Genomic DNA, 115,343 nt, shown 5'->3' on the forward strand with positions numbered 1-115,343 from the left:
TGGACGACGACGTGCCGCTGGTCGTCCCCGAGATCAACCCGCACGCCGTACGGCTCCGCTCGCGCGGCATCGTCGCCTCCCCGAACTGCACCACGCTGTCGCTGATCGTCGCGGTCGGCGCGCTGCACGCCGAGTTCGGGCTGCGGGAGCTGATCGTCTCCTCGTACCAGGCGGTGAGCGGCGCGGGCCGTGACGGTGTCGCCGCCCTGCGCGAACAGCTGTCGCTGGTGGCCGGTACGGAGCTGGGTACGCACCCCGGCGACGTACGGCGGGCACTCGGCGACGACGGCGGGAGCCCCTTCGCCGCACCCGTGGCCCTGAACGTCGTGCCATGGGCCGGGACCGATGCCGGGGACGGCTGGTCGTCCGAGGAGCTGGCGATCCGCGAGGAGTGCCGCAAGATCCTGGACCTGCCGGATCTGAAGGTCGCGGCGACCTGTGTGTACGTCCCCGTCGTCGCGACGCACTCGATGTCCGTCCATGCGCGCTTCGAGAGCGAGGTCGCCGTCGACCGGGCGCACGAGATCCTGGCGACCGCCCCCGGCGTGGTGCTGTTCGACAGCCCGGCCTCCGGCGATTTCCCCACGCCTTCCGACGTGGTGGGAACCGATCCGACCTGGGTCGGGCGGGTGCGGCGCTCAATGGACGATTCGCGCGCACTCGAAATGTTCATTTGTGGCGACAATCGGCGCAAAGGGGCCGCTTTGAACGTCGCTCAGATCGCAGAATCCGTGGCCGCCGAATTCCCCCGGGGCTGATCGAACCTGTTTTGTAGGATCTGTGAACACCCGTTGCAGAATTCGCTGGTCTGAACCCCTTGAGCTGGGGCGTTGTCATATCCGACGATGATCTCCCGGCCACCTGCAACCGCATGTCGGTCGGGCAGCGTCTATGCCGTCACTTCTTGCGCGGCGGGGCGCAATTTTGGGGCATTTGGGGAAGAGCAGGTACGCATGAGGGCATATCGCACAGCGCTGAACGCGGTGCCGTACGCGTACAACCCTGATGGGGGGCAGCGTGTCCAACTGGCGTGGCAGAGGTTCTCGATATCACAGTGGTGGGCCCGTTGCGGGGTGCTTCGGTACGTCCGTTCCGGCGGCCCCGCGCGCCCGGCGGCATGCCGGTGATCGCGCCCATGCCCGCTGCGCGCCCGGCGCGGCTGCCGTCGCAGCGCGAGGGCGCTGAGGAGACGGTGGCAGCGGGAACCACGGTCGACCATCTGACCGAGACCTATCGCGCCCACTACCGTTCGCTGCTCGGCCTCGCCGCCCTGCTGCTGGACGACACCGCGTCCTGTGAGGACGTGGTGCAGGAGGCGTTCATCCGCGTGCACTCCGCGCGCAACCGGGTACGGGAACCGGAGAAGACGCTCGCGTACCTCCGGCAGACCGTCGTCAACCTCTCCCGCTCCGCGCTGCGCCGCCGCATCCTCGGGCTGAAGCTGCTCTCCAAGCCCATGCCGGACATGGCGAGCGCCGAGGAGGGCGCGTACGACCAGCTGGAGCGGGACGCGCTGATCAAGGCCATGAAGGGGCTGCAACGGCGCCAGCGTGAGGTGCTGGTGCTGCGCTACTTCGCGGACATGACGGAGGCGCAGGTCGCGGAGACGCTGGGGGTTTCGCTGGGCTCGGTCAAGGCGTACGGCTCGCGCGGTATCGCGGCCCTGCGCGTCGTGATGGAGGCGCAGGCATGAGCGGGCCCGAGGGCAGGCAAGAGAATGACCGGACTGGAAACGGAATTGTGAACCACGGGCCGGAGAACACCCCGGGCAGCGCGCAGGACGACAGCCGGGGCGGTGCCCGGGACAACACGCCGGAGACCGCCCGGGACGACGCTCCGGGGAGCGCCCAGGCGGACACACCGGGGAGCAGTGCCTCGCCGGACGCGGACGGTGAGTCCGCGGACGCCGGCCTCCCGGGCACGCTGACCGACCTCTTCGCGGGCCGGGCGCCCGGCGGCGGTGGCGGTCACGGTGGCGCGGGCGGCGGCGAACTGGACGAGGTGGCGCTGCGCCGCATGCTGCGCGGAGCGGTGCACGACCTCGAACCCGCCGAGGGCACCCTGGACCATCTGCGCCGCGCGGTTCCCGCCCGGCGCACCAAGCGGCGGCAGGCCGTCGTCGGGGCGGCCGCGGCGGCCCTGCTCATCGGCACCGCCATCCCCGCCTTCGTCCACGTCGCGAATTCGGACGGCTCCTCCGCCGCCCGGCCCGCCATCGCCGGACACGGCGAGCAGGCCCATGGCGGCAACGGCACCGAGACCGGTGCCGAGGCGGGCAACGACCTGCCCTCCGGGTCCTCCGAGCGGGAGAACGAGGGCGGCAAGGGCCTGCCCGACGCCTCCGGTTCGCCCTCGGCGAGCGGTGGCGAGGACGCCGAGGGTTCCGAGACCGGCGGCACCGCCGACGCACCCCGCTCCGAGGTCGCGGCCATGCCGGCCTGCGACCCCGGCCAGCTCGGCGTCGCCTCGGCCGGAACGGGCGCGGCGGGTGCCGACGGCACGGTGTACGGCAGCTTCAAGATCGCCAACGTGTCCGGCAAGGACTGCTCGGTGAGCAGCGACGGCACGGTGGGGTTCACCGCCATGGGCGCGGCCGACGAGCACAAGATCGATGTCGTCCAGCACACGGCGGGGGACGCGGCGAGCGCTCTCCCCGACCCCTCGCAGGAGCCGGGAACGGTGCTGCTGAAGCCGTCCATGGCGTACGAGGTGCAGTTCGCCTGGGTGCCGACGGACACCTGTCCGACCACCGGTGCCAGCCCCAGCCCGACCCCGCCGGACGGCGCCGGGGGCTCGACCGGCGAGGTCCCCTCGGCCGAGGGGCCGGAGGCGCAGTTCGCGAGCGGCGAAGGGGGCAGCACGGCGGACGGCAGCGTGGCCGTGACGCACACCCCGGAATCGGGCGCACCGACCGCCGAGACGAAGATCCAGAACGCCTGCGCGGGCACCATCTACCGGACGGGCGTGCTCACCGCGTCGTAGGTGCGGGCCTGCCGGAGGTGCGGGGGCTCAGGGCGGTGGTGTTGGGGCGAGCCCCGCGCGGCAGGCCAGCTGAAGGGCGATGCGCTGTTCCGGGTCGGTGAGATCGGCGCCGGTCAGCTCGGTGAACCTGCGGATCCGGGCGCCCACCGCGTTGCGGTGCAGATGGAGGACCTCGGCGGCGCGGGCCGGTGAGTTGTTGTGGTCCAGGTAGGCCTGGAGGGTGCGCAGGAGGGGTTCGGCGCGCTCGGGGCCCAGGGCCATGACGGGGGCCAGCAGCTCACCGACCGCCTCGCGTGCGGCCTCGGAGGCGTACCACTCCAGCAGCATCCGGTCCACGCCCGCGGCGTCGTGCGCGGCCACCGGTTCGCCCCCGGCCCGCGGCAGCGCGGCGCGCGCCTCACGGGCGGACGACCTGATCCCCAGGGGGCCGCGGTGCGGGACGCCCACGCCGCAGCGCAGGTCGGCGTCGGGGTGCAGACGGCGCAGACGCTCCACGGCCCGCCGGGTCGCGCCGAGCACCTGGCGGTGACCGTCCGGGCCGGGATCGGCGGGCAGGGTGCAGAGCAGGGTGAGGGCGTCGTCGACGACCGTGGCGTTCCACTGGACGCCGGGCGCGGGCGCGGATCCGGGCGGGGCGGCGGATACCGGCGGGGGCGGGGAGGCGTGCGCGGGCAGGGGCGCGGGCGCGGGCAGGGGCGCGGGCGCGGCCGGGGGCGCGGCGTACGGGAGGACGGTGCGCAGCAGGTTCAGAGCTTCCGGTGCGACGTTCTCCAGGACCCGGTAGCGCTCCGTGCCGTCGAGCGCCACGGGCACCAGGCGCAGCGCGATGTGCCAGGAATCCACCGGGAGGCCGAGCGCCCGCCCTCGGGCCGCCAGCGGTACCGCCCGGTCGCGGGGCGCGGTCAGCAGCTCGGCGAGGAGCTGCCCGCGCGAGCGTACGGGTACGTCGCCCGTGGCCCCGCCGGTGGCGGCGAGCGCCGCCAGCGCCAGCACGGCGCGGACGGCCGTACCCGCGTGACCCGGCCGGGCGGCCGAGGCGAGCCGCACCTCGCCGTCCGCTCCCGCCGCTGCCGCGCCCTCCTCGTCCGGCCCCGGAGCCCGGCGCTCCACCGGTCGGCCCAGCACCTGTCCGGCCGTCGCGGCCACCCGGTCCGGATCGCCCGCCATCGGGGGGAGCCGGCGCGCGGCGGCCTCGATCCGGGCCAGCGCGTCGGACGGGTCGCCCGCGGCGGCACGGTGCACCGCGATGACGAGGGCGGCGAGATCGCCCTCGGCGTGCAGCACGGCCACCCCGCCCCGCTCGGCGAGGACCCGCACGGTGGTGGAGAGCGGGGCGTCGTCCGGCCCGGTCAGGACGAGCGCCGCCGCTCCGGCCGCCGCCGCGTCCCGTACCGCCACGTCCAGGAGCAGGCCCGGCACGGGGGCGAGGAGGACGGCGACCGTACCCGGCGGGACCTCCACGATCCGGTCCCGGGCCGGTACGAGGCGGACCCCGGCCACCGCGACGGCGTCCAGCGGCCCGGCCAGGGGGCGGACCGATTCGAGGCCGGGCGCGGTGAGCAGGTCGGCGAGGTTCGGCACTCCTGAAGTGTGCTGGAGGCACAGCGGGCACGGCAACCGTGGGCGCGTGGCCCATGGGATGCGCCCGGAGCCTTCGTACGCTGAGAGGTATGCACATCGACGCCGGAGCGCTCGCCGACTTCGCGCGGGGCTGTGCCGTCCTCGGCTCGGGAGGCGGCGGCCCCGTCGCCCCCGCCCGTGCTGTCGCCGCGCAGGCGATCGAGGAGTGCGGGCCCGTGCCGGTGATCGCCCCGGACCGGCTCCCCGGGGACGCCCTGATCATGCCGGTCAGCGAGATCGGCTCACCCGTCGTCGCCGGCGAACGGATCGGCAGCCGCGCCGAACCCGCGCGGCTGCGCGCCAGGGTCGAGGAGCAGCACGGACGGCCCGTCGAGGCCGTCATGAGCGGGGAGATCGGCGGCCTGAACGGCTGCCTCGCGCTGGCCTGGGCGGCCCGGCTGGGCCTTCCGCTGCTGGACGCCGACTCCATGGGCCGGGCGTTCCCCCGGATGGACCAGAACGTCCTCGAACTCGCCGGGATGAGCCCCGGCCCCGCCGTGCTCGCGGACGAATGGGGCCGCACGGTGATCCTCGACCACATCGACGGTGCCCATCTCGAACTCCTGGGCCGCGCCACGGTGGACGCCTTCGGAGGCCGGGTGGTCTCCAGCGACTACCCGCTCACGGCGGCACAGGCCGCGGCACACGCGGTCGCCGGCTCGGTCACCCGGGCCCTGCGCCTCGGACGCCGGACCGCGCGGACGCGGGGCCACGGCGACTCCGGCACCGGTATTGGTATCGGTATCGGTATCGGTATCAGTACCGGCACCAGTATCAGTACCGGCACCGGCGTCGGCGGCACCGGCCGTGAGTCAGGCCTGAGCGGCGACCTCGGCCCTGCCCACGACCTCGGCCCTGCCTACGACTCCGGCTCTGCCTACGACCTCGGCCCCGGGTTCACCGGCAAGGTGTCCTCCGTCCGGCGTTCCCCACAGGGCGACGGCGGCGAGGCGACGGGCGTGCTGCTCGAAGGCATGGGGCCCGACGCGGGTCGGCTCGTCCTGGTCGAGGGACGCAGCGAGTTCGTCGCGGCGGTGGAGGACGGCAGGCCGCTCGCGCTGGTGCCCGATGTGATCTGCCTGCTCGATCTGCGGACCGGTGAGACGGTCCAGGTCGAGTCGGTACGCTACGGGCTCCGCGTCCAACTCCTCACCCTGCGCTCCGATCCCGCCTGGTACACCCCACAGGGCCTCACCCTGGCCGGTCCCGCCGTCTTCGGCCTGGCGGGCCTGGACCGTGACGGGGACCGGACCGGCACCGCCTCCGGGGGCTCACGTGATCGTCGGCGTGGATGTCGGCCCCACCAGCACCGATGCCGTCCTGCTCGACGAACGCGCGAGGACGGGGGGTGTCGGCACGGGGGGTGTCGGCTCGGGCGGTGTCGGAGCGGGGAGTGTCGGCTCGGGCAATGTCGGCTCGGGTACGCGCAACGGCAGCGCAGGCAACCACAGCACGGGCGACGACAGCACGGGCGCCGGCCGTGACCTCGTCGCCGTGGGCGTGGCCAAGGTGCCGTCCGTGCCCGACGACGCCGTGGCCTCGATCATCGCCGCGGTGTCCGCGCTGCCCGCCGGGCCGCGCGGGCGGGCGGTTCAGCTCGCCGTCGGGCTCAGGGCGGCCGCGCGTGCCGTGAACGAGCGGCGAGGGCTGGCCAAGGTGGGCGTGCTGCGCATCGGGGGAGCCGCGGCGGACTCGGTGCGTCCGCTCTTCGGCTGGCCGTCGGACCTGCGGGACGCCGTCTGCGCCGGGTACGCCAACGTGGACGGCGGCAGCGTCCTCGGCCCGCACGGTGGCATGCCCCTCGACCGGGAGGCGGTGGCCCGGTTCGGTGCCCGGCTCGCCGGTCGTGCCGAGGCGTTCGCGGTGTGCGGGATCTTCTCACCGGCCGACGCCGGCCAGGAGCGGGAGGCCGCCGAGATCCTCCAGGCCGAGGCGGGCCCCTCCGTACCGGTCCTGCTCTCCGGCGAGGTCGGCACCCTCGGCCTCCTCGAAAGGGAGAACGCCACCGTCCTGTACGCCGCGCTGCGCGACCTCGTGGTCCGTATCGCCGACGAACTGACCGCCGCGCTGCCCCTGCTGGGACTGGCCCCCGGCGCCTCGGTCCTGGTCACCCGGCACGACGGCACGCTGATGAGCCTGGACTATCTGCGCCGCTATCCGGGGCTGAGCCTGGGCAGCGGTCCTGCCTGCACCCTTCGCGGCGCCGGACTGCTGGCGGGGGTGAGCGAGGCGGTGGTCGCCGACATCGGCGGCAGGCGGGCGCGCGTCGGTGTGCTGACCGGCGGCTATCCGCGCGAGGCGGGCGCCGGGGAGCGCATCGGAGGGGTGCCGGTCAGCATCCGGATTCCCGATCTGCTGACCGTCGGCCTGCCACCGGCGGGCGCGCCGCGACAGGGCCTGCCCCCGGAGCCGGGGGCGGGGCCGGACCCCGGACCGCTTTCGCCGGCCCGTATCGCCGCACACCGTGAACTCGCCGAGGCGGTGGACCGGATGCAGCCCGCGGCGGGGCGCCTCCCCGTACTTCTGGTGGGCGGCGGCGCGAGTACGGTACCGGCCACCGCGCTGGCCGGGTTCGACGTCGTACGCCCCGAACACGGTGGTGTGGCAGGCGCGTTCGGGGCAGCCGCCAGCCCGGTCGGCGGACACCACGAACGCGTCGTGCCACCCGGCCCCGGCTTCCCCGCCCGCCTCGCGGCGGCCCGCGACGAGGTACGGGAACTGGCGCGCGCCTCCGCCGTTCGGGCCGGGGCAGATCCCCGCCGGGTCCGTACCGCGCTGGAACCGGACATCTCGGTCCCGTACCTCCCGGGTGCCACCCTGCTCCGGGCGAGGGCGGCGGGACCACCGCTACCGCTGTAACCGGGACCCGGACCACACAGCCCCCTTCGCTCACCGCCCCTCACCGCGCCTCGCCCCCACCTCCGCCCTCCCGTTCGGGCAGCCCGCCGCCGCGCTGCCTCTCCCCGCCGTGCCCGCTCACTCCTCAAGGACGTCCCCATGACCCACTCGCAAGCCGCCACCCCGCCCGGCACACCAGGAGCGTCCGGCACACCAGCAGCGCCCGGCACACCGGGCGCTCCAGGCCTCCGTGAAGCAGCCGACGTTCCCGGCGGGACCGACGAGGACTACCCACTGGAGCGGGTCCCCAAGGCGGCCCGCTACTCGTGGTTCAACGTGGCTGTGCAGCGGTTCGGCCAGCTCTCCGACCTCACCCAGTTCCTGCTCGGCGCCACGCTCGGCGCCGGCCTCTCGTTCTGGGGTGCCTTCTGGGCGTTCACCCTGGGCTCGGTGATCCTGGAGATCGTCTGCATCTTCGTGGGCATCGCCGGAATGCGGGAGGGACTGTCGACGTCGATGCTGGTCCGCTGGACCGGATTCGGCCGTTACGGTTCCACGCTCATCGGTCTGGTCATCGCGGTCAGCCTGTTCGGCTGGTTCGGCGTGCAGACCGCTGTCTTCGCCGCCGGGCTGCACTCCCTGGTGCCCTCGGTCGCCCTCTGGGCCTGGTGCCTGATCTGCGGCCTGGCCGTCACCGCCCTCGTCCTGCGCGGATTCCGGGCCATGGGCTGGACGGCCTTCGTGACCGTTCCGGCCTTCCTCGGCCTGGCCGGCTGGGCGATGAGCGTCGAGATATCCCGGCATTCCTTCGGGGACCTGATCTCCGCACAGCCGTTCGGCGCGGGTATCTCCATCGCCACAGGCGCCACGATCGTGGCGGGTTCGTACATCGTCGGCGCCGTCACCACCCCCGACATGACCCGCTTCAACCGCAACACCGGCGACGTCGTCAAGCAGACCGTCATCGGCATCTCGCTCGGTGAATACGTCCTCGGTCTCGCGGGTGTGCTGCTCGCCTACGCGGTCAAGTCCTCCGACCTGATCGCGATCATCACCGCGTCCTCCGGAGTGGTGGGCGTGATCGTCCTGGTCTCCGCCACCGTGAAGATCAACAACTGGAACCTGTACTCGTCCACGTTGGGCCTGGTCAGCGCGGTGGAGTCGCTCTTCAAGATCCGCCTCGGCCGGGTGGGCACGACGGTCGTCATCGGGGTGCTCGGCTCGCTCGCCGCCGCCGCCGGAATCCTGGAGAGGTTCACGGACTTCCTCACGATCCTCGGTGTCCTCACCCCGCCCGTCGCCGGGATCATGGTCGCCGAGTACTTCATCGTGAAGCGCTGGCGCCCGCAGCTCGATGCCTCGCGGGCCCTCGGCCGGCTCCCGGAGACCGAGCCGAGCTGGGTGCCGGCCACCATGGCCCTGTGGGCGGTCGCCTCCCTCGTCGGCTGGCTCGGCGACCACTACCAGGTCGGCGGCATCCCGGCCCTGAACTCCCTGTTGCTGGCGGGAGTCGGCTACGTCGTTCTCGGCAGGCTCGGGCTGGTGCGCGCCGCCCGCGAACTGCCCTTCACCCAGCCCGACCGGCCCGCCGCCGCAGTGGAGATCGAGGCCGAGGCGAGGGCAGAGGCCGAGGCGAAGGCGAAGGCGAGGGCAAGGGCGGCGACGGGCGCGGCGGCGCAGCCGACCCCCTGAGCCGCGTACGGCGCCTGAGCCCCGTACATCCCCTGAGCCCCGTACGAGCGGGCGGGGCTGTGCGACCGGAAACCACCCACACAGCCCCGGGACCCCCGGACAACCGGGAACCACCCACACAGACCTGAACCTCACCCCACCCCTCCCGTACGAGCCAACCCCCGTACGAGGCACCCCCGTACGAGCCAACTCCCTTACGAGCCACCCGCGTACGAACTCGAGAGACGGACACTCCCCATGCGTATCGGTATCGACGTCGGAGGTACCAACACCGACGCCGCCCTCCTCAGGGACGACGGCCGGGTCATCGCCGCCGCCAAGTCCCCCACGACGTCCGACATCACCTCCGGTGTGACCGCGGCGATCCGTGCCCTGAATCCGCCCATCGAGGCCATCACCGCGGTGATGATCGGCACGACGCACTTCCTGAACGCGCTCATCGAGGGCGCCCGGCTGGCACCCGTCGCCGCGGTACGGCTCGGACTGCCCGCGACCGCCGCGCTGCCGCCGATGGTCGACTGGCCCGAGCGGCAGCGGCAGGCCGTGGGCGGTCACGGCTATCTGTGCCACGGCGGGCGCGAGTTCGACGGCCGGCCGCTCTCTCCCCTCGATCCCGAGGAACTGCGGCGGACCGCCGCCGACATCGCCGCGCGCGGCATCACCTCCGTGGCGATCTCGTCCGTCTTCTCGCCCGTCGCCGAGGAGGACGAGCGGCGGGCCGCACAGATACTCGCCGGCGAACTCGGCGACGGCGTGCACTTCTCGCTCAGCCACGAACTGGGCCGCATCGGGCTGCTGGCCCGCGAGAACGCGACGATCATCAACGCCGGGCTGCGCGACCTGGCCACCGTCATCGTGGAGTCGTTCGGCAAGGCGCTCGCCGAGGTGTCCATCACCGCGCCGTTCTTCCTCTCGCAGAACGACGGCACCCTGATGGACGTCGACTTCGCCCGTACGTACCCGGTGGCCACCTTCGCCTCGGGGCCCACCAACTCGATGCGAGGCGCCGCCCATCTCTCCGGGCTCGGGGACTGCGCGGTCGTCGATGTCGGCGGCACGACGTCCGACGTCGGCATCCTCGTCGGCGGCTTTCCCCGGGAGGCGGCGGGTGAGAGCGAGGCAGCCGGAATCCGCACCAACTTCCGTATCCCCGACGTGCTCTCCCTCGGCATCGGCGGCGGGTCCCACGTATCGGAGGACGGCGAGACCGGGCCCCGATCGGTCGGCTACCGGCTCACCGAGGAGGCCCTGGTCTTCGGCGGTACGAGACTGACGGCCACGGACCTCGCGGTGGCCGCGGGCCGCGCCGAGGTGGGCGACGCCGCCCTGGTCGCGCACCTGGACCGGGACTTCGCCGAACGCGCCCTGGACCGGATCGCCCAGCGCCTCGCGGAGACCGTCGACCGGATGCGCACCTCCGCCGCCCCGCTGCCCGTGGTCGCGGTCGGCGGTGGCTCGATCCTGGTGCCCGGGGCCCTGCCCGGCTTCGACGATGTGCGCAGGCCCGGTCACTTCGACGTGGCCAACGCGGTCGGCGCCGCCATCGCCCAGGTGGGCGGCGAGGTCGACCGGGTCTTCCAGGTCCCCGAGGGCCGCCGGGACCAGGTACTCGCCCAGGCCCGCGAGGAGGCCGAGGGCCGGGCCCTGGACGCCGGGGCCCGGCAGGGCACCGTGCGCATCGTCGACCTGGAGGAGGTGCCGCTCGCCTATCTGCCCGGCGGCGCCACCCGGATCAGGGTCAAGGCGGTCGGCGATCTGGACCTGACCCGTATCACCGAGGCAGCACACACCGCCGTGAACGGCACGGCCCGCACCACCGGAGCAGCGGCACATGCGTGAGATCACCCTGGACAACCTGGAAGACATCGCCCGGGGCGCCGGGATCCTCGGTACGGGCGGGGGCGGCGACCCCTACATCGGCATGCTGCTCGCCCGCGAGGCCATCCGCAGGCACGGACCCGTCCGCGTCGTCGACTTCGACGAGGTGGCACCCGACGCCACGGTCGTACCGATCTCGGGCATGGGGGCGCCGACCGTCCTTCTGGAGCGGGTGCCCAACGGCGGCGAGGAGCTGGCCGCCCTGCGCGCCCTGGAGAAGTACATCGGGCGCCCCGCCACGCACATCGCCCCGATCGAGATCGGCGGGGTCAACTCCATGCTGCCGATCGCCTGCGCCGCCGAGGCGGGGCTGCCGATCGTGGACGGGGACGCGATGGGACGGGCGTTCCCGGAGGCCCAGATGGTGCTGCCCGGACTGATCGGGGTCCGCAACACCCCGATGGCGATCTCCGACGACAAGGGCAACAGCATCATCGTCGAAGCCGTCGACAACCACGCGGCCGAACGCATCGCCCGCGCGGTCTGCGTCGAGCTCGGCTGTCAGATCTCCAGCGCGGACACGGTCCTGCGGGGCGACCAGCTGGCGGCGGGCCTGGTCCCGGCGACCCTGACACTGGCCGAGGACCTGGGCGCCGCCGTACGGGAGGCCCGCGCTGCACACACCGACCCGGTGGCCGCGGCCCGGAACCTGCTGTCCGGCACCCACCTGCTGACCGGCAAGGTGATCGACGTCAGCCGGCGCACCGAGGGCGGCTTCGCCCGCGGCCGGGCCCGCGTCGAGGGCGTCGGCACGGACGCGGGCCGGACGCTGGAGCTGGACTTCCAGAACGAGCACCTGCTCGCCACCAGGGACGGCGAGACGGTGGCCACGACCCCGGACCTGATCTGCGTGCTGGACACCGATTCCGGTGATCCGGTCACCACGGAGGGCCTGCGTTACGGGCTGCGCATCAGCGTGCTGGCCGCACCGTGCGACCCGCGCTGGACCAGCCCCGGGGGCCTGGAACTCGCGGGGCCGCGCTACTTCGGGTACGAGACCGACTACGTGCCCTTCCGCACGGCCTGAGCACCACGGTCCGGAACGCTGTGACCGTGAACTTCCGGGAGTTCCCCCGATCCAGCCCGGGGCCCGGGGCCACGGTCACAGCGTCCCGGTCACAGCAGCACCGGCGGTGGTCCGGGCCCCGGGCCCGGGGCTGGGACTCTGGGGCCGGGGCCCGGGGTCACGGCCGCAGCGCTCCCGGGCGCAGGGCTTCCGGCCGCAGCGGCACGGGCAGTGGTCCGGGCAGTGGTCCGGGCCCCCCGGGCCCGGGTTCAGGCGGAGGCCTTGTCCTCGTCGCGTGAGAGCGCGGGGGTCTCGGTCGCCGGGCTCCCGTGGGCCACGGTCTCGTCGGCCGGGTTCCCGTCGGCCGGGCTTTCGTTCGCCGGGGCTTCGGGGACGAGGCCGAGCTCCAGGTCGCGGGCGGCCTCGGCCTCACGCCGGAGGAGCCGGAACCACATGAAGAGCACGAAGCCCGCGAAGACGAACCACTCACCTGTGTAACCGAGGTTCTGGAAGGCCTTCAGGTCGAGCCCGCTGCCCTGCGGCGCGGCGGCGGGGACCGGCTTCATCGCGCCGCCCGTACCGCCGGCCTCCGCCTCGGGGAGCGTCACCCAGGCGTCGTACACGTCGTACGGGACGAGGTTCACCAGCGACGCGGCGCTGATGATGCCCAGCTGACCGTCGGGGAGCCCGCCCTCGGAGTTGACGCCGTCGCTGTTCATGTTCTCGGAGGCCTGGAGGTCACCGGTCACGGTGACCTCGCCCTTGGGCGCGGCCGGAACGGCGGTGCGTCCCGCGGTGCCGGGCAGCCAGCCGCGTACGACGGGCAGGGCCTTGCCGCTGTCGGTCCGCAGCATGTTCAGGACGTAGAAGCCGTTACGGTCGTCCAACTCGCGGCCGGGGACCAGGAACTGGTCGGCGTACGTACCGGATGCGACAGCTGGACGGCCGGACGTCACCTTGTCGACGGGCAGCAGCGAGTCGAGCGGCTTGGCGGTCCGTGTGCTGGGGTCGGGCTGCTTCTCGGCCTGCTCGTGCGTCTGCACGCGGTCCTCGAAACGGCCGAGCTGCCAGGTGCCCATGAACACACAGAACGGGATGGCCAGCACGACGAACAGGTTGATCCCCCACCATCGCGGGGTCAGCAGGAACCGGTACACCCCTCCACGGTACGGTCCCCGCCCCGGCCGCCCGGAGCGGGGTACACCATTTATCCGTCCCTTACGCGTCCCCGGGGGCGGCGACGGGCGGCCGCGACGTTGACGTCACACGCCGACCGGACCGCCCGGAGCCCGCCGCGGGCCTCGGCCCCGGACCACCGCGAGTCCCGCCCCGGCCCCCGCTGTCCGCTTTGGCCCGGGTCGCCCCCGGCCCGCCGCGGGCCTCGGCCCCCAGGCCTCAGGCCGTTGCCGCCGGGGGATCCGCCAGGTGTTTCAGCGCGAAGTCGAGCTCCAGCCGGACCTGCTTGATCCGCTCCTCCACGACGAGCGAGCCGTGCCCGGCGTCGTACCGGTACACCTCGTGCACCGCGCCACGCGCCTTGAGGCGGTCCACATAGTTCTCCACCTGACGGATGGGGCAGCGCGGATCGTTGACGCCCGCCGAGATGTAGACGGGGGCGCGTACCGAGTCGACGTACGTCAGGGGGGACGAGGCCTCGAAGCGCTCCGGGACCTCCTCGGGCGTGCCGCCCAGCAGCGTGCGGTCCATCGCCTTCAGGGCCTCCATCTCGTCGTGGTAGGCCGTGACGTAGTCGGCGACGGGCACGGCGGCCAGTCCGAGGGCCCATGACTCGGGCTGTGTGCCGAGGCCGAGCAGCGTCAGATAGCCGCCCCACGAGCCACCGGCCAGGATCAGCCGCTGCGGGTCCGCGAGCCCGGACTTCACCGACCAGTCCCGTACGGCCGCGATGTCCTCCAGCTCGATCAGACCGACCCGGTGCTTGAGCGCGTCCGTCCAGGCGCGGCCGTAGCCGGTCGAACCGCGGTAGTTGACCCGTACGACCGCGAAGCCGTGGTCCACCCAGGCGGCCGGGCCGGAGGCGAAGGCATCGCTGTCGTGCCAGGTCGGGCCGCCGTGGATCTCGAAGACGGTGGGGAACGGGCCGTCACCGGTCGCGGGCCGCTGCACGAGGGCGTGGATACGGCCGCCGGGGCCGTCCACCCACGCGTCCTCGACCGGCACCGAGGCGGGGGCCTTGGCACCGGGCGGATCGAGGACCACGGAACCGGAGGTGGAACGGACGGCCGGCGGCTGCGCGGCCGACGACCAGAGATACTCCACGGTGCCGTCCGGGCGGGCGGTCGCGCCCGAGACCGTACCCGCGGGGGTCTCGACCCTGACCGGCCCGTCGGCGCCCGGCTCGTACCGCCACAGCTCGCTGCGCGCCTCGAAGCTGTGCTCGACCAGCAACGCGGAACCGTCCGGATACCACTCGGCGCCCACGTCGCCCGGCAACTCGATGGGGAGGGCGGTCTCGGTGCCCGCGACCGGGTCCCAGATCATCGGCTCCCAGCGGCCCCTGCGCTGATGGCCGACGAGCAGCCGGGAGTCACCGGCCACCGGTGCGAAGCCCAGCACCGCGAGGCCCAGCTCCTTGGTGCCGCCCTCGGTGTCGTCCAGCTCGGCGACCACGGAACCGTCCGGGCGCACGACGCGCAGCGCGGAGTGCATCGCGTCACCGTGCTCCGTGTGCTCCAGGGCGATCAGCGTGCCGTCGTGGGAGAGGTCCCCGACCCCGGCGGACTCCCGGTGCCGGTAGATCTCGGTGGGCTCCTCCCGCGGGCGTACGAGATGGACGGTCGTGCCGTCCTCGTCGGTGGAGCGGCCGATCACGGCGGTCCCGTCCCGCCCGATGGCGAGGCCGGCCGGATAGGAGGGCTCCAGACCGGGAGCCGCCGGTTCGTCCTCGTCGCCGGTGAAGGGCTGCCGCATCCACACACCGAACTCGTCGCCGTCGGTGTCGTTGAACCACCAGATGGCCTCGCCGTCGGGGGTCAGCACCCCGTCGGTCGTCCCGTTCGGCCGGTCGGTCGCCCGCCGCTGCTCCCCACTCGTCCGGTCCCAGGCGTACAGCTCGTACGTGCCGGTGGCGTTGGAGACGAACAGTGAGCGCTCAGGGGCGTCCTCGGCCCAGTCGGGAAGGGAAACCCGGGGCGCGCGGAACCGCTGCTCCCACTCCGGTGCGGACGAGGCGTTCTGTGTATCGCTCATGCCACCATCCAACCCGATCGGACGCACGAGCGGGCAGCCTGTGGATAACCACTCGCACCACCCCCAGCCTGTGGGTAACTTTCCGCTCATGTACTCACCGACCCCGGACGACTGGCATGACACCAACCGCGCGCGCTGGGACGAGCGCGTGGCGATCCACGAGGCGAGCGACTACTACGGCCTGGACGCGTTCCGGGCGGGCAAGGACGCCCTTCGCGAGTTCGAGCTCGCCGAGGTCGGCGATGTCACCGGCAAGTCCCTGCTGCACCTCCAGTGCCACATCGGGCTCGACACCCTGTCCTGGGCCCGGCACGGCGCCGCGCATGTCGTCGGTCTCGACTTCTCCGAGCCCGCCGTGGAGGCCGCCCGTTCTCTCGCCCGGTCGCTGGGCCTCGCCCCGGACCGGGCGGCGTTCGTCGCCGCTGACGTGTACGACGCGAAGGAAGCCGTCCCCGACTCCTCGTACGACATCGTCTATACCGGCGTGGGCGCGCTGAACTGGCTGCCCGACATCGGGCGCTGGGCGGAGACCGCGGCCTCGCTCGTCGCCCCCGGCGGCTTCCTCTACGTCTCCGAATTCCATCCGCTGGCCGACACGCTGGACGACTCGACGGGGTCGACGGTCATGTACGACTACTTCAGCCGCGAGGCGTGGGTGGACGAGACGCCCGGAACGTACGCGGACCTCGATGCCCCGACCGTCCACAACCGCAGCGTCGAGTGGCAGCATCCGGTGGGCACGGTGGTCTCGGCGCTGGCGGCGGCCGGGCTGCGGATCGAGTTCCTGCACGAGCACGACGTCTCGCTGGTCGCCCGCTTCGGCTCGCTGGAGCGCCACCCGGACGGTCACTACCGCTTCCCCGCGGACTGGCCACGGATTCCGCTGATGTATTCGATCAAGGCATCGCGCCAGGTCAGCGGCTGAACGATGGCAGTTCTCGGCCGATTGTCAGTGGTGGGGGCCACACTCGGTCCATGACGGACACGACTGACATGACAGGCAGGGCGGGCGGGGCAGCCGGGATGGTGGGGACGGGCCGTGGTGCCACCGGCGCCGAACTGCGTGCGGTGGTGCGGACGTACTGGACCGCGGCGGACGCCCGCGACTGGGACGCCTTGGCGGCGACCCTTGCCGACGAGGTGGTGTACGACCTGCCGCAGAGCCGTGAGCGCATCCGGGGCAAGGAACGGTACGTCCGGTTCAACCAGGAGTGTCCGGGGGGCCGGCGCATCCGGATCGAGCGGATCGTGGCCGACGGCGAGGGCCGGCAGGCCGCCGCGCGGACGCATGTCACCGCGGACGGCGAGGAACTGCGGGCGATTCACTTCTTCACGTTCGACGCGCAGGGGCGGATCACGGAGATGACGGACTTCTGGCCCGAGTCGTACGAGCCCCCGGCGGGCCGGGAGCATCTGATCGAGCGCTACTGAGCACAGCACATAGCGCGGAGCACAGCACATAGCGCAGAGCAGGGCACAGAACGCAGCGCACGGAGGGCTGACCGACAGGCACCTGAGCCATGGGCACTGAGCACCGGCCTCCGAGCCGGAGCGGGCCCTGGAACAGCAGCCGGAGCACGGCCCCGGAGCACGGCCCCGGAGCACGGCCCCGGAGCACGGGGCCTACTCGGCGGGGACCGGTCCGGCGCGGTCCCAGCCGGGGGCGCGGACGTCCACGGTGAGGGCGGTCGTCGCGACCTCCTCGCCGCAGGTACGGCAGATCCAGACGGCATCGAGATCGTGCGGGTGGGTGTGCGGGCTCGCCGCCCCCCGCTCGCCCGCGGGCTCGTGCACCACTACGACCGGCGGCTCCTCGTTCACCCACCGGTCCCCCCAGTCCAGCAGCGCCCGGATCACCGGCGCGAGGTCCCGGCCCGATGCGGTCAGGTGGTACTCGTAGCGCGGCGGCCGCTCGTTGTACGGCCGGCGCTCGACCACTCCGGCCTGCTCCAGTGCGCGAAGGCGGGCGGCGATCCGGTCCCGGGGCGCACCGGTGTTCCGGGCGATCGCCTCGAACCGGTGGTTGCCGAAGAAGATCTCGCGCACCGCGAGCAGCGCCCATTTCTCGCCCACCACATGGAGTGCGGCGGCAGCGGAACAGGGCCGTCCGGGCAGCGTGACGGCGAGGGGTTCTGGGTTCGTCGAAGCGTTCATCCCTACTAGGTTGCCATCTCAAACTCACTGGCGCTAGCTTGCCGTCATGACAGTTGGAAAATCAAACTCACTCGTGCCGCCCGAACTCGCCCCGCCTGCCGTCCCCTCCCCGGATCCGGTGCGGTCGCGCGCCGCCGTGTGGATCATCGCGGCGGGTGTCTTCGTCGTGAACCTCGATCTGTTCATCGTCAACGTCGCCGTGCCCGCGCTCGGCGACTCCTTCGGCGGCAGCTCGCTCGCCTCGCTGTCCTGGGTGCTCAACGCGTACGCGATCGTCTTCGCCGCGCTGCTGGTCGTCGCCGGACGGCTCGCCGACCGCTACGGCCACCGGCGGGGCTTCCTGCTGGGCCTGGCGGTCTTCACCGTCGCCTCCGCGCTCTGCGCCCTCGCCCCCGATGTCGGCTGGCTGGTCGCCGCCCGGGTCCTCCAGGCGGCGGGGGCCGCCGCCCTGATGCCGACCTCGCTCGCGCTGCTCCTCGTCAACACGCCGCCGCAACGCCGCCCGCAGGCCATCCGGAGCTGGGCCGCGATCGGCGGGGTGGCGGCCGGGCTCGGCCCGGTCGTCGGGGGCGTGCTGGTGGAGGCCGACTGGCGCTGGGTGTTCCTGGTCAACGTCCCGGTAGGGGTGGTCGGTGTGGTGGCCGGTGCCCGCCTGCTGCCCGACGCGCGCCCGGACCGCGAGGGCCGCCTGCCGGACCTGGCGGGTGCCGCGCTGCTCACGCTCGCGATCGGGTCCCTGGCGCTCGGGCTGGTCAAGGCGGAGGACTGGGGCTGGAGTTCGCCGGTGACCCTCGGCTCGCTCCTCGCGGCGGCCGTGCTCGCCGCGGGCTTCGTCCTGCGCTCGGCCCGGCATCCGGCACCGATCGTCGAACTGCCCATGCTGCGTACGCCGGCGTTCGCGGCGGCCACCCTGGCGTCCCTGCTCTTCACGGTGGCGTTCGCGGCGATGCTGCTCACCTCGGTGCTCTGGTGCCAGCAGGTGTGGGGGTACTCGGCGATCCGTACCGGACTGGCCATCGCCCCGGGCCCGCTCGTCGTGCCGCTGCTGGCGGTCGCCTCCGGCCCGGTCGTCCGCCGCTTCGGCGCCGGCCGCACCGCCGCGCTCGGCTGCTTCCTGTTCGGCGTCGGCATGGCCTGGTGGGCCCTGCGGCTCGGTACGGAGCCGGGTTACGCGACCGGGTTCCTGCCCGGCATGCTCATCACCGGCATCGGGGTGGGCCTCGCGCTGACCACCCTGGTCGGCGCGGCGGCCGCCGCCCTGCCGCCCACCCGCTTCGCGACCGGATCGGCCGTCACGACCATGGCCCGCCAGACGGGTTCGGTGCTGGGGGTCGCGCTGATGGTCACGCTGCTCGGGGCGCCCGCCGCACCCGACGCGGCACTGGAGGTGTTCCGGGACGGCTGGTGGGCTGCCGCGGCCATCGCCGTACTGGCCGCCGGGGCGGCCCTGGCGCTGCCCCGCCCGACCGCGGCACCGGACGCCGCCTGAGCCGACGCCGCCTGAGCGGACGCGGCGACGGAAGGGCGGCCGGAACGGCAGCGGCGGTCCACCGGGCCGAACCCGGTGGACCGCCGTACCTGTGGGGGGTGGAGCTGTGCGTGCCGTACGTCCCTATGCGGCAGACCGGAAGGCGGGCAGGTAGCCGCCCGACTGTCCGGCGGCCTTGGGGTGGTACGAGTTGTAGATCGGGAGCGAGACGCTGTGGAGCCAGGCGTCACCGGAGCAGAGCTCGTGCCCGGAGAACTCGTCCGCCACGCCGGAGAAGGTGAACCCGGCGTCGGCCGCCCGCTTGGCCAGGACGCCGTTCAGCACGTCCGACGCGTTGTTGATCGCACCGCGCTCGGTCTCGGTGAGCCCGGCGATGCAGCTGCCCGAGAGCTTGTAGAACCGCGGGTAGCCCAGCACGACCACATGGGCCTGCGGAGCCTTGGCCCGGATGCTGCCGTAGAGCGAGTCGAGGCGCGACGGCAGGGAGGTCTGGATCTGCGAGACCGCCGAGTTCACACTGCTGACACAGGTGGCCTCGCTGGACAGGACGCAGTCCTGCATGACATCGGCGAACCCGACGTCATTGCCGCCCGCGGTGACGCTGACCAGCGATGTCGACGAACTCAGCACGCCCAGCTGGCTGCTGGCGACGGAACTGGTCGTCGCCCCCGAGCAGGCGACGAAGTCGAACGAGGCGGGGGAGTTCGCGGCTGCCCAGAGGTACGGGTAGGCCTTGGTGCTGCGCCGGCAGTCGCCGCTGTCGGAGATATAGCTCCCCGCGCCGACGCCGGAGGAGTAGGAGTCGCCGAGCGCCACATAGCCGCCCGCGGCGGCCGAGTCGGCGGCAGCGGCGGGCCCGGCGACACCGAGGGCGGCGACGGCCGCGACAGCCAGGGTGGAGACGGATGCCCAAATTCTTCGTACTGACATGGCTGCCAGCCCTTCGAAGTGTGGGGGTGGGTGGGGGGATTGGTGGAGCGCCCCAGTTTCTAGCAGCTCTTGGTACCCGCCGGTAATGGCCTGGCCAGAAGTCGTCTGATATGCCCGAATGATCGTTCGGGAGGCGATGCTCCGCGCGTAGATAAACCCTCAAGTCGGTGTGAGAACCGGCAATTTCGGGCGAACTTTCAGCGGAACACGGCGCGGCCGATGACACCGACACCCAACCTCCGGCGGCCGACGGGCGGCATGGGGGCACGGCGCCATCGGGCACGGCGCCATCGGGCACGCGCACGCAGCGACGCCCGTTCGCTGCCGAGGGGGCCGGCTCCGGGGCCGGCTTCGAGACCGGCTTCGAGACCGGCTCGGACGGGCCGGCTCCGGCTTCGAGACCGGCTTCCGGGGCCGGCCCCGGTGGGACCTCGGTCGGTGTCCGCCGGGTTATCCGTGCGGTGGGGCATCGGGGTTCGTGAGTAGGTCAGTTGTTTACTGTCTGGAATGTGTGTTCGGTCAATTCTGGCTGAGGGGAAAGAAAACAGGCCACATCCGCTCCGGCCTGTTTGCCGGGACTCGGTTCGACGGCAGCATGACCAGGCTTGAGCGGTGCGTTGCGCCGCGGAGCGAGACGGTCGGGGGTACTGGTGAATCACGCATGGCCGCCGTCCACATTTCTCGGCCGGTTGCGGGACTCGACGCGGGAAGAACTCCTGAGCCAGGGAACCCCGATGAATTATCCGCCGTCCCGCGCCTTGCTCCGGCAGGGCGACGACAGCCGGCACGTCCTGTTGCTCACGAGGGGCGTCGTGAAGGTCGTCGCCAGCGCGGAGAGCGGTTACGACATGCTGCTCGCCGTCCGCATAGCGGGTGACCTGGTCGGTGAGATGGCGGCCTTCGAGGAGCGCCCCAGGTCCGGCACGGTGATCGCGTGCAGCGACGTGAACGCGCGGATCATCCAGGTGCGGGCGCTGGAGAGCTTCCTCTCCCGCCACCCGGACGCCCTGCGGGCCGTCCTCCATATGCAGTGCGCCCGGCTGCGCTGGGCCAACCGGCGCCGGATCGACTTCCAGGCGTACGACTCGCTGACCCGGCTGGCCAGGGTCCTGGCCGAGTTGAGCCAGGCCTACGCCCGGCCCGAACCGGACAGTGACGGCAAGCGCTGCGACCTCGGCGTGACGCTGACACAGAAGGAACTCGCCTCCCTGGCAGGCCTCAAGCTCAACACCGCGGAAAAGAACCTGGCCGTGCTGACGGCTCAGGGGCTGGTGGAACGCAGTTACCGAAACATAACCATCTGTGATGTTCCGAAGCTGCTTGAATTTGCCAAAGTCGTGGCTGAAAACCCGTACTGATACGGGATCACTTTGCGTACGCACTCCTAGCCTTTCGGGCAGCACTTCATGGGCAGCGTCTGCCCATCACCTGCCCAGAGAGGAAATGATCGGGTGGCTGCGTGGCCTGACTTCTATCCCTGCACCTGCATTGCCGTGGACGCGCAGGGCTACGGAAGCAACAACGACCGTAGGCAGTCCGAAATCCAGCACGATCTGCCGCGGCTTCTCGACCGCGCCGCCAGGAGGGCGGGCCTGGACCGCGCGCAGTGGCAGATTCAGCACAAGGGCGACGAGCAGCTGGCGGTGCGGCCCGTCGACGGCCAGGAACCGCGCCTGGTCGACGACTACGTCCGCCATCTTGCCGCCGAACTGCGCGCGTTCAACGCCCAGAGGGTTCCCGAGGCACAGCTGCGGCTGCGGGCCGTCATCCATCAGGGGCTGGTGGAACTGGCCGACAACGGCTTCGCCGGTACGGCCGTGGTGGCCACGGCGCGTCTGCTGAACGCGGATCCGCTCTACGACGCCCTGGCCGCGCACCCCGAGGCCGACCTGGTGCTGCTGCTGTCGGACGAGGTCTTCCGGTCCGTGGTGGCGGGCCGTCATACCACCCTGCTCCCGGAGGACTTCACCCGCGTCGCCGTCCGGGTGAAGGAGTACGAGGCCACGGCCTGGCTGCGGGTCCCCGCGCTCGGCGCGTCCGCCGCCTCCTCACGCCGGCCCGGGACCACGGAAACGGGGAAATCCGTGGACCCTGCGTCGGGGGAGCCCGCGGCGGTCCGGCCGGAGCCGGCCGCCGCGGGCAGTTCCGGGGGAACGGGCATCAGCCACGCATACCGGGCGGACAACATCAACGTCACCCATGTCGCCGGCTCCGTCGACGCCCGGGGTGCCGTCTTCGGCTTCGGGAGCTCCGGTGGCTGACGAACCGGACCCGCACGACGGGCCGGCCGTACCGCCCGTATCCGCTGCCGACGAGGACATCGCGCCGCCCGCGTCGGACGACATCGCCGGTGAGCCGGAACTGGGGGAGGACATCCTCGGCCCGGATGCCGGACCGGATCCGGCTCCGGTTCCCGAGCGGCGCAAGGAGCCGGACGAAGGGGAGGAGGACGAACGGGGCTACGACGATCTGCGCCGCGTCCACCAACTCGTCAACAACAACTTCTACGGCGCCGTCGACGCCTCCGGAGCGGCGTTCGGTTTCGGCGCCGTATCCTCCCCCGGTCTCGCCCCCGGGACGATCGAGCCCGAGGAGATGAACCGCGCCCTGCGGTTCTACGTTCCGCCGCGGCCCTGCTTCGACGAGGCGCTCGGGAAACTGCGCAAGGACGCCTTCGTCGTGCTGACCGGGGAGGACAGCTGTGGCCGGGGCGCGGGTTCCCTCGCCCTGCTCAGGGAGATCCTGGGCGAGGAGGCCAGGCTGCGCAGCCTGTCGCCCGCCAACGCCCTCGCCGAGCTGGCCGCGTCACGGGACCTCAAGCCGGGCCAGGGGTACGTCATCCTCGACTACGTCGGCGAGCTGAACGTCGAGGCCGTGCAGGCGTACTCGATCAGGCGGCTGAGCGAGGAGCTGGGCCGCAAGGGGTCGTACCTGGTGATGACGGCGGGTGGCACGACCCGTCGGCGGCTGGCACTGCGGGACCACTGCGTGCCGTGGCGGGCTCCGGACCCCTTGGAGCTGTTCGAGCACTGCAGGGACCGGCTCCCGCGCAGCACCCTCGCGCCGGACATCGAGCGGGAGTTGCGGGAGCGGGTGGGGGAACAGCGCCGACCCGCGGACATAGTCGCGGCGGCCGAGGTCCTGTCCCGGGAGGGCGCGGAGAAGGCGCTGGACACCCTTCGGGACCGGTGCCGAGAGCTGGTAAGGGAGTTGTTCCACAAGCAGCCGTGCGCGGACGACCTGATCCCGCTGGCGGCCCTGGCCTTTCTGGAGGGCATCCCGGAGCGGACGTTCGAGAAGCAGTGTGCGGTGTTCGCCGCCTTTGTGCGCGACTGGGAACAGAGTGGCGAGACGCCGGCCGCGGAGCCGGACAGCGAGGGCAGGACGGCGTTGCGCGGTGCGGTGGCCCAGCAGTCCCGGGCCCGGTGGAAGGAACGCGCGGTGGGGCTCGTGACCACCGAGCACCGGTCCGGGCCGAGCCGGAACGCCGGGCGCGGCGAGCGGTATCTGGTCTTCACCGAACCGCGCGTCCGCGAGTTCGTCATCGCGGAGCTGCACGAGTTGTACGGCTACGAGCTCTGGTACCCGATGCGCCAGTGGCTGGCCGAGATGGCCCTGGTGGGTGATCTGGGCACCCGTACGGAGGTGGCCCGCGGCGTCGCGCTCCTGGCCCGGCACGCGCTCGCCGAGGTCGACGAGAACATGCTGAAGGTGTGGTCCGAAGGGCTCATCAGTCAGCGAGTGACCGCCGCGCTGACGCTGCAGTTCATGTGCGACACCGAGCATCTCGCTCCGCAGGCCCTGTACATCGCCCTGGGCTGGGCGGAGAACAGCGGGCCCCGCCGCGCCGTGACGTCGGCGATGGCGCTGACGGGCCGCCTGGGCTCCCTCTACCGCCTGGACGCGCTCAACCAGCTCTGGTTGCTGATGCACCGCGGGGAGCGGATCGCGTTCTCGGCCCACCGTTCGCTGGTCCTGCTGCTGCAGTCCGCCGAACAGGACCCGGAACGCGCGCTGCTCATCCTCCGGTACGTACGGACAATGATCGCCCAGGCCGCGCCGGGGTCCAAGGAGCGGTCGATCGCGCTGCGGACAGCCATCCAGCTTCTGCGGGCCGAACGGCCGGAGGCCCCCGAACCCATCACTTCGGCCCTCCTGCGCACAGCCCCGGACAGCGCCCGTCACCTCGGGTCCCTGTGGGCGGACGTCCTGCACAGCGGCCATCGGAGCCGGGCGGTCGGCGCGCTGTGCCGCACGCTCGTGCAGCTGCGCGACGACCCGTCCGTCACCGGCGCCGTACGCGCACTCGGCGAGGCCATCCGGAACGCCATGAGCGCGCCCCAGTGGGCCGCGCTGTGCCACCACCTGTCCATCGCCCTGAGGCATCCCGACTACGCGATCCCCGGCGCCCGCGAACTGGCGCAGGTGCTCCTCGGATCCCTGCGCGGCCGACCACCGGGGAATTCCCGGCGCACCACCGCGTCGCTCATACCCACCACTCCCTTCCCTTCCGCTCAAGGAGGCCGAAGCACGTGAACTACCCCGTCATCGCCGAGCACATCCTGGCCACGGTCCAGGGCACCTGGTGGTCCCGGCGTCGCCGTCGCGACGACGTGCCGCAGCTGTCGCCCGGCGCGGTCTACGTCTTCAGGGTCGGCGGGAACTACCGCCCGTACCCCGAGGGCATGGTGTTCGACCCGTCCCACCCCGACGTGATCGATGCCTCCTCCGTCAGCCTGGTCGACACCCGGGCGCGCCTGGTCGAGGTGGAGCGCACGCTCCCGTCGCTGAGCGAGGCGGACAACTTCACGGTGCGGACGTCCTTCACCTGTCAGGTGACCGATCCGACCGTCATCGCCCGGCAGGGCATCATCGACGTCACCGTTCCGTTGCGCGCCTACCTGGTGGCCGACGGGGACCTGCCGAGGGTGAGCGCCGGACACCGCGTGGAGGAGGTCAACGCGGTACGGACCGAGGTCAGTCACCGTATGACCGCCTACAGCGCGATCGTGCCGCCGCGGGTCGCGGGGATGAGCGTGGAGTTCGTCAGCGCCGAGGTCCACGCCTCGCAGGATCTCCGGGACTGGGAGCAGAAGCTGCGCGACGAGCGTCGCCTCTGGGAACTCCAGCGGGGGCAGCGCGACTTCGAGACCCAGGACGCACTCCGGATCGCGGAACTGCTCTCCCAGGGCTCCGATCATGTGGACGCCTTCGGTATCGCCCGGAAGGAGATCGACATCACCGAGGCGGCGGCCCGCATCCACCGGATCACCCAGGAGAAGTCGGCCCGCAGCCACGAGGCCGAGACGTCGGACCGGACCCACGCGCAGGCGCGGGAGACTGCGGAGGCGCAGATGCGCCGCGACATGCTGCTGACGCTGCTGCGGCAGATGGGCGGCAGCGAGTACATCGACTACCACCAGGTCCTCGAACAGGTCCTGCGGGAGACGGGCGGCGGTCAGGGTGCGCCCGGCGTCGGAATCGCCGCCGGTGCCGGCCGCATGGTCGAGTCGGGACCGGTGCGCCCCGGCCGCACGGAGGCGGGCCGGAACGGCTCGCGCGACCCGCAGGGCGGTTTCGTCAAGGACGAGGACGATCTCGTTGACTGACTTCCTGACGAACCTTGTGACGGCTCCCGACACGGCGGATCGACAGGGCGCCGACCACGATGCCGCCGCGCGTACCACCGGCCGCCGGGCCGCCGCCCGCACCGCCGAGGATGTGCCCGCCGCACGCACCACCGGGGAGGGGGCCCCTGCCCGGACCGCCCGTCGTCCCCGCGGCTTCGACACCGCACGACGGCTGCGGTCCCTGACCGGCGTGGACGAGGAACTGCTCGCCAGGGTCCGGTACGAGCGGAGCAAGTACACGGCCCTGGGCGGGGTGGTGCTCGGCACTTCCGTCATCGCGGCGTTCTCCATGTGGAACTTCGCGACCGAGGCGCTCGGAGGGTTCTCTCCGGTGGTCCTCGTCCCGACGGTCATCTGGATGCTGTTCGTGCTCAACCTCGACCGCTGGCTGGTCACTCCGCAGCCCAACGCGCGGCGGCGGGTCGGACCCCTTCTCACGCGCCTGCTCATCGCCCTGATGCTCGGCATGGTGATCGCCGAGCCCCTGGTACTGCGCATCTTCCAGACGGCCATCGAGCAGCACGTCGCCGATGAACGTACGGACGCGATCGACCGGTTGCGTACGAACCTGGTGCGCTGCAACCCCGTACCGTCCACGACGCGGACCATCACCCCGGAGGGATGCGGCAGGTCGTACGTCCTCTCGTTCGGCGATACGCCCGGCGAACGGGTCGAGGAACTGGCCGCCCTGCGTTCGGACGCCGCCGCCCTGCAGAAGCGGGTGGACCGTGACACCGCAAGGCTGGAGGGCATCGACTCCGACGTACGGAACGAGTGCCGCAAGCTGATCCGTATAGCTGCCACCGGCCTGTACCAGCGGACGTCCGAGTGCCTGCGCCTGCGCGACAAGGCGCAGGACTACCGGGCGACCCACCGCACCAGCGAGAACGAGAAGCGGCTGACCCGTATGAACAGGCGGACCCTGGAGATCGAGGCGGAACAGACCGTGTCGCGCGGCGCCTTCCTCAAGGCACGGGCCGACGGTATCGAGCGGCGGCTGGGCGAGGAGCGCGCCAAGCAGAAGGGGATCGGTGTCCTGGAACGGATGCGGGCGCTTGACCGGCTCGCGGCCGGGAACCCGGTGCTCTTCGTGGGCATCTGGCTGGTCCGCCTGCTGTTCGTCCTCCTCGATGTGCTCCCCGTACTGGTGAAGTACCTGAGCGGCGAGTCCGCGTACGACCGCATGCTCACCAGCGCGAGCAACAGCGCCGTCAAGATCCACGACGAGGAGGCCCGGCTCGCCGAGCGCCGGGCCATGGCGAACATCGAGATCGCTCAGGACGCCATCGAACAGGAGGTCCGGCGGCACCGTGCCGAGTCGGAGGCGGCGTTCCGGGAACACACGGCAGCGATGAACATCCGGGTCCGGCAGGCGGTGAACGCGCTGGAGGACGAGATCCGCCGCTCGTCGGCGGTCTGACACTTCCGCCCGCGCCGGCCAGGAACACAGCAGCCGGGAACACGGAAACCAGAAACACAGCACCACGGCCGCCTCGCATGCCGGGGCGGCCGCCCGACACCGACCGGAACGGAGGGGGAAGCATGACCACACCCGGGGGCGACGGCGGCGTGGACCCGGACAACGACGCCGCGGCCGACCACAGCGCGGAACTCGCGAGGGTCCTGCTGTCCGAGGCCCGTGAGGAACTCACGAAGGCCGACAGCAAAGCCGGCCTCATACTCGCGTCCCTGGGCGGGGCCCTGACCGCCCTGCTCGGCGCGATCGGCAGCGGCGTCATCGCCCTGCGGCAGTACGCCGTCGTCCCGCAGTTCTTCCTCTGGCTGGCCTGCGCCGCTTGCGTACCGGCACTCGTCCTGCTGGGCCTGGCCATCACTCCGCGGCTCGGCAGTCCCCACTACGCCCGCACGCACTACTTCGGCGACGCGAGGCTCGCGATGTCGGCCGCTCACCTGGAGCGGACGGTGCGCCGCACCGATGTCGTGTCCCGGGACCTGAGCCAGCTGGCGATCCTGTCCCAGATTGCCTGGACCAAATACCGCTGCATACGCCATGCACTTTTCTGGGGCACGGTCTTCTTCGCGTCCGCGCTGCTGGGCATCGTGATCGGAGCATCGACCTGAGGGAAAGCGCTCAGCGTCACAGCGGCGGCCGAGGAAGGGCGGACCGCCCGATCACCGGACCTGAGCCGGTCCCAGAAGAGCCCCGGAAACCACTCAGGGGCCCGACCCGCTTTCGCGGATCAGGCCCCTGACCTGGTGTTTCAGCTGTCGGGGTGGCGGGATTTGAACCCACGACCTCTTCGTCCCGAATGAGGGCCGGTTACTGATCTAGCCAGTGCGGATGGCGTTTGCGCTGGTCAGAGCGTCGGTCTGTCTTGGTCTCGGGTGGTCTCGAAGGGGCTTGGGGAGCGGGTTGGCTCCCAGATGGCTCCCAGCGAGACCTCAGGCAACCGCTGCTGAGTCCGCGTTTCGCGCCACCCACGGAGGCCGACGAGGCGAGCAGTTCGACATTCGGCTGAGCCACGCGGAGCTGGCCCAGCATTCTGCAGCAGGCGACCACGCGACATACGGCGCATGGAACAATCCTGTCAGCCCCGACCTGCCCTGGACCGGGGGGCTGCGCTATGTCCGTTAACCATCGCAATTCTTGCTCACCTCTGCGGATCTACGTGTCAAAGAGGGTAATGCTCATGGGCTGCCCTGATCGCCGGACCTGTCAGGGCAGCCCAGCCCTACCTGGAGCCTGGCAGACTGCGATTGTGATACGCGAACCAGCAGAACTGCAGATCGATGACGACGGCCGCGTGTCCCTGCCGCTGGGGCTCCTCGCGGAGGCGGGCCTGGATGCAGGCGGCCGGATCCTGGCGTTCAGCGACGGCGACGGGCGCATTGTGCTGCAGCGAGAGGTAGACGCCTTCAAGGCCCTGCTGCAGGACGGAACTCTGTGAGTGGGGAGCCCACCGCCGCGAGGCCATTCCCGTTGCAGCGATCGGGGAGGTCGGTGTGCAGCCAGGTGGCGTCCGTGGGTGCGAGACTTGCGACCGCCCGACCTCGGCACGGGGAAGCGCCGAGAATGGAGTTGGACGGACAGGAACAGGTCCTCGCCGGGCGGGACGCCCTGGAGGAAGTTGTCTCTGAGCTGCTGGGAGTATGAGCGAGCAAGAAGTACCAGAAGCGCCGGCCGAGCAGTGGACACTGCCGGAGGGGTCGTGGGCGTCGTCGGCCGCGACCCGGCGGAGCATGCTTGGCAACCGAAGTCGTGATACCGAGCCCGAGCTGCTCCTCCGCTCGCTTGTCCACGCCGCTGGACTGCGCTACCGGGTAGCGGCAAAGCCGCTCCCGAAGATGCGCCGCACGGCCGACATGGTCTTCCGCCCTACGAAGGTCGCAGTCTTTATCGACGGCTGCTTCTGGCACGGCTGCCCGGAGCACTTCGTGATGCCCAAGACGAATCGGCTGTACTGGGAAGAAAAGATCGGCCGGAACATCCAGCGCGACCGGGACACAGACAACCGCCTCACGGAGGCAGGCTGGCTGGTGCTCCGTTTCTGGGAACACCTCGAACCAGAGGCGTGTGCCGCCACTGTCATCGAGGCAGTGGCGGCCCGGCGGCAGGAGGTCCAAGCCTCAAAGCACGCGAAGAAGACCTCCTGACCGTCACGTCGCTGGCGGCAGCGGTCAGCTGAACTCCGCCGAGTTCAGCGAGAAGAGCTCGTACCAGTGGTGGCCTTTTTGGCCTCTCTACGAGATGGAGTTGATCAAACCTGGCGGGACCTGGTCAGCTCCCGTCGTAGGCCACCTGCAGTCGCGTGGTGCTCTTAGCCGTGTGCAAAAAGGCGTCGCCCTGTCCGGCCAGAGCTTCGGCTCCCGTCTCGTCCAGAATGATGCGGCTGTCGGTCGCTGTCTTGACCCGCAGGGCGAGTTGGGCAGGGAAGTTGGAGCGGATGGTCGTAGAGATGACGTCCGCACTCGGTCGCTGCGTGGCTGTAATGACGTGGATGCCCGCAGCGCGGGCTTTCTGCGTCAGGCGCTTGAGCAGCGCTTCGATCTGCTTCTTCTCTTCGGGATCGCTAGTGAGATCGGCGTACTCATCAAGGACGATGACGATCCAGGGCTTTCGATCTGCCTTGTCGACCTTGGCGTTGTACTCGACGAGCTTGCGTGTGCGGATTGCCTTCATGTCCTTGTAGCGCACGGCCATCTCTTCGACGGTTTCCTCAAGGATCTCGATGGCGTCGGCAGCGTCCATACCGATCACGCCGTCAAGGTGCGGGTCATCCTCGAAGTCGACAAGCTCGGTGCCCTTGGGATCAACGAGGCGGAGTCGCAGGGTGCTCTTGTCGTACCGGACCAGGCCCTTGAGGATCGTATCCAGCGCGACGGACTTTCCTGATCCGGTAGTGCCGGCCACCAGCAAGTGCGGTGAGTCTGCAGAGGAGAGGTCAATGGTGACAGGGTTGCCCTCGATGTCGGCGCCCAGCGGGGCGATGAGGCTCTCGGGATTGGCCGGGCACCGCAGCCACAGCGCCTTGGCGTCGACCCCGTACTTCTCGTCGTCGATCTTGGGGATCTCGAAGAGCACGGAGCCGCGGTCGCTGCGGGCACGAATGCTGAACCCGGAGGGGAGCGCCAGGGCCAGGAAGATCTCGTCGCGTCGGTTGGTCAGCTTGTCCACGGTGACCCCAGGATTGGGGATGAACCGGAAGATATAGAAGCCGGGTCCCTCCTGCCACTTGCCGACCTCCGGTGCGGTGACCGCGACCTTGTGGCGGGCAAAGACGTCAACGATCTTGTTGTATCGAAGCGCCAGCTCCTCCTCGGAGAGCCCACCGCGGGAAGCTTTCAGAGGTGCAGGACCTGCCTCTGCGGCAGGGTGACGCGCAAGTACCGCTCCTGGCGCAGCTGTTAGAGCGGCCGCCCCGCCGGCCTCGGCAGATGCCGTTGTTTCTTCCAGAGTGGGCGGTTCGGCGGAAAGGCCCACAGAGGAGGTTTCGACGGTAGTGTCAGCGGCCTTCATGGTCCCGCTGAGGTCTCCAGAGACAACAAGGGGATCGGCGTTGGTGGGGTCCTCCTTGGCGCGTAGAGCGCCGATGAGGTTCAGCAGTTCCCGTTTGTTCAACCTCACCAGGGTGTGCCTGCCGAGGCTTCCGACCGCGGGTGCCGACTGATCGTCCTCTGCCGAGATAGCCACGGCAACGCCAGTGACGTGGCCGAGCTGGACATCCTCGGAGCGTAGGGCATCAAGGACCTTCGCCTCGACCTGGCGGTGGTCGTCATTACCGATCAGGGTACGAGCTGGAAGGTCTTCGGCCTGCGTGGTCTTTCCACTGGTCTGAGCGATCGCGGCAGCAAGCTCGTCCAGCCAGAAGGGGCGGTCGTGGCGAGCTTCGCCGTCCGAACGGAAGGCGTCCCTACACAGGTCAGTGGTGCGGTTGAGCTGTTCCTCAGCCGAACCGACGTCGAAGGTCTGGCGGAACTTGGACTCGGCGACCAGGACATCCAGGCGAACAGTGCCGTCGTCCTGGACCGTCAGCACAAACCGGCCGAGGTCGGCACGGGTCTTGTGTCCGCGGCCGAACCAGCGGTGGTGCTCGTCGAAGCTGATCCACGTGACCAGGCTCGTGCCCTGCCTAGAGACGGGAAACTGCTGGTCGATGACAAACCGCGTGGCTACCAGGCCGACGACTTCGTTGACCGTAGTGCCAATGCCGAGGGAGCGCAGCACGGCGCCAGGGGCCACGTTGCGGCCGACCTCGTAGATTCGTTTAGCGGTGCTTTCCGAGTCCTGCGGGGTGACGACACCGATCTGCTCAAGGCGGCGGCACAGTCGCTGAACGACGAACTGCCGACCGGTCTGCGAGCTGACAATGAGGGTGTAGGACTCGTTCTTGCCGACGCTGGGCTTGACGAGGATGACGTCAGGGCGGTTGCGCAGGGCATCGATTTGCTCACGGCCGATGAAGCTGTCGAGAGTGACGACCCAGTGGGCCACACGGTGCAGGGTCTCGAACAGGTTCTGGTGCTGGTCGAACTGCACCTGCATCTCGAAGTAGTCGATGCCGTCGACACTCTCCCGGGAGACCGGGGAACGGCGGTCGTAGCGCACGCACAAGGTCGACCAGGACTCAAGAGTCTCGTCGGCGGTCTCAGGCAACAGCGCTCTCACGACGTTCTCGCTGGTCTGAGCCAGGTTGTGTGAGGCTGGGTGCTTCCAGGGGTTGAAGTAGCCCGACAGGGACTCCTTCTTGGTGCTCTCCTTCATACTGGTCTGCGTGCCGAACAGTGCCGGCGCCAGAGCGAGGTCGATGGTGTCCTCCAGCCCTGACAGGTCTGCTTCCTGGTCGGGCTCCCATGCCTGAAGGATCAGTTGGACGTCGGGCAGGAAGCTGTCGTCGGACATCTCCGTACCGGAGAACTGCAGGTCGAAACCCTGGATGATCTCGTGGTGGGTGGCCTGCGGAGCCAGTACAACCAGATCAACTTTCAGACGAGGGTTCTTGGCCCGCATCTGCTTGGCCACGCGCATCGGTAGGACAGGGTCGCCGTTGCGGTCCAGAAGCAGTACGCGCAGCCCATCAAGCTTGTGGGGGTAGGTCGTCAGGTAGTCGGTGATGACGCGGACCATCTCGTCGATCGCGGTCTCGTCGACGCTGGAGAGCCAGTCCTTGGACTCGTTTCCGCCGTAGCGGACCGGTGCGTACTCCTCGTGCCCGGCCGACTCCCGCATCGGAATGGCAATCGTGCCGCCGGGACCGACGAGGACAGCAGGTGTCCCGTGTGGGGAGATACGGTCAATGGCGTCGAAGAAGAGCTCCTCGTTTTCCTGGTTTAGGCTCAGACCTCCCTCCTTGTTCAGGGCGGTCTCGATGCTGTCAGCAGCCTCCTCGTAGTTCTTTGCCAGCCAGCGCAGCTTCAGCGGGTGAGTGGCCAGCATCATCATGCGGTGGTCGGCAAGCCCGACAACATCGGTCAGGACGACAGCCTCGAGGTCTGCGTTCGGAGCGTTGTCGGGAACCAGGGTGGTGCGAGCTTCGCGGAGCACGCCTTCCCACTCACGTACGTAATCGTTGATCTTCCCGGCGTCAAGCCCGTCGCAGAAGCGGCTGAAATGCTCCAGCCTGAGGCGCTCCAGCTGACTGGCAAACTGCGATTCGGAAACAGGCAAGGGTTCGTCGGCCTGCCACTGCCGGGGGTCATTGAACCTTTCGAGGAAGGTGTCAAAGGTCAATTTACCGGTCTGGCCAGGGGGAGTTTGCCAGCCGTGTATGAGAGCCGCCAGCGCGATCTGCCCCGGGATGCCAAGAGGGTCCCAGCGAAAGCGTCGCTGGGCGCCGTCCATCTCGACCAGGATGCGCAGCGGGGCCCACTCCGTGTTCGGATCGAACGGCTCGTCCTCCTCCGGGAGGGGCGGCTTGGTCAGGTCCAACAGGCACTTCTTGACGTCCAGAGTCAGGCGAAGACCGGTGGATTCCCGGACGTCATCCAGGGTGTTGGCGTACAGGAAAGCGAAGAGCCAACGGCTCCACCGCCCAACTTCCTGGTTGCCTTCCAGCCCGACGACGACGGAGCCTTCCTCTTCATCGGAGAAGTAGGTCAGCTCGCGCAGCAGGGCACGCAGTGGGTCCTGGACGAACTGAGAGTCCGGAAAGGCAAGCTTCTCGACTTTGCGGCGCGACCGCTTGGACAGCAGGTCGGCCAGAGGCTCCGCCCCGCCGATAGGAGCCTCGTCAAGGAAACGCTGTGCGGCTTCCTGATCTCCGAGGTCGAGTGCATCTTCGATCACCATGGCGTCGAACTCGTCGACCCGATCTGCGTCGGCCTTCTCGATCTCCTGCCGGACCTGCTGGCCCAGGCCGATCTTCTTGGACTTCTGCTCGAAGACTTCCAGCCAGAGGGTCAGGTCCTGCTCTCGGCGCAACTGACGAGAATCCTGCGGAGTGGAGCCACTGCGATTGAGGTTGAGTACGAGGCCGCGCATGAGCTCCTTGGCAGTCTCGGAGTCCGTGCCGACGTGGTCCAAGGATTCCGCACTGAACTCGGTCGCGCTTATGCGGTCTATCAGGTCGTCCTCGGTGATCTCCTTGCCCGTGGGCTGCTTGAAGGCACTTACCGAGACGTTCTTCTTGATCCGGGTGGGCAGCGCGGCGGGCTTGACGAAGAGTCCTCGGTCTGGGAAGAGATCAAGAGCCGGCAGGGCAGCAGAGATCTCCGGGTAGACCACGTCAGGGGTGCGGACCTGAGTTGCTGCGACCTTCTGCGCAGTGTCGACCAGGAAGGCTGCCCAGCGGTGCAAGGACCGGGGCTCCTCATCCGTGACGGCACCCCAGATCGCCGGCAGAACGGTGCCCATCGCGGCTGGAACAGTGCCGATACCCCCCGCTTCCCGCCATGCTTCCGCCATGAATCTGTCGAACCCACGCTCGCCGGAGGAGTCACGGTAGTTGCCCAGGATCGTGGCATCGTTCAGGGCGTTCATGGCCGCCAGCCCCTGTGCGTCCGGAGACTGCCCCCACTCGAAGAGCAACACCGCCCTGCCCTGTCCTGAATTTCGCCACTTGGTCAGCTGGTCCTGCGGCCCCAACAGGTAGTCAGCGGGGACACCTTCGATTGGCTCTGAGGTGCCGACCTTGACGACAACCTGACAGTCCTGCGAGCCCAACAGCTGCCGGGCAGTGCGGCGGAGAGCCTCGGCCACGGTCGGTCGGTCGAAGCCGCTGACCCGTAGGACGGCGCGGGCCCCGTTGGCCTCAGTGACCTTGCGAAGTGCTTCGTCGGCGACGAACCGCCCGAGCGCTCGGATGCTGCTGTCGGTCACCGGGGCTCCCCTCGAACCATGCTGGTTGCATCTGAATATTGAGTGAGCAGACCAATAGCGGCGAGTTTCTCCCGGAACGCCTTGCCGTTGTGGTCAAGGACCGATGGGTCGACCTCGTAGGCCAACGGGCTCGCTGCCGCGACCTTGTCCTCCATCACAAGCCCATACCTCTCGTACAGCAGCGTGCAGAACTTGTCGAACTCCATCTCCGCTTCCTGAGCGACGGTGGCAGAGACCAGAGCCTCGAGCATCGGTGGCTTCATGGTGAAGTGTCGTCGTCCGGCCGTCGCGTTCAAGGCTCCGACAGCGGCGAGGGTCTCGCTGAAGAACGCTCGGGGTGAGGCGACCGCGGTGCCGCCTTCCTTCATGAATCTCTCGTAGCGGCGTTTTTTACCCTCGTCGCCTTCGGCTTCGCCGATCATCACCTGGGCCTGGACGTTGATCGCTTTGACGATGTCGTTGCGGAAGCCAGCGAGGTTCTTCTGCGATTCCCTGCGCAGCGGGGTTGCCTCGTTGCCGAAGTCCAACAGGATCGACTCACGGTTGGTGGCACCGAGCTTGGTGCGTGCGAGGTGGAGCTGATGGCGTGCCAAGCAGTAGGGGACCCAGTGCATGAGGCTCTCCGTGCGCTTGGCCCTCGGGACCGTAGCGATCCGACTGACGATGTTGCAGGTCCCCTCCCTCAGCAGATCAGGCCACGGGCTGAGCTCCTCATACAGCTCGATTCCTGTGTCTGAGCCCTCCACGGGAGCTTCGTCGTAGTCGAAGTCGTGCGCGCTGAGGGCCTTCGCGAGATTGCCCAGCGGGGTTTCGCTGTCCTGCACGAGGTCGCTCAGGCCCTGCCGGGTCGCTTCCTTGCGGTCAGGATCGAGGTCGGCACGAAGGGCTTTGTAGGCCCAACTCCCACCATCGCGGAAGAGGTAGCGCTCGATAATAGGAGCGTTGATGCCGACATCGACTTTGGTGGCCTGCTTGCGCTTCTTAGCGCTCTTCTTGGCATCGATTTGCTTGACTCGTCGTTCGACTGCGTCGTAATGGATGAGCTCACCGACGAACGGATAGATGTGCGCGCCGAACCAACTGGGCTGGCTGCGACGCCCTGGGATCTCAACCAACAGGGAGGAGAACAGGGCGTGGAGCGTTTCCATCGTCTCGGGAGAGTCCAGCTCGACGGCCTTGCCTAGTTCTTCATCGCCCTCGACTATGGGGGCCTTGGTCGCGATTCGCCGGGCCAGGTCGTGCGAGGTTCTCTTGTAAGCCGTGCCGGCTCCGTTGTCCAGGAGCCCTGCGAACTGCTCCGGGTCCTCCTGATGCGCCAGGTAGACGCCGCGGGCGATCGCGAGCATCTCAAGCGGGATGTAGAAACCGCGGCCCTGCTGTTCGAGATTCACCCCAAAGAGGCGAAGGACCACCTCGGCCTTGGAACGATCAGCCATTACGCACGCACCGACCTGATCTTGTCGCCGACGTCGATCATGAGTTTTCGCATGACGTTGCCCACCAGTACCTGGATCTCGTCGTCCTTGTTCGACGAGTCAGCCAGCTCAGCCAGGGATCCACTCAGGCCGCGGATCTCTGCCTCGTGCTGCACCTCGCTGCGCAGGCCCGCGGCCCACCGCGTCAACAACTCGAAACGCAAGAGGTCCGCTTCCACCGAGACTGCGTCCTGGTCAGGGGCGACGGCTGGGATACGGATGTAGATGGCCCGGTTGAGCCACTCGACGGCGTTCCGCATCTCGGGGGTGGTGCTCGTCCCGGCTTCCCGTTGCCACTGGGTGACCTGGTCGACCACCTCGACGCCCTTGCTGGGCACTCGCCGGGAGACCACGGCCGCGCGGGCGCGGTGTGTGAAGAAGGCGGGGTCAAGTACGAAGAAGTCAGGGTTGCTCGATGCCCGGTGAATGCCCTGGACGGCCTCCAGGCCCTTGAGAAATAGGTCTCGCACTCTGGTGTCTGCCGGGTCCCGGTTCTTGTCCTGGACACGCACAAAGTCGTCTCCGGCCTGCAGACCCATTCGGGCGAAACGGTCCGTATCGTCGTCACTGTTGAAGAAGTCGGCTCGCCGCAGGAACGTGTACAGGCCCCGCAACTGTTCGGCCTGCTTCTGGGCGTCCCGATTCGTGCGGACCTTCTGCAGGTAGCTGCTGGCATCCGCGGGAGGGAAGTCGCCCCCCGTATCTGGGTCCAGTCGGTCGTCGACCTGGCGACGGGAGACCCGGCCCGGGTCCAACTTCCGTAGCGCGAAGAAGGCAGGAACCAGGTGGCGCTGTTGCTGACTCAACCGGTCGCCGAAGAGCGCTTGGTGGTACAGGTGGGGAGCTTGCCACTGCCGGTTCGAATGCGACCGCTGGTACCTGGCGTGGACGTCATCGCAGGAGAGGCCGCCGGTGAGCATGTAGCTGGTGACCGACAGCGCCTGACGTGTCGTGATTACGGCCCCGGTCCGCTCGGCCGCAGCGAACATGTCCCGGATCGCGACCCGGCGCTGTGGCCCGCGGGTGGGATCACTCAGTTCGTTGCGATTGGCCAGGATCGGGCAGACCTTGCGTGCATCACAGGTCTCGCACCGCTTCCACCGCGATGACTGGGTCGTTGTCCACTGCTTCAGGATCCAAGGGATGAGCCCGCCGTTGGAACTGTCTGCCGCTACGGATTGGTAGTTGAGGTTGATGACGGTCACTGCACCATCAGAGTCACTGACCTGCCCGCGAACTATGCCTTCCGTGAGGGTCTGCACCAGAACCTTGGCACGTCCCGTGCCGGTTTTGCCGAGGTTGTCATCCTCGGCGACGCACTTGCGTAGTTGGCCCTCGTTCGCGCAGATGATCGCGATGCCTTTGTCCGGAGGGTCGAGAAGCTCCACGAGCTTGTGAGCACCGGCCTGCGGGCTGAGCTCGCTCAGATCGCTGAGGATGTACAGCGGGCGTCCGTTACGGGTCCGGCCGACAGGGCGGCTCGCGCCTTTTGCCTCGGACAGGCCGAGGAAGACCGCCTTCCGGACATCTGGCGTGATCGGCTCGTCACCAGCCCGCAGTTTGGCCAGAAGGCTGGCGCACAGGCTCGTCTTGCCATGCCCGGCGTCTCCGGTGAGGACGATGGTCTTCGTGGTCTGTCGCTCGATGGCGCTTAGCAGGTAGTCCAGCGTCACGACGGGGAACTGTGGCTGTGTCCAGTCTGCCTGCAGCTCATAGACCATCTCAGAGGTGTCGACGTCGAACGGCTGATAACGACGTATCCGTTGGACGTGTTTGTTGACCTCTAGCGGCATGCTGCTGTCCTTCGTCGACCGAACCCAGAGCTGCAGAATTTTAGCTGCCAGCGAGCCTGACAGTAGATCAAATGCTGCGACACGGCGCGAAAACGCTCCTGGCTTGGCTCTGGCCCCCTTGAAGGAACGTAGGCAGCAACAGGGCCGCAGGACGATGGTCGTTGACGAGGTTGTTCAGGGGGCGCGAACCCGACGTGATCGGCACGTCAGCCGATGGGTATGTGCCCGTCTGCAGCGCGTGATCAACCTTGATCGAGTACGATGACCGCTCGTTCCGCCGGTTCTACGAGCAAGTGCAGATGGGGGTCATACGTGGGTGAGCGACACCCCTTGCGGGCCAAGCGTCGGCCGAAGTTTGAGGAGGGTGTCGGTTCCCTGCGAGTCGTGGACCTCTTCGCCGGCTGCGGTGGCCTCACCCTCGGTATTGCCCAGGCAGCGCACAGGCTTGACGTCTCGCTCGACGTTCGTCTCGCGGTTGACTTTGAGGCGGCTCCCACCAAGGTCTTCAAGGCTAACTTTCCCAAGGCCAACGTCCAACAGGGGACCGTCGAATCCTTCTTCGATGGTGACCTTGGCGCCACGTTGACCGCTCAGGAGGAGAAGACTCTATCCACGGTGGGTCAGGTGGAGCTCCTGATCGGTGGGCCACCGTGTCAGGGGCACAGTAACCTCAACAACCACACCCGCCGCGATGATCCCAAGAACCGGCTGTACCTGCGTATGGCTCGTGCCGCAGAGGTTCTGCGCCCCAGCGCAGTCGTCATTGAGAACGTGCTGGCCGTTGTCAACGACAAGCAGCAGGTGGTCTCCCGCGCCATCGTTCACCTCAAGAGGCTTGGATACGATGTCGCCACTGGGCGTATCGACCTGCTCAAGCTCGGGGTCGCTCAGACACGCAAGCGCCACATACTACTGGCCATCCGCGAAGACGCGCTGCCTTTTGGGTTCTCGGCTGCTGACTTGCTGAAGGTCGAGGACGGCATTGCCGTACCGCATGACCTGCGTTGGGCGATCGGTGACCTGCTCGACGTTCCCGCCAAATCATTTTTTGATGAAGCTGCCATACCCAACGCGGACAACCAGCGGCGTATGAAGTATCTCTTCGAGAATGACGAGCACAATCTGCCGAACGAAGAGCGCCCCGAATGCCATCGCGGCGAGCATAACTATACCGCCATGTATGGCCGTCTATGGTGGGACCGTCCGTCTCAGACCATTACCAGCGGATTTGCGACGATGGGGCGCGGACGCTTTGTCCACCCTGCTGTTCCTCGATGTCTAACCGCCCATGAGGCCGCGCGCATCCAGGGCTTCCCGGACTACTTCAAGTTCGTCGACGAGAGGGTCAAGCCTCGCTACGAGCTGACTCGCACCGAGGTTCAGGTCATCATTGGCAACGCCGTACCCCCACCCCTGACCGAGGCGTTGACCTCCAGGCTCTTCGATGCTGAAGTTCTGCAGGCGAAGAGCGACGCGTCTCGACAGCGCGATGATGGCTTCGCTACCGCTGCTGTAGATCTCGCCTGCTGAGCCTCCAACGAACTGATGTCCGGCCGAGGGTAGTAGAGGCGGGCAATTATCCTGGTGGTGGCCGTATTTTCACGGAGCGCTTCACGCAAAGAGTCTCTGCCGCAAATGATCAAGTAGTGCTGGCGGAATCACGAGTTACTAGGTAGGGCGGCGAACGCAATCGGCTTACCTCGATTTCTTCTTTCCTGCAATTCAGCTGGGTCTGCGCTCTCGATAGAGGGGCGAAACCAGTCCACTGTCGTGGTGACTCCCTCCCTAAGTGCCACGGGTGTCACTGCCGGAAAGAGCGCTCGTAGGTGGCTGCTGTCGGCTTGAGAGTGCGGGACATCGCCGACGCGATTGGACGAGTGCTTGCGCTGGACGGTGCGACCAGTGGCGGTCTCGATCACTCGAATCAGGTCCATGAGGGATATGCGGGTTCCGAAGGCCAGGTTCACGGGGCGCGGCTCGGAGGCCCGGCGGAGGAGCGCGTCCGTGAGGACGCGGCAGACAGTGCCCACGTACGTGAAGTCTCTCGTCTGAGTGCCGTCGCCGTGCACAGTGACAGGTTGGCCGGCGAGTGTGGCGCTGATCCACTTCGGGATGACGGCGGCGTAAGGATGGTCGGCTCGCTGCCCCGGGCCGTAGACGTTGAAGAAGCGGAACGGCAGGACCGGCAGGCCGTAGCTGTGGTGGTACGCCCCCAGGTACGCCTCGGTGGCGAGCTTGGTGACTGCGTACGGGCTCATCGGGGCGGTGGCCAGGCCCTCATGTTTCGGCAGGCATGGATTCGAGCCGTAGACCGAGGATGAGGAAGCCGCGATCACGTGCAGGTTGCCGGCACGGCGGGCGGCTTCGAGGACCTGGAGCGTTCCCGTCGCGTTGGCATGGTGGCTGGCCAGCGGATCTTTCACGGAGCGAGGGACGGATGGCAGAGCGGCGAGGTGAACGATGGCGTCCGCGCGGTGGAACGCCTCGTCCAGGAGAGCGACGTCCTGGATGTCACCTTCGAAGAAGTCGACGTCCAGGTCCGCGAGGTTCTGCTTCGACCCGGTGCTGAGGTTGTCGATCACTCGGATCTGGGTGATCGCAGGGTCGTTCGCCAGGGTCCGGGCGAGGTTGCTGCCGATGAATCCGGCGCCGCCGGTGATCACGATGTTCACGAGGAGGTTTCCCTTCAGAGAGCGTCGATGTGGGCGCCGGCCAGCCGGCGGCGGCAGTCGAGTACGTACGGGGCGTGAGCGGTGATCGCGGCGTAGTCGAAGGCGTCGTGGTCGGCTAGAAGAACGACGGCGTCGGCTGCGGCGAGGTGCTCCGGGGTGGCATCGACACGCTGGAGGTTCTCCAGAGCGGCAGCACGGGGGTGGGCATCGTCGTTCACGTGAGGGTCCGCGGCCTGGACCTCGGCGCCCATGCCTGTCAGTAGTTCCGCGATGCGAGCCGCTGGGGTTTCTCGGGCGTCGCCGGTATTGGCCTTGTAGGCCAGGCCCAGCAGCAAAATGCGGGAGCCGTTGAGCGCCTTCCTGCGCTTGTTGAGTGCGTCCACGAGGCGACGGACCACGTAGTCAGGCATGTGGTTGTTGACGTCGTTGGCCAGTTCGACGAAGCGGAAGCTGCGGCCCAGAGTCCGCTGGACCTGCCAGGAGAGGTAGGACGGGTCGATGGGCAGGCAGTGACCGCCGACGCCAGGTCCTGGCGTGAAGCGCATGAAGCCGAAGGGCTTGGTGGCCGCGGCGTCGATCGCGGCCCAGATGTCGATGCCCAGGTCGTGGGCGAACATTGCCAGCTCGTTGGCCAGGGCGATGTTCACGTGCCGGAAGGTGTTCTCCAGCAGCTTCGCCAGCTCGGCCTCCCTGCAGTTGGAGACCTGGACGATCGTGTCGACGAGCGAGCCGTAGAAGTCCTGGATGGCCGCTGCCGATGCGGCGTCGATGCCGGAGACGACCTTGGGAGTGTTCTCCAGCCGCCACTCCCGGTTGCCGGGATCGATGCGCTCGGGACTGTAGCCGAGCTGGAAGTCACGGCCGGCGGTCAGGCCGGAAGCTCGTTCGAGGATCGGGCCGAAGAGCTCCTCGGTCGTGCCGGGGTACGTAGTGGACTCCAGGACGACGGTCGCCCCAGGCTTGAGGTGACGACCGAGCATCCACGCAGCGTCCTCGACGTGCGAGAGGTCGGGGGCTCCATCCCGGAGTGGCGTGGGGACAGTGACGATCGCGAGATCGAAGTCCGTGCAGTCAGCCGTGTCGAGGCTGGCGCGATAGGCCCCGGAGGCCAGGAGCGGAACTAGCCTCGCGTCCGGAACGTCCTCGACGTACGACTCGCCAGCCATCAACCGCTTCACACGCTCGGCAGCGACGTCGAAGCCGACGACGCGGTGCCCCACCTCAGCAGCCCGGACAGCGAGGGGGAGCCCGACGTACCCCTGCCCCACGATGAGTACGTGCCGCGGCTGAACCTCGCTCTTCGTGATCATGCGGACCACCTCTTTGGAGTGGGTTGAGGACAGTGCGTGCAGAACTGCCGGGGCGCGGTTGTCCTAAAATGAGGAATGCCTCGGCCGTACGAGACTCGCTTGGCCGCCTGTCTCGGACGGCCGAGCGCCTTTTCCACGCGGGCTCGTCCGCGGGATAAACAGCTCGCCGGGGGGATGCCCAGGTTCGATACGATGGCGGCGGCCTGCAGACCCGACCCATCACCGTGCGTCACCCGACTGAGCGACCTGAGTGGTCGCGCCTGCTGCAGCCTCCCGACTTGGGCCCGCCGCGGCACCGCCGCCGGCGCCTTACGTACGAAATGGAGCATCCAAGGATGGCTCGACACCTGGTAACCAGCGCGCTTCCCTACATCAACGGGATCAAGCACCTGGGCAACATGGTCGGGTCGATGCTTCCGGCGGATGTGTACTCCCGGTACCTCCGCCAGCGTGGTCACGACGTCCTGTACATCTGCGCGACCGACGAGCACGGGACACCGGCCGAGCTGGCGGCCAAGGCGGCCGGAGTGTCGGTGGCGGAGTTCTGCGGGCAGGCCCACGACGCGCAGAAGGCCGTGTACGACGGCTTCCAGCTCGCCTTCGACTACTTCGGACGCAGCTCTTCGCAGCAGAACGTCGAGATCACGCAGCACTTCGCGCGCCAGCTGCACAAGAACGGCTTCATTGAGGAACGGGCGATCCGCCAGGTGTACTCGCCGGTCGACGGCCGCTTCCTCCCGGACCGGTACGTCGAGGGCACCTGCCCGCACTGCGGCTATGACAAGGCCCGCGGTGACCAGTGCGAGAACTGCACCCGCGTACTCGACCCGACCGACCTGCTGAACCCTCGCTCGGCGATCAGCGGCTCTACGGAACTGGAGGTCCGCGAGACCAAGCACCTGTTCCTGCTGCAGTCCAAGCTCCAGCACGAGGTCGAGGCGTGGGTCGCCCGGCACGAGGAGCAGTGGCCTCAGCTGTCCTCCTCCATCGCCCGCAAGTGGCTCACCGAGGGTCTGCACGACCGGGCGATTACCCGCGACCTGGACTGGGGCGTCCCGGTTCCGGCCGACACCTGGCCGGAGCTCGCGGCCGAGGGGAAGGTCTTCTACGTCTGGTTCGACGCCCCGATCGAATACATCGGCGCGACGAAGGAGTGGTCGGACGCTGCACCGGATGGCGAGCTGCGGGACTGGAAGTCGTGGTGGTACGAGGCCGACGACACCGTGCGCTACACCCAGTTCATGGCCAAGGACAATGTCCCGTTCCACACGGTGATGTTCCCGGCCACGGAACTCGGTGTCCGCGAGCCGTGGAAGAAGGTCGACGTCGTCAAGGGATTCAACTGGCTCACATACTACGGCGGCAAGTTCTCCACCTCCCAGAAGCGAGGCATCTTCACTGACGCCGCGCTGGAGATGCTGCCGGCGGACTACTGGCGCTACTTCCTGATCGCCAACGCCCCCGAGTCCGACGACTCCTCCTTCACCTGGGAGCACTTCGCCGCCACGGTCAACAAGGACCTCGCCGACACCCTCGGCAACTTCGTCAACCGCGTGCTGTCCTTCTCCCGCAAGCGCTTCGGGGACGACGTCCCTGAGGGCAACGCAGCCGGCGAGGTGGAGGCGCGGCTGGGAGACGCGATCGCGCGCCTGCTGGCCGAGTACGAGGAGCACATGGAAGCCCTCCAGTACCGCAAGGCCGGGGCCGCGCTGCGCGCCCTGTGGTCGGCGGGCAACTCCTACCTGGAGGAGAAGGCCCCCTGGCTGGAGATCAAGACCGACCCGGAGGGTGCGGCCCTGACCCTGCGTACGGCGATGAACCTCATCCACCTCTACGCGGTCGTCTCCGAGCCGTTCATCCCGGCTTCGGCCGCCGCAATGCGCGGTGCCTTCGCCCTGGAAGGCGACACCGCGACCTGGGTGACCGCCGAGCAGGCCAAGTCCCTGGACGCCGTTCCCGCCGGTACAGCCTTCACTGTGCCGCCAGTGCTCTTCGCGAAGATCTCGGAGGAGGACCTGGAGTCCTACAGGACCCGCTTCGGCGGCGCCGACGTCTGACGAGGCCCCGTGCGCCCGTACCGGCCCTGGCCTCATCGGGCGGTACGGGCGTTGAGACGCCCGGCCAGTTCGGAGGGCGGCACGTTCATGAGCTGGATTCGAGGGGTACCTTCGTCGATCTCGATCCATGTCACGCCTCCGGAGCCGGGCACATACTCGAGGTAGTGCTCGAAGCCGTGTTGCGTGAGCTTCAGCAGGAGGCAGGCGATCCCACCGCCGTGTCCGACCAGCACGGTCGTGCGGTGCGGTCCGGTGGATAGTTCGTCCCACAGGTGTGAGTAGCGGGCTTGTACGTCTTCGGATGATTCGCCGCCCGGCGTGCGGAGCTGGTAGATGGGGACACCTTGACGGTCGGCTTCTGCCGCCGCGAGGTCTCTGGGCCGGCCACCAAGATGGCCGCTGTTCTTCGCTGCCAGTCGATCGTCCACGCGTGCGTCGGCCGGCGTGAGCGGGGCCGTAAGGAGTGCGGCCGACTCACTACATCTGGACATCGGGCTGACGAGCATCTGGTCGGCCACGAGTCCGGTTGCGGCCAGGGTGCAGCCAACGGTGCGGATGTCGTCGCGTCCGCGCTCGCTGAGCGTGCCGCCGACAGCTCTGCCTTGGTGGATACCGCGGGCGTTTTCCTCGGTCTCACCGTGCTTGACCAGGTAGATGTGTTTCGTGCTCATGGTGGTCCGTCTCCCTTCTCGGTCAGTCCCAGTCGCGGACGTCGACGATGGCGGATACGGCGGTGACGAGATGGTCGTGGTCGGCTCGTGTCATGGCTGGGAAGCGGTCGTAGTGCCACTCGACGTGGAGGACGGAGATGAGGCCGATCGTCCCGTCGGCGATCAGCTTCGTGAGTACCGGGTACTCGGCGCCCTCGATGTCCATCTTCACGACGACGTGATCGTCCGGGGCGACGGTCTGGCGCAGCCAGGCGCTGAAGTCGATGGCGGGCACCGGGATCGGTGAGTCGTAGTCGATCTGCTGGTCGTACACCGGCGGAACCCGCTTGCCGGGCATCACGGTGGAGCTCTCGTGGTGGCCGAGGAACAGATCGATCACCCCGTCATGCGTCCATACGGCGCCGTGAGAGACCTCGACACGGGGTGAGTGGGCCGCCCGTTCGACTTCGCGGTGAATGGCGGGCAGCAGATCCTTGTTGGGTTCGAACGCGTAGAAGTCGTGGTCGGGGAGCTCGTGGATGAAGCGGCTCAGCACGATTCCGAGGTTGGTTCCGCAGTCGATGAAGACTTTGCGCATGAAGGACTCCCGTGGTCGGTCGTAATGGCGGGTAGGTGGATTTCCTGTACGACGCGGTCGGCGAGCAGGGCAAAGTCGCCGGTTTCCGGGCGGTAGCAGCGTTCCTGGTAGCGGATGGTGATGCGGCGCACCGGTTCCTCACCGCGGTAGGGAGGAAGGTCGCCCCAGTGGTAGAGCTGGCCGCCGGGGGCCTTGAGCCGGCGCAGCCGCCGGGGCAGCGGACCCTTCGGCGTACCGGCGTTGAGCTCGATAAACATCGCGGTCAGGAAGGCGATGTGCTCGCCTGCCTGCTCGTCGTCCGCTTGCGCTCGGCCATAGGTCTGCTTGAGATGCTGGAGTTCGGCGGGATCGTCTACTGCGCCGACGAGGCGGTCGCGCAGTACTCGGTCCCAGACGATGCCGAGGTGGCCGTGGAGGATGGGCTCGCTGGTGAGGAAGTAGCCCAGGACGCGACCGAACTCGCGCTCGTACGGGCACATGAAGTCGTTGTAGAGCCCGAGCTTCGCGCCGGAGGCCGTCTCCACCTGCCAGTTGACGCGTGCGGTGAACGGTGAGTCCCACCAGCCGAGGTGCCACGGCTGCCACAGCAGGTCAGCCGTGCTGAGGACGAAGACCAGGAGTGCGATGACGACGGCCGGCCAGCCGAACGTTGGGGCGTACTCCGGATCAGGGAGCAACGCCACGGTCAGCGCGAGTGCCGCGTTGGTGCAGATGTTCTCCCAGAAGAAGATGCCGGAGGCCAAGACGACTGCGAGGTTGAAAACGGCCGTTGCGGCCAACACGACGACAAGAAGACGGCGGTCGTGGAAAGCGATGAGGCCAGCGGCTTCGACCAGCACCGTCAGGATGTTGAGGGGGCGGTCCACAACGCGTGCGCGGCGCAGGATGCCGGTCACGGTTTCAGGGGGCAGGAAGCGTGCCCATCCCCAGGAGTAGGCGGAAGCTGTGAGGTAGTGGGTGCGGTTGTGCCAGGCCCAGGACCAGGGGCGCGGCCCGAGGCGGGCCTTGCTCCACGCCGGCTTGACGTAGTGGGAGAGCGAGACGCAGCCGAGAACCAGTACGAGGGCGGTTGAGGATTCTGGCGTACTGAGGACCGTCGCCACGAAGACCCAAGCGAGGTACGCCTTGACCAGCCGCAACGGCATCATCGCGTGGTGCTTCCAACCGCGCAGCCGGCCGCAGTAGACAGCGAGCCACGGCAGCATGGCTGGTGCCCAGAAGCAGGAAGACACCGCGAGGAGCAGCAGCACCACTTTGGCTTGGCGCTGCGGGCCGATGGGCTGGGTCACGTCGTAGTCGCTCGTGGTGCCCTGCCACGTCAGCAGGGCGACCACGAATACGACGAACCAGCGGAAGAGGCCGGGGGCGGGTGTGGGGAGGAATGCGAGCAAGGCGGAGGGGGCGGCCGTCGCGAGCGTCACTCGCCAGAACGTCGGCCGAGAGGCCAGTGTCCGCACGGTTGGAGAGATGGCGAAGCGGTAGCAGAGCACTGTGGCCGCCACGCCCACGGCGGTGGTCACGTACACGGGCAGTGAAGGCAGCTCCATGGCCGCCTACCGGGTGGAGGGGGTAGGGACCCGCCCACCGGCTGCGGGCAGGGTCTCGAGGTAGGAGGCGATTCGCTCGCGGGGGTCTTGGGTGAGGTGTTTGTCCCGATGGCGTTCGACGTTGGCGCGAAGCTCCCGGGCCCGGTTGAGGAAGTCGAGTATCGCCCCGCGTTCGATCCGTTGAGCGCTGGTGCCGAGTTCCGCCTCGTGGACCACCTTGGCGCACCAGTGCTGGTCGTACGTGGGCAGCGGCACCAGGTGGACCGGTTTGCCGAGGACGAACGCTTCGCTGATGAGGTTGAAGCCGGCGTTGGAGAAGACGGCCTCGGAGCGCGCCAGGTCGGAGATGAACGACTGGCGGTCGAACGGGCAGATCTCGATCCTGTCGCCGGCGTACTGGCGCAGGTTCTCGACCTCGTCCGAGTGCGCGTAGATCCGCAAGGTCCGGTCTGGGACGTACTGGCGGAAGACGTCTGCGAGGGTGCGGACGGAGTCCTCGGGGCCGTGTTCGAAGTACCGCGAGAAGTAGGCCGTGGTCATCGTCCCGGTCATGACCTGGGCGGAACGGACGAAGTCCGGAACGACGGGGGCGATGAACTCCAGCTTGCGGTCGTCGGCCTTCAGGGGGACGTATGAGCAGATGAAGGATCGGTCGGCCCGAGGGGCGAAGTAGCGCAGCCGCTGCTCGTCGGCGGTGCGCGCGTACCGGCCGACCGGCGGCAGGTCGAGGTGCCGGTACTTGCTCTGCTGGTCCACCGAGATGAGGGGTCTGCCGAAGTGGTAGGCCAATCGCGGTGTGTTGGGCTCGTAGTCCGTGATGAACACATCCGGGACGCCGGTTTCCCTGATGGCCCGGCGCAGCCGCAGGTGTCGGCTGATGCCGGCGGGAGTCTGCCGGATGTTGGTGCGTAAGACGTCGGCTGCGTGGATGCGGTCGTCGCGGGCAAGGAGCGTCGGCATCCACCCGTCCCACGCGGGGAATCCGAGGTCGCGGAAGTACTCGACTCGCGTGCTCCCGTTGGTGATGATCCGTACCTGGTGGCCGCGGTCGCGCAGGTACTGGGCGATCACGCTCTGCCTGACGGAATGCCCCATGCCGATGCCGTTGACGCCGATGATCACGCTGAGCGGCTGTGTGAGTGCGGACACGACGATCCCTTCGTCAGGCGAGCCGGGTGATGACGTTGTGGGTGATGGCCGCGACCTGGGGGTCGGTGGCGAGCAGTCGGGACCAGTCAGTGGTGGCGGCGGTGAAGACGGTGCCGGTCGCCCTGTAGAGACCGAGGGTGGCCGCACGGGGGCTGGGCACGGGCTCGCGGGCTGCGAAGTTCCAATCGGAGGGCAGTGGGGCGATGCCGAGGATCTGGAAGCTCTTCGGCGTTCCGTCCTGGCCGGTGGGCCGCGGGCGTCTCCGCCCATCGATCTCGTATGCGGCGCCGTCGCATTCGTACCCGACGAGCGCGCTGTCCTGGCCGAATGTGTCACCGGTTTTGAGGCCGGTCCCGGAGAACACCCAGTGGTCCGCGTCGGTGACGGTGAATCCGAGGGGTGCGCGCGGGCCGTCCCAATGCCCGCCGCCGTTTCGGTAGCTCACGCCCAAGAGGGCGTTCTCAGGCTCCGACTCCCACCAGTGGTCGGGGCAGCCGTACGAGCTGTCCGGGTCTGTTCCGGCAGGGGCGTCGGGAGGGAACTTCGCGCACTCAAGGGCCGAGCGGTCCTCGTCGGCACTCACTCGCCACCAGCAGCTGTTGGCTCCGAAGTTGGCGATGTTGCCACCTGTGTCGCGGAAGGCGGTTACGTTCCGACGGGTCTGGGCGGTCCAGTATTCGTCGTGCCCGGAGGAGACCAGGAGACGATATCCGTTGCCGAGGAGTCGGCCTTCGTCGAGGTCGAGATCCGTGCAGTAGTCGCTCTGAATCCCGTTCTCCTCCATCCAGGAGATGAAGGGAGCATCCCAGTGCGCAAACGTCTGCCGAGGTGACGAGGTGTCGTACGGATCGGGCAGGCCCTTGACCGGACCGCCGACACCGCCGCCGGGTCGGCGCAGGGTCACCCGGGAGGCGCTGTAGAGGCTTCCACCCCCCGCTGTGTTGTAGGCGTGATAGGTGGAAACAGGGATCTTGTAGAGGACCTTGCGGCCCGAGGGAACGGCGGGCGTGACGACCAGAAGGAATCTGGCCTCGCGAGCGTCCATGACTGGCTGGCTCGGACGGACCCCCGTGCTCAGGACTCCGATGTAGACACCGGACTGCCAGTCTCGCGGAACGATGAAGTCGTAGGCTGGCCACTGCCAGTCCTCGTCGTACAGTCCGGGTACGGCGTCCCGTCCGGGCCACTCGACGTGTCCCGTGTGCTTGGGTGTCGAGCCCCAGCGGTAGAAGTCGAGCCGGAAGCGATCTGCGGAGGTGGCGATGTGAAGTCGGATGCTGCGGCCGGCGTGGACCGAGAGGGACGCCGGGTATCCGTTGATGCCGGTCATGAGTGGGCCTGCGGCCGGGCGACTCCGACGTAGTGGTAGCGATCGACCTGCTCGACGTGAGACTCCCAGCCCAGGGCGTCCAGCCGTTTCGTGAGCCCGCCGGCGTCGTAAAGAACCTTCACGGTCAGGTGCTGACTTCCGTCGGAGAGTCTCCGGCGCACCGTCGGAACCGCACGCCCCTCGATTGTCTGCTCGATCTCCGCCTTTGCACGGGAGTCGTCGAGGAAGACCACGCAGCCACCGGGCTTCAGAGCCTTCCGGAGGGCCTTCCAGAAGAGTTCCAGGTATGCGGGCGGCACATGGCTGAGCCAGAAAGCGAAGAACACGGTGTCGTACTGGCGATCAGAAATCTGGCTGAAGATGTCCGCCTCGATGAAGCGAGTCGTCGAGCCCTCCAGACGGCGTTTCGCGATAGCCAGCATCTCGGGCGCGGCGTCCACTGCGGTCAAGCTGCGGGAGCGCCCGGCGAGCAGGTGGGTCCACTGGCCCGTGCCGCACGCCAGCTCCAGGACGTCTCCGCTGATGGGCAAGCGATCGAGCACGGGCGAGAGCCGGGGCATCCCCATACGGTCCGCGTATGCGGTGTCGTACTCATCAGCCCTTGCGCGGTAGTAGGCGATCTGTTGCTCCGACCGTTCGGCCGATGCGCTGTGCTGCTCTCCGATCTCGAGCATCCTCAGCTCCTCCATGAACCAGTAGCGATCGACCGCCAGTTGGGAGCTCGGCGGGCTGACAAGGTCCATGACAGCGGGGCGCAGGTCATCCGTGTATCACGGCGGGCTAGTGAGGCCGTTCATCGGCGAGCACTCCGACTTTTCAACATCTGCTTACACACGACTTCGCACAGGGCAGACTTACAGTCCCGATCATGTTGACCGATGGGCAGGCGGTAACTGACGTGTCGAGGAGCCGTGCGGGATGGCGCCCGGACAAGCTCCGCGAGGTGCGCGAGGCACACGGATTAACCCTCGAGCGTGCCGGCGAGCGTTTGCGCGAAGTGGCCACAAGGGCCGCTATCACGGTGCCCGCAGCCAACTTTCAGACGCTCTGGCAGCATGAGCAGGGCGAGGTATACCCGGGTCCGCACTATCGGCGCGCGTACTGCCTTCTGTACCGCGGTACGGAACCCGAGCTGGGATTCCGCCATCCTTTGCCCGACGAGGCCACGCACCTGAACCTCACGCCGGCGACGGAGTCCCGCAACGGGGCCCACGTAGTCGCTGTCGAGCGGGCGCTCTCTCAGATCACGCCAGGCACGGATGCCAGCGGCGATCTCGACGTTCAACAGCGGATCATCGACGCGTGGAAGCGTCGGCACACGGGCGGAGATCCTCATCGCCCGTCTCTGCTCATCGTCGGCGGCTTCGCAGGGAGCGGAAAGTCGGAGTTCTCCCGCTTCATCTCCCAGCTCACAGGATGGCCGGTCCTCGACAAGGACCCGATCACGCGTCCCCTGGTCGAGCGGCTTCTGGTGGAGATGGGCAGCGAGCCCAACGACCGGCATTCCGAGCTCTACCGTGAGCAGGTGCGGCCCCTTGAGTACCAGTGCCTGCTTGAGACCGCCTACGCCAACATCGACTGCTCCATCAGCACGGTGCTGACAGCGCCGTTCGTCTCGGAAGTGATGGATGTCCGCTGGATCCAGCGCCTGACCAACCGATGCGAGGCCCGAGGCGTCAGCGTCTCCATAGTCTGGATCAAGTGCGATGTGGAAACGATGCGTGAGTACATCAGCTTCCGGTCCGCCGCCCGCGACAGCTGGAAGCTTCAGCACTGGGACGAGTACGTGAAATCCGTCGACGTCGAACTGCGCCCTGCCGTCGCCCATATGGTGGTGGACAACCGGCTCGGCGCGGCTATATCCCTCACTGACCAAGTACGACGGGTGTTGGGAACGGTGTTCTGATGAACCAGGGAATCCTGCTCTACGGGCCGCCTGCCGCCGGCAAGGACGCGGTGACGGCGGCTCTCGCCGAACTCGACTCGCGTTATGTCCTCTTCAGCCGACTCAAAATCGGCAGCGGCAAGTCTGCGGGATACCGGATGGGTACCCCGGATCAGCTGGCGGATCTAGAGAGGCGGGGCGACCTTATCTACCGCAATGACCGATACGGAAACACCTACGCTGTCGACCGCCAGGGCCTCGGGCTGGCCATGGAGGGTGGGCGCGTCCCCATCCTCCACCTCGGCCAGGTCGCAGGTGTGAAGGCGGTGACCGCCAAGTACCTCGCCGCCTGGTCGACGGTGCTCATATGGTGCTCTCGGGAGGCCACGGCCCTCCGCTCGACCAGCCGAGGCGATCGCGATACGGAGGCCAGGCTCGCCGCATGGGATGCGACGGAGAAGGATCTCGCCACCAACGATCACCCCGGCTGGGACCTCCGTGTGGACACCGAGGTCTCCTCGCCTGGGGACGCGGCAGTCCTCATTGATCAGCTCGTACGCGCGTCTGTGTGACGAGCCTCCACTGAACTCAGGAGTTCGAGAGCACGGGAGACGGTGACGGGCCTGTCGTGGACCTCGTCCCAGAGGTGAAGGGCAGCGGCAATCTCTCGCATGAAGCGGTCCGGCAATCCCGACTCGGTGAGCAGATCTGCGGCGTCTTCCAGTTCGGGCGCCCACCGCCAGGCGCGAGCGGCCGTCTTGGGAATGTAGTCCGTCTCCGTCAGATAACTGCCGGCGCGCTTGGAGGCGATCTGCAGGAGCTCGTCCGCGACGCCGTTCGCGTCGGCCAGCCCGTATGCCACGGCGGCCAAGACGCGGGACGCCTTCTGATAGCTGGAGTACGCCAGCTTCAGAGCGGAAGCCTGTCCGATCTCACTTCCCAGGGAACGTGTGTGCACAGCGGTCCCCTCAAAGAGGTCGGCAACCAGCGCGACGTGCCGCGTGGGGCCTGAGAGGTAAAGCGTTGGCTGCTTCCCCCCTACCGGAGGAGAGCCGACGACAGAACCGTCGACAACGGCTGCGTCAGACAGACATGCGGCGACAGCTCGGACCCTCTGCGGAGTGATTGCGTTGGCCTCGACGTACGTCCCGCCGCGGAAACCGTGCTCGGCCACTGCTGCTGCGACCACCTCGGCGGCTGCCGGCGGGCACAAGGAGACCACCAGGTCGACGCGTCGTAGGAGCTGCCTGAGATCGTCGACTGCTTCCATGCCTGCTTGCTCCGCACGTTGCCTGGAAGCGTTGCTGCGGCCGACAGGGCACCAGAGGACGGTCGTGCCTCGGGCTCGGAGCTGGGTTGCGAAAGCCGCGCCCATGCTGCCTGGATGCAGCAGCCCCACCGCAGCGATGTCGGACTTCACTTAGTCACACTCCTCGAACAGTCATTGGCCAGCAGCAGCGCGATGGCCGCCTCCGCGTCGGGTACGCAATGATCAGGTGCGGCGAGCCGAACAGGCCACGAACGCCCGTTGTGGATCCAGATTGTGCCTAGGCCGGCTCGACGACCTCCATCAATGTCGGTCTCTGGGTTATCGCCCACCATCAAGCCGCCTTGGGAGAGGCGGGAGCCACACGCTACGGCTGCCGCCTCGAAGACGACGGCAGAGGGCTTTCGTGCACCGACGGACTCCGAGACGCAGACGCCATCAACGCGACCGACCAGGCCGGTCGCCTGGAGCTTGGCGTTCTGGATGTCAGTTGCCCCGTTGGTGGCGATACCGACTCGCCAACCGGTGGCTCGTAGGGCATCCATGCCCGTGAGCACCCGCTCAGGGCATCTGACCGCCGCCGCGATGTCGGAGCAGTACTGCCTCCAGAGCGAATCAGCGGAGGACGGGAGACGGTGCTCGGCCCGTATGGACTCGAAGGTGGCAGGGAATGCTCGCGCCTGGACCGACTCAACCAATTGCGTGGCGGCGTGGCCAGCGAGGGAGTACCGAGCGGCGAACTGAGCGGCCCAGTCTTGGATGGCACCGTTTCTGTCGATCAGGGTGTTGTCGAGATCGAAGAGCACCAGCTTCTGCATAGGTGACGACCCTAGTCCGCCCGGATGCGCCGCTACGGAGTCGGCGCCGCCTCGTGGGCCTCTGAGCGACGCTGCAAGGCTGAGCTGGACGCGCGTCGAGTGGGACCTGTGGCCGTATAGCGACCTTGTTCAGGGGGTTCCACCGCGCTGGTAGCCGACCCACAACCGGCCGCCGACCTGCTCCAGCACCTCGTCCACGACTGCCGCGAGGGGCTCGATCCGCCCAGCCAATACTTCACGCAGACCATCGTGCAGGCGCATGCTGAGACCCGGCGCTGGGGTCTCAAGGCGGCGGGCCAGCCACTTCCCGCCCCCGTTCCAGGTTCCGCTAGCGGCCAGCGCCAACTCTCCGGCTCGTCTCACTAGTTCGGTGGCGATGAACAACCGTTCGCCCTGGTCAGTGCTCCCCACGAGATCATCGAGGAGGTCGGTGATCGCGTAGCGGCGGTCGTCTATCTCTTCGGCCGACACCGTGGGTGGCCCTGCGGCGGTCAGCCTTCGGGCTTCGGCGGCGAGGTGCGTCCCGACTCCGTCCTTGTCGAAGAGGAGGATCCCGTCGGCGCACATCCAGAGCAGTGGTGACCGGCGCTTGCGTACCTCACGCTGGGTGTACGCGTGCCACGTCGCTTCGGTGTGCACGAACATCTCCACCGGCCACTCATCCCTCCGCAGGCTTGCCCGGTACGGGGCGGGGGATCCGTGAAGGAGCACCACGATGTCGAGGTCCGACATCGCCGTGCGGCGGCCAGTCACGACACTGCCTCCTAAGAACGCAGCCCGAGCGACAGGGTGATGTTCCTCAACAACGGCACGCGCTGCATCAATCGCATCCATGCAGCAACTATCAGCGCTCCGCTTGGCGTGCGCACGGAAGATTCTTCGCAGAAGATGTCCCGCAGCTACATCGTGACTGGGGCGGGACTTACTCCGAGGCTCCAGCCGCACTCGGCCAGCCCGTCTCACGGACGCGGTCGACCGGAGGCCGGCACGCGGCCTGATCGATGGCGGTCTCTCAGGGCATGGACAGGCTCAAGATCCGCCATCGAGATGAGAGCGAGCCGCTTGAACAAAGTCTGTTCGCACTTCATGGAACCGAAGCCACCGACCGTGCGGGAAACGCTCCAGGGCCTCGCTCAGCGACAGCTGCTGACTGTAGGTGAACAGGAGGGCGCCAGCATCGGATGCGGATAGCAGGCCCAAGGCAACGATTTGGCGGCCGACCTGCTGACCGTACTCCGTGCGGCCTGGATCTTGGGAGTCCATCGCCTGCAGCTCGCGTAGGGAACTGAGAATCGCAGCGATCAGTTGATCATGATCCGAGAGAGCTTCCAGCTGCTCACGCTCCCCGGCTTCTTGGAGCTCCCTCATCGATCGCGTAGCAATGAGTGTCTGTTCCAACTCGAAGATCGTGTTGACTGTGGAGCCTTGTAGGACGTAGCCCTTCGAGACGATTTCCTCGGGCCCTTCGAGCTCGATCTTGCGATAAGCGTCCGTCGCTCTCACGGAGCGAGCATAGGTATCTTCGAGCGCCAGCTCGGCCTCCGGCAGCTCTTCATCGGCGAGATGGCCTGTCACGACTTCGGCAGAAAGCCGGAACTCATCCACAGCGCCGAGATATTCGACCCACACATCGCGCCTTACGGTCCGACGCCACTGTGTGTTCTGGTCTCGGCCCTGCGCCCTGACCGCTTCTATGGCTGCGTTCGCCTGCTCTCGCATACTGCGTGCCTGCCAGCGGGCCCCGAACAGGCCAAGCGCCACACCTGTCACCGCGATCAGTGCCGCGAGTATGGCGGCTACACCCTGATCCATCTCGGCATTATGTCATGCCGAGTATCACGCCGAAGGGTGAGCCTGCTGCTCTGGCGGCACAAGCGGTAAAGCGGACGATGGAGCAGGAGCGGATCCGCAAGAAGCTCAGGTCCGCTGAGGGCCCGCCACTCGGCGTGGGCTGGACAAGGGCGTCGCACGGATCCGTCACTCTGAGCCCGGTCAGCAAGGATCTGCCAACCCGAATGGGGTCGAGTGAGAATCCGCGAGCTTGAACGTGACAGAAGAACCAGCCAGTCTCAGATTCGCGGCCGATCGGCCGCCGAGTGGCCAGCAACCGTGAAATTCGGCCCTGGAATCTGACATCCCACAAGAGGAGCCTGTCTCAGTTCGCCGGGGGCAGACAAGAAAGAGTCGCGAAGGACTGGCCAGCGGGCGCAGATGGATGTCAACGTAGACGACCTTCCGGAACCCCAGGTCAGAGAGGTATTCGCCGTGAACTTCCCATCCACGAGCCCCGGTTTCTCCACCGCCACCGATGCCCTGAAAGTGCACACCTGGCAGCTTGGCCCGGGCCAGCCCACGCTAGTGCTGGATCAGTTCTCTGCCGAGGATTTCCACATGGTTGTGGACGACCGCGCCGACGTTCACGTCAATTCGAAGGACGGCCGGTTCTACTTGGGCTGGTTTCCGCTCGGCCGTCCCGGGGGCGACGGCGAAGGCTGGAAGATCGCCGTCACCGGCACCACGAAAGTGCCTGGCTACAGCATCTCCTTCGACGCCGCGACGCCGGCCGACATCGTCGCCGCCACTGTGACGTGCGTGCTGGAAACCGCCCATCCTCGGTAGGCAGGGAAGTCGGCGTTAGCCGAACTGGCGTCTCCTGGCTCATGCGCGGGTGGCGATCCGTACCCGTCAGCCGATTGCCCGGAAGCAAGACGATGTCCCGCACCCAGCCCTTGGAGGCGCCCTGTATTCCAACCCTCGGCTCAACCCGTCCACCCCGAACCGGGGCGCTCTGCCTGCGTACTGGGTCGGCCCCCGGCACCTGGCCGGCGACGACGGATGTCTCTACGACGTCGTTGCGGACACTCTCGCCGGCTTCGGCTGGACAAGCCTGACAACCGTCCGCGGGCGACGTGAGCTCGACGAGTCGCTGGAGGACCGCCAGGTCCTGCGTAGCACCGTCCTGCACATCAGTCCCGACGCCCGTCGGTGGGCTCAGTGGACGCTGTCGGACGAGCCGTTTCACCTCGGTGGGCTGCCGATCGCGTGGCAGATCTCTGCCCGCTCGGATGCGAGCAGGTCGCTCGCGGACTGGTCTGCCTACTTCACCTCCGGCATCCCCGGCGAGGCCATCGCCGACTTTCTTCTCGCGCTCGATGTATGAGGTGATCCCACCGACGTGGCCGCCAATCCCGAGACCGTTCTCGATGCGGTGTCCGCGCATGGTTGGCTCCGCGACGCCGATCAACCGCATGCGGCGGCGATGCATCCCACCTTCACCTCACGCCTCGGCCTTGGCGAGCTGCCACCGCTCATCCAGGATGCCGATCCCTGTGCCCTGATCGTCGAGGGCGATGTGCCAGGGGTGGCGGGTTGGCAGGCGTGGGCCGAGCTGGGCTCGGGTGCTCCGTGCCTGTGGGCTGCGTCGTTCAGCTCCAGCGTGCCGCACGGCCTTGTTGCCGCGTTTGCCTCCTCGCTCAGCTCCACCGCACCGGTGCTACGCCGGGTGTTGCCGGAGAGCTCACGGGACCGGCTCCTGTGTGCCCCTGCCTGCTGATCAGTACTCCCGCGCGATGAAGCCGGGCCCCCGTTCGGGAGGCCCGGCTTCGCGCTGCACTGGCAGCTTCCGTGGCTGGTGGACAGTTACCGGGGCGGGCTGACGTCAGTACTGGATGCGGTGTCAGCTCGTGGGCGTCGCGGGGAGATGGTTCCTATGTGACCTTCCTTGACTGCGATTACCGGGTGGGTGAGGCTCTGCCGGGTCAGCTTCTTGCTCTGGCCGGTGAGTGACGCTCCCGGTGTGAGAAGGCGTAAGGGGTGAACGGGCGTATCGGTTCGTCCGCGAGGGCGAGCAGGCGATTGAACTCCGCCATTTCGGTCTCGCTCATGAGCGCGACTGCGTTTCCGAGCTTCTTCTCGGTGAGCTGCTCCATGAACGGGGCAAGGAAGCGCTGTGTGACGTCAGGGGCGTCGCATATCTCATGCACGTATTTCATGTACTGCGTGTGCTGCGCACTCAGCTCTTCGACTTCGGCGCGGGTTGCGCTGTCGGCAAGGGCCTGTTCCTCCTCGCTGAAAGGGCGACCGTCGCGGTGGGACCACGTGCCGGTGTCTTTTCGGGGCTGGAAGTCCGAGTCGCAGAGAAGGGCGAAAATCCAGGGATTGAAGTCGGGATTGGCCATACGGGTGTCGTGCTCCTCATGGATCGCTTGGGGCCCATCAATGGTCTGGAGAATCACCGGTTTGGCTAACCGACGATCGTCGGCTATGTTGCGCCCGCTTTTCCGGGTCAGGGCCGACGGCTGGAGTGGTTCGCTGCCCTGGCCGCCGGTGGTGTGGCGGGGTTTGACGGCGAGGCGCGTCGGCTGTCTCGGGCGGTCGTCGCCGGAGGGCTTTCGGGCGCGGCAGGCAGATGGGCGCTTCGGCGCAGGCGCCAGACGAGGACGTCGCTGATGGAGTCGGCGGTGTCGAGCTCGCGACGGTGGGTGGCTTCGGCGAGCAGTGCGGCCGGGTCTTGGCCTGCCTGCCGGGCGTCGGCGAGCGTGGCGGACAGGGCCGGCCAGCCGGGCTCGGCCTCGATTCGATCCGCGAGCTCCGGCAGCACGTGGTGCAGGAGATCGGCGTGCCGCTGCCGGATCTGCGGCGTCAGACGCTGGCCACGCTGGCGGAGGGCGGCGATGGGGTGGGCTGCGGCGGCCTGGTAGGCGGCGCGCAGGTGCTCGGCGGCTTGCCGGGCCGCAGCGGCTTGCTGGCCGTGGTGCTTCCTGGCGTGCCAGTTGGCCGCAGTGATCGCGAGGAAGACGGCCATGTCGATGACCATCGCCGTGGTGGCTCCGTCTTCGCCGCGGCCGAGGGCGGGGCCGCTGTGGACGAGATCGTGGGCGGCCTGTCGCAGGGCGTGGTCATGCCCGCGTACGGCACGGATGTGGGAGCGGCTGGCCCGCTCGAACGCGAAGGCCGCCTGCCGGAGTTCAGCACGGGTGTGGACGGCAGAGGTCTTGGCGAGTGCGTCCAGGACTTCTCCCGCCGCAGCGATCTGCGCTGCTGCCATGCCGTCGTCACCGTGATCAATGATCAGCAGAGCCTGCCAGGTGGCAGCAGCAGCCCGGCGCCGAGCGAACGCGGGATGGGTCACCGGTGGCAGAGCGGGCTGCACCGGCTCACGCTCGCCCTCGGTGTCCGCCTCCGCGTGAAGGGCCCAGCGTTCGCGTATGCGAGGCAGGGACAGGTCGGGGGCGAGTGTGGAGCCGGCGTAGAAGACCGGCTCGTCGTCCTTGTTGCGGTCGTCAGGCAGCGCGACCTTGTAGCCGAGCAGGTCGCCCGACGGTGCGATGCGCTTGCGGATCAGCAGACCGTCGGCGGCCAGACGGTCGAAGAACTCATCCGTGGAGGCAGCGCCGGCCGAGGCAGTGCGTACGGTCTCGCGTAGCTTCTCCCTCGCCGTGCGCTCTTGCCCTTGCCGTTCGGCCTTGTGGCGCTCGGCGCTGGTGGGGCGCTTGGCCGCAGTGCCGTCGCCGGGGGCGACACGGTGCAGGTCGTAGTCGGCTTCGATGAGGCGGGCAGCGGCCTGTGCGCGTTGGCCGGAGCGGTGGTGGTTGGGGCGGTGGCCGTCCTCGCGTACGAGGGTGGCGATGATGTGGATGTGGTCGTCGGCGTGACGGACGGCGGCCCACCGGCACCCGGCGTCGTCTACGCCGCCGGGGTCGATGCCGGTGGCGGCCACGATGCGCCGGGCGATGTCGCCCCACTCCTCGTCGCTGAGAATGGGGTCGGTGCCTGCTGCGCGTACGGAGCAGTGCCACACGTGCTGGTCGGGTCGCTGGCCTTCGTCGAGCAGGTGCAGTGGCTGGTCGAGAAGCAGCTGGAGATCCTCTTTCGTCGCGGAGGGGTCGCGGCCGGGGTCGGGTGCCATGGAGTCGAAGGAAGCGACCAGGTGCGGGTCGACGTGCTCCTCGCGGGTGCCTTTGCCGTAGAGGTAGTTGAGCAGCCCGCGGGTGCTGCTGCCTTGCTTGTGGATGCGGGGGATCAAGCGGTCTCGTCTTTCTGCCGGTTGTTGATCCGCTCGACGGCCGCCCTGGTCGCGGTGGCCGCGTGGCGGACGGCGGCGAGGGTTTCCTCAATGCGGGCGATATCGCCGCCGGAGTTGAGGGCCTTGGTCATCTGGTTGAGGTTGCTGCCGGCCCAGCCGAGCTTGCGTCCGGTGGCGAAGAGCTCGGTGAGGATGTCCTGCTCGGCGGCGATGGTTGCGGCGGTGCGGGTCTGGTCGCGGGCGGCGGCCAAGGCGGAGTGGGCGAGGAAGCCGGCGACGCTCATGCCGACGGCGTCGGCGCCGGCCTGGATGACTGTGTGTTCGCGTTCGTTGAGTCGGACGCTCTGGGCGGGACGCTGCTTCTTGTCGCGCGGTCGCGATTTTCCCTTGGGGCTGCGCTTGCGGACGGCCGTAGTCGGATGCGATCCGCCCCCGGTCGCAGCCTTTCCGTCCGGCGCCCCCTGGCGCTGGTCGGACCCCGCCACCCCCGGGGCGGGGCCGGGTTCGGATGCTCCCCCTGCGGGGGAGTGTCCGAACCTCCAACTTGCTCCGCTTTGGGCTGGCGTGGGGTGGGTCGCGTTCTGATGCACGGGGCTGTTGGGGTACGAGTCCTGTATGGAGATCAGCTCCTGGTAGGGGATGGGGAGAGCGCACCAGGCCGTCGGACGGGCAGCAGCCCCGCCTCCCGCTGGTTCGAGTGGGAAAGCGCGGGGGAGAGCCGTGCGTGCCTGGCAGAGCGACGCGAATGAGGCGGGGCCGTGGACCAGACGGAGTGGCTGGTCCACAGGTCCCCGTGCGGGCATCCGGGGGCTGACCGGATATCCGGTCAGCCTGTCGGGATGCTGTTCTTGGCCTCGTGCTCTGCGGCTAGGAGGGCCTTGAGTTCGGTGAGCCGGTCTTCGGAGATGGTGAGCTCGGCCGCGCGAATGGCGTTCCGCAGCACGGCGCGAGTGGCTGTTCCCTGCGTAGCGACAGCCCTGCGGCCGATCGCGAGCAGTTCCTCCATTTCGGCGCCGGGGGGACGTCCGTAGCGTTGCGCGGCGGGGACGTCGACCTCGGGGGCCGACTCGGCGGTCTCGCGAGTGGGGGCCGAATCGTGCAGGGGAAGTCGGTTCTGCACGGATCGAGGAGGCAGGAGCTCGGAGCGAAGGCCGGAGGCGGGGTGTTCCGTGGCCTCCTCGCCCTGCATGGGGTAGTCGGCACTCGGCTGGCTGCGCCGGAGCGTCGTTGTCTCGCCGCGATGCGTCGTGCCCCCATCCAAGGGGGAAGCAGTCCAAGGCGATGCGAGTTCGATGGTGGCCAGCGCTGCCGCGTGACGGCGGACGGCGAGCTGCTGCAGCAGCACTTCGCGTTGGTGCTGGTCGATGCCCACTGCGGCCTGGGCGATGGCCTGTGAAAGTCGTCGTGAAGTGCGCCGACCTCGCCAGCCGGCGCGCTGCCTCTGAGTTCGCTCCGCGAGATGAGAGGCCAGGGCGACGGCCTTGCGGGTGGCCCGGTCGCGGGTGATCTGGGCGGCATCACGATCGCGTGCGGCGATACCGAGGCGGGAGAGAAGGCGCTCACGTGCTTCGCGCCCGACCCGGGCGAGCACGCTGTGGGAAGCGCCCTCGGGTGTGCGGATGCGCAGTTCGATGCCCATGGCCTGATGCCAGAGCAGGGCGGCCATGATCGGGCCGACGAAGGCTCGCACTGTGCCGCCTACCACGCCTGACTCGGCGTATGCGGGGATCACCTGCACGGCGGTGATCACCCAGGTCAGGGTTCCGGGCAGGCCGGGAGCCTGCTTGGGCCCGTGCAGATTCTGCCGCGCGAGCAGCGCCGTGGCGAAGAGGGCGAGTTCGGCGGCGGCGAACATCGCGACGCGCTCGGTGGTACCGCTCATGTCCAGGTAGTCGGCGGCGAACCGCCAGCTGGTGTCTGCGCTGTAGGCGGTACAGCCGACCGCGGCCAGTGCGGCGACCCTGACCGCAGGTGTACCGGGCTGGTGCCTGCTGCGGTTTCGGGTAGGGCGCCGGCTGATCAGGAAGCCGAGCAGCAGCATCGTGCAAGTGCCCAGGAGGGCGGTAGGGGCGAGAGACGTTGAGGTCCAGTGCCCGAATGTGGGCAGGGCGAGTTGCGTCATGCAGGGGTCTCCAGGGAGGCCGCCGCGCCGTTTGGGCAGGCGTGGGCGCGGGCGGGCGGCGTGGGGAAGGGGTGAGGTGGGTCGGCGCCGTGCGGTCAGGCGTGGGGTCGGCGTCTGCGGTCTGCGCCGGTGAGGACGACGGTCGTGGTCATCTCGGCGAGACGGGAGGCGACGCGGTCGCCGACGGCATCGCGCAGCGCGGCGGTCGGCAGATTGGTCGTGAGGAGGGTGGGGAGCAGGTCGGTGTAGCGGCGGTTGATCAGCCGGTACGTGATCTCCTCGGTCCACTCCGACTGCTTGGCCGCGCCGAGGTCGTCCAGGATCAGCAGCGGGCAGGTGCTGAGAGTGGCGAGGTCTCGCTCGGCGTCGTGGCCGGCGCGTGGGCGTAGGCGGGCGTACAGGTCGGCCGTAGTGGCGGCTTCCCACCGCAGGCGCACACCGGCGGTCAGCAGCGACCGCACCGCGCCGTACGCCTGGTGCGTCTTGCCGGTGCCGGTGGGGCCGGCGATCAGCAGGGACGGTCCGAGCGCGATGCCCCGGGTGCCGCTCGGGCCGGGCCGTGCGGCGAGGGCCACCTCGTCAACCCAGGCGACAACCTGATCGTGGCCGGCGAGGGCATCGCGGTAGCGAGGTGGGATGCGCGCCTCGGCCAGTTCCAGGGCGGTCACCCGCTCAGAGGGCGCCTCGGCGGGTACGGCGGTGGCATCGATGCCCCGGTCGGCGAGGATCGTGTCGAGACGGGCTGCCAGGGAGCTGATGCGCTGCGGTTCCCGGCTGGTGGTGGCTGTGGTCACAGCTGGCCTCCGTAGGCCGCCTCGACGTCAGCGGATGCCGGGTTGGTCCACGCACGGTGCGGGGCGGCAGGTGACTGAGGGGCGTTCATGGCCTCGTTGACCAGGCTCGGCAGCAGGTTCGCGGACAGGCCCTTGGCCCGCATGCGGCTCATCCCGGCGCGGATGTGCTCGGCCGAGATGCCCTCGCCGAGCAGTTTGCCGGCCACCTTGCCCAGGCGACCCACTACGTCGCTGGGCGGCCGGTGTTCGCAGGAGGCGACGTACTCGCCGACCAGGTCCCTGGCCGAGATCGCGCCCGAGATGGCGGGTGGCGCGGGGGCGCTTGCGCTCCCCACCGGAGGTGATCCTAGATCCAGGATCCTAGGTCCTAGATCCGGACCCTGATTCCTCACCGCCATCTCCCGGCGTTGTGGTGAGGGCTCACTGAAACTGCCCTGACCTGCAACTTCCCGGTTCACGGACGGCTCGCTGCATTCACCGGACCCCTCAGGTCCTCCATAGTGAGGGCTCGCGTCCTGTTCACGGAGGACACCGTGAACAGGCGAGGCCGGCTCGGTGGATCGGCTTCCCTGATGGCGCGGGCAGGCCGGGCAGCGGCTGCCGCTCGGCCGGTTGATCTTCTGGTGGCGAGCCCAGGTGATGATGTGCAGGTAGCGCTTGCCGTCGTCACCCTCGTACCGGCAGACCAGACCGGCGCCGTCGAGCTGTGTGAGGTCGTCCTCGACCTCCAGAGGGCCGTGTTCGGGGCGCAGGGACCACAGGGCGCCGGCGATGACAGCGGCCTGGTCCCGGAAACGGCCGTGGTCGTCTGCCTGGGTGAGGAGGCCGAAGAAGGTCCGCTCGGCGTGGACGCTCACCGCGGCGAGCGACTCGGAGATGAAGGCTTCCGGCTTGATCGTGCGTATCCGCGCCATGCCTATCGCCCCGCCTTCGTGGGCAGAGCGGGCGACTTCGGCGACGAGGATGCGACTACGGCCGCGAGGGCTGTAGCTTGTTGGGGCATAGACGGTTCCTCACCCGGTGGCGTTGTGACCGCCACCGTCTTGATCGTTCAGGTACGGGCGATATCGGTAGGGACTCCCTGACCCCCGGCGTTGGCCCGCCGGGGGTTTTCATGTGCTCGGAGTCGCAAGGTGTTCCGGGTGCATGGCCAAGACAGCCACACCCTCCCCGTGCAAGTCCAGCATTCCGCCGAGAAAGCAAACAGCTCTCGGCGAACGCGTCGTGCGCGGCTTCCCTATAACGGTAGACCCGAATTAGCGGTTGACCTAGAAGTGGCACAAATAGGGCGACTGGTGAATCGCCGTCTGCCTGCATCGGCGATCGGTCTGACGTGACCGCGTGATGCAACAACCCACGCCAGCGCAGTTGAAGGCAGCGCGCCTTCCGGGCGAGCACAGGCATTTGGTCAGCGCCGGATTCCGGTCTATGTTGCGTCGCTCGCGGGTTCCGGGGACCAGATCTGACAAAAAAGACGTGGAACATAGCAGCAGATCGCCGGTTACCCAAACCGGCAATGCGGAGCTACAACAGACGCATGCCTGAAATCCCCCTGGGAATTGGTCCGGCCGGTGTGCTGACCGCCCAAGCCATAACCCGTTCCCGCGCAGCGCGCGGATTCGCTCAGCGCCAGCTGGCCGAACGGGTGACTGCGCTCGGCCGCCCCATGACCATCACGATGCTGTCCCGCATCGAATGCCGGCAGCGCCGCTGCGACGTCGATGACCTCGTCGCCATCGCAGCCGCTCTCGACGTCTCGCCGCTCACGCTGCTCGCCGAGACGAGTTAGCGAAGCCCTTGCAGCGCTGTCCGGGTGGGCCAACACCCGGCAGCGCCCGCTCACATCACCTCGCCCGTACCAAGAGATCAACCGGCGTGTCACGGGTCACACCACCGCGCCAGAGAAGGAACTCCCTTGCGCCAAGAGGCCATTCCCCCTGCCTTGTCGCCCTTCCGCCGCCGGACCGCGAAGGAGGCGATCCCGCGTGGCTGAGCAAACAGGCGCCGAGGTCGCACCGGCCCGCCTCTACCGCCCCGACGAGGTCGCCGCCGTGCTCGGCTGCTCTGCCTGGTGGGTCAAGGATCGCGCCCGCCGTCGCCAGATCCCCTTCGCCCGAGTGGGTCGTGCCTACCGCTTCACCGCCGCCCATCTCGCCGAGATCATCCGCCTCCACGAGGAGCGACCGGCCGTCGCTGCGCGGCCACCGTCCCCCGGCGCCCCGCCTGCGGCCCCTGCCCGACGCTCCAGCGCCCCCGAGCCGGGTGCACCTTCCGGCCGCCTGCGCGCCAGGCCGCCCCGCCGATCCGACCGAGCCGCATTCGACACCGCCGCGTAGAACACCGCACCGAAGAGGAAGGAAACGTACTTGGGTTTCGCGGAGAAGCGCGGAAGCTACTGGCGTGCCCGATACAAGACCGCTCCCGGCAAGCACCTCACGGTCGTCGACGAGCAAGGCAAGACGATCAAGTTCGCCACGAAGGGCGAGGCCCAGCGCTCAGCGAGCGAGGCCGAGAACAAGTACCGACGCGGCGACTGGCGCGACCCCGCCCTGGGGCAGGAGACGTTCGGCGAGTACGCGAGTCGCTGGTACGAGGCCCAGGACCTGGCCGCCTCGACCATGCAGAACTACAAGCGCCACATCGAGGAGCACCTCCTCCCCGACTTCGAGGACCATGCGCTCGCCGGCATCCTGCGCTCGGACGTCGACCGGTGGGAGAAGAAGGAAAGGGCCCTGTACGCGGCCTCCAGCGTGAAGACCTGGCGCTCCACGTTCCACCTGATCTTCGAGGACGCGATCGACGAAGGTCTGATCACGTCGAACCCGGCGACCAGGCGACGCGGGCGGGGCAAGCGTGCGGGCCGCTCTCGTGACAGAGGCCCGGAGAAGGTCGTCACCGATCCGCTCGGCGTCCTGCTCACCGCCGAACGGGCAGCCCTGCTGTCCGGCCGCGACGACGAGTTCGTCGCCGTGGTGCTCAAGGGATACACCGGCATGCGCTGGGGCGAAGTCGTCGGCCTGGAGACAGAGTTCGTTCGCGCCGGATCCGTCCGTGTCGAGTGGCAGCTTTACGAGCTCGACTCGGGTGAGATGGTGCGCTGCCCGCCCAAGGACGACAGCTATCGCACCCTCGACTCGATGGACTGGCTGTCCGCCCTGGTCGCCAACCACATCGCCCGAACGAAGCCGACACCTTGCCCCTGCCACGGCAGGACCTACGTCTTCCGTGGCCAAGGCGCGGCTCGTACCGGAGGGCACCAGGGCGCGAAGCTCGTCGACGTCGCACGCCGGGCTGAGGTCTCCACGGGAACGGTGTCCAACGTCCTCAACCACCCTGACCGCGTCGCCGACGCCACCCGCACACGGGTGGAGAGGGCCGTCAACGACCTCGGGTTCGTGCGTGGCGGAGTCGTGGCGGAACATGCGGCGCACTGGCGCAGGAACGGCTTCGGGACCTGGCTGTTCACCCCGGCGGTGTCAGGCTGGTACCCGAAGAAGGCCCCGCAGGAAGCGCGCCCCGTCCCCCTGCTCGGCGAGCCGTGGCCCGGCGTCCCCGTACGGGGACGCGGCGCCGGCAACCGGGCCGACGCCTGCTGGCTCCCGGTCGCGAAGGGCCTCACGCCTCACGGACTGCGCCACACCCACAGGACCGTGATGGAGGACCTCGGCACCGAGAAGGTCCTGATGGACCAGCGCATGGGCCACATTGACGGCTCTGTGTCGGCGCGTTATGCCCACGTCACGCCGGGCATGCGCAAGCGGCTGATGGCCGGGATGACAGAGCAGTGGGAGGCAGCTCTCGACTCGCGGCTGGCCATGTGTCCCACATCATCGGTGCGCGTGCTCCGCGACCTTCTGCACGTACGCAGGCAAGCACGCGGCCTGGAGTAACACCGGTAGCGAGTTACGCCTGTGCCCCACGGGGGTGCAGGCGTACGAGCGCTTCGTCGTCGCTCGAAGGGATGGGCCTACCCACCGATCCTGACCACGCCGACGGAACCTGGGGCGCTTGCTAGATTCCGCCTGGTGGTTTTGGTGAATCGGCGGGCGCTGGTGCCAGCAGACCTGGCTCAATAGACGCATGGAAATGGGTGAGCACTGGGCGTATCGCGTGAGGCCGAAGGACCTGGGCAGCGCGGTTCACCAGGTAGAGATTGTTCGTGTCGGCGGCCCCGGCAGGACGGGCGGGGTCCACGTGCGGTTCCTTGACGGTGACGCCGCCGGGCTACAGGAATGGGTCAACCCCACGTGCCTCGTGGGTCCGTGGGCGGAGGCCGAAGAGTTCCACGCGGACGACGCGGCGGAGTTGGCGTTGGCCGAGGCGTCGCGACACGTGAGGGGCAGCGCGGAGTTCGAGGCCGCGCGGCTGATCCTCGGGTTCGTCAGACCGAAGAGCAAACTGCGCCTGCGGCGAGGCGTCCAGGACGCCGGCATCCTGGACATGGGCCGACTGGATGAGACCGCACCGCTCGTCGGTATGGACCCTGCGAAACTGCGGGACGATCCTGCGGTCCACGAGAACCGCGACGGCCACTGCCTTGCAGGTTGGCCAGTCACTGAACGTCTCGCCCGCCATGTGGCCGAACGTCTCGCCGACACGATCCTGCCGGAGGTGGACCGCAAACAGCAGAGCCTTGAGCAGGAACGCGCCCAGGGTTCTTGGTACTCCTCCTACAGCCGTCGCGATGACCGCAAGCTGGACGCCGAAGCGACCGTCCTGAGGACCGTGCGGGCCTGGTGCGGCGAGGACAAGTCTGAGCGCTATGACGAACTGGTCGCCCTGCGGGCGGAGGTCATCCGGCTCGGGAAACTGGTCGAGCGGGCGGTGACGACCCTACGTGACCGCGGACACGGCTTCATCGCCTCCACCATTGAGCGCGAGCTGGGCGTCCATATCTCCAGCCTTGATCCAGACGTTCGTCGCTGAAGTCGTGCCGCCGGTCCGGCTCCGGCTTGGGTGACGCGACTTCCACCTGAGGCTTCTCCACCGACTCCACTTTCTCGGGACGCTGCGGGTGCCAGCCGTCGAGGAACGGCCGCATCTGGTCGCCCGTCGGCTGCGCATGGAAGCCGTGGCCGGTAAGTCCCCTGCCGCGCGCAGTGGGGTCGAGCCGCTCGGCCTCGGCCTTCCCCCACGCCGACCACTCCCGCAGCCTTTCGGCGTCGAGGCCGTCGCTCGACGTGGCAGCGGCCTTGTCCAGCGCTGAGCAGAAATCCCTGATCTCCCCCGCAGTCCGCCAGTGCTCCAAGGCCGTACTGAAGAGCTCGACCCGCACCGCGTCCACGGCCTTGATCGTCGCGACGCTGACAGCGGCCTCCCACTCCTGCTGCCTGCGCTGCATCTCCTCCGCTTCCTGTAGGCGGCGCTCTCTCTCCTCCCGCTCCCGCTCCTCACGCAGTCGCAGTTGCTCCGCTTCCCGCTCCTCCCGCAGCCGCCGCTGCTGAGCCTCGCGTTCCAACCGAGCCCGTTCCTCCTCTTCGGCGTGTGCCTTGAGCGCGCGGAATACCGAACCGATCTGGTCCTCCAGCGACTTCTTGGCGGTGTCGGCCCAGTCCTTCTTCCATCCGGATCCGTAGCCCGACTGCTGGCTGAGATGCAGTTCCAGCTCGCCGGACGGCTCGGACCGGTTCGCCGGAGCAACCCGCTGCCAGTCGTATGTACGCCGGCCCGGTTGCTTGGGCACGTACCTGACCTGCTTCTGCCGCTCGCGGAAGCTGACCTCGTACGTCCTGCCGTGGACCGTCAGCAGGGGGCGCGCCTGCCTGCGCTTCTTGGACACCGCGATCTCGCCATGGCGAACGAGGGCCTGCTCGGTGAGGAGACGGAGCAGTGCGATCACCCGGGGGAGGACCTCCTCGGAGATCTCAAAGGCACTGTGGTCTGCGGTGACCGCCGCGACCACGTCCTCAACGTCGGTGATCACGCGGCTACGAGCCAGGCGAATCCGATTCCACTCGGTGTCGTCCTCGCCGGTCACCCTGAGCAGGCCGAGAACGAAATCACCCCTCTCCCGCCCCGTGTGCTTGAGGTGGTACCCCTCGGGGGCGCATTGCCGCGCAGCATCGAATGCTCGCCGGTAGCGGGCCCGCTCCCCGTCGCTCGGGTTCGGGATACGGAGGAAGCGGCCGGCCTCCTGCACTTGGGTGATCAGGGCCGCGCCAATCGAGGCCGGTGAGGGACGCGAGGGCTTCGCAGCCGCAGACGAGGGCGCTGTCTGTTGGCTGGGAGGGCCAGCCTGTGGTGTCAGCTTGGGGGCCGCCGAACGCTGCCTGCGTGGAGTCCGCTCCGGCCGGTCCGGGTGGTGCCCGTGCTCCAAGTAGAAACGTCCGTCGTTGGTGATGTCCGCCTGCCACCTCCCGCCCTGCTTCGGCATGATGATCAAGCCCCGCCCCTTGAGGGCGTGAGCGGTGGCGGCAAGTTCCGGGCTGTCTGAGGTAACAGGTTCCGTCCCCTCCCCAATGCGGGTGAGCAGGACCAGCTGGCGATCATTGAGTGGCGACCAACGGTGCATGGCACGGTCGTACCGTGTGTGCTCGCGTCAGCACAACCTGTATCAAAAAATTCGCTCAGGTTCCCTACGAGGGGTTCCTGTGGGATCAATTCGCCTGAATGCGACCTGGCGCTTGTGAGCGTGGCAGGCGCGATGCGCACGACAAGGCGTTTCACGACTTTACGCCTTCCTCGCTGTGAACCGGACCAAGACTGGGTGACCCGGTTCAAACGAAGGAAGGGAACCTTATGCAGAAGCAAGCAGTGCAAGTCGCACCCGAGGGAACCCATGGGGAGGGCAGGATCCGAGCGCATGACGCCTGGGCATTGGAACTGCCGGTACTGCTGGATGCGATGAACACACAGGCAGTCGAGATCGACCTCGGGCAGCACGGCATGCAGGCTGCATTGGCCGTCCTTCCAGACCGGATCTGCGTGCTGGTGCGCCCCGGCCTCAGCGAGCAAGAACTGTCGGTTGCCATCCGGTCGCTTCTCGCTCGATACATTCACCGTCCCTTCCCTCACCTGGTCCTCTGGCCGCAGCGAGAAGGCCAAGGTGTAGTGGTGAAGGAGCCGAGCGACGTGTTGGCGGACTTGGTGCTGGGAGACCCGCCGGACGCGACGGCCGATGTCCTCCATCTCTACAAGGATGGAAACTGGGCGCCGAAGGACGGGTGGCGGAGCGACGAAGAGGTCCTCACGGAGCTCCTGAAGCTTGCTGCCGTCGACATGAAGGGCGTAGTGGAGGACATCCCTGAGGAGATGTACCCGCTACCCGACGGGCTGGGTGCCGTCGTCTCCGCCGGCTACGACAGTGAAGGGCTGGCACACCCGCTGGTGTTCCTTCGAGGTGACCTGGCCGTCGGCCTGCGCGTCGATCTCCTCGGCTTCTGCCTCGCGCTGGCCGCCGGTACCGAGCACGAGGGCCGGGAGCCGGACGAGAACGGTTTGTTCTATGTCGGCACGGATGCGGGACCGGTGTGTGGCCCGGGGACAGCGCTCCTCGGCGCTCTCATGGTCCAGCGCTTGGGGCGGCGTCCGGGAGACTGCGCTTTCAGACTCCTCGACCCGCCGGAGGATTCCGCCCCCGGGGTGGAGTCCGCTGCTTGACCGCGGGGAGGCTCCGCCGGGCGTCCGTCCCGTAAGTGTCGCGTCGAGGTTCTGCTCGGCAGGCTCAATCGCGGCTCCCTGGGAGCCGGATCCTGAGATCGGCTCCCAAACGGCTCCCAAGACGCCCCCGGAAACCACTCAGGGGCCTGATCCACTTAGTGGATCAGGCCCCTGACCTGGTATTTCAGCTGTCGGGGTGGCGGGATTTGAACCCACGACCTCTTCGTCCCGAACGAAGCGCGCTGCCAAGCTGCGCTACACCCCGATGTCCACCGGTCTCCCGGCGACATCGATTACTTTAGCCCACCCGCGCCCGGAGGCGAAATCTGCTTTCTCCGGGCGCCGGGGATACCCCGGTGGGCGTCAGTCGCGGGGGGTCAGGGTCAGGAGGGTCACCTCGGGGGGACAGGCGAAGCGGACCGGGGTGTAGCGGTTGGTGCCGCAGCCCGCGGAGACGTGGAGGTAGGCGCGCCTGGACCCCACCGTGTGGCTGGACAGGCCCTTCACCCGGTCGGTGTCGAGGTCGCAGTTGGTGACGAGCGCTCCGTAGAACGGGATGCAGAGCTGGCCGCCGTGCGTGTGGCCCGCCAGGATCAGCGGGTATCCGTCCGCCGTGAAGGCGTCCAGGGAGCGCAGGTACGGGGCGTGGACCACGCCGATCGAGAGGTCGGCGCCCGTCTCGGGGCCGCCCGCCACCTCCGCGTAGCGGTCCCGCCTGATGTGCGGGTCGTCCAGCCCGGTGAACGCGATCTCCAGGCCGTCGGCCTTGAGCCGGCCGCGGGTGTTGGACAGGCCCAGCCAGCCCGCCTCGTCGAACGCGTCGCGCATCGGCTCCCACGGGTTGTGCACGACACCCACCGCCGGGGCGTTTCCGTTGAGGCCGTGCTTGCCCTGGACCTTCTCCAGGAGGTAGCGGGCCGGGTTGCGGAGTGTGGGGCCGTAGTAGTCGTTGGAGCCGAAGACGTACACCCCCGGGAACTCCATCAGCGGGCCGAGCGCGTCCAGCACCTCCGGTACCGCCTCCGGGTCGGAGAGGTTGTCGCCGGTGTTCACGACGAAGTCGGGGCGCAGCCCGGCCAGCGACTGCAGCCAGGCCCGCTTCTTGCGCTGGCCGCTCACCATGTGGATGTCGGAGACCTGGAGCACGCGCAACGGGCGTGCCCCGTGCGGGAGTACGGGGACGGTGACCCGCCGCAGACGGAACGAGCGGGCTTCGAATCCGGCGGCGTAGGCGAGGCCGGCAGCGCCGACCGCGGCGCCGACTGCCGTGACTTTCAGGGGTACTCCGTAGCGTGCGCGCATGCGCCCATCGTCGCAGACAGGGTGTGGCGAGCGGAAAACCGGCGGGCGGCGGGCGGCCCGCACCTGTCACAATCGCGTCATGACCACGCTCAAGTCCAAGCTCAAGGAAGACCTCCACACGGCCATGAAGGCGCGCGACGAGCTGACCTCGTCCACCCTTCGGCTCACCCTCACCGCGATCACCAAGGAAGAGGTCAGCGGCAAGACGGCGCGCGAGCTCTCCGACGACGAGGTGCAGAAGGTGATCGCCAAGGAGGCGAAGAAGCGCCGCGAGGCGGCCGAGGCCTTCGCCCAGGGCGGCCGGACCGAGCAGGCGGAGCGGGAGAAGGCGGAGGGCGAGCTGCTCGACGGTTATCTGCCCAAGCAGCTGTCCGACGACGAGCTGAACGCCATCGTCGCGTCCGCCGTCGAAGAGGCGAGGAGCGCCGGGGCCGAGGGGCCGCGGGCGATGGGTGCCGTCATGAAGATCGTGAACCCGAAGGTCACCGGACTCGCCGAGGGCGGCCGCGTCGCCGCCGCGGTGAAGAAGCTCCTCGCGGGCTGAGAGGGGCTGAGGGGCTGAGAGGGGCTGTCGGGGCCGCGTGCCGGGCAGCCCATGTGCCGCCGGCGGCCCGTGCGCCCGCTGCCTCTGTGCCGGCGCCGCACCCTCCCCGTAGCCCCCTCCCCGTACACGGACGAAAGTGGGGCCTCCCGGTCGATCGTTACCGACCGGGAGGCCCCACTTCTCGTACGGACGCCGGGGACGGGTCAGGGGCCGTTCGTTCCGTCGCCGTGGTTGCCGCGGGAGTCGCCGCCGTTACCGAACCCGCCCGGCGGGATGCTGATGCCGGGGAACGGGTTGCCGCCGCCGGGCTTGCCGTCCTCGCGGTCCTCGTGGTCCTCGTCCCTGTCCCGGCCCTTGTCCTTGTCCTCCTTGGGCTTCGCCCGGGGGACGGAGACAGGGGTGAAGGAAGGCGTTTCGGAGGCGTTCAGCGCCCCGGTCATCGCGATCTTCCAGATCGGGCCCGGGAGGCAGCCGCCACAGACCTTGTCGTAGTACTGGCCGCCGATGGTGACGCCGAACATCGAGCTCTTCTCGCCGATGTCGTCACCCACCCACACCGCCGTGGAGAGGTTGGGGGTGTACCCGACGAACCAGGCGTCCTTGCGGTCGTTCGTCGTACCGGTCTTGCCGGCGTTGTCCCGGTCGCTGAGACCGGCCTGCGTACCGGTGCCGTCCTCGACGACGCCCTTGAGCATCTGGTTGATCGTGTCGGCGGTCCGCTCGGTCATCGCCCGCGAGCACGAGGACTTCGGGACCTTGAGCTTCTTGCCGTTGGCGTCGGTGATCGACTCGATGGCGATCGGCGTGCAGTACGTGCCGCGGTTGGCGAACGTCGCGTACGCGGCGGCCATCGAGAGCGGCGTGCTCACCTCACCGCCGAGGGTGATCGACGGGTTCTCGCCGATCTCCTTGCCGTCGCCCCGCTCGTACCCCATCTTCTTCGCCATCTTGACCGTGTCGCAGAGCCCGGCCTTCTGCTCCAGCAGCGCGAAGTAGGTGTTGATGGACTTGCCGAGCGCGCTCGTCATGTCCCAGGAGCCCTTCTCCGACTCCATCTCGTTCTGCAGGTCCCAGTTGCCGCCACCGGCGGTGGAGCCCGAGCAGGTGGTGAAGGAACTCATCGGGACCGAGAGCTTCCAGTCCGTGGAGAACGACGTGGACGGGCTGATGCCCTTCTCCAGCGCCGCCGCCGCGGTGATCGGCTTGAATGTCGAGCCGACCTGGAAGCCGTAGGTGCTGCCGCCCATCTTGTTGCTGACGGAGAGGTTGAGCACCGTCTCGTTCTTCTTCTGGTCCAGGCCGTAGGGGCGGGACTGACCCATGGAGAGGATCTTGCCCGTGCCCGGCTGGAGCTGCACCACCGACGCCGCGAACTTGTCGTCCTTGTTGACCTTCGCGGTGGCGGCCTCGTTCGCGGCCTGCTGCGCGCGCGGGTCCAGCGTGGTCCTGATGGTCAGACCGCCGAGGTTCCAGAGCTTCGAACGCTCCTCCTCGGTCTTGCCGAACGCCGGGTCACGCAGGATCGCCTTGCGTACGTAGTCGCAGAAGAACCCGGAGCCGCTGACGGCGGTGATGCAGCCGTTCTTCGGCTTCCTGACCTTCAGCTTGATCGGAGTGGCCATGGCCTTCTCCGCCTCGGCCTGCGAGATGCTGCGGACGGCGGCCATCCGGGCGAGCACGGTGTTGCGGCGCTTGGTCGCTTCCTCCGCGTCGTTGACCGGGTCGTAGCGGCTCGGCGACTGGACGACGCCGGCGAGCAGCGCGGCCTCCTCCAGCTTCAGGTCCTTGGCGTGCTTGGAGAAGTAGCGCTGGGACGCTGCCTCGATGCCGTACGCCTGCTGCCCGAAGAACGTGATGTTGAGGTAGTTCTCCAGGATCTTCTTCTTGCCCAGCTCCTCCTCGACCTGGATCGCGTACTTCAGCTCGCGGACCTTGCGGCCCAGGGTCTGCTGGGTGGCCTCCGCGACCTTCTCCGGATCGTCGCCGGCCTCCTCGACGAAGACGTTCTTCACGTACTGCTGGGTGAGGGTCGACGCGCCCTGCGCGGCCCCGCCCGCCTGCACGTTGCGGTTCATCGCGCGCAGGATGCCCTTGAGGTCGACCGCCCCGTGCTCGTAGAAGCGGGAGTCCTCGATCGCGATGATCGCGTCCTGCATGTACGGGGAGATGTCCTTGAGGGGGACGACGGTGCGGTCACGCGAGTAGACCGTCGCGAGCGCGCCGCCCTCGCGGTCGAGGATCGTGGTGCGCTGACTGAGCGGTGGAGTCTTGAGGTTGGAGGGGATCTCGTCGAATCCCTCGACCGTCCCCTTGGCGGCGAGGCCCAGTGCTCCGGCCGCGGGCAGCGCGATGCCCGCCAGCACAGCTCCGGAGAGTGCGGCGACACCGAGGAACTTGGCGGCCTGCTGGGTCGTCGTGAGACCCCCGCCCGAGCGCTTCTTTGGCATGGGGGCAGCCTACGTTCTCATTCGCCGGACAGGCGTATATGCATTGGCCTAAGCTGCTCTCAACTGTCACAGCAGTCCGGTTACGTATCAAGCCCCATGCACAATTTCTGGTCATTCTCCGTCAGGCCGTCGCGCACCCGACCCATTCACCGAGACGTTCCCGAAAACGCCTCGTGTGTCATGGAACGTCCGCTGCAACTCGGGTGTACTGTCCCGATTTCGCGGAGATAGTCCCGCATGTCCTCACCTCACTCCCCTGGGTGATCTGCCGCGTGCGCATAGTCCGTTCGGACCATTCAAGATTGGGCCCGAAGGGGGTGTTGTGCTGTCCCCACCTTCCGTAACGTCCTCAACTGGCAGCGGTGAATATGCCGCTGCCGCCGTGGGGGAGCCTCGATTCGGGAGAGGACGGCGCCGGCATGGGCTGGGTAACCGACTGGAGTGCGCAGGCAGCCTGCCGCACTACCGATCCGGATGAACTGTTCGTACAAGGGGCAGCGCAGAACAGGGCCAAGGCGGTGTGCACCGGATGCCCGGTGCGGACCGAGTGCCTGGCCGATGCGCTCGACAATCGCGTCGAATTCGGCGTGTGGGGCGGAATGACGGAGCGGGAAAGACGCGCACTGCTGCGCCGTCGTCCCACCGTCACGTCCTGGCGCCGACTGTTGGAGACCGCGCGTAGCGAGTACGAGCGGTCGACGGGCATCCTGCCCGCAGTGATCGGTCTGGAGGACGACGAACTGCACGAGACGTACGCCGCCGCCGGGTAGCCCTGGGATACGGCTGGGACACCCCTGTGTGAGGCACGGCGTGTCCCTGCGGACGGGCTTGGCTACGCGGCTTCGTGCGGGTTCCGGCCGGAGCCGGCCGCGAGCCGCTCACCGATGGCCCGAAGACCCGCGAGGTCGTGCACATCACCGGGCAGGGCCGCCACTTCGGTCACCAGGACCTCCGGGTGCAGCGCGGCGAAGCGGTCGCGGGTGTGCTGCTCGCGCGCGACGACCTGCATGCGCTCGGCGTGCAGCCGCAACAGACCTGCGGTCAGCTCTTCGACAGGGACCGCGGCAAGGACGTTCTCGGATTCGGAGCCGGGCTGGGAGCCAGGACCGGGGCGGGGGTCGGGGCCGGGTTCCGGTTCGGCGTGCGGCTCATGTGCACGTGCGGGATCGGATGAGGCGTCGGACTCGGATGAGGCGTCGGGCTCGGATGAGGCGTCGGGCTCAGACGTGAGGTCGGGCTCGGGGGAGAGCGGCGGGTCACCAAGGGCAGCCTTCCCTGCCGTCTGATCGACAATGCGGGTCTCTTCAAGATTTTCCGCAGCGGCCAGCGCCCGCTCGGCGGAGAGACGTGAAGCCTCGCTGCCATGGACCCGGTTGAGGACGAGGCCGGCCAGTGGCATGTCCTCGGCAGCCAGCCGTTCCACGAAATACGCGGCCTCCCGCAGCGCGTCCCGCTCCGGGGTCGCGACCACGAGGAACGCCGTACCGGGCGCCTGGAGCAGCTTGTACGTGGCATCGGCCCGCGTACGGAACCCGCCGAACATCGTGTCCATCGCCGCGACGAAGGTCTGTACGTCCCGCAGGAACTGGCCGCCGAGCAGCTTGCCCAGCGTCCCCGTCATCATCGACATGCCCACGTTGAGGAACTTCATCCCCGCCCGGCCGCCCACCTTCGCGGGCGCCATCAGCAGTCGGATGAACTTGCCGTCCAGGAACGAACCCAGCCGCTTCGGCGCGTCCAGGAAGTCCAGCGCGGAGCGCGAGGGCGGGGTGTCGACGATGATCAGGTCCCACTCGTCGCGCGCCCTCAGCTGCCCGAGCTTCTCCATCGCCATGTACTCCTGCGTACCGGCGAACCCGGCCGAAAGGGACTGGTAGAAGGGGTTCTCCAGGATCGCGCGGGCCCGCTCGGCGTCCGTGTGGGCCTCGACGGTCTCGTCGAAGGTCCGCTTCATGTCGAGCATCATGGCGTGCAGTTCGCCGTCGCCCTCGATGTCCTCGACCCGGCGCGGGATGTTGTCCAGCTGGTCGATGCCCATCGACTGGGCGAGCCGGCGGGCCGGGTCGATGGTGAGGACGACGACCTTCCGGCCGCGCTCCGCCGCCCGTACGCCGAGCGCCGCCGCGGTCGTGGTCTTGCCGACCCCGCCCGAACCGCAGCACACGACGATCCGGATGTCCGGGTCGTCGAGCAGCGCGTCGGTGTCCAGCCCGGGTGCCGCGTCCGCTGCCGTCATGACCGGGGTCATGAGCCCACCTCTTCCCCTGCGCCCTGTTTACGGAGCTCCGCGGCCAGTTCGTACAGCGCGGCGAGGTCCACGCCCTCGCCGACCAGCGGGAGCTCGGCGGCCGGCAGTCCGAGACCGGCCAGCACGGCGCGCTGCTCCCGCTCCAGGCCGACCCGCTGGGCATGCTCGGCGGCCTGCTCGACCAGCGGTCGTACGAGCGCGGCGGAACCGGTCACTCCGGCCCGGGTCAGCGTCTTCGCGATCTCCTTGCGGCGGCCGCCCGAAGCGGTGCGCAGCGCGTCCTCGTCCAGCAGGTGCGGGCGCACCATGTTCACGACGACCCGGCCCACGGGCAGCTCTGCGGCCCGGAGCTCGGCGATACCGTCCACCGTCTCCTGGACCGGCATCTCCTCCAGGAGGGTCACCAGATGGACGGCGGTCTCCGGGGACTTCAGGACCCGCATCACGGCCTGGGCCTGATGGTGTATCGGGCCGATCCTGGCCAGCCCCGCCACCTCGTCGTTCACATTGAGGAAGCGGGTGATGCGGCCGGTCGGCGGGGCGTCCATGATCACGTGGTCGTAGACGAACCGTCCCTGCTTGTCCTTGCGGCGGACGGCCTCGCAGGCCTTGCCGGTCAGCAGGACGTCCCGGACCCCGGGCGCGATGGTGGTGGCGAAGTCGATGGCGCCGAGCTTCTTCAGGGCCCGGCCCGCGCTGCCGAGCTTGTAGAACATCTGGAGGTAGTCGAGGAGTGCGCGCTCGGCGTCGATCGCGAGGGCGTACACCTCGCCGCCGCCGGGCGCGGAGGCGATCTTCCGCTCCTCGTAGGGAAGCGCATCCGACTCGAAGAGCTGGGCGATGCCCTGCCTGCCCTCGACCTCGACGAGAAGGGTGCGCCTGCCCTCGGTCGCGAGGGCGAGCGCGAGGGCGGCGGCCACCGTCGTCTTACCGGTACCGCCCTTGCCGCTGACGACCTGGAACCTGCTCACGTATTCGAGCCTAACCAGTCCGGCCCCGGGCTACGCACGAGACCGTACGTGCCAGGTATTACAGTCGGCCCATGACCAAGTGGGAATACGCGACCGTGCCCCTTCTCGTGCACGCGACCAAGCAGATTCTGGACACCTGGGGCGAGGACGGCTGGGAGCTGGTCCAGGTCGTCCCCGGCCCGAACAACCCCGAGCAGCTCGTGGCCTACCTGAAGCGGGAGAAGGCGTAGTGGCGGGCGCCGTCGAGGCGAAGCTCGCCGAACTCGGCCTGACCCTGCCGGGGGTCGTGCCGCCGCTGGCCTCGTACCAGCCGGCCGTGCGCTCCGGGGTGTACGTGTACACCTCGGGCCAGCTGCCGATGGTGGACGGCAAGCTCGCCGTCACCGGCAAGGTCGGCGCCGAGGTGACGCCGGACGAGGCGAAGGAACTGGCCAGGATCTGCGCGCTCAACGCGCTGGCCGCCGTGAAATCGGTCGCGGGCGACCTGGACCGGATCGCGCGGGTCGTGAAGGTCGTGGGCTTCGTCGCCTCGGCCGCCGACTTCACCGGGCAGCCGGCCGTGATCAACGGCGCGAGCGAGCTGCTGGGCGAGGTGCTCGGTGACAAGGGCGTGCACGCGCGCAGCGCCGTGGGCGTCGCGGTGCTGCCGCTGGACGCACCTGTCGAGGTCGAGGTCCAGGTCGAGCTGGTCGAGGCCTGAGACACCACTGCGCGGTGCGCTGCCGTGCGGTGATGTGCGCTGCCGTGTGTGCGCCGCTGTGCGGTGAGTGAGGACGAGCTGATCCCGTCCGGTCGACGTGACCGGGCGGGATCTTCGTTCTGCCGCCGGGTCCGCCCCGGCGGGCTTTCTGCGGGAGGTCCCCGGCGGGTTTTCCGGGGGAGGTCCCCAGCGGGCTCTCCGCGGGAGGTCCCCAGTGGGCTTCCCATCGGCGGGCCGCTCACCGGCGGGCCGTCGCTCCGGTGGTCTTTCTCGATCACCTCTCGAACATCGGCCCGCTTCCGGATAGCCTCCGGCCATGTCCAATGGTCAGTGGTACCCACCGGAATGGCCCGACCGGATCCGGGCACTCGCCGCGGGCGAGCTGACGGCCGCGACGCCCAGGCGGGCCGCCACCGTGATGCTGCTGCGTGACCGTGCGGGAGCCGGGGGCGGCACCGTCGTGCACATGCTGCGCCGCAGCGCGTCCATGGCGTTCGCCGGGGGCGCGTACGCCTATCCGGGGGGCGGCGTGGACCCGCGTGACGACGACCGCCTCATCGGCTGGGCCGGGCCGTCACTGGAGAGCTGGGCCCGCCGGCTCGGCGTCGGCACCGTGACCGAGGCACAGGCCATCGTCTGCGCGGCGGTCCGTGAGACGTACGAGGAGGCGGGCGTCCTGCTCGCGGGGCCGGCCGCCGACACCGTCGTCGGGGATGTCACCGGGGCGGACTGGGAGGCCGACCGCGAGGCGCTGGTGGCCCGTGAGCTGTCGTTCGCCGAGTTCCTGGACCGGCGGGGCCTGGTGCTGCGCTCCGACCTGCTGGGTGCCTGGGCGCGCTGGATCACCCCGGAGTTCGAACCGCGGCGGTACGACACCTGGTTCTTCGTCGCCGCGCTCCCGGACGGGCAGCGCACCCGCAATGTGTCCACCGAGGCCGACCGCACGGTGTGGATCTCCCCCGGTGAGGCCGCCGACGGGTACGACCGCGGCGAGCTCCTGATGATGCCGCCCACCGTGTCGACGCTGCGCACGCTGAGGCCGTACGGGACGGCTGCCGAGGCCCTGGGGGCCGCGGACTCCCAGGACCTGGCTCCCGTACTCGCACAGGCCCGGCTGGAGGGCGACGCCTTGGTGCTGAGCTGGCCGGGGCACGACGAGTTCACCAAGCACATCCCGGGGGCGGACCCGGCCCGGGAACAGGCTTCGGGCGCGGGCGGCGGTGCCGGGTGAGCGACGCCGCCGCACTGCCCGGACAGCCGCGCGGCGGGGTGCTCTCCGGCCCCGCCACCGCCCGTACGGTCAATGTCCTCGCACCCAACGCCTCGGCGATGACGCTGGACGGCACCAACACCTGGATCGTCGCCGAGCCCGACTCCGATCTGGCCGTCGTCATCGACCCCGGCCCGCTCGACGACGTACACCTGCGGGCCGTCATCGAGACGGCCGGGCGGGCCGGACGGCGCGTCGCCCTCACCCTCCTCACGCACGGCCACCCCGACCACGCGGAGGGCGCGGCCCGCTTCGCCGAGCTGACGCGTACGAAGGTGCGGGCCCTGGACGTGGCACTGCGGCTGGGCGACGAGGGGCTGTCGGCGGGCGATGTGATCACTACCGGAGGGCTCGAACTACGGGTGGTCCCGACTCCCGGGCACACCGCGGACTCGCTCTCCTTCCACCTGCCCGCCGACCGCGCGGTGCTGACCGGCGACACGATTCTGGGCCGTGGCACCACGGTGGTCGCGCATCCCGACGGGCGGCTCGGCGACTACCTGGACACGCTGCGGCGGCTGCGCTCGCTGACCGTCGACGACGGGGTGCACACGGTGCTGCCGGGGCACGGACCGGTGCTGGAGGACGCCCAGGGGGCGGTCGAGTTCTACCTGGCCCATCGCGCGCACCGGCTGGCCCAGGTGGAGACGGCGGTGGAGGCGGGGCACCGCTCGCCCTCGGAGGTGGTGGCCCAGGTGTACGCCGATGTGGACCGCTCCCTGTGGCCGGCCGCGGAACTGTCGGTACGGGCGCAGCTGGAGTACCTGACGGAGCACGGCCTGATCGAAGGCTGACCGGGGACGGTTCGGGGCGGGGCGGTCAGGGCCGGTCGAGGGGGGTCCGGTCGTCGTTCCGGGAGTTGTTCCGCAAGGCGTTCCGGACCTGCTCGGACCTGCTGGGGCCGGCTCCGGGCACGCGTGAAGGGCCCTGCCGTCCGGCCGGGCCCTTCATCACACGCGCCACACAGCCGTAGCCGTAGTCGTAGCCGTATCCGCGGCCTCAGCCCCGGCCTCGGACATCGGCGCGGGCCCCGGTCAGCGCGACCGCTTCGCCAGCCGCTCCACGTCCAGCAGGATCACCGCGCGGGCTTCGAGCCGCAGCCAGCCGCGGCCCGCGAAGTCCGCGAGCGCCTTGTTGACCGTCTCGCGGGAGGCGCCGACCAACTGGGCCAGCTCTTCCTGCGTCAGGTCGTGGACGACGTGGATGCCCTCCTCGGACTGGACGCCGAAGCGGCGCGACAGATCCAGGAGCGCACGGGCCACGCGGCCCGGAACATCGGAGAAGACCAGGTCGGACATCTGGTCGTTCGTCTTGCGCAGGCGCCGGGCGACGGCGCGCAGCAGCGCGGTGGCCACCTCGGGGCGGGCGTTCAGCCAGGGCTGGAGGTCGCCGTGGCCGAGGCCGAGGAGCTTGACCTCGGTCAGCGCGGTCGCGGTCGCGGTGCGCGGGCCCGGGTCGAAGAGCGACAGCTCACCGATCAGCTCGCCGGGACCGAGGACGGCCAGCATGTTCTCGCGTCCGTCGGGGGAGGTGCGGTGGAGTTTCACCTTGCCCTCGGTGACCACGTACAGGCGGTCGCCCGGGTCACCCTCGTGGAAGAGCGCGTCGCCGCGCGCGAGGGTCACCTCACTCATCGAGGCGCGGAGCTCCGCGGCCTGCTCATCATCGAGCGCCGCGAAAAGCGGGGCGCGCCGCAGAACGTCGTCCACGAGTTCTCTCCTTGTCGGCCTGTTCAGGGAACCGTGGTCCCCATCATGCCGGACGGTAAAACAGTGCGATCAATCACAAACCAGTTTGACGCACGGGCGTGCCGGACCCTACGGCAGGGGGCCGATCGGGCGTGGATACGCGGTGACCGGGGCGGATGTCAGTGGCGGGCTCTAGGCTGACCGGGTGTCCAGAATGCCGGTGAGAGCGCAGGCCAAGGGGGCTGATGGGGTGCCGGAAGGCCACAATTCCGCTGTGGGCGAACAGCCCGCTCGGCGCCCGAAATATGCCACAAAGGGCTCCGCTGGAGCGTTGGCCCAGAAGCCGGCCGGGAGGCCCGAAGTGAAGACCACCAAGCCGAGCACCACACCGAAGCCGTCGAGCACCGAGTCGAAGCCGTCACGTGCCGCGTCGAAGCCGAAGACCTCCGGGACTCCCAAGGTCTCCAGGACGCCGAAACCGGAATCGCACCTCGCGATGGTCCGGCGGGCCCGCAGGATCAACCGCGAGCTCGCCGAGGTCTATCCGTACGCCCACCCCGAGCTCGACTTCCGTAATCCTTTCGAGCTGCTTGTCGCCACGGTGCTGTCCGCCCAGACCACCGACCTGAGGGTCAACCAGACCACTCCCGCACTGTTCGCCGCCTACCCCACTCCCGAGGACATGGCCGCGGCCGTCCCGGAGGAGATGGAGGAGATCATCCGGCCCACCGGCTTCTTCCGGGCCAAGACGAAGTCGTTGCTCGGCCTGTCCGCGGCACTCCGGGATTCGTTCGGCGGCGAGGTCCCCGGCCGTCTGGAGGACCTCGTCACGCTGCCCGGGGTCGGCCGCAAGACCGCCAATGTCGTGCTCGGCAACGCGTTCGGTGTTCCCGGCATCACCGTCGACACCCACTTCGGGCGGCTGGTGCGCCGCTGGAAGTGGACCACCGAGGAGGACCCGGTGAAGGTCGAGGCGGATGTGGCCGCGATCTTCCCGAAGAGCGAGTGGACGATGCTCTCGCACCGCGTGGTGTTTCACGGCCGCCGGATCTGTCACGCCCGGAAACCCGCCTGTGGCGCCTGTCCGATCGCCCCGCTCTGTCCCTCGTACGGTGAGGGCGAGACGGACCCGGAGAAGGCCAGGAAGCTCCTGAAGTACGAGATGGGCGGCTATCCGGGCCAGCGGCTCAGCCCGCCCCCGGACTATCCGGGCAAGCCCGCACCGGCTCTGGGAGCCGAATGAGGGAACGGCCCCGGGAAAGCCCCCACCTCACGGAATGGCTCGGAACGAAATGGCCGACGACAGGCGTTGTCAAGCGACGGGGGTGCCCATGACGCACGCACAGAGCTCGACGCACGCGCAGCCCGGGGTGCCGCACGTGCGGCCCGGGGCGCCTCATCCACCGGGTGTGCCGTCCACCGCCGCCCTGATCCCGGACAGCGCGATGGCCGTCACCGGCGACGGCCTGCCCGACTGGCTGGACCCCGTCGCGGCGGCCGCGCGCACCGTGCGGCCGCAACAGCTCAGCCGCTTCCTGCCGCCCGAGGACGGCGCGGGCCGGCAGTCCGCCGTCCTGGTCCTCTTCGGCGACGGGGCGCGCGGTCCCGAGCTGCTCCTGATGGAGCGCTCCGGCTCGCTGCGTTCCCACGCGGGGCAGCCGTCCTTCCCCGGAGGCGCCCTGGACCCGGAGGACGGCGACCAGGCGACGACCGGGCCGCTCCGAGCCGCGCTGCGGGAGGCCGAGGAGGAGACGGGGCTCGATCCGCGGGGTGTGCAGCTCTTCGGCGTGCTGCCCCGGCTGTACATCCCGGTCAGCGGCTTCGTCGTGACGCCCGTCCTCGGCTGGTGGCGGGAGCCGAGCCCGGTAGCGGTGGTCGACCCGGCCGAGACCGCCCGCGTGTTCACCGTTCCCGTGGCGGATCTCACGGACCCGGCCAACCGGGCGACGTCCGTGCATCCGAGCGGTCACCGGGGGCCCGCGTTCCTGGTCGAATCCGCTCTGGTCTGGGGTTTCACGGCCGGAGTGATCGACCGCATCCTGCACTACGCCGGGTGGGAGCGCCCGTGGGACCGGACCAGGCAGGTGCCGCTCGACTGGCGCGCATGACAGGCTGACTTCCCTGCTGCGCTGTTCCGGGCCCGGCCCGGACCCCGTCGTACGGACGGGCCAGGTGACGAATCTGCGAGGCAATAGACGGTGAACGTGCTGGACATCCTGCTGCTGGTCGGTGCCGTGTGGTTCGCGGTCATCGGCTACCGCCAGGGTTTCGTCGTCGGCATCCTGTCGGTGATCGGCTTTCTGGGCGGGGGACTTGTCGCCGTCTATCTGCTGCCGCTCATCTGGGACCGGGCGACCGACGGGTCCGAGGTCTCCTCGATGGCTGCCATCGTCGCGGTCGTCGTCGTGATCGTGTGCGCCTCGATCGGCCAGGCCTTCACCACCCACCTGGGCAACAAACTCCGCCGGTTCATCACGTGGTCGCCAGCGCGCGCCCTGGATGCCACCGGAGGCGCCCTGGTCAATGTGGTGGCGATGCTGCTGGTCGCGTGGCTGATCGGGTCGGCGCTGGCCGGTACGTCGCTGCCGACGCTGGGCAAGGAGGTCCGCAGCTCCTCGGTTCTGCTCGGCGTCTCCCGGGTGATGCCCAAGCAGGCTTCCACCTGGTTCACGGACTTCTCCTCGGTACTCGCGCAGAACGGCTTCCCGCAGGTCTTCAGCCCCTTCGCCAATGAACCGATCACCGACGTCAAGGCCCCGGACCCGGCCCTGGCCGGCAGCCCGGTCGCGGCACGCGCCAAGAAGTCGATCGTCAAGGTCATGGGCATGGCGCCCAGCTGCGGCAAGGCCCTCGAAGGCACCGGCTTCGTCTTCTCCGACCGCCGGGTGATGACCAACGCCCATGTCGTGGGCGGCGTCGACGAGCCGACCGTCCAGATCGGCGGCGAGGGACGGCTGTACGACGCGAAGGTCGTCTTCTACGACTGGGAGCGAGACATCGCCGTGCTGGACGTCCCGGATCTCAAGGCCAAGCCGCTCAGGTTCACCGGCACCGACGACGCGGAGTCGGGCGACAGCGCCATCGTGGCCGGCTTCCCGGAGAACGGGGGGTACGACGTGCGCTCGGCGCGCGTACGCGGCCGTATCGACGCGGACGGCCCGGACATCTACCACCGGGGCACCGTGCGCCGCGATGTGTACTCGCTGTACGCGACCGTGCGCCAGGGCAACTCCGGCGGACCGCTGCTCACTCCGGAAGGAGAGGTGTACGGAGTGGTGTTCGCCAAGTCCCTCGATGACCCGGACACCGGCTACGCGCTGACGGCGGACGAGATCCGTGAGGACATCGACCACGGCCGTACCGCCAACCAGCAGGTCGACAGCCAGGGCTGCGCGCTCTGAGCCTGGCCGCCGCTGTCCTGCCGGCAGCCGTTCCATCGGCTCCGGTCCTGCCGGTCAGGCAGCGGGTGAAGGTGTCGCGGAGTCGTCCTCGCGTTCAGCTGCGGGGGTGCCGCAGCCGCGCCGAGACCCAGCGGGCACGGCGGCGGAGAATGCGCGGAATCCCGAGCCTGGCACGGGTGTGGGGATGATGAACGTCATGCGTGTCGTGCAGCCGGCCCTGGGGGCCGCCCCCCTCGTGAGTGCCCACACCGGCTGTCGCGGTGGAGCGGCGGTTGCGTGCTTCGTCAGTGAAGTCGTGCGTCCAGCCCATACCCCGACGTCTGCCCGTGACCCAAGGTCGGTAATCGTGCGGGAGTCAGCCAATTGGCCTATGCGGCAGGCAATTGGCCATGCGTCGCCCACCTGTGCGCCCGGACTACCGGTCGGGTTCAGGATCCTTGAGCCAGTTGATGAGTTCTGTCGAGAAGCCGACCGGATCCTCTTCGTGGGGGAAGTGCCCGAGACCGTCGAAAAGTCGCCACCGGTAGGGCGCCTCGACGTACTCGCCCGACCCGGCGGAACTGCGCGTCCGGACCGCCGGATCGAGTGACCCGTGCAGGTGCAGTGTCGGCACGCGTACCGGCCGCTTCATCCGCCGGTTGAACTGGACACCGTCCGGTCGTGCGAGGGAGCGCACCATCCAGCGGTACGGCTCGATCGAGCAGTGCGCCGTGGACGGAATGCACATGGCACGCCGGTAGACGTTCACGGTCTCGTCGTCGGGGAAGTCCGCGGTCCGCGGTCCCGACCAGTCCCGGATCAGACGGCCCACCAGGGCCGCGTCGTCGGCGACGAGCTGACGCTCCGGCAGCCACGGCCGCTGGAAGCCCCAGATGTACGAACCCGCCCGGGACTGCGAGAAGTCGGAGAGCATCGCCGAGCGCCAGCGGCGCGGATGCGGCATCGAGGACACCACGAGCCGCCGTACCAGCTTCGGCCGCATCACCGCGGCGGTCCAGGCGAGATAGCCGCCCATGTCGTGGCCGACGAGTGCGGCGTCGGGCTCGCCGAGCGAGCGGATGACGCCGGTGACGTCGAGCGCCAGGTTGGCGGGGTCGTAACCCCGGGGTGTGCGGTCGCTGCCGCCCACCCCGCGAAGGTCCATGGCCACTGCACGGAAACCGGCGTCGGCGAGAGCGGTCATCTGGTGGCGCCATGTCCACCAGAACTGCGGGAAGCCGTGCAACAGCAGCACCAGCGGCCCGTCACCCATTTCCGCGATGTGGAAGCGCGCGCCGTTGGCTGCCACGTCGCGGTGGGTCCAGGGGCCGTCGAGGCGTACCGGACTGCCGGCACCGGCCGGACTCGTCGAGCCTGCCGGACCGAATGGGCTGGAATCGGGGACCGTCATGTGGACGAGCGTGCCACAGCGGCGGCCTTGTCCTTACCGGGACGGTTCTCGATGGCCTTGTCCGCCAGGGTGCTGCCGGAGGCCCGGAGGATCTCGTCGGCCCGGACGGACGGCCGCGGGTGCGGCTTGACGCTCTGGAGCACGGCGGCGGTCTGCTTGGCCGAGGCGATGGACTTCTCCGGCGGCTTGACCTTCTTGAACTTGGCGATGGCGATCAGCGCGAGCAGTACCGCCAGAAGGATGAACGCGCCGCCCACGATCAGGAACGACCAGGCGAGCCCGAGCCCCAGATTGTGGATCCCGTACGCGGCCGCGAAGCTCAGCACGGGCAGCGAGAACAGAATCAGCACGCCCGCGACGATGAACGCCACACTGCCGATGACGCCGCGCTTGACGTCCTGCCGTACCTCGGCCTTGGCCAGGGCGATCTCATCGTGCACCAGCGCGGACATCTCGGCCGTCGCCGAGGCGACCAGCTGTCCGAGACTGCGGTCCGCGCTGCCCACGTAGTTGCCGGGGTCGCTCATCCCTGACTCCCTCTCCTCTTCGACACATCCGATGTCAGATCATGCCGGACTGTCCGGCTTGTTGCGCGCTGCCCCCGCCAGTTCGGCCAGACGGCGGTGCTCGGCCGCCTTCCGCTCGTGGATCACGGCCATCCGCAGGTGGTATTCCGGGTCGTCCTGTTCGTAGATGTCGGGCACGCCCGACTCGTCCTCGTCGAGCTCCTCCGCCTCGTACAGGGCCCGGTATCTGCGTACCCGCAGTTTGAGCAGTACACCGGAGAGCACGGCTGCTATCAGGGAGCCGATCAGCACGGCGGCCTTGATCTCGTTGACCGTTTCCGCGTCGCCCTCGAAGGCGAGTTCGCCGATCAGCAGGGAGACGGTGAAGCCGATTCCGGCGAGCGAGGCGACCGCGAAGACGTCCGCCCAGGCCAGATCCTTGTTCAGCTCCGCCTTGGTGAAGCGGGTCGCGAGCCAGGTGCCGCCGAAGATGCCGACGGTCTTGCCGAGAACCAGTCCGAGTACGACACCGAGCGTCTCCGGACGGGTGAAGACTCCGGCGAGCGCGTCGCCCTTGAGGGAGACCCCGGCCGAGAAGAGCGCGAACAGGGGCACGGCGAGCCCGGCCGACAGCGGGCGGACCAGATGTTCGATGTGCTCACCGGGCGAGTGCTTCTCGCCCTCGCGCTTGGTGCAGCGCAGCATCAGACCCATGGCGACACCGGCGATGGTGGCGTGGATGCCGCTGTTGTACATCAGGCCCCAGATGACCAGGGCCAGTGGTATGTAGATGTACCAGCCCCGGATCCCCTTGCGGATCAGGAGGTAGAAGACGACGAGACCGGCGAAGGCCCCGCCGAGCGCCATGAAGTCGATGCTGTCGGTGAAGAAGACCGCGATGATCAGGATCGCGAAGAGGTCGTCGACGACGGCGAGGGTCAGCAGGAACGCGCGCAGGGCGGACGGCAACGAGGTGCCGATGACCGCGAGGACGGCGAGCGCGAAGGCGATGTCGGTGGCCGTGGGGACGGCCCAGCCGTCCGTGGACCCACTGCCGACAGTCGTGGTGAGGACGTAGACCAGCGCGGGCACGACCATGCCGCACAGTGCCGCGACGACCGGGAGTGCGGCGGCCTTGGGGTCACGGAGTTCGCCCGCGACCAGTTCACGTTTGAGTTCGACGCCGGCGACGAAGAAGAAGACGGCGAGCAGCCCGTCGGCCGCCCAGTGCGCCACGGAGAGGTTCAGGCCCAGCGACCCGGGGCCGAGGTGGAAGTCGCTGATCGTCCGGTAGCTGGACTGGAAGGTGTTCGCCCAGACCAGCGCCGCGACGGCGGCGGCCAGCAGGATCACTCCGCCGACGGTCTCGGTACGCAGCGCCTCCGCGACATAGTTCCGCTCGGGCAGGGAAAGGCGTCCGAACAGGGTGCGGCGGGGCGAAGGGGGTGTGGGGGCGGGCGCGGCCACGAGTGGGGACCTCCGGGTCGGTACGGCAGCGATGGCATGGCTGATGCACTTGCCGACCAGACTTCCCGGCACACCCTTTGGAGATTTCTTATTACGTTATTGACGCAGCGACCACTGTACCTGGGCGGCCGGGAGCCGTATCCAGCGATTTCGACCCTAAATGCCCGATGGGCACCCGGCGCGTTGCCGGATGCCCATCGGGGCCGTACGAATCCACCGCTGCGGCGGCCGGGCCGTCAGTCCTCGGAGGACGCCGACGGCAGCTGGGTCTGGATCAGGTCCATCACCGAGGAGTCGCTGAGTGTGGTGACGTCCCCCACCTCGCGGTTCTCGGCGACGTCGCGCAGCAGGCGGCGCATGATCTTGCCCGAGCGGGTCTTGGGGAGTTCGGCGACCGGCAGGACCCGCTTGGGCTTGGCGATCGGGCCGAGCGTCGCGCCGACGTGGTTGCGCAGGTCCACGACCAGCTCGTCGGAGGCGGTCGCCGTACCGCGCAGGATCACGAACGCGACGATCGCCTGGCCCGTCGTCTCGTCGGCCGCGCCGACCACGGCGGCCTCGGCGACCGACGGGTGCGACACGAGCGCCGATTCGACCTCGGTGGTCGAGATGTTGTGCCCCGACACGAGCATCACGTCGTCGACCCTGCCGAGCAGCCAGATGTCGCCGTCCTCGTCCTTCTTCGCACCGTCGCCCGCGAAGTACTTGCCCTCGAAGCGCGACCAGTAGGTGTCGATGAAGCGCTGGTCGTCGCCCCAGATGGTGCGGAGCATCGACGGCCACGGCTCGGTGAGGACGAGATAGCCGCCCCCGCCGTCGGGTACCTCGCGGGCCTCGTCGTCGACGACCGTGGCGGAGATCCCCGGCAGTGCGCGCTGGGCGCTTCCCGGCTTGGTCTCCGTCACACCGGGCAGCGGCGAGATCATCATCGCGCCGGTCTCGGTCTGCCACCAGGTGTCCACGATCGGGCACTTGTCGGCGCCGATGTGCTTGCGGTACCACATCCACGCCTCGGGGTTGATCGGCTCACCGACCGAACCGAGGACGCGCAGCGACGACAGGTCGAACTTGGCGGGGATGTCGTCACCCCACTTCATGAACGTACGGATCGCGGTCGGCGCGGTGTAGAGGATCGTGACGCCGTACTTCTGCACGATCTCCCAGAACCGCCCCTTGTGGGGGGAGTCGGGCGTGCCCTCGTACATGACCTGGGTGGCGCCGTTGGCCAGCGGCCCGTAGACGATGTACGAGTGTCCGGTCACCCAGCCGATGTCGGCGGTGCACCAGTAGACATCGGTCTCCGGCTTGAGGTCGAAGACCGCGTTGTGGGTGTACGCCGCCTGGGTGAGGTAGCCGCCGGAGGTGTGCAGGATGCCCTTCGGCTTACCCGTGGTGCCGGAGGTGTAGAGGATGAAGAGCGGCTGCTCCGCCTCGAAGGCCTCGGGGGTGTGCTCGGCGGACTGCCGGCCGGTGATCTCGTGCCACCAGACGTCGCGTCCCTCGGTCCACGCGGTGTCCTGGCCGGTGCGGCGGACCACGAGGACGTGCTCGACGCTCTCGATACGGGAGACGGCGTCGTCGACCGCGGGCTTGAGCGCGGAGGGCTTGCCGCGACGGAAGCCGCCGTCGGCGGTGATGACGACCTTGGCGTCCGCGTCCTGGATGCGCGCGGCGATGGCATCGGCCGAGAAGCCGCCGAAGACCACCGAGTGCGCGGCGCCGATGCGGGCGCAGGCCAGCATCGCGATCGCGGCCTCGGGGATCATCGGCAGATACACGGCGACGCGGTCGCCCGTGCCGACACCGAGTTCGATGAGGGCGTTGGCGGCGCGGGACACCTCGTCCTTGAGCTCCGCGTAGGTGATGGCGCGGCTGTCGCCGGGCTCACCCTCGAAGTGGATGGCGACCCGGTCGCCGTTGCCCGCCTCGACATGGCGGTCCACGCAGTTGTACGCGACGTTGAGCTTGCCGTCCGCGAACCACTTCGCGAAGGGCGGGTTGCTCCAGTCGAGCGTCTCGGTCGGCTCCGTGGCCCAGGTCAGGCGACGAGCCTGCTCGGCCCAGAAGCCCAGCCGGTCCGCTTCGGCCTGCTCGTACGCCTGTGCTGTGACGTTGGCGTTGGCGGCCAGTTCGGCAGGCGGCGCGAATTTCCGCTCTTCCCGAAGCAGGTTGGCCAGGCTTTCGTTGCTCACGACTTCTCCCAGTCCCAGGGTGTCCGTTGTGTCCCGGGGCATAGCTCATCAGGCCGGGGGCCAGGTGACAAGTGTCTGCCGGGAATTGGTTTAGACCTGTGTCTTCGTGTATGGAGGCACGATCCCGCTCCGCACGGCATGCCGTCGCACAGTGCCGCGGGGCACCGTACGCATGGCATCGCACCTGCGGAACGGGATCACAAGATCTCACGGAGCTGGGGTGTGTCCGGTTCAGAGGGTGTGGCCGGTTCAGACGCGGGTACGTTCCAACTCGCCCGGACCGGAAGGGTCGGTGAACAACGCGTGGTCGGTGCCGTTCCGCGCCTCGGGACCCGCGCCGGGCCCGACCCGGTCGAAGACCTCATCGGGTCCCGTACCGGAACTGGACTCCTCGGTCAGCAGATACGCCTGCGCCTCGCCCACGTGGAAGTACATCCCGTGCAGCTGGAGCGTGCCTTCCGCGAGCCGCCGTGCCACCGCCTCGTGCGCCCGCAGATGCTCCAGCTGCTGGACCACGTTGGTGAGACAGAGCTGCTCCACCGCGTCGGTGGGCAGCCGGCCGGAGATCCGTGCCCAGGAGTGATGGCGGGACGCCATCCGCTCCAGGCTCGGCAGCCCGTGGCGCAGCCAGCGCCACAGGGGCGTCGTCCTGGGCGTCCCGGGATCGGCGTTGAGCAGTGCCTGCATGGCCCCGCAGCCGGAGTGCCCGCAGACGGTGATGGACTCGACCCTCAGCACGTCCACCGCGTACTCGATCGCCGCGGCCACGGAGTCGTCCCCGCTCGCCGGGGACTCGGTGTCCGGCGTGGGCACCAGATTGCCGACGTTGCGCACGGTGAAAAGGTCACCCGGGCCGCTGGACGTGATCATGCTGGTGACGAGGCGGGAGTCGGCGCAGGTGATGAAGAGCTGGGAGGGCCGCTGTCCCTCGGCGGCGAGTCTGGCCAGCTCCCCGCGCACCAGAGGTGCCGTATTGCGCTGGAACGAACTGAGGCCGCTGAGCAGACGATGGGCCCCGGTCGGGCGTGACATGCCCGCGGAACCGCCGACGCCCCTGCCGGGACCGGCGCCGGTGCCTTCTGTCTCGGCCGTGCCGCCGTGCGAACCGGAACCGGAACCGGAGCCGGAGCCGGAGCCCGAGCCCGAGCCCGAGCCGGAGTCCGCGTGGGAAGGGGAGCTGGCGCCGGTACCGGTGCCGGTGCCGTGGAGTGTGTCGGCGGCGGTGGTGGGTCCTGTGGGGTTTCCGTGACAGTGGTGGTTGCGCCACGGGGTCCAGGGGCGGCAGCAGGAGTGTGCCGCCGAGGTGGGCTCGGCGATGCGGCCGCCCGACCTGCCGGTGAAGGAGATCCGGGCGCCCTGGGCGAGCTGGGTGGTGCGCCAGTCCTGGATGCTCTCGTAGGCCGCGTGGTCCATGAAGAACCCGTCGAGTTCGACGATCGCGTCCACTCCGGGCGGAAGCTGGCCGAGCGTCCGGCTGAGCCGTGGAACGGCCAGGAAGGTCAGCTGGCCGCGGATGGTCACCAGATACCGCTCGCCCTGCTCGCTCACGGTGACTCTGGTGCGGGCCAGCCGGTGCAGCGCCACGGCCACGGCCACGGTGATGCCGATCGTCACGCCCTTCAGCACGCCGAAGGCGATCACGCCGGTGATCGTCGCGCCGTACACCAGGAACTCCCTGTGTCTGTGGACATTGCGGATATGGGCGAAGCTCACCATCTGGATGCCGACCACCATCACCAGCGCGGCGAGCGCGGCCAGCGGGATCCATTCGAGCACCGTCACCAGCAGCACCGCCGCGAGCAGGACCCAGACGCCGTGCAGGACGGTGGAAGCCCGGCCGGTCGCCCCCGCCCGTACGTTGGCCGAACTGCGCACCGCGCCCCCGGACACCGGAAGTCCACCCAGTAGTCCGGCCAGGGTGTTGGCGATGCCCTGAGCGCGCAACTCGCGGTCTAGGTCCGAGCGTTGGACGAGAACCGGAGGTTGTCCGGCGCTCTGGCCGGGTGGTTGTCCGGCACGCTGCGTGGATGGCTGGGAGGAGGCCGGGCCGGCCGGCCGGGCGGACGTTTGCTCGCCCGCGGGGTCGGCGGGCGGGGGCGGCGGAGCCGCGGGTGTCGAGGGTGTCCGGTCGGCCGTGTGGTCGGTCCGGTTCGCCGCGCGGTCCGCGGCCAGCTTGTCCACGGCCACCGCGGCGAGCAGCGATTCCAGGCTGGCCACCAGCATCACTGTGAACACCGCGGTGGCCAGGGCCAGTACGGGTCCCTGCGGCAGCTCGGGCAGGGCGTGTGAGCGCCACGACGGCAGGTCGACCCGGGCGATCCCGGGTGTCGCGAGGGCGGCCACCGCGGTCGCGAGGACCACCGAGGCGAGCGCGGCCGGAATTCTCCGTACCGCTCTCCCGGCGCGGCCCGGCAGCCGTGGCCACAGCACCAGGACGGCGATGGTGAGCGCGCCGATCAGCGGGGCGGCCGGACTGAAACGGGCCAACTGGTCCGGCAGGGCGAGGGCGTTGTCCATGGCGGAGCTCTGCGGTGAACCGCCGAGCACGATGTGCAGCTGGGCGAGGGCGATGGCCACGCCGATACCGGCGAGGGTGCCGTGCACGATGGCGGGACTGACAGCGAGTGCGCTGCGGGCCGCGCGCAGCGAGCCCAGCAGGATCTGCAGAAGTCCGGCGCCGATGGTGATGGCGCAGGTGGTGCGCCAGCCGTAGATCTGGATCAACTCGGCTGTGACCACGGTCAGTCCGGCGGACGGGCCGCTGACCTGGAGGGGTGTCCCGCCGAGAAGGCCGGCGACGATGCCGCCGATGGCCGCGGAGACCAGGCCGGCCGCCAGCGGGGCGTCCATGGCGACAGCGAGGCCGAGGGACATCGGGACGGCGATGAGGAACACGGTGATCGATGCGGACACATCGGCGCCCGCGATACGGAAGCGGCGCCCGCCGGGCGGCGGGCTGTGAGGGCGCTTGACTCCCGAGGCGCGGGGAGGGCGCGAACTTCGAGGGGTGCGTTCATGACGAGTGGGGACGCAGGCAGACATGTTCCCGTCTCCTCCGGGGCAGCGCGGTCGCGGGGTGTGGGGGACGCGGCCGTGGGTCACGGCGTGCAGCGGCGGGATTTCTCAACTCTCGGTAAACGAATCGTAATGGAGAGTAAAGTTACGCGTCTCGCATTTCGGGCAAATGGGCCATCGGATCACCCATTCAAGTGAATAAGCGTCTTTTCATACGGCCTGTCGCGCAGTGATTGCAGGGCTGCGTGCGAATTTGGCGGCGCCGTCGGCACTTCAACGCAAACAACCTGCAAGGAAGAGGGTGGGCGGATGATGGCCGCCACGAAGAGGATGGCCTTTGGCGTCATGGCCATGGCACTGATCACGGGTCTGGCGGGCTGTTCCGGCGCGGAATCCGGTGACAGCGGCTCCCGGGCGTCCGGGGCGGGCGCCGAGAAGAAGGCGCAGGAGGCCAAGCAGAACGGCCCGGCCGCCCCCAGGAACGCGGTGAAGCTCATCGGGGACGGCTCGACCGCCTTCACCGGTGTCCAGCCGAAGCTGCCGGTGGCCAAGCGCCTCGCGCCCGGCCGGAAGCCTCCGCAGTTCGTGGTGTTCTCCTGGGACGGAGCGGGGGAGGACAGCCAGAAGCTCTTCTCGCACTTCCGCGGTGTCGCCAAGAAGTACAACGCCAACATGACCTACTTCCTCAGTGGCGTGTACCTGCTGCCCGAGGAGAGGAAGGCCCTCTACGACCCGCCCAAGCACTCGGCGGGCCGCTCGGACATCGGCTTCAACGACACCGAGGGCATCCGCGACACCCTCGCCGAACTGCGTGCCGCGTGGCAGGACGGCAATGAGATCGGCACCCACTTCAACGGTCACTTCTGCGGCAAGGACGGCGGGGTCGGGACCTGGTCCGTCGAGGAGTGGAAGAGCGAGATCGCCCAGGCCAAGTCCTTCGTCAAGGGGTGGAAGACCAACACCCCGGAGCTCAAGGCCGAAGCTCCGCTGCCCTTCGACTACGACAAGGAACTCGTCGGCGGACGAACCCCCTGCCTCGAAGGGCAGAAGAACATGGTCGCCGCAGCCCGGACGATGGGCTTCCGCTACGACTCCAGCGGGGTCGGCAATCAGGTCTGGCCCGAGAAGAAGGACGGCATCTGGGACCTGCCGCTCCAGCTCGTCCCGGTGCCCGGCCGCGCCTTCGAGACCCTCTCGATGGACTACAACTTCATGTTCAACCAGTCCGGCACGACGCAGGGCGACCCCGACCAGCACGAGTACTGGGGCAACCAGATGCGCGACGGCCTGCTCCAGGCCTTCGACCGCTCGTACAACGGCAACCGTGCGCCGTTGATCATCGGCAACCACTTCGAGTCCTGGAACGGCGGCACGTACATGCGTGCCATCGAGGAGACGGTGAAGACCGTCTGCACCAAGGAGGGCGTGCGCTGCGTGTCCTTCCGGCAGCTCGCCGACTGGCTCGACGCACAGGACCCGGAGACGCTGGCCAAGCTGTCCACCCTCGGCGTCGGCCAGGCGCCGAAGGGTGGCTGGACGTCCTACCTCACCGCCCCGGCGGCGGCAGCGTCCGGAAAGCCTGCCGGCAAGGGCACGGAAAAGGGTGCCGAGAAGGGCACGGAAAAGGGTGCAGAGAAGGGCACGGAAAAGGGTGCCGGCGAGAGTGAGGGCGATGAGCCCGCGGAGACGGGCGGCGAAGTGAAGGCCGCTCCCGCGAAGGCGGAGGGCCACGCCGCCGAATAGCCCGGGATGCCGGACCGGTCGGGTCGCCCCGGCCGGCCGGCCGCGCGGCTACGCGGGAGCGCTGACACCCGCTTCCGCGCACCGCTCGTCGAGCACGAAGGCGGGGTCGACCTGGGCAGCCAGGTCGGCGCCCGTCTTCTCGTTGCCCCAGCTCTCCGCGTTCTTCAGATGGAAGTGCACCATCTGGCGTGTGTAACGCTCCCAGTCCCGCAGTTCGTACGAGTCCTCCGCGGCGTCCTGGAGGGCCTGCAACGCCATCCGGTTGTCCGCCTCCAGCAGATCGAACCGGGACGGGCGGCCCTTCTCCATCGCCCGGACCCAGTCGGACTGGCCCACCCCGACGAGCAGGTCGTCGCCGACCTCCGCGCGCAGGAAGTTGAGGTCGTCCTGCCCCTGCACCTTGTTGCCGACGACCTTCAGCGCGATGCCGAAGTCCCGTGCGTATTCCTTGTACTGGCGGTACACCGACACCCCCTTCCGAGTCGGTTCCGCGATCAGGAACGTCATGTCGAAGCGGGTGAACATCCCGGAGGCGAACGAGTCCGACCCCGCGGTCATGTCGACCACGACATATTCGTCCGGACCGTCGACCAGGTGGTTGAGGCAGAGCTCGACCGCCCCGACCTTGGAGTGGTAGCAGGCCACACCGAGGTCGGACTCGGTGAACGGGCCGGTGGCCATGAGCCGGATCTCCCCGTCGTCGAGCCGGACCGTGCGCGCGCACGCGTCGTAGACGGGGTTGTCCTCGCACACGCGCAGCAGCCGCGATCCCTCGCCGGGCGGCGTTGTCTTGATCATCGTCTCGGCGGAGGCGATGCGGGGGTTGCTGCCCCGCAGGTAGTCCTTGATCAGAGGCAGTTGCGCACCCATCGCGGGCAGCGCGGCGGCCTCTTCCTCGTCCAGGCCCAGCGCGGCCCCGAGGTGCTGGTTGATGTCGGCGTCCACTGCGAGGACATGGGCTTCATTGGCGGCGAGGTGGCGGATGAAGAGCGAGGACAGCGTGGTCTTGCCGCTGCCGCCCTTCCCTACGAAAGCGATCTTCATGTTCACCTAGGGTAGCCGCACGAACGCGCACTGCTGCCACGGTTCGTGAAGAAGACCACTCCAAGGCGGTACGGGCGCAGGGGGCGCGTAGCCTCGCTACTTATGAGTACGACTGCCTCAGACCCGCTCGCCGCCCTCGGCGCCCTGCCCGGGGTCACCGACGCCGTGGACTCCGTACGCAAGGCCGTGGACCGGGTCTACGGCCATCGCGTGATGCGCCGTCGCAGCAACGAGGTCACCGCCGAAGCGGCGCTGCGCGGCTCGCGCGGTTCCGCCGCGCTGGCCGGGGCCGACTGGAATCTGGAGGAGGTGCGCCGGCGCACCGACTTCCGTGGTGAGGACGAGGCGCGCACGGTCGGGGCGGCGCTGCGGCTGACCGCGGAAGCCGGCCAGCTGCTCTCGATCTGGCGGCAGTCACCGCTGCGCGTCCTTGCGCGACTGCACCTGGTGGCGGCCGGTGGCGCGTCTCCCGACGACGCGGTCGGACGGCCGCGGCTGGCCGGTGAGCCCGTTGATGAACCGCTGATCGAGGCGCCGCTGCCGAGTGCCGACGAGGTGGCCGGGCGGCTCGAAGGCCTCTCGCAGCTGATCATCGCGGGCAGTACCGCCCCGGCGCTGGTCACCGCCGCGGTCGTGCACGGGGAACTCCTCGCCCTGCGTCCCTTCGGCTCCCGCAACGGCCTGGTCGCGCGGACGGCGGAACGGATCGTCCTGATCGGCAGCGGGCTGGACCCCAAGTCCATCTGCCCGGCGGAGGTGGGTCACGCGGAGCAGGGGCGGGCGGCCTATGTCGCGGCGTTCGAGGGCTATACGGCCGGGACCCCCGAGGGTATGGCTGCCTGGATCACCCACTGCGGACGCGCGGTGGAGCTGGGGGTGCGGGAGTCGACCGCGGTGTGCGAGGCGCTTCAGCGAGGTGCCGCGTAGGGCGTGCGCGCCGGACGGCCGGGGTGGTGAACGGGTTGCGGCGGTACCGGCTCCGGTACCGCCGCTGGCACGTCCACCCAGTTACCAAGCGTCCTCGGAATATGCCCATCAGGTCGGGAACCTTGCCCGTCACCTGGTGCGGCTGGCCCGTAATCGACGGGTCGACGTCGCGTGGGTGCTCGGCTTTCGTGCTCGGTCCGTGGGGCCTTGCTGCGTGAAGGTGATCCTCTCGGATGTCCCTGGTCTCGCGGGCCGTTGAGTCCTTTGTACTCCAGTACCGGGGGAAGGGAAAGCCCTGGCTCCACTTCTTTACTTTTAGGTTCAAATAAGGGTGAATCGGGCGGGCCTGCCGGGCGGATCTCCGGACCCGCGCATCACGCGGAGAGTGCGCCGGCGGTGCGCCGGCGATTGGCGTACCAGACCAGCCCGGCGGTGACGGCCGCCGCCCCGACCGCTGCTGCGGCCACGAGCGCCGGGCGTGGCGGCATCGAGAAAGCGGGCAGGCGCTGCTTGAGCCGAACCGGCCGGTCGAAGACGAGAATCGGCCAGTCCCGCAGGGTCGCTTCGCGCCGCAGCGCCCGGTCCGGGTTGACCGCGTGGGGGTGCCCCACCGACTCCAGCATCGGTACGTCGGTGGCGGAGTCGCTGTAGGCGTAGCAGCGCGAGAGGTCGTACCCCTCCGACACCGCGAGCGCCTTGACCGCCTCTGCCTTGGTGGGGCCGTACGCGTAGTACTCGACCTCGCCCGTGAAGCAGCCGTCGTCGCCGACGACCATCCGGGTGGCGACGACCCGGTCGGCGCCGAGCAGCTCGCCGATCGGTTCGACGACCTCGGCGCCCGAGGTCGAGACGATGACCACATCACGCCCCGCGGTGTGATGCTCCTCGATGAGGGTGGCCGCCTCGTCGTAGATGATCGGGTCGATCAAGTCGTGCAGGGTCTCGGCGACGATCTCCTTGACCTGCTGGACGTTCCATCCCTTGCAGAGCGCGGAGAGATATTCGCGCATCCGCTCCATCTGATCGTGATCTGCGCCCCCGGCAAGGAACACGAACTGTGCGTACGCGGTGCGCAGTACGGCACGGCGGTTGATCAGTCCGCCTTGGTAGAAGGACTTGCTGAAGGTCAGAGTCGAAGACTTCGCAATGACCGTCTTGTCCAGGTCAAAGAAGGCTGCTGTACGCGGCGAGAAGCAGTTTTCCACAAGGCTGAGCATAGGGGCCCACCATTCGGCGTAAACTCCGGCGCGTGGGTTTGCCTGAGAAGGCCCTCGGGTACACCATGGAAGTCACGGATCGTTCGCGACCGTGCTAACCCGGTCCGACTCCTCCCCCCCCGAGTCGGCCGTGGGGACGACCCCCGCTCTCCCCCCCGGCGGGGGTCGTCGCATGTCCGGACGCGTTTTTGACGCTCGGATTCATGATTCCCCTCCTTCTCCGGTCCGAGCTGCCCCGGCTCCTGCCGCGCTCTGCACACTCTCCCTCGTCACCGTGCGTAACGGAAGGGCTGCGCTCCGGAAGTCACCGGTATGAGCTACGAAGTTATTCACAGCGTCGAAGTTGTCCACAGTTTTTCAGCAAGATCCACATGTTTTTCCGAGGTGTTGCACGTTGATTCCACCCGTGAAGTCCGCGGGTTCCGGAATCGCGCATCTCGGAACGCTCCGAGATCGCCGCGGACCGCACTGAAGGGCAGTGAGAAGGGGCGGAGATCGTGGCTGGATCCCTCGCACGAGAAGGTCTGCCGATCGCCGAAGGGCGGCGGGGCGGACCGTTGATCGTGACCGAAGACGTGGAGTTGCTCGACGATCTGCTGCGGCTGTGCGCGGCGGCCGGGGCGGAACCCGAAGTCCATCACGGGCCGCCCGAGCGAAGGGGCGGCTGGGACCGGGCGCCGATGGTCCTGGTGGGCGACGACGCGGCCGCGCGGTGCCGCGGTGCCGCGCGCAGACGGGGTGTGCTGCTGGTCGGACGGGACCAGGACGACCCGGACGTCTGGCGGAAGGCGGTGGAGATCGGGGCCGAATACGTGTTGCGGCTGCCCGATTCCGAGAGCTGGCTCGTCGACCAGATCGCCAACGCGTCCGAGGGGGTGGGCAGGCCCGCGCTCACCGTCGGGGTGATCGGCGGGCGGGGCGGCTCCGGCGCGTCCACGCTGGCCTGTGCCCTCGCGGTCACCGCGGCGCGGTCGGGCCGTCGGACCATGCTGATCGATGGTGACCCGCTCGGCGGTGGCATCGATGTGCTGCTCGGAGGCGAGCGGGCGGAGGGTATGCGGTGGCCAGATTTCGTCCATTCCAAGGGGCGTCTCGGCGGTGGGGCTCTGGAGGACTCGCTACCCGCGCTGCACGGACTGCGGGTGCTCAGCTGGGGCCGGGACGATGAGGTCGTCATCCCGGCGCAGGCGATGCAGGCCGTGCTCGCCGCCGCGCGCCGTCTCGGCGGGGCGGTCGTCGTGGATCTGCCCAGAAGGGTCGACGGGGGCGTCGCGGAGGCACTGGCGCAACTGGACCTCGGCCTGCTCGTGGTCCCCGGCGAGCTGCGGGCGGTCGCGGCGGCGAAGCGGGTGGCGGCGATGGCCGGAATGGTGCTGGACGACATCCGAGTGGTGGCGCGGGGGCCGTATGCGGCGGGTCTGGACGGACAGTGGGTCGCGCAGGCGCTCGGCCTTCCTCTCGTGGGTGAACTTCCGCTGGAATCGGGGCTGTCGGCAGCCCAGGACGATGGCGTGCCACCGGGCGGCAGTGCCCGCGGGCCGCTGGCGCGGTTCTGTGAGGCGTTCTGGGACCGGGCGGACGTCCGGCACGGCAGTGGTCCGACCGTCGGCACGACGACCGGTCCGGCCGGGGGAGGCCGGTCATGACGGAGGCCTTGCTCGACGCCGTGCGGCAGCGGCTGGCGCGCAGCGGCGCGCCACCCACGCCCGCCGGAGTGGCGGCCGCGCTGCGGGCTCAGGGGCGACTGCTGGGCGATGCGGAAGTGCTGGGCACGGCAGAGCAGTTGCGCGGCGAGCTGGTCGGAGCCGGGGTACTGGAGCCGCTGCTGGCCGATCCGGCGGTGACCGATGTGCTGGTGTCCGCGCCGGACCGGGTGTGGGTCGACCGGGGTCGCGGGCTCGAACTGACGGGGACCGTCTTTTCGGACGCGGCGGCGGTACGGCGACTGGCGCAGAGGCTCGCGGCGGTGGCCGGGCGACGGCTGGACGATGCCCGGCCGTGGGTGGACGCGCGACTGCCCGACGGGACCCGGATGCATGCGGTGCTGCCACCGGTCTCCGTCGGCTCGACCTGCCTCTCACTGCGCGTCGTGCGGCCCCGGGCCTTCTCCCTGGCGGAGCTGGTCGCGGCGGGGACGGTGCCACCGGGTGGCGACGGAGTCCTCCGGGCGCTGGTGGAGGCCAGGATCTCCTATCTGATCAGTGGCGGGACGGGAGCCGGGAAGACAACGCTGTTGGCCAGCCTGCTCGGAGCGGTCGGCGCGCACGAACGGATCGTGCTCGCGGAGGACTCCGCGGAGCTCCGGCCGGACCATCCGCATGTGGTGCGCCTGGAGTCCCGGCCCGCCAACCAGGAGGGCGCGGGGCAGGTGAGCCTGCGGGACCTGGTGCGGCAGGCGCTGCGGATGCGCCCCGACCGGCTGGTGGTCGGGGAGGTGCGCGGCGCCGAAGTGGCCGACCTGCTGGCCGCGTTGAACACGGGGCACGAAGGAGGGTGCGATCTATTGACCGAACTAACTGACACGTTCTCGCAGGTCAGAGGCACTTTCTGCTAGCTTCCCGCCATGCCAGATGAGCAACGTCCCCGACGGGACTTGAAGAGCTTTGTACTGCCTGAGATAGGCGAACTTCTCGCGACTGGAGATCCGTGGGAGCCCTACCGGTTGCTGGATCCGGCCGGAAGGCCGGTAGAGCCTGCCGCGGTGTACCTGAAGGACCTTCTGGCGAGGGACTGTTCACCGTTGACACCGCGCTCATATGGCATGGATCTCCTCCGCTGGTGGCGCTACCTGTGGGTACTTGGGATCGAGTGGGACCGCGCGACTCGTGAGGATGCCCGGGACTTCATGCTGTGGATGAAACTGGCGGACAAGCCACTACGTGTCCACTGGCGCCACCGCGGCAAGGAGTCCGCCGCGATCTCTCGGCCGGCTCAGACCGGTAGGCCGACGCCCGGAACGCCGAACCCAGTGACTGGGAAGCCCACCGTCGGCTTGAAATATGCGCCCAACACCAGAGCCCACTGCGAGACGGTGCTGCGGTCGTTCTACGACTTCCATCTGGAGCACAACACGGGATCGCTGCTGGTCAATCCCTTCCCCCTCGACCGCAGTCGGCACTCAGGCCGAGCCCATGCTCACCACAACCCTGGGCAGCAATACCAGAGGCAGCGGACCGGTCTTTACCGACCCAAGATCCCCAAGCGGGTTCCACGACGTATCCCTGATGAGAAGTACACCGAGGTCTTTGCCAGCCTCCGTTCGCACCGCGACAGGGCCCTGCTGGCTTTCTGGGTCGCCACGGGTGCCCGCGCGGAGGAACTGCTCACCTCGAAGCAGGGCAGTGCGATTGTCGGCCAGCAGACCATAGGCGTGATCCGCAAAGGAAGCCGTGACTACCAAGAACTGCCCGCCACGCCCGATGCCTTCATCTGGCTGCGGCTATACCAGGAAGCGGCTTGGAAGAAGGGTGTCCCTCGCGGTCGTCAGCAACCGCTGTGGTGGACGCTACGTCGCCCTTGGAGACCGCTGGAATACGACGCGGCCCGCATGATGTTCAACCGCGCCAACGACCTTCTGGGCACCAACTGGACGCTGCACGACTTGCGACACACGGCGACGTTCTTGATGCTTGATGACCCGGATATGCCGCCGGTTTACGTTCAACACATCCTCGGCCACAAGAGCTTGTTGACGCTGGACGTCTACAACCGCCCGACCAGGGACGACGTCATCGTCGCCGGTCTCGCCCATCACGCCCGTCGGGAAAAGCAGCGCAATGATCCGCCCAAGCAGGTCGAAACCGCATATAACCCGAATTCCTTGTCCGTTCTGTTCGGCCGGGACATGCCATGACCATCACTGAGACACAGGCTGTTGCGCACTTCGTTCCGCGAAACACAGACCTGACGGGCGCCGAAGCGGTCGCACTGATAGGTCGGTTCCCTCCGAGGGTGCCCCTCGCTACGTGGCCTGGAGCGGAAGCATCGCGCGAGGAGATTCTTCACCGGCTTGAGCAGCCCCCGCTGCGAGCCCTTGCCGACCGAGCCCAGGACGCCCGGATGCGTGGGGCACGTCTCCTGCTGAACTGGCTGGAGACATTCCCCGGCACGACCTGGCAGCAACGCTGGCAGTCGAGTCCCGGTTCGTCCCAGCAGGCCCTATCCGCCGGCTGGCAGGACGACTTCAGGGAGTGGGCCAGATCGCTGGGACACCGCCCTGGGAACTCGATGAGCAGAACGGGCCTCCTCGCCCTGCTCTGCGCGGATGCGATCCGACCCAACCCACACTTCATCAATGGCATCTTGTCCAGGCATCTCCGACCGGCCATCGAGGTATCCCGTGATCCCGAGGGTTTCGCGTACCTGCGGGCGTCGCTGCCAGTTGACGTAGTGACAAGCAAAAAGGGATCCGCAGCTCTGAAATTGATCTCCGAGATCATCGTCTCGCAAGGCGGTGGTGTCCGGGACATTACCGTCGGGGATCTGTTGTTGTGGCTCCAGATGTCCGGCAGTAGGGAAACCATTCGGATCCTAACGGCTTATGAGTTGCTCCGCGACCTGGGGAGCCTTCCTGCAGATGGCCCCCCAACCTTGCGCCGCATTACATATCGGAGTGGGCAAGTCCACCCGGCGCAACTGGTGGACCGTTATCGGCTGAAGTGCCAGCCGGTTCGTGACGCCATCGTGGCCTATCTGCTAGAGCGGTCTCCGGCCATTGACTACGGAACGGTTAAATCCCTGTCGGCAACTCTGGCGCTGCGATTCTGGGCGGATATAGAACACCACCACCCGGGGATTGACTCTCTGAATTTGCCGACCGACGTCAGTGCCGCCTGGAAAGCCCGACTCGCCACCAAAATCGTACGCAAACGCCTACCAGACGGCTCCGTGGTGGAAATGACCGAGCCGCGAAGAAGTGCTGTGGCTGTCAAGACGACGGTGCGGGCCTTCTACCTGGACCTTGCGCAGTGGGCTCTTGAGGAACCAGAAAAGTGGGCAGGCTGGGTGGCCCCCTGTCCCGTCAGCGCGTCCGAGCTCGTGGTCAAAAAGGTAGAACGTCAACGGAAGTCCCGCATGGACCAGCGCACCCGAGAACGGCTACCAGTCGTTCCCATGCTCGTTAAGGCTGCCGAGCGTCGCCTCAAGGAGGCTCAGGGGCGACTCCGCGCGCTCAACGCGGCGTCTCTTGGGGCGGAGTTCACTGTCTCAGGCGAGACGTTCGCCGTCCCGCGAACGACTACTCGGGTCGGCGGTCGCCCGACCAGGGCTTGGGACAGCCAGGGTGTTGCACGTGACTTTGGCGCAGAGGAGAGGATGGCGTTCTGGGGATGGGCAGCCATCGAGATCCTGCGGCACAGCGGCATCCGAATCGAAGAGCTCCAGGAGTTGGGGCATCACAGCATCATCAGCTACACGCTCCCCACCACAGGACAAGTCGTTCCGCTCCTGCAGATCGCGCCATCGAAGACTGATCAGGAAAGACTTCTCCTGGTCACGCCGGAGTTGGCCGATGTGCTGAGCACCGTCATATCCCGGGTCCGGGGCGCCGACGGGAAGGTGGCCGTGATCCCGAGCTACGACGGACATGAGCGAGTCTGGAATCCGCCGATGCCCCTGCTCTTTCAGGAGAGCAACGCCGGCCAAGGTCATCGGTTGTCAGCAAGCTTTATTCGTAAAGGGATTAACAAGGCCCTGGCCGACACCGGGCTCCTCGACAACACCGGAGAACCGCTGACGTTCCAGCCCCATGACTTTCGCAGAATCTTCATCACGGACTCCATCCTTAACGGCCTGCCGCCGCACATCGCCCAGGTGATTGCTGGGCACGAGCACATCGGAACCACGATGGGATACGCCGCCATCTACCCTGCGGATGCCATCGAGGCTCACCGGGCATTCATTGCCCGACGCCGGGCCTTGAGGCCAGTTGAGGAATATCGAACGGTTACACCGGAGGAGTGGGACGAGTTCCTCGGCCACTTCGAGCGGCGTAAGTTGGCCTTGGGTGAATGCGGTCGCGCCTACGGCACCGACTGTGCTCATGAGCACGCTTGTGTCCGCTGCCCAGTCCTGATCGTGCACGCGACGGAAAAGCCCCGACTGGTCGAGATACACGACAATCTGCGAGCCCGGATCCAGGAAGCCGAACACGAAGGCTGGCTCGGCGAAATCGAAGGGCTGCAGAGTAGTCTCACTCACGCTGAAGAGAAACTCGCCCAACTCGATGCGCAGATCGCCCGGAAGCAGGAGGCGGTCAATCTGGGTATCCCTACCTTCCGGGAGATCGTTGCCCGTACTGCTGCGGTAGACGCGTCGTGCGACCGAGAATAGGCGTCCTGAAGTTACCGGCTACAGCTCTTTCAGGATCGCTCCCGGGAGGGAGTACTGCTTTAGGTAGCTTCCCATGAACCTTGCCGCGTGTGGGTCATCCGCCAGAAGCGACGCGACATATGCCACGTCTTCCGCATTCTTCCTACAGGCAAATACGGCTCGGGCAAATACCTCTCCCGCGTGAAAGCGATTGTGGTAAGTGCCGACGATCATGATTCTGTGCAGGCTTAGGCGGCGGATAGGCCCGCTGTATTTCGCCACCTGGATCACCCTGAAGAAGAAATCGGCGATCTCGTCAGTATAGTCGAAGGGGTGTCCGCCCTGTGAGTATTCATCGAAGGTGCGGACGATCTTCTCGAAGGTAATCGGATCCCGCTCGTGCATATAGTGCAAAATCTCAAGCGGAAGTGACGGCATGAACTCCTTGCAGAACACCTCGTCGTCGGATGAATCCGCGATCAGTTGAAGGAGGCCCGACACGGCTTCTTTATGTCCCGCTAGCGCTTTGGTCTTCAGTTCATTAGCGCGAGTCGTTGGTGACGCCAGCTCCACGTGTGGCGCTGTGAGCAATTCCAGTTCTCTCCGCATTTCAGAGACTGACTGGAAGCGCTCGACGGGTTCCTCGGCGACGCAGCGACTGATGAAGTACCGGTACTTAGCGTCCAACTTGCCGATTCTTGCCCGCGGCCATGGTTCTTCACCTACCAGGCAGTGATAGATGATTTGGCCTACGGAGTAAATATCTGCAGTTTCATCTACCTCGTGTGCGTTATCCCATTGCTCCGGTGCCATGTAAGCGAAGGAGCCGACGACTGTACCCACGTGCGTGATGGTGGTGCTGTTTGAGTTCATCTGCCGGCACAGGCCGAAGTCGGATATAACCCATCGGTCTTGCAGGTAGAGGAGATTCGCTGGCTTCAAGTCGCGATGCAGGACGCCCTGGCTATGCGAATACTCCAGTGCCGCGAGAATCTCTGTTGCGATCGAGAGGGTGATCTCCTCCGAAATGGCACCGGACTTCAGTAGATCCTCAAGGGAGTGGCTGGCGAGCGGCATGAAAAAGAATGGCGTATCAGCCTTTAGGTTCATGCCCACGATAGGCATGATGCCGACGTGGCGCAGAGATGACTGATAGCGAACCTCGCGAGCGAAGCGTCTCCGGTCAGCTGACCCTTCGGACATGTCCAAAGAATCAAGTGGGTACTTCATGACGACGGTCTCGTTAGTGTCAAGCCGCGTAGCCCGCCAGACTGTTCCTTGCCCGCCGCCCCGAAGCTTTTCGTGCTTGGTTACGCGAACTGTTCCCATCCCCAGTGCCCCTGTCCCCGTGCTGAGCCTTGTGCCGGAGTGTAGGAGCTTGCGCGGTGAGGAGTGGGCAACTCCTGAGTCTCTAGTTCGGAGAAGGCACTGTGCACGCGAACGCCGCTGGGCATGTACCGGCCCGGCTGGAGGCGTTGGGCACGGCCGCGGGCCTCGACCGGGTGGCGCTGCACAGCCAACTGGCCGCCGCGCTCTCGGTGGTGGTCCATCTCGTACGGGACCGGTCGGGCCGGCGGAGGATCGCCGAGGTGCACATTCTCGAACGGGACGCGGCGGGGCTGGTGGTGACGGTGCCCGCACTGCGCTGGGGTGCCGACGGCTTTGTGCGGGACCGGGGCTGGGAGCGGCTGGGGTCTCTGATCGGCGGTGCCTCGTGACAGGAGGGGCATCGGCGTACACGACGCAGGCGATGGTGGTCTGTGCGGGTTCGGCGGTCTGGCTGGCAGCGGTGCGGGACCCGGGTGCCCGACGGGCGAGTGCGCTGTTCATGGGTGAGGCGGCGACGTCCCGGTTGCCGCAGGAGGGCCTCGACGCCGTGCGGGCGTTTGTCCTGGGGCGGCGGGAGTGGTGGTCCGTGCCGGTGGCGGTGGTGCTCGCCGTGCTGGGGGAATCGGTGCTGCCGCTGTTGGCGGGGGCGGTGGCGGTGCCGCTGGTACGGAGGTGGCTGCGGGCGCGCTCCGGGCAGCGGGAGCGGGAGCGGTCGGCGGAGGCGGTGGCCGCGCTGTGCGGTGCGGTGGTGGGGGAGCTGCGCGCCGGACGGGAGCCGGGACAGGCGTTGCTGGCCGCCGTGCGGGACGCGCCGGGGCCGGGCGGGGCCATGGGTGGGGCGGAGGCCGCGGTCCTGGCGGCTGCGCGGTTCGGCGGAGATGTGGCGGGAGCGTTGCGGCAGGCGGCGGACGGGCCGGGTCTGGGCGGGCTCGCCGGAATGGCGGCGTGCTGGCGGGTGGCGGTGGACGGCGGTGCCGGTCTCGCCGCCGGTCTGGACCGCCTTGAGGGGGCGTTGCGGGCTGAGCGGCGCAGACGGGAGGAGTTGCGGGCCCAGTTGGCGGGCGCCTGGTCGACGGTCGTGGTGCTGGCGCTCCTGCCGGTCGTCGGCCTCGGGCTGGGCGCGGCGCTAGGGGCGGACCCTCTGGGGGTTCTGCTGCACAGCGCGGGCGGGCTGGTCTGCCTGGCGGTGGGCGGAGCCCTGGAAGCGGCTGGGTTGTTCTGGGCGAACCGGATCGTACGGGGAGGGGAGGCGGCATGAACGTGGCGGCCGGAGAGATGCCGCGCAACCTGGGGCTGTGGGGAGCGCTGGTGGCCGCGGTCGCGCATCTGGCCCTGGCCTGGGCCGGTTGGCGACGGGATCGGGCGGCGCGTGGACGGGGAACGGTGCTGCTCGCGGCCGGGGCCGCCGGGCGGGCGCGCCGGCGGAGCCGCGCGGGGCGGAGCGGACGGAAGGGGGTGAGGGGCGATGGCAGCCGGCTGAAGCGGTGGGCGGCGCCGGTTGGGGCCTTCGCGGCCGGATGGATTCTGGCCGGCGGGCTCATCGGGTGCGCGGTCGGTTCGGTCGCGGCGTACGGCATCTGGCGTCGGCAGCGGGCCCGTGAGGCAGGCCGACCGGATGTGACGGATGAGGAGAAGGCGCGGACGGCTCTGCAACTTCCGCTCGCCGCTGATCTGTTGGCGGCCTGTATCGCGGCGGGAGCGGGGCCGCGGGAGGCGGCGGAGGCCGTGGGGGAGTCCCTGGGCGGCCCGGTCGGCGACCGCCTGATCCGCACGGCGGTGGAGATTCGGCTGGGTGGTGAACCGTCCCTGGCGTGGGGTCGGTTCGGGGAGATACCGGGTGCCGGGCCGCTTGCCCGCTGTCTGTATCGGGCGGGGGCGACCGGGGCTCCGGCGGCGGAACCGGTCGCCAGGCTGGCCGAGGCGATGCGCGCCGAGAGAGCCGGTGCGGCCGTGGCGCGGGCCCAGCGGGCGGGTGTGCTGATCACCGCACCGGTCGGACTCTGCTTTCTTCCCGCCTTTCTGGCGGTCGGGGTGGCGCCGGTGGTGATCGGACTGGCGACCGGACTGATGGACGCCGGCTGAGCCGTCCCGGGGTGTGTCCCTTCCCCTGATCAGCAAGGGGCAGGAAGCGCGAACTTTCCTCTTCTTTCGCGGGTGTTGTGTTCGGGCGCCCGCTCCGCAGCGATGTCAACAGGGGGTTTGAGATGAGCAATAAAGTCAGGGAATGGGCCTGGACCGCACTGTGCCGCACACGTTCGGCGAAGTGGCCACCGGAGTGGCCCGCGGGGTGGCCGGCAAGGTGGTCGGGCAGGTTCGGCCGGTCTGACCGCGGGATGACGACGTCCGAGTACGCGGTGGGGACCATCGCGGCCTGTGCCTTCGCGGCGGTGCTCTACAAGGTGGTCAACAGCGGGCCGGTGCTGTCGGCGATGCAGTCGTTGATCAAGGACGCGCTCGATGCGAAGTTCTGAGGCCGGGCCGGCCGGACGGTGCGGCGGGCGGGAGCGTCCGCCGCACCGGGACCGGGGTGCGGTGACAGCGGAGGCGGCCGTGGCCATTCCGGTGCTGGTGGCGTTCGCCATGGCGCTGGTCTGGGCGTTGGCGGCGGCCTCCGCGCAGATCCGGTGCGTGGACGCGGCGCGGGCGGGGGCGAGGGCCGCAGCCCGTTCGGAGCCGGAGGCAGCGGTGCTGGCGGCCGCCCGTGACTCGGCACCGGACGGGGCCCGGGTCGGGGTGGAGAGGGCCGGGGAGTTGTGGCGGGTACGGGTGGAGGCGCCGACTCCGGGGCCGGGTGCGCTGGCCCTGACGTTGACCGCCGAGGCGGCGGCGCTGGCCGAGGACACGGTGGGGGTCGCGCCGTGACGGGGCCGGGGGAGCGGCGTACCGGTCGGAGCGAGGGACGAAGGCGGAGATACCGAAGGGGGGAGGGACGCGGCGACCGAGGGGTGGCGACGGTGTGGGTGGCGGTCACCACGGTCACTCTGTGCTCGGTGTTCGCGGTTGTGCTGGCCCTGGGGCAGGCCGTCGCCGCTCGGCACAGGGCGGGTGGGGCGGCGGACCTGGCGGCTCTCGCGGCGGCCGGTCAGGCGCTCAGGGGGGCCGCTGCGGCGTGCGGAACCGCGCGCCGGGTGGCCGGGGCGCAGGACACGCAGGTGGTCCGGTGCGTGGTGCGGGGGGAGGTCGCGGATGTGACGGTGCGGGCGGGCTTCGGCCCGTACCGACCCGCGGTCAGGTCCCGGGCGGGACCTGCTGGGCCGACGGAACTCCCTACGGGGCCGGTGGGAGCCCTTGCGGGGACCGGGGGGTGGCCGGCGCGGGCTGCGGACGGCCCTTTGGCTCCTGTGGGGCCTGGGGGCTCCGCGGATGCTGAGACGGTGGCCAGGGAGCCGCCTGTCGCCTCTCAGACGCCCCCGTAGCTGCCGGTCTGGCTCCAGGGGCACCCATGGGCCGGAAACGGCTGAGAGGGCGCCCTGCGGCGTTCTGTGGCCACTGCGGCCTCTGAGCGGGTTGTGCCGGCTGGTTGTGCCAGTCGGTTGTGCCGGCTGGTCGGGTCAATCGGCGATGGGCCCACTCGGTGGTGACGGCGGGCTCGTCCGGGGACGCGTGGACACGGTCCCGAAGTGCGCTCCAGCTCCGCGCCCGCCCAGCTGCCAAGCCCGACCCGCTCCTACGTCCCTACGTCCGGTCCCGGTCCGTCGGCTCGCCGGTGTCCTTCGACGTTTCCGGGGCGGGTGGTGCGTATCTGAGGAGCTCGGTGAGGAGACGTACGGCGCCACGCTTGTGGAGCGGTTCGTTGCCGTTGCCGCACTTGGGGGACTGGATGCAGGAAGGGCAGCCGGCCTCGCACTCGCAGGACGCGATGGCCTGACGGGTCGCGGTCAGCCACGTACGGGCCGTGTGAAAGGCGCGCTCGGCGAATCCGGCGCCGCCGGGATGCCCGTCGTACACGAAGACCGTCGGCAGCAGGGTGTCCGGGTGGAGCGGGACGGAGACACCGCCGATGTCCCAGCGGTCGCAGGTGGCGAAGAGCGGCAGCATGCCGATGGACGCGTGCTCGGCGGCATGCAGCGCGCCCCCGAGGATCTCCGGATTGATCCGGGCGGCGTCGAGCTGGTCCTCGGTGACCGTCCACCAGACGGCGCGGGTGCGCAGGGTGCGCGGCGGCAGGTCGAGCTTGGTCTCGCCCAGGACTTCCCCGGTGATCAGTTTGCGGCGCAGGAAGGAGACGACCTGGTTGGTGACCTCCACGGAGCCGAAGCAGAGCCGTCCGTCTCCCCAGGGAATCTCGGTGTCGGTCTCCAGAACGGCGATGGCGGTGGTGTCGCGGGCGGTGGTGGAGTACGGCGGACCGGCTTCCTCGACGAGCGCGACGGAGTCCTCCAGGTCCAGTTTCCGGACCAGATAGGTGCGGCCCTGGTGGAGGTGGACGGCGCCTTCGTGGACGGCGGTGTGCGCGGCCGATGCGTCGACGGTGCCCAGGAGACGGCCGGTGCCCTCCTCGACGATCTGGACGGGCCGGCCGCCCTCGCCCCGGATGTCGGTGAGGTCGGCGGCCCGCTCGCGGCGGGTCCAGTGCCAGCCCGACGTCCGTCTGCGCAGCAGCTTCGCGGCCTCCAGCTGCGGCAGCAGATCGGGAACGGCGGGCCCGAAGAGCGCGATGTCGGGTTCGGTGAGCGGGAGCTCGGCCGCCGCGGCGCACAGGTGGGGGGCGAGGACGTAGGGGTTGTCGGGGTCCAGGACGGTCGATTCCACGGGCTGCTGGAACAGGGCTTCGGGGTGGTGGACCAGGAAGGTGTCCAGCGGGTCGTCCCGGGCGACCAGGACGGCCAGGGCGCCCTGGCCGGAGCGCCCGGCGCGGCCCGCCTGCTGCCAGAGGGAGGCCCGGGTGCCCGGGTATCCGGCGATGACGACGGCGTCGAGACCGGAGACGTCGATACCGAGTTCGAGGGCGGTGGTGGCGGCCAGGCCGAGCAGTTCGCCGGAGTGCAGGGCGCGCTCCAGGGCGCGGCGCTCCTCGGGGAGGTAGCCGCCCCGGTAGGCGGCGACCCGCTTCGGCAGGGAGCTGTCCACCTCGGCCAGGCGTTCCTTGGCGATCACCGAGATGAGCTCGGCGCCGCGCCGGGAGCGTACGAAGGCGACCGAGCGGACGCCCTGAAGGGTCAGGTCGGTGAGGAGGTCGGCCGTCTCGGCGGTGGCGGTGCGGCGCACGGGAGCGCCCTTCTCGCCGTGCAGATCGGTCAGCGGAGGTTCCCAGAGGGCGAAGACCAGTTCGCCGCGCGGCGAGGCGTCGTCGGAGACCTCCTTGACCGGCAGGCCGGTGAGACGTCCGGCGGCGACCGAGGGCTCCGCCGCGGTGGCGGAGGCGAGGAGGAAGACCGGGTCCGCGCCGTAGCGGGCGCACAGGCGCCGCAGGCGGCGCAGGACCTGGGCGACATGGGAGCCGAAGACTCCGCGGTAGGTGTGGCACTCGTCGATGACGACGAAGCGCAGGGCGCGCAGGAAGGAGGACCAGCGCGGGTGGGACGGGAGGATTCCGCGGTGCAGCATGTCCGGATTGGTCAGGACGTAGTTGGCGTACTGGCGTACCCACTCGCGTTCCTCGACGGGGGTGTCCCCGTCGTAGACAGCGGGCCTGATCGCGTTGCCGAGCGGCGCCGCGAGTGCCTTCACCGAGCGGCGCTGGTCGGCGGCGAGGGCCTTGGTGGGGGCGAGGTACAGGCCGGTCGCGCCCCGGCCGTTCGGCGCCTCGGAGCCGTCGAGGAGGGTGCTCAGGACCGGGGCCAGGTAGGCGAGCGACTTGCCGGACGCCGTGCCGGTGGCGATCACGACGGATTCGCCGTCCAGGGCGTGCTCGGCGGCGGCGGCCTGATGCGCCCACGGATGGTCGATTCCGGCTTTCCGAATCGCCGCGATCACTTCTGGCCGGATGCGATCCGGCCAGATGGCATGGGTTCCCGTACGCGGGGGCAAGTGCTCCGTATGAGTGATGCGCGCGGCCCGGCCCGCCCCTGCGGCGAGCCGGTCGAGGATCATGGCGGGAGGGGGGCGGTGGTCCCCGCTCTCGGGTGGTCGACTGGGGCGGTGATTCCTGGCCATCGGCACCGAGTGTGTCACTGGCGTGACGGACAATGGTCCCAAGGCGTCGTGCATGGCTGCTGGTAAGTGATTGAATGCCATCGCGGCTGGCGATCCGTCCCCTGGCTCCGTCGGGGAGACCGAGGGGCGACCGCTCGATAGCAAGGTGCTGGAGGATCCGTGGACCTGTCCCTGTCGACTCGCAATGTGTCCGGCCCTGGTGGCGACCGTACGGTCGTCGAGGTCGGTGGCGAGATTGATGTGTATACCGCGCCCAAGCTGCGCGAGCAGTTGGTCGAGTTGGTGAATGACGGCAGCTACCACCTGGTTGTCGACATGGAAGGTGTCGACTTCCTCGACTCCACCGGCCTCGGCGTGCTCGTGGGTGGCTTGAAGCGTGTCCGGGCCCATGAGGGCTCGCTGCGCCTGGTCTGCAACCAGGAGCGCATTCTCAAGATCTTCCGGATCACAGGTCTGACCAAGGTGTTCCCGATTCACACCACGGTCGACGAGGCTGTCGCGGCCACCGACTGACGTCGGCGCAGGCCGGCCCCTTGGCCGGCAGGCAGGCAGTGGACAGACCGGCAGCGGCAGCAGGCAGGCCGTGGCGGGGCAGGCGGTCGGCCTTTGGCCGGCTGTCGGCTTTGTCGGCTTCCGGAGGAGGAGAGCAGGGGTACCGGGCGACACGCCCGGACCCCTGAGACGCACGCCCGAACGTTCGAGGGGGATCACATGGCCACCGTTGAACTCCGCTTCAGCGCTCAGCCTGAACATGTCAGGACGGCTCGCCTTGTGGCAGCCGCCGTGGCGCGCCGGGCCGGAGTGGACGAGGCGGTGCTCGACGAGGTCAGACTCGCTGTCGGCGAGGCGTGCAGCCGCGCCGTCGGGCTGCATCGCAGCCATGGCATCACCGCTCCGGTCAGCGTCGTGCTGACGGATGAGGACAAGACCTTCTCGATCGAGGTCGGTGACGAGGTTCCCGGTCCCGGGAGCGCCGCCGCCGCAGCGGCGGGAGGACGTGGTGCCGCCCGCGAGGTGGGTCTCGACGAACCCGACCCCGAAACCGAGGGTGAGGGCGAGGACGAAATGGGACTCGCGGTCATCAGCGGGCTGGTCGACGACGTGGAAGTCCGCTCGGGTGCGGACGGCGGAGTGATCCGGATGAGCTGGCCGACCGCCCACACGACGGCGCTTTCCTGAGTTCCCTGAGCTTTCCGAGCCCCCGAGCTCCCTGACCCCTGATTTCCCCGAGCTTCCGTGACGCAGCCTGGGCGCAACCTGGGCGCAACCGGGCGCGTCCTGGGCCTGTAGGCGTACGGTGCCGCGAGCGCTGATCGATGCCGCGTACGGGTGTCCAGTTTGTCCAGAGGTCCGGCCCTCCGGTGTCCGGCCGGTTCTGCGCCCGGTTGTTTCCGGCACCCCGCTGTCCGCCCGGGGTGTCCCCCTGCGGTCGTACGCGTTCCCGATGTTTCGATTTTCCCGGCCCTGCTGAGCAGGGCCCTTTTCCTTTGTGTGTGAACAGTGATCTACCGGCAATGCGCCTGCCCCATTACTGCATTCGGGAAGAATCGGTGGCCTGATCTTTTGGCGTTGGGGGGAGAGAAGTCAATTCCGTTCCCCGCCCACTGTTTTGATCAGGTTTCGCTCCCTACAATCCGTCCACGACTTGAGCGCTGAGCGTCAAGGAGGACGTATGGCGGAGTTCTTCACCACACCCATGGCAGTACCGACGCAGGAATCCGCACTTTCCGACCGTCCGGCCGCACTCGCGGCGGCGGTACTCACCGACGGGAACCGGCTGATCGTCATCGTCACCGCGGTCGTCGCCGTCGCCGCACTGGTCGTCGCCCGGCTGCTGGTACGCCAGGTCCTGGCGGCCGGTGAGGGCACCGAGCGGATGAAGGAGATCGCGGCCGCCGTGCAGGAAGGCGCCAATGCCTATCTGGCCAGACAACTGCGTACGGTCGGCATCTTCGCCGTCGTTGTGTTCTTCCTGCTCCTGTTGTTGCCCGCCGACAACTGGTCGCAACGTGCGGGGCGTTCGCTGTTCTTCCTCGTGGGTGCCCTTTTCTCGGCGGCCACCGGATACATCGGGATGCGACTCGCGGTGCGCAGTAATGTGCGCGTGGCCGCTGCTGCGCGTGAGGCGACTCCGGCGGAGGGTGAACCGGAGAAAGATCTCACCACCGTTTCACACAAAGCGATGAAGATCGCTTTTCGTACCGGTGGCGTGGTCGGAATGATCACGGTGGGTCTCGGGCTGCTCGGTGCCTCCTGTGTGGTCCTCGTCTATGCCGCCGACGCGCCCAAGGTGCTGGAGGGATTCGGCCTCGGGGCCGCGCTCATCGCCATGTTCATGAGGGTCGGGGGCGGCATCTTCACGAAAGCCGCCGATGTGGGCGCCGACCTCGTGGGCAAGGTGGAGCAGGGCATCCCGGAGGACGACCCGCGCAACGCCGCCACCATCGCCGACAACGTGGGCGACAACGTCGGTGACTGCGCGGGCATGGCCGCCGACCTCTTCGAGTCGTACGCCGTGACGCTCGTGGCCGCGCTCATCCTCGGCAAGGCCGCCTTCGGGGACTCCGGACTGGCCTTTCCGCTGATCGTTCCGGCGATCGGCGTGGTCACCGCGATGATCGGGATCTTCGCGGTCGCCCCCCGGCGCACCGACCGCAGCGGGATGACCGCGATCAACCGGGGCTTCTTCATCTCCGCGCTGATCTCACTCGTCCTGGTGGCGGTCGCGGTGTTCGTCTACCTCCCCTCCTCGTACGCCGGACTGGACGGCGTCACCGATGCCACCATCACCTCGCACGGCGGTGATCCGCGGATTTTCGCGCTGGTCGCCGTCGCCATCGGTATCGTCCTGGCCGCGCTGATCCAGCAGCTCACCGGCTACTTCACCGAAACCAACCGCCGCCCCGTCCAGGACATCGGGAAGTCCTCGCTGACGGGCCCGGCGACGGTGGTGCTCGCGGGCATCTCCATCGGCCTGGAGTCGGCCGTGTACACCGCGCTGCTGATCGGCCTCGGCGTCTACGGGGCATTCCTGCTCGGCGGGACATCGATCATGCTGGCGCTCTTCGCGGTGGCCCTCGCGGGGACCGGGCTGCTGACCACCGTGGGTGTGATCGTGGCCATGGACACCTTCGGTCCGGTCTCCGACAACGCGCAGGGCATCGCGGAGATGTCCGGCGATGTCACCGGCGCCGGTGCCCAGGTCCTGACCGATCTGGACGCCGTCGGCAACACCACCAAGGCCATCACCAAGGGCATCGCCATCGCCACCGCCGTACTGGCGGCGGCGGCGCTCTTCGGCTCGTACCGCGACGCCATCGCCACGGCGGTCGACGACGTGGGGGCCAGGGCCGGGGAACTGGGGCTGAGCCTGGACATCTCGCAGCCCAACAACCTCGTCGGCCTGATCCTCGGTGCGGCCGTCGTCTTCCTCTTCTCCGGGCTCGCCATCAACGCGGTCTCCCGGTCCGCCGGGGCCGTGGTCTACGAGGTGCGGCGGCAGTTCCGTGAGCATCCCGGGATCATGGACTACACGGAGAAGCCGGAGTACGGGCGCGTCGTCGACATCTGCACCAAGGACGCCCTGCGCGAACTGGCCACTCCCGGGCTGCTCGCCGTCCTGGCGCCGATCGCGGTCGGCTTCACCCTCGGAGTCGGTGCGCTCGGCTCCTACCTCGCCGGCGCCATCGCCACGGGCACCCTGATGGCGGTCTTCCTGGCCAACTCCGGCGGAGCGTGGGACAACGCCAAGAAGCTCGTCGAGGACGGGCATCACGGCGGCAAGGGCAGTGACGCCCATGCGGCCACGGTCATCGGCGACACGGTAGGCGATCCGTTCAAGGACACGGCCGGCCCGGCGATCAACCCACTGCTCAAGGTGATGAACCTCGTGGCGCTGCTCATCGCCCCGGCCGTGGTGCAGTTCAGCTACGGACAGGACGCGAGCGCCGGGGTGCGGGCCGTGGTCGCGGCCTTCGCCATCCTGGTCATCGTCGGCGCCGTCTACGTCTCCAAACGGCGCGGGATCGCCGTGGGCGACGACGACGGATCCGGGGGAGAGGGCGGCCGGCCGGACAAGTCGCCGGAGCCTACGGTGGCTTCGTGAACGGGCCGGTCGGGCAGGGAGAGGCCTGATCCGGTCCCTGCCCGGTCAAGAGGCGGGCGGACGGCACATCACGATGTGCGGTCCGCCCCGCTGCGGTGCCGGGAGCGGTCCGCCCCGCTGTGCCGCCGTGTTCATG

93 protein-coding genes, 1 tRNA gene and 3 pseudogenes (1 of these 97 running past the window's edge) are annotated in these 115,343 nt (G+C 68.8%); 54 read left to right on the plus strand and 43 right to left on the minus strand.

What is annotated here, in order from left to right:
• The 3 genes from OHA98_RS02595 to OHA98_RS02605 all read left to right on the plus strand — a co-directional run.
• A protein-coding gene (locus tag OHA98_RS02595) for an aspartate-semialdehyde dehydrogenase (RefSeq protein WP_266922471.1) crosses the window boundary here: on the plus strand, nt 1–758 show its 3' portion. The gene continues 307 nt to the left of window position 1, outside the view; 758 of the gene's 1,065 nt are visible here — the last part of the coding sequence; its start codon lies off the left edge, out of view; the stop codon is at nt 756–758.
• Nucleotides 759–1,117: 359 nt separating this feature from the next.
• Nucleotides 1,118–1,693: a SigE family RNA polymerase sigma factor gene (locus tag OHA98_RS02600; protein ID WP_073719508.1), complete on the plus strand. Its 576-nt coding sequence runs from the start codon at nt 1,118–1,120 to the stop codon at nt 1,691–1,693.
• Nucleotides 1,690–2,982 (plus strand): hypothetical protein, encoded by a 1,293-nt coding sequence (locus tag OHA98_RS02605; RefSeq protein WP_266922472.1) that lies wholly within the window; start codon nt 1,690–1,692, stop codon nt 2,980–2,982. The genes OHA98_RS02600 and OHA98_RS02605 overlap by 4 nt, the downstream gene beginning before the upstream one ends.
• 27 nt (nt 2,983–3,009) lie before the next feature.
• Here OHA98_RS02605 and OHA98_RS02610 read toward each other — a convergent pair whose 3' ends face one another.
• Entirely contained in the window at nt 3,010–4,563 is a 1,554-nt protein-coding gene (locus OHA98_RS02610) for a PucR family transcriptional regulator (RefSeq protein WP_266922473.1), read from the minus strand.
• 89 nt (nt 4,564–4,652) lie between these two features.
• On the opposite strand from OHA98_RS02610, the gene OHA98_RS02615 reads away from it, so the two are divergent.
• The 5 genes from OHA98_RS02615 to OHA98_RS02635 all read left to right on the plus strand — a co-directional run bounded on the left by OHA98_RS02615 (nt 4,653) and on the right by OHA98_RS02635 (nt 12,037).
• Entirely contained in the window at nt 4,653–6,086 is a 1,434-nt protein-coding gene (locus tag OHA98_RS02615; RefSeq protein ID WP_323179495.1) for a DUF917 domain-containing protein, read from the plus strand.
• A gap of 16 nt (nt 6,087–6,102) precedes the next feature.
• Nucleotides 6,103–7,461 carry a hydantoinase/oxoprolinase family protein gene (locus tag OHA98_RS02620; RefSeq protein ID WP_323179596.1) on the plus strand — a complete coding sequence of 453 codons (1,359 nt, stop codon included), beginning with the start codon at nt 6,103–6,105 and terminating at the stop codon, nt 7,459–7,461.
• A gap of 138 nt (nt 7,462–7,599) precedes the next feature.
• Nucleotides 7,600–9,132, plus strand: a complete 1,533-nt coding sequence (locus tag OHA98_RS02625; protein WP_266922474.1) for a cytosine permease — start codon at nt 7,600–7,602, stop codon at nt 9,130–9,132.
• A 237-nt stretch (nt 9,133–9,369) separates the two neighbouring features.
• A complete protein-coding gene (locus OHA98_RS02630; RefSeq protein ID WP_266922475.1) occupies nt 9,370–10,971 on the plus strand; it encodes a hydantoinase/oxoprolinase family protein in 1,602 nt (533 codons plus the stop codon).
• Nucleotides 10,964–12,037 carry a DUF917 domain-containing protein gene (locus OHA98_RS02635; protein WP_266922476.1) on the plus strand — a complete coding sequence of 358 codons (1,074 nt, stop codon included), beginning with the start codon at nt 10,964–10,966 and terminating at the stop codon, nt 12,035–12,037. Before OHA98_RS02630 ends, OHA98_RS02635 begins: the two co-directional genes overlap by 8 nt.
• 248 nt (nt 12,038–12,285) lie before the next feature.
• Here the strand turns inward: OHA98_RS02635 and OHA98_RS02640 are convergent, their stop codons facing one another.
• Together OHA98_RS02640 and OHA98_RS02645 are read right to left on the minus strand one after the other, a co-directional pair.
• The gene (locus OHA98_RS02640; RefSeq protein WP_266922477.1) at nt 12,286–13,173 is read right to left on the minus strand and encodes an SURF1 family protein; all 888 of its coding nucleotides are present in this window, start codon (nt 13,171–13,173) and stop codon (nt 12,286–12,288) included.
• A gap of 238 nt (nt 13,174–13,411) precedes the next feature.
• Nucleotides 13,412–15,226 carry a prolyl oligopeptidase family serine peptidase gene (locus OHA98_RS02645; RefSeq protein WP_266922478.1) on the minus strand — a complete coding sequence of 605 codons (1,815 nt, stop codon included), beginning with the start codon at nt 15,224–15,226 and terminating at the stop codon, nt 13,412–13,414.
• 88 nt (nt 15,227–15,314) lie between these two features.
• On the opposite strand from OHA98_RS02645, the gene OHA98_RS02650 reads away from it, so the two are divergent.
• Both OHA98_RS02650 and OHA98_RS02655 read left to right on the plus strand, forming a co-directional pair.
• Nucleotides 15,315–16,151, plus strand: a complete 837-nt coding sequence (locus tag OHA98_RS02650; protein ID WP_266922479.1) for a bifunctional 2-polyprenyl-6-hydroxyphenol methylase/3-demethylubiquinol 3-O-methyltransferase UbiG — start codon at nt 15,315–15,317, stop codon at nt 16,149–16,151.
• A 98-nt stretch (nt 16,152–16,249) separates the two neighbouring features.
• On the plus strand, nt 16,250–16,657 hold the full coding sequence (locus OHA98_RS02655; protein WP_266927667.1) for a nuclear transport factor 2 family protein: 408 nt from the start codon (nt 16,250–16,252) through the stop codon (nt 16,655–16,657).
• Between the two features lie 192 nt (nt 16,658–16,849).
• On the opposite strand, the gene OHA98_RS02660 is transcribed toward OHA98_RS02655, so the two are convergent.
• Nucleotides 16,850–17,380: a helix-turn-helix domain-containing protein gene (locus tag OHA98_RS02660; RefSeq protein ID WP_266922480.1), complete on the minus strand. Its 531-nt coding sequence runs from the start codon at nt 17,378–17,380 to the stop codon at nt 16,850–16,852.
• 46 nt (nt 17,381–17,426) lie between these two features.
• Between OHA98_RS02660 and OHA98_RS02665 the strand changes: the two genes are divergently transcribed.
• The gene (locus OHA98_RS02665) at nt 17,427–18,869 is read left to right on the plus strand and encodes an MFS transporter (protein WP_266922481.1); all 1,443 of its coding nucleotides are present in this window, start codon (nt 17,427–17,429) and stop codon (nt 18,867–18,869) included.
• Nucleotides 18,870–18,992: 123 nt separating this feature from the next.
• On the opposite strand, the gene OHA98_RS02670 is transcribed toward OHA98_RS02665, so the two are convergent.
• Nucleotides 18,993–19,799 (minus strand): SGNH/GDSL hydrolase family protein, encoded by an 807-nt coding sequence (locus OHA98_RS02670; protein WP_266922482.1) that lies wholly within the window; start codon nt 19,797–19,799, stop codon nt 18,993–18,995.
• A gap of 734 nt (nt 19,800–20,533) precedes the next feature.
• Here OHA98_RS02670 and OHA98_RS02675 point away from each other — a divergent pair.
• The 8 genes from OHA98_RS02675 to OHA98_RS02710 all read left to right on the plus strand — a co-directional run bounded on the left by OHA98_RS02675 (nt 20,534) and on the right by OHA98_RS02710 (nt 29,044).
• Nucleotides 20,534–21,157: a Crp/Fnr family transcriptional regulator gene (locus OHA98_RS02675; RefSeq protein WP_266922483.1), complete on the plus strand. Its 624-nt coding sequence runs from the start codon at nt 20,534–20,536 to the stop codon at nt 21,155–21,157.
• 93 nt (nt 21,158–21,250) lie between these two features.
• Complete coding sequence (locus OHA98_RS02680; RefSeq protein ID WP_266922484.1) at nt 21,251–22,060, plus strand: hypothetical protein; 810 nt, start codon at nt 21,251–21,253, stop codon at nt 22,058–22,060.
• Nucleotides 22,053–24,335 carry a hypothetical protein gene (locus tag OHA98_RS02685; protein ID WP_266922485.1) on the plus strand — a complete coding sequence of 761 codons (2,283 nt, stop codon included), beginning with the start codon at nt 22,053–22,055 and terminating at the stop codon, nt 24,333–24,335. The genes OHA98_RS02680 and OHA98_RS02685 overlap by 8 nt, the downstream gene beginning before the upstream one ends.
• Nucleotides 24,332–25,408, plus strand: coding sequence for a hypothetical protein (locus OHA98_RS02690; RefSeq protein WP_266922486.1), 1,077 nt, complete (start codon nt 24,332–24,334; stop codon nt 25,406–25,408). Before OHA98_RS02685 ends, OHA98_RS02690 begins: the two co-directional genes overlap by 4 nt.
• Nucleotides 25,401–26,849 carry a DUF4407 domain-containing protein gene (locus tag OHA98_RS02695; protein WP_266922487.1) on the plus strand — a complete coding sequence of 483 codons (1,449 nt, stop codon included), beginning with the start codon at nt 25,401–25,403 and terminating at the stop codon, nt 26,847–26,849. Before OHA98_RS02690 ends, OHA98_RS02695 begins: the two co-directional genes overlap by 8 nt.
• Nucleotides 26,850–26,971: 122 nt before the next feature.
• Nucleotides 26,972–27,511, plus strand: coding sequence for a Pycsar system effector family protein (locus OHA98_RS02700; protein WP_266922488.1), 540 nt, complete (start codon nt 26,972–26,974; stop codon nt 27,509–27,511).
• A 638-nt stretch (nt 27,512–28,149) separates the two neighbouring features.
• Nucleotides 28,150–28,338, plus strand: coding sequence for a hypothetical protein (locus tag OHA98_RS02705; protein ID WP_073788316.1), 189 nt, complete (start codon nt 28,150–28,152; stop codon nt 28,336–28,338).
• 202 nt (nt 28,339–28,540) lie between these two features.
• Nucleotides 28,541–29,044, plus strand: a complete 504-nt coding sequence (locus OHA98_RS02710; protein ID WP_266922489.1) for a very short patch repair endonuclease — start codon at nt 28,541–28,543, stop codon at nt 29,042–29,044.
• 124 nt (nt 29,045–29,168) lie between these two features.
• Here the strand turns inward: OHA98_RS02710 and OHA98_RS02715 are convergent, their stop codons facing one another.
• Genes OHA98_RS02715 through OHA98_RS02725 form a run of 3 tightly spaced genes read right to left on the minus strand, consistent with a single transcriptional unit; the run spans nt 29,169 to nt 37,473 of the window.
• On the minus strand, nt 29,169–34,205 hold the full coding sequence (locus OHA98_RS02715; protein ID WP_266922490.1) for an FtsK/SpoIIIE domain-containing protein: 5,037 nt from the start codon (nt 34,203–34,205) through the stop codon (nt 29,169–29,171).
• Entirely contained in the window at nt 34,202–35,596 is a 1,395-nt protein-coding gene (locus OHA98_RS02720) for a hypothetical protein (RefSeq protein ID WP_266922491.1), read from the minus strand. Before OHA98_RS02720 ends, OHA98_RS02715 begins: the two co-directional genes overlap by 4 nt.
• A gap of 44 nt (nt 35,597–35,640) precedes the next feature.
• Nucleotides 35,641–37,473 (minus strand): hypothetical protein, encoded by a 1,833-nt coding sequence (locus tag OHA98_RS02725; RefSeq protein ID WP_266922492.1) that lies wholly within the window; start codon nt 37,471–37,473, stop codon nt 35,641–35,643.
• 384 nt (nt 37,474–37,857) lie between these two features.
• Between OHA98_RS02725 and OHA98_RS02730 the strand changes: the two genes are divergently transcribed.
• Nucleotides 37,858–39,003 (plus strand): DNA cytosine methyltransferase, encoded by a 1,146-nt coding sequence (locus tag OHA98_RS02730; RefSeq protein WP_266922493.1) that lies wholly within the window; start codon nt 37,858–37,860, stop codon nt 39,001–39,003.
• Nucleotides 39,004–39,131: 128 nt separating this feature from the next.
• On the opposite strand, the gene OHA98_RS02735 is transcribed toward OHA98_RS02730, so the two are convergent.
• Together OHA98_RS02735 and OHA98_RS02740 are read right to left on the minus strand one after the other, a co-directional pair.
• The gene (locus OHA98_RS02735; protein WP_266922494.1) at nt 39,132–40,145 is read right to left on the minus strand and encodes an NAD-dependent epimerase/dehydratase family protein; all 1,014 of its coding nucleotides are present in this window, start codon (nt 40,143–40,145) and stop codon (nt 39,132–39,134) included.
• A gap of 14 nt (nt 40,146–40,159) precedes the next feature.
• On the minus strand, nt 40,160–41,488 hold the full coding sequence (locus OHA98_RS02740) for a nucleotide sugar dehydrogenase (protein WP_323179597.1): 1,329 nt from the start codon (nt 41,486–41,488) through the stop codon (nt 40,160–40,162).
• Nucleotides 41,489–41,790: 302 nt separating this feature from the next.
• Between OHA98_RS02740 and metG the strand changes: the two genes are divergently transcribed.
• Nucleotides 41,791–43,512 carry a methionine--tRNA ligase gene (gene metG / locus OHA98_RS02745; protein WP_266922496.1) on the plus strand — a complete coding sequence of 574 codons (1,722 nt, stop codon included), beginning with the start codon at nt 41,791–41,793 and terminating at the stop codon, nt 43,510–43,512.
• A gap of 32 nt (nt 43,513–43,544) precedes the next feature.
• Here the strand turns inward: metG and OHA98_RS02750 are convergent, their stop codons facing one another.
• From OHA98_RS02750 to OHA98_RS02775, 6 genes are all read right to left on the minus strand, one after another.
• Nucleotides 43,545–44,183, minus strand: coding sequence for a histidine phosphatase family protein (locus OHA98_RS02750; protein ID WP_266922497.1), 639 nt, complete (start codon nt 44,181–44,183; stop codon nt 43,545–43,547).
• Nucleotides 44,184–44,205: 22 nt separating this feature from the next.
• Nucleotides 44,206–44,760 (minus strand): FkbM family methyltransferase, encoded by a 555-nt coding sequence (locus tag OHA98_RS02755; RefSeq protein ID WP_266922498.1) that lies wholly within the window; start codon nt 44,758–44,760, stop codon nt 44,206–44,208.
• Nucleotides 44,712–46,181: a hypothetical protein gene (locus tag OHA98_RS02760; RefSeq protein ID WP_266922499.1), complete on the minus strand. Its 1,470-nt coding sequence runs from the start codon at nt 46,179–46,181 to the stop codon at nt 44,712–44,714. Before OHA98_RS02760 ends, OHA98_RS02755 begins: the two co-directional genes overlap by 49 nt.
• Nucleotides 46,182–46,313: 132 nt before the next feature.
• Entirely contained in the window at nt 46,314–47,456 is a 1,143-nt protein-coding gene (locus OHA98_RS02765) for a glycosyltransferase family protein (protein ID WP_266922500.1), read from the minus strand.
• 13 nt (nt 47,457–47,469) lie between these two features.
• Entirely contained in the window at nt 47,470–48,786 is a 1,317-nt protein-coding gene (locus OHA98_RS02770) for a N,N-dimethylformamidase beta subunit family domain-containing protein (RefSeq protein ID WP_266922501.1), read from the minus strand.
• The gene (locus OHA98_RS02775; RefSeq protein ID WP_266922502.1) at nt 48,783–49,460 is read right to left on the minus strand and encodes a class I SAM-dependent methyltransferase; all 678 of its coding nucleotides are present in this window, start codon (nt 49,458–49,460) and stop codon (nt 48,783–48,785) included. Before OHA98_RS02775 ends, OHA98_RS02770 begins: the two co-directional genes overlap by 4 nt.
• A gap of 194 nt (nt 49,461–49,654) precedes the next feature.
• On the opposite strand from OHA98_RS02775, the gene OHA98_RS02780 reads away from it, so the two are divergent.
• On the plus strand, nt 49,655–50,692 hold the full coding sequence (locus OHA98_RS02780; RefSeq protein ID WP_266922503.1) for an AAA family ATPase: 1,038 nt from the start codon (nt 49,655–49,657) through the stop codon (nt 50,690–50,692).
• Nucleotides 50,692–51,243: a guanylate kinase gene (locus tag OHA98_RS02785; protein WP_266922504.1), complete on the plus strand. Its 552-nt coding sequence runs from the start codon at nt 50,692–50,694 to the stop codon at nt 51,241–51,243. The genes OHA98_RS02780 and OHA98_RS02785 overlap by 1 nt, the downstream gene beginning before the upstream one ends.
• Here OHA98_RS02785 and OHA98_RS02790 read toward each other — a convergent pair.
• The 4 genes from OHA98_RS02790 to OHA98_RS02805 form a co-directional block, all read right to left on the minus strand.
• Nucleotides 51,219–52,091: a DUF1932 domain-containing protein gene (locus OHA98_RS02790; protein WP_323179497.1), complete on the minus strand. Its 873-nt coding sequence runs from the start codon at nt 52,089–52,091 to the stop codon at nt 51,219–51,221. The genes OHA98_RS02785 and OHA98_RS02790 overlap by 25 nt on opposite strands.
• On the minus strand, nt 52,088–52,756 hold the full coding sequence (locus OHA98_RS02795; protein ID WP_266922505.1) for an HAD family hydrolase: 669 nt from the start codon (nt 52,754–52,756) through the stop codon (nt 52,088–52,090). Before OHA98_RS02795 ends, OHA98_RS02790 begins: the two co-directional genes overlap by 4 nt.
• 129 nt (nt 52,757–52,885) lie before the next feature.
• The gene (locus tag OHA98_RS02800; RefSeq protein ID WP_266922506.1) at nt 52,886–53,590 is read right to left on the minus strand and encodes a nucleotidyltransferase domain-containing protein; all 705 of its coding nucleotides are present in this window, start codon (nt 53,588–53,590) and stop codon (nt 52,886–52,888) included.
• Nucleotides 53,591–53,785: 195 nt separating this feature from the next.
• A complete protein-coding gene (locus OHA98_RS02805; protein WP_266922507.1) occupies nt 53,786–54,568 on the minus strand; it encodes a hypothetical protein in 783 nt (260 codons plus the stop codon).
• Nucleotides 54,569–55,021: 453 nt separating this feature from the next.
• On the opposite strand from OHA98_RS02805, the gene OHA98_RS02810 reads away from it, so the two are divergent.
• Together OHA98_RS02810 and OHA98_RS02815 are read left to right on the plus strand one after the other, a co-directional pair.
• Nucleotides 55,022–55,375: a DUF317 domain-containing protein gene (locus tag OHA98_RS02810; RefSeq protein ID WP_266922508.1), complete on the plus strand. Its 354-nt coding sequence runs from the start codon at nt 55,022–55,024 to the stop codon at nt 55,373–55,375.
• A 121-nt stretch (nt 55,376–55,496) separates the two neighbouring features.
• Nucleotides 55,497–56,309: pseudogene (locus tag OHA98_RS02815) on the plus strand (DUF317 domain-containing protein).
• A 205-nt stretch (nt 56,310–56,514) separates the two neighbouring features.
• Here OHA98_RS02815 and OHA98_RS02820 read toward each other — a convergent pair.
• The 6 genes from OHA98_RS02820 to OHA98_RS02845 all read right to left on the minus strand — a co-directional run bounded on the left by OHA98_RS02820 (nt 56,515) and on the right by OHA98_RS02845 (nt 62,611).
• Nucleotides 56,515–56,934 carry a hypothetical protein gene (locus tag OHA98_RS02820; protein WP_266922509.1) on the minus strand — a complete coding sequence of 140 codons (420 nt, stop codon included), beginning with the start codon at nt 56,932–56,934 and terminating at the stop codon, nt 56,515–56,517.
• Between the two features lie 107 nt (nt 56,935–57,041).
• Entirely contained in the window at nt 57,042–58,781 is a 1,740-nt protein-coding gene (locus OHA98_RS02825; RefSeq protein WP_266922510.1) for a relaxase/mobilization nuclease domain-containing protein, read from the minus strand.
• On the minus strand, nt 58,778–59,065 hold the full coding sequence (gene mobC / locus OHA98_RS02830) for a plasmid mobilization relaxosome protein MobC (RefSeq protein WP_266922511.1): 288 nt from the start codon (nt 59,063–59,065) through the stop codon (nt 58,778–58,780). Before mobC ends, OHA98_RS02825 begins: the two co-directional genes overlap by 4 nt.
• Before the next feature lie 542 nt (nt 59,066–59,607).
• Entirely contained in the window at nt 59,608–60,822 is a 1,215-nt protein-coding gene (locus OHA98_RS02835; RefSeq protein ID WP_323179499.1) for a hypothetical protein, read from the minus strand.
• A 176-nt stretch (nt 60,823–60,998) separates the two neighbouring features.
• Complete coding sequence (locus OHA98_RS02840) at nt 60,999–61,697, minus strand: ATP-binding protein (protein ID WP_266922513.1); 699 nt, start codon at nt 61,695–61,697, stop codon at nt 60,999–61,001.
• A complete protein-coding gene (locus OHA98_RS02845) occupies nt 61,694–62,611 on the minus strand; it encodes a hypothetical protein (RefSeq protein ID WP_266922514.1) in 918 nt (305 codons plus the stop codon). Before OHA98_RS02845 ends, OHA98_RS02840 begins: the two co-directional genes overlap by 4 nt.
• 623 nt (nt 62,612–63,234) lie before the next feature.
• Here OHA98_RS02845 and OHA98_RS02850 point away from each other — a divergent pair.
• From OHA98_RS02850 to OHA98_RS02865, 4 genes are all read left to right on the plus strand, one after another.
• Entirely contained in the window at nt 63,235–63,486 is a 252-nt protein-coding gene (locus OHA98_RS02850; RefSeq protein WP_032791520.1) for a helix-turn-helix domain-containing protein, read from the plus strand.
• A 196-nt stretch (nt 63,487–63,682) separates the two neighbouring features.
• Nucleotides 63,683–64,033: a helix-turn-helix domain-containing protein gene (locus OHA98_RS02855; protein WP_266922515.1), complete on the plus strand. Its 351-nt coding sequence runs from the start codon at nt 63,683–63,685 to the stop codon at nt 64,031–64,033.
• A gap of 30 nt (nt 64,034–64,063) precedes the next feature.
• A complete protein-coding gene (locus tag OHA98_RS02860) occupies nt 64,064–65,587 on the plus strand; it encodes a LacI family DNA-binding transcriptional regulator (protein ID WP_266922516.1) in 1,524 nt (507 codons plus the stop codon).
• 190 nt (nt 65,588–65,777) lie between these two features.
• Nucleotides 65,778–66,623, plus strand: coding sequence for a PE-PGRS family protein (locus OHA98_RS02865; protein ID WP_266922517.1), 846 nt, complete (start codon nt 65,778–65,780; stop codon nt 66,621–66,623).
• On the opposite strand, the gene OHA98_RS02870 is transcribed toward OHA98_RS02865, so the two are convergent.
• The gene (locus OHA98_RS02870) at nt 66,553–68,208 is read right to left on the minus strand and encodes a PE-PGRS family protein (RefSeq protein WP_266922518.1); all 1,656 of its coding nucleotides are present in this window, start codon (nt 68,206–68,208) and stop codon (nt 66,553–66,555) included. The two genes, OHA98_RS02865 and OHA98_RS02870, sit on opposite strands and share 71 nt — an antisense overlap.
• 227 nt (nt 68,209–68,435) lie before the next feature.
• Here OHA98_RS02870 and OHA98_RS02875 point away from each other — a divergent pair, with 227 nt between their 5' ends.
• Complete coding sequence (locus OHA98_RS02875; protein WP_015609461.1) at nt 68,436–69,296, plus strand: hypothetical protein; 861 nt, start codon at nt 68,436–68,438, stop codon at nt 69,294–69,296.
• A 191-nt stretch (nt 69,297–69,487) separates the two neighbouring features.
• Here OHA98_RS02875 and OHA98_RS02880 read toward each other — a convergent pair.
• Together OHA98_RS02880 and OHA98_RS02885 are read right to left on the minus strand one after the other, a co-directional pair.
• Nucleotides 69,488–69,561, minus strand: a tRNA-Pro gene (locus tag OHA98_RS02880).
• A 98-nt stretch (nt 69,562–69,659) separates the two neighbouring features.
• Nucleotides 69,660–70,598, minus strand: a complete 939-nt coding sequence (locus OHA98_RS02885) for a metallophosphoesterase (RefSeq protein WP_266922519.1) — start codon at nt 70,596–70,598, stop codon at nt 69,660–69,662.
• A 79-nt stretch (nt 70,599–70,677) separates the two neighbouring features.
• Between OHA98_RS02885 and OHA98_RS02890 the strand changes: the two genes are divergently transcribed.
• A complete protein-coding gene (locus OHA98_RS02890) occupies nt 70,678–71,142 on the plus strand; it encodes a GatB/YqeY domain-containing protein (RefSeq protein ID WP_266922520.1) in 465 nt (154 codons plus the stop codon).
• Between the two features lie 203 nt (nt 71,143–71,345).
• Here OHA98_RS02890 and OHA98_RS02895 read toward each other — a convergent pair whose 3' ends face one another.
• Nucleotides 71,346–73,589 (minus strand): transglycosylase domain-containing protein, encoded by a 2,244-nt coding sequence (locus OHA98_RS02895; RefSeq protein WP_266922521.1) that lies wholly within the window; start codon nt 73,587–73,589, stop codon nt 71,346–71,348.
• A gap of 419 nt (nt 73,590–74,008) precedes the next feature.
• Here OHA98_RS02895 and OHA98_RS02900 point away from each other — a divergent pair, with 419 nt between their 5' ends.
• On the plus strand, nt 74,009–74,359 hold the full coding sequence (locus OHA98_RS02900) for a WhiB family transcriptional regulator (protein WP_266927671.1): 351 nt from the start codon (nt 74,009–74,011) through the stop codon (nt 74,357–74,359).
• Nucleotides 74,360–74,421: 62 nt separating this feature from the next.
• On the opposite strand, the gene OHA98_RS02905 is transcribed toward OHA98_RS02900, so the two are convergent.
• Together OHA98_RS02905 and OHA98_RS02910 are read right to left on the minus strand one after the other, a co-directional pair.
• Entirely contained in the window at nt 74,422–75,837 is a 1,416-nt protein-coding gene (locus tag OHA98_RS02905) for an ArsA family ATPase (protein ID WP_266922522.1), read from the minus strand.
• The gene (locus tag OHA98_RS02910; protein WP_266922523.1) at nt 75,834–76,808 is read right to left on the minus strand and encodes an ArsA-related P-loop ATPase; all 975 of its coding nucleotides are present in this window, start codon (nt 76,806–76,808) and stop codon (nt 75,834–75,836) included. The genes OHA98_RS02905 and OHA98_RS02910 overlap by 4 nt, the downstream gene beginning before the upstream one ends.
• Nucleotides 76,809–76,879: 71 nt before the next feature.
• On the opposite strand from OHA98_RS02910, the gene OHA98_RS02915 reads away from it, so the two are divergent.
• The 4 genes from OHA98_RS02915 (at nt 76,880) to OHA98_RS02930 (ending at nt 79,572) form a co-directional block, all read left to right on the plus strand.
• The gene (locus tag OHA98_RS02915) at nt 76,880–77,038 is read left to right on the plus strand and encodes a DUF4177 domain-containing protein (protein ID WP_003967454.1); all 159 of its coding nucleotides are present in this window, start codon (nt 76,880–76,882) and stop codon (nt 77,036–77,038) included.
• Nucleotides 77,038–77,508, plus strand: a complete 471-nt coding sequence (locus OHA98_RS02920; protein WP_266922524.1) for a RidA family protein — start codon at nt 77,038–77,040, stop codon at nt 77,506–77,508. Before OHA98_RS02915 ends, OHA98_RS02920 begins: the two co-directional genes overlap by 1 nt.
• 316 nt (nt 77,509–77,824) lie before the next feature.
• A complete protein-coding gene (locus tag OHA98_RS02925; protein WP_266922525.1) occupies nt 77,825–78,739 on the plus strand; it encodes an NUDIX hydrolase in 915 nt (304 codons plus the stop codon).
• Complete coding sequence (locus OHA98_RS02930) at nt 78,736–79,572, plus strand: MBL fold metallo-hydrolase (RefSeq protein ID WP_266922526.1); 837 nt, start codon at nt 78,736–78,738, stop codon at nt 79,570–79,572. Before OHA98_RS02925 ends, OHA98_RS02930 begins: the two co-directional genes overlap by 4 nt.
• Before the next feature lie 240 nt (nt 79,573–79,812).
• Here the strand turns inward: OHA98_RS02930 and OHA98_RS02935 are convergent, their stop codons facing one another.
• Nucleotides 79,813–80,487, minus strand: a complete 675-nt coding sequence (locus OHA98_RS02935) for a Crp/Fnr family transcriptional regulator (RefSeq protein WP_014046869.1) — start codon at nt 80,485–80,487, stop codon at nt 79,813–79,815.
• Nucleotides 80,488–80,827: 340 nt separating this feature from the next.
• Between OHA98_RS02935 and nth the strand changes: the two genes are divergently transcribed.
• The 3 genes from nth to OHA98_RS02950 all read left to right on the plus strand — a co-directional run bounded on the left by nth (nt 80,828) and on the right by OHA98_RS02950 (nt 83,867).
• On the plus strand, nt 80,828–81,709 hold the full coding sequence (gene nth, locus OHA98_RS02940) for an endonuclease III (protein ID WP_266922527.1): 882 nt from the start codon (nt 80,828–80,830) through the stop codon (nt 81,707–81,709).
• Nucleotides 81,710–81,911: 202 nt separating this feature from the next.
• Nucleotides 81,912–82,574, plus strand: coding sequence for a CoA pyrophosphatase (locus OHA98_RS02945; RefSeq protein ID WP_266927673.1), 663 nt, complete (start codon nt 81,912–81,914; stop codon nt 82,572–82,574).
• A gap of 90 nt (nt 82,575–82,664) precedes the next feature.
• The gene (locus tag OHA98_RS02950; RefSeq protein ID WP_266922528.1) at nt 82,665–83,867 is read left to right on the plus strand and encodes a MarP family serine protease; all 1,203 of its coding nucleotides are present in this window, start codon (nt 82,665–82,667) and stop codon (nt 83,865–83,867) included.
• A gap of 94 nt (nt 83,868–83,961) precedes the next feature.
• Here OHA98_RS02950 and OHA98_RS02955 read toward each other — a convergent pair whose 3' ends face one another.
• The 6 genes from OHA98_RS02955 to OHA98_RS02980 all read right to left on the minus strand — a co-directional run bounded on the left by OHA98_RS02955 (nt 83,962) and on the right by OHA98_RS02980 (nt 92,464).
• Complete coding sequence (locus OHA98_RS02955) at nt 83,962–84,177, minus strand: hypothetical protein (protein WP_266922529.1); 216 nt, start codon at nt 84,175–84,177, stop codon at nt 83,962–83,964.
• A gap of 105 nt (nt 84,178–84,282) precedes the next feature.
• Nucleotides 84,283–85,257, minus strand: a complete 975-nt coding sequence (locus OHA98_RS02960) for an alpha/beta fold hydrolase (RefSeq protein WP_266922530.1) — start codon at nt 85,255–85,257, stop codon at nt 84,283–84,285.
• Nucleotides 85,254–85,784 carry a phage holin family protein gene (locus OHA98_RS02965; protein ID WP_266922531.1) on the minus strand — a complete coding sequence of 177 codons (531 nt, stop codon included), beginning with the start codon at nt 85,782–85,784 and terminating at the stop codon, nt 85,254–85,256. The genes OHA98_RS02960 and OHA98_RS02965 overlap by 4 nt, the downstream gene beginning before the upstream one ends.
• Before the next feature lie 39 nt (nt 85,785–85,823).
• A complete protein-coding gene (gene nhaA, locus OHA98_RS02970) occupies nt 85,824–87,230 on the minus strand; it encodes a Na+/H+ antiporter NhaA (protein ID WP_266922532.1) in 1,407 nt (468 codons plus the stop codon).
• Between the two features lie 236 nt (nt 87,231–87,466).
• Nucleotides 87,467–89,464 carry an acetate--CoA ligase gene (gene acs / locus OHA98_RS02975; RefSeq protein WP_266922533.1) on the minus strand — a complete coding sequence of 666 codons (1,998 nt, stop codon included), beginning with the start codon at nt 89,462–89,464 and terminating at the stop codon, nt 87,467–87,469.
• Nucleotides 89,465–89,671: 207 nt separating this feature from the next.
• Nucleotides 89,672–92,464 (minus strand): SulP family inorganic anion transporter, encoded by a 2,793-nt coding sequence (locus tag OHA98_RS02980; protein WP_266922534.1) that lies wholly within the window; start codon nt 92,462–92,464, stop codon nt 89,672–89,674.
• A gap of 282 nt (nt 92,465–92,746) precedes the next feature.
• Between OHA98_RS02980 and OHA98_RS02985 the strand changes: the two genes are divergently transcribed.
• A complete protein-coding gene (locus OHA98_RS02985; protein ID WP_266922535.1) occupies nt 92,747–94,180 on the plus strand; it encodes a hypothetical protein in 1,434 nt (477 codons plus the stop codon).
• A gap of 48 nt (nt 94,181–94,228) precedes the next feature.
• On the opposite strand, the gene OHA98_RS02990 is transcribed toward OHA98_RS02985, so the two are convergent.
• A complete protein-coding gene (locus OHA98_RS02990; RefSeq protein WP_266922536.1) occupies nt 94,229–95,224 on the minus strand; it encodes an ATP-binding protein in 996 nt (331 codons plus the stop codon).
• A gap of 102 nt (nt 95,225–95,326) precedes the next feature.
• Here OHA98_RS02990 and OHA98_RS02995 point away from each other — a divergent pair, with 102 nt between their 5' ends.
• Entirely contained in the window at nt 95,327–96,151 is an 825-nt protein-coding gene (locus OHA98_RS02995; protein ID WP_266922537.1) for an oxidoreductase, read from the plus strand.
• A 374-nt stretch (nt 96,152–96,525) separates the two neighbouring features.
• On the opposite strand, the gene OHA98_RS03000 is transcribed toward OHA98_RS02995, so the two are convergent.
• A complete protein-coding gene (locus OHA98_RS03000) occupies nt 96,526–97,368 on the minus strand; it encodes an HAD family phosphatase (protein WP_266922538.1) in 843 nt (280 codons plus the stop codon).
• A gap of 497 nt (nt 97,369–97,865) precedes the next feature.
• Between OHA98_RS03000 and ssd the strand changes: the two genes are divergently transcribed.
• The 4 genes and pseudogenes from ssd (at nt 97,866) to OHA98_RS03020 (ending at nt 103,698) form a co-directional block, all read left to right on the plus strand.
• A complete protein-coding gene (gene ssd, locus OHA98_RS03005) occupies nt 97,866–99,014 on the plus strand; it encodes a septum site-determining protein Ssd (RefSeq protein WP_266922539.1) in 1,149 nt (382 codons plus the stop codon).
• Nucleotides 99,011–99,865 (plus strand): annotated as a pseudogene (locus OHA98_RS03010) (TadA family conjugal transfer-associated ATPase); the annotation flags it as partial. The gene ssd and the pseudogene OHA98_RS03010, both read left to right, overlap by 4 nt.
• 204 nt (nt 99,866–100,069) lie before the next feature.
• The gene (locus OHA98_RS03015) at nt 100,070–101,221 is read left to right on the plus strand and encodes a site-specific integrase (protein WP_266922540.1); all 1,152 of its coding nucleotides are present in this window, start codon (nt 100,070–100,072) and stop codon (nt 101,219–101,221) included.
• A 374-nt stretch (nt 101,222–101,595) separates the two neighbouring features.
• Nucleotides 101,596–103,698, plus strand: a complete 2,103-nt coding sequence (locus OHA98_RS03020; protein WP_266922541.1) for a site-specific integrase — start codon at nt 101,596–101,598, stop codon at nt 103,696–103,698.
• Nucleotides 103,699–103,716: 18 nt separating this feature from the next.
• On the opposite strand, the gene OHA98_RS03025 is transcribed toward OHA98_RS03020, so the two are convergent.
• A complete protein-coding gene (locus OHA98_RS03025) occupies nt 103,717–105,006 on the minus strand; it encodes a serine/threonine-protein kinase (protein ID WP_266922542.1) in 1,290 nt (429 codons plus the stop codon).
• Nucleotides 105,007–105,101: 95 nt separating this feature from the next.
• On the opposite strand from OHA98_RS03025, the pseudogene OHA98_RS03030 reads away from it, so the two are divergent.
• From OHA98_RS03030 to OHA98_RS03055, 6 genes and pseudogenes are all read left to right on the plus strand, one after another.
• Nucleotides 105,102–105,395: pseudogene (locus tag OHA98_RS03030) on the plus strand (pilus assembly protein CpaF); the annotation flags it as partial.
• A 32-nt stretch (nt 105,396–105,427) separates the two neighbouring features.
• The gene (locus OHA98_RS03035; protein ID WP_266927675.1) at nt 105,428–106,264 is read left to right on the plus strand and encodes a type II secretion system F family protein; all 837 of its coding nucleotides are present in this window, start codon (nt 105,428–105,430) and stop codon (nt 106,262–106,264) included.
• Nucleotides 106,261–107,088 carry a type II secretion system F family protein gene (locus OHA98_RS03040; protein WP_266922543.1) on the plus strand — a complete coding sequence of 276 codons (828 nt, stop codon included), beginning with the start codon at nt 106,261–106,263 and terminating at the stop codon, nt 107,086–107,088. Before OHA98_RS03035 ends, OHA98_RS03040 begins: the two co-directional genes overlap by 4 nt.
• Nucleotides 107,089–107,246: 158 nt before the next feature.
• Nucleotides 107,247–107,477, plus strand: coding sequence for a DUF4244 domain-containing protein (locus OHA98_RS03045; RefSeq protein WP_266927677.1), 231 nt, complete (start codon nt 107,247–107,249; stop codon nt 107,475–107,477).
• Nucleotides 107,464–107,868, plus strand: coding sequence for a TadE family type IV pilus minor pilin (locus OHA98_RS03050; protein ID WP_266922544.1), 405 nt, complete (start codon nt 107,464–107,466; stop codon nt 107,866–107,868). The genes OHA98_RS03045 and OHA98_RS03050 overlap by 14 nt, the downstream gene beginning before the upstream one ends.
• Nucleotides 107,869–107,951: 83 nt before the next feature.
• Nucleotides 107,952–108,422 (plus strand): Rv3654c family TadE-like protein, encoded by a 471-nt coding sequence (locus OHA98_RS03055; protein WP_266922545.1) that lies wholly within the window; start codon nt 107,952–107,954, stop codon nt 108,420–108,422.
• A 259-nt stretch (nt 108,423–108,681) separates the two neighbouring features.
• Here OHA98_RS03055 and OHA98_RS03060 read toward each other — a convergent pair whose 3' ends face one another.
• Nucleotides 108,682–111,183 (minus strand): DEAD/DEAH box helicase, encoded by a 2,502-nt coding sequence (locus OHA98_RS03060; RefSeq protein WP_266922546.1) that lies wholly within the window; start codon nt 111,181–111,183, stop codon nt 108,682–108,684.
• 78 nt (nt 111,184–111,261) lie between these two features.
• Here OHA98_RS03060 and OHA98_RS03065 point away from each other — a divergent pair, with 78 nt between their 5' ends.
• From OHA98_RS03065 to OHA98_RS03075, 3 genes are all read left to right on the plus strand, one after another.
• Nucleotides 111,262–111,615, plus strand: a complete 354-nt coding sequence (locus tag OHA98_RS03065) for an STAS domain-containing protein (RefSeq protein WP_003967428.1) — start codon at nt 111,262–111,264, stop codon at nt 111,613–111,615.
• 198 nt (nt 111,616–111,813) lie between these two features.
• Entirely contained in the window at nt 111,814–112,281 is a 468-nt protein-coding gene (locus OHA98_RS03070; RefSeq protein WP_266922547.1) for an ATP-binding protein, read from the plus strand.
• A gap of 493 nt (nt 112,282–112,774) precedes the next feature.
• The gene (locus OHA98_RS03075; protein WP_266922548.1) at nt 112,775–115,207 is read left to right on the plus strand and encodes a sodium-translocating pyrophosphatase; all 2,433 of its coding nucleotides are present in this window, start codon (nt 112,775–112,777) and stop codon (nt 115,205–115,207) included.
• Nucleotides 115,208–115,343: the final 136 nt, after the last annotated feature.

The sequence above is a fragment of the Streptomyces sp. NBC_00654 genome, assembly GCF_026341775.1.
In the GTDB taxonomy this organism is placed as follows: domain Bacteria; phylum Actinomycetota; class Actinomycetes; order Streptomycetales; family Streptomycetaceae; genus Streptomyces.

Bases quoted from the DNA above. Each gene is read 5' to 3' on its own strand.
- OHA98_RS02600 (WP_073719508.1), top strand. From the start codon at position 1,118: ATGCCGGTGATCGCGCCCATGCCCGCTGCGCGCCCGGCGCGGCTGCCG.
- OHA98_RS02605 (WP_266922472.1), top strand. From the start codon at position 1,690: ATGAGCGGGCCCGAGGGCAGGCAAGAGAATGACCGGACTGGAAACGGA.
- OHA98_RS02615 (WP_323179495.1), top strand. From the start codon at position 4,653: ATGCACATCGACGCCGGAGCGCTCGCCGACTTCGCGCGGGGCTGTGCC.
- OHA98_RS02625 (WP_266922474.1), top strand. From the start codon at position 7,600: ATGACCCACTCGCAAGCCGCCACCCCGCCCGGCACACCAGGAGCGTCC.
- OHA98_RS02630 (WP_266922475.1), top strand. From the start codon at position 9,370: ATGCGTATCGGTATCGACGTCGGAGGTACCAACACCGACGCCGCCCTC.
- OHA98_RS02635 (WP_266922476.1), top strand. From the start codon at position 10,964: ATGCGTGAGATCACCCTGGACAACCTGGAAGACATCGCCCGGGGCGCC.
- OHA98_RS02645 (WP_266922478.1), bottom strand. From the start codon at position 15,226: ATGAGCGATACACAGAACGCCTCGTCCGCACCGGAGTGGGAGCAGCGG.
- OHA98_RS02650 (WP_266922479.1), top strand. From the start codon at position 15,315: ATGTACTCACCGACCCCGGACGACTGGCATGACACCAACCGCGCGCGC.
- OHA98_RS02655 (WP_266927667.1), top strand. From the start codon at position 16,250: ATGGTGGGGACGGGCCGTGGTGCCACCGGCGCCGAACTGCGTGCGGTG.
- OHA98_RS02660 (WP_266922480.1), bottom strand. From the start codon at position 17,380: ATGAACGCTTCGACGAACCCAGAACCCCTCGCCGTCACGCTGCCCGGA.
- OHA98_RS02665 (WP_266922481.1), top strand. From the start codon at position 17,427: ATGACAGTTGGAAAATCAAACTCACTCGTGCCGCCCGAACTCGCCCCG.
- OHA98_RS02670 (WP_266922482.1), bottom strand. From the start codon at position 19,799: ATGTCAGTACGAAGAATTTGGGCATCCGTCTCCACCCTGGCTGTCGCG.
- OHA98_RS02675 (WP_266922483.1), top strand. From the start codon at position 20,534: ATGAATTATCCGCCGTCCCGCGCCTTGCTCCGGCAGGGCGACGACAGC.
- OHA98_RS02700 (WP_266922488.1), top strand. From the start codon at position 26,972: ATGACCACACCCGGGGGCGACGGCGGCGTGGACCCGGACAACGACGCC.
- OHA98_RS02710 (WP_266922489.1), top strand. From the start codon at position 28,541: ATGAGCGAGCAAGAAGTACCAGAAGCGCCGGCCGAGCAGTGGACACTG.
- OHA98_RS02725 (WP_266922492.1), bottom strand. From the start codon at position 37,473: ATGCCGCTAGAGGTCAACAAACACGTCCAACGGATACGTCGTTATCAG.
- metG (WP_266922496.1), top strand. From the start codon at position 41,791: ATGGCTCGACACCTGGTAACCAGCGCGCTTCCCTACATCAACGGGATC.
- OHA98_RS02750 (WP_266922497.1), bottom strand. From the start codon at position 44,183: ATGAGCACGAAACACATCTACCTGGTCAAGCACGGTGAGACCGAGGAA.
- OHA98_RS02755 (WP_266922498.1), bottom strand. From the start codon at position 44,760: ATGCGCAAAGTCTTCATCGACTGCGGAACCAACCTCGGAATCGTGCTG.
- OHA98_RS02770 (WP_266922501.1), bottom strand. From the start codon at position 48,786: ATGACCGGCATCAACGGATACCCGGCGTCCCTCTCGGTCCACGCCGGC.
- OHA98_RS02775 (WP_266922502.1), bottom strand. From the start codon at position 49,460: ATGCTCGAGATCGGAGAGCAGCACAGCGCATCGGCCGAACGGTCGGAG.
- OHA98_RS02780 (WP_266922503.1), top strand. From the start codon at position 49,655: ATGTTGACCGATGGGCAGGCGGTAACTGACGTGTCGAGGAGCCGTGCG.
- OHA98_RS02785 (WP_266922504.1), top strand. From the start codon at position 50,692: ATGAACCAGGGAATCCTGCTCTACGGGCCGCCTGCCGCCGGCAAGGAC.
- OHA98_RS02795 (WP_266922505.1), bottom strand. From the start codon at position 52,756: ATGCAGAAGCTGGTGCTCTTCGATCTCGACAACACCCTGATCGACAGA.
- OHA98_RS02800 (WP_266922506.1), bottom strand. From the start codon at position 53,590: ATGGATGCGATTGATGCAGCGCGTGCCGTTGTTGAGGAACATCACCCT.
- OHA98_RS02805 (WP_266922507.1), bottom strand. From the start codon at position 54,568: ATGGATCAGGGTGTAGCCGCCATACTCGCGGCACTGATCGCGGTGACA.
- OHA98_RS02820 (WP_266922509.1), bottom strand. From the start codon at position 56,934: ATGGCCAATCCCGACTTCAATCCCTGGATTTTCGCCCTTCTCTGCGAC.
- mobC (WP_266922511.1), bottom strand. From the start codon at position 59,065: ATGAGCGTCGCCGGCTTCCTCGCCCACTCCGCCTTGGCCGCCGCCCGC.
- OHA98_RS02835 (WP_323179499.1), bottom strand. From the start codon at position 60,822: ATGCTGCTGCTCGGCTTCCTGATCAGCCGGCGCCCTACCCGAAACCGC.
- OHA98_RS02845 (WP_266922514.1), bottom strand. From the start codon at position 62,611: ATGGCGCGGATACGCACGATCAAGCCGGAAGCCTTCATCTCCGAGTCG.
- OHA98_RS02850 (WP_032791520.1), top strand. From the start codon at position 63,235: ATGCCTGAAATCCCCCTGGGAATTGGTCCGGCCGGTGTGCTGACCGCC.
- OHA98_RS02865 (WP_266922517.1), top strand. From the start codon at position 65,778: ATGGAAATGGGTGAGCACTGGGCGTATCGCGTGAGGCCGAAGGACCTG.
- OHA98_RS02870 (WP_266922518.1), bottom strand. From the start codon at position 68,208: ATGCACCGTTGGTCGCCACTCAATGATCGCCAGCTGGTCCTGCTCACC.
- OHA98_RS02875 (WP_015609461.1), top strand. From the start codon at position 68,436: ATGCAGAAGCAAGCAGTGCAAGTCGCACCCGAGGGAACCCATGGGGAG.
- OHA98_RS02885 (WP_266922519.1), bottom strand. From the start codon at position 70,598: ATGCGCGCACGCTACGGAGTACCCCTGAAAGTCACGGCAGTCGGCGCC.
- OHA98_RS02890 (WP_266922520.1), top strand. From the start codon at position 70,678: ATGACCACGCTCAAGTCCAAGCTCAAGGAAGACCTCCACACGGCCATG.
- OHA98_RS02895 (WP_266922521.1), bottom strand. From the start codon at position 73,589: ATGCCAAAGAAGCGCTCGGGCGGGGGTCTCACGACGACCCAGCAGGCC.
- OHA98_RS02900 (WP_266927671.1), top strand. From the start codon at position 74,009: ATGGGCTGGGTAACCGACTGGAGTGCGCAGGCAGCCTGCCGCACTACC.
- OHA98_RS02905 (WP_266922522.1), bottom strand. From the start codon at position 75,837: ATGACCCCGGTCATGACGGCAGCGGACGCGGCACCCGGGCTGGACACC.
- OHA98_RS02915 (WP_003967454.1), top strand. From the start codon at position 76,880: ATGACCAAGTGGGAATACGCGACCGTGCCCCTTCTCGTGCACGCGACC.
- OHA98_RS02925 (WP_266922525.1), top strand. From the start codon at position 77,825: ATGTCCAATGGTCAGTGGTACCCACCGGAATGGCCCGACCGGATCCGG.
- OHA98_RS02945 (WP_266927673.1), top strand. From the start codon at position 81,912: ATGGCCGTCACCGGCGACGGCCTGCCCGACTGGCTGGACCCCGTCGCG.
- OHA98_RS02955 (WP_266922529.1), bottom strand. From the start codon at position 84,177: ATGGGCTGGACGCACGACTTCACTGACGAAGCACGCAACCGCCGCTCC.
- OHA98_RS02960 (WP_266922530.1), bottom strand. From the start codon at position 85,257: ATGACGGTCCCCGATTCCAGCCCATTCGGTCCGGCAGGCTCGACGAGT.
- OHA98_RS02965 (WP_266922531.1), bottom strand. From the start codon at position 85,784: ATGAGCGACCCCGGCAACTACGTGGGCAGCGCGGACCGCAGTCTCGGA.
- acs (WP_266922533.1), bottom strand. From the start codon at position 89,464: ATGCCCCGGGACACAACGGACACCCTGGGACTGGGAGAAGTCGTGAGC.
- OHA98_RS02980 (WP_266922534.1), bottom strand. From the start codon at position 92,464: ATGTCTGCCTGCGTCCCCACTCGTCATGAACGCACCCCTCGAAGTTCG.
- OHA98_RS02985 (WP_266922535.1), top strand. From the start codon at position 92,747: ATGATGGCCGCCACGAAGAGGATGGCCTTTGGCGTCATGGCCATGGCA.
- OHA98_RS02990 (WP_266922536.1), bottom strand. From the start codon at position 95,224: ATGAAGATCGCTTTCGTAGGGAAGGGCGGCAGCGGCAAGACCACGCTG.
- OHA98_RS02995 (WP_266922537.1), top strand. From the start codon at position 95,327: ATGAGTACGACTGCCTCAGACCCGCTCGCCGCCCTCGGCGCCCTGCCC.
- OHA98_RS03000 (WP_266922538.1), bottom strand. From the start codon at position 97,368: ATGCTCAGCCTTGTGGAAAACTGCTTCTCGCCGCGTACAGCAGCCTTC.
- OHA98_RS03020 (WP_266922541.1), top strand. From the start codon at position 101,596: ATGAGCAGAACGGGCCTCCTCGCCCTGCTCTGCGCGGATGCGATCCGA.
- OHA98_RS03025 (WP_266922542.1), bottom strand. From the start codon at position 105,006: ATGGGAACAGTTCGCGTAACCAAGCACGAAAAGCTTCGGGGCGGCGGG.
- OHA98_RS03035 (WP_266927675.1), top strand. From the start codon at position 105,428: ATGGTGGTCTGTGCGGGTTCGGCGGTCTGGCTGGCAGCGGTGCGGGAC.
- OHA98_RS03040 (WP_266922543.1), top strand. From the start codon at position 106,261: ATGAACGTGGCGGCCGGAGAGATGCCGCGCAACCTGGGGCTGTGGGGA.
- OHA98_RS03050 (WP_266922544.1), top strand. From the start codon at position 107,464: ATGCGAAGTTCTGAGGCCGGGCCGGCCGGACGGTGCGGCGGGCGGGAG.
- OHA98_RS03060 (WP_266922546.1), bottom strand. From the start codon at position 111,183: ATGGCATTCAATCACTTACCAGCAGCCATGCACGACGCCTTGGGACCA.
- OHA98_RS03070 (WP_266922547.1), top strand. From the start codon at position 111,814: ATGGCCACCGTTGAACTCCGCTTCAGCGCTCAGCCTGAACATGTCAGG.
- OHA98_RS03075 (WP_266922548.1), top strand. From the start codon at position 112,775: ATGGCGGAGTTCTTCACCACACCCATGGCAGTACCGACGCAGGAATCC.